Source organism: Aquincola sp. J276, assembly GCF_024700035.1.
Classification (GTDB): domain Bacteria; phylum Pseudomonadota; class Gammaproteobacteria; order Burkholderiales; family Burkholderiaceae_C; genus Aquincola; species Aquincola tertiaricarbonis.
Genome location: NZ_JAJONC010000002.1, coordinates 669862 through 782135, shown reverse-complemented (window position 1 = coordinate 782135; position 112274 = coordinate 669862). Strand labels below are relative to the sequence as shown.

Sequence of the window (112274 nt, the reverse complement as noted above, 5' to 3'; positions counted from 1 at the left end):
GCAGTGGCTGCGCTGGGTTGCTGGCCATGCCGGCTCCGCCCGTCAGCCGCGGCATCAGTACTTGCGCTTCGGAAATTCCTTGGCCGCCACCTCCATCGGGAAGATGCCTTCCTCGGTGACGATGCGCTTGGGCACCTGCTTGCCGGCCTTGATGTCCTTGATCACCGACATCAGCTGCGGCCCCAGCAGCGGGCTGCATTCCACCGACACGTTGAGCTTGCCGGCGATCATGGCCTCGAATGCGCCCTTCACGCCGTCGATGGAGATGATGATGATGTCCTTGGCCGGCTTCAGGCCCGCTTCCTCGATGGCCTGGATGGCGCCGATGGCCATGTCGTCGTTGTGCGCGTACAGCACGTTGATCTTCTTGCCCTCGGCCTTCAGGAAGGCTTCCATCACCTCCTTGCCCTTGGCGCGGGTGAAGTCGCCGGTCTGCGAGCGCACGATCTTGAACCTGGGATCGGCCGCGATGATTTCCTCGAAGCCCTTCTTGCGGTCGATGGCCGGGGCCGAGCCCACGGTGCCCTGCAGCTCCACGATGTTGACCGGGCCGGCCTGGCCCTTCATCTTGTCCACCAGCCAGCGGCCGGCCTTGCGGCCTTCCTCGGTGAAGTCGGAACCGATGAAGGTGACGTACAGCGAATCGTCCTTGGCATTGACCGCGCGGTCGGTCAGCACCACCGGGATCTTGGCGTTCTTGGCTTCGCGCAGTACCGTCTCCCAGCCCGACTCCACCACCGGCGAGAAGGCGATCACGTCCACCTTCTGCGCGATGAAGGAGCGGATGGCCTTGATCTGGTTCTCCTGCTTCTGCTGCGCGTCGGAGAACTTCAGGTTGATGCCCGCGTCCTTCGCGGCCTGCTTGATCGACTCGGTGTTGGCGGTGCGCCATTCGCTTTCGGCGCCCACCTGGCTGAAGCCCAGCACCAGCGGCTTGTCGGCGCTGAAGGCGCGGCCGGGCAGCAGCGCGGCCAGCGTGGCGGCGGCGGCAAGCGTGTTGAAGGATCTGCGGTTGGATGCCATGGGTCGTCTCCGTCGTTGTGCAGCCAGTGTGAGACGAAAAACAATATGCTTCCAATAGTTTTTTGCGCACAATCCATATCCATGGAAGCATTCGCACAAACCCCGATGAGCCGCCGATGAGCACCGCACCCTGGTTCATCCGCCTGCGCCTGAAGACGCGGCAGCTGCTGCTGCTGGTCACGCTGGCCGAGGAGGGCAACATCCACCGCGCCGCGCAGGTGCTGAACATGACGCAGCCCGCCGCCTCCAAGCTGCTGAAGGACCTGGAGGACGTGCTGGAGGTGTCGCTGTTCGACCGGCTGCCGCGCGGCATGCGGCCCACCTGGTATGGCGAGACGATGATCCGCCACGCCCGCGAAGCGCTGGCCAGCCTGCACCGCGCGCATGACGAGCTGTCGGCCTTGAAGGCCGGCCGCTTCGGCCAGGTGAGCGTGGGCGCGGTCACCTCGCCGGGGCTGGTGCTGCTGCCGCCGGCGGTGGCGCTGGTCAAGCGCGACCAGCCCAGCCTGCGGGTGGCCATCGACATCGAGACCAGCCCGGTGCTGCTGGAGCGGCTGGACCAGGGCCGGCTGGACGTGGTGGTGGCCCGCCTGTTCGCCGGCCACGACAACGCCAACCTGCGATACGAATCGCTCACCGGCGAGGCGGTGGTGGCCATCGGCCGGCCGGGCCATCCGCTGGTCCGGCAGCCCGGGCTGACCCTGCGCGACGTGGTGGACGCCGGCTGGATCGTGCCGCCGGCTGGCAGCATGCTGCGCCACCGCTTCGACCTCACCTTCCAGGAGGCCGGGCTGGCGCCGCCAGCCAACGTGGTGGAGACGGCGGCGCTGCTGTTCATCACCGGCATGCTCCAGCGCAGCGACATGATCTCGGTGCTGGCGGCCGACGTGGCGCGGTACTACGAGTCGCACGGGATCGTCTCGGTGCTGCCGCTGGAGCTGCCCTGCCACATGGACGACTTCGGCATCATCACCCGCACCGACCGCGAGGCTTCGCCCGCCGTCAAGGTGATGCTGCAGGCGCTGAAGACCGCCAGCCTGACGCTCTACGGCCGGCGGCTGGAGTCCGTCTAGCTACACCCAGCCGGCGTCCACGGTGAACTCCTGCGCGGTGCACATCGCCGCGTCGTCGGAGGCCAGGAACAGCACCATCGCCGCGATGTCCTGCGGCTGCAGCTTGCCGGGCAGGCACTGGTTGCGCTGCAGTTCCTGCTCGCCGGCCTCGTCCAGCCACAGCGCGATCTGCCGCTCGGTCATCACCCAGCCGGGCGACACGGTGTTGATGCGGATGCGGTCGGCGCCCAGCGTCTTGGCCAGCCCGCGCGTCAGGCCGTTCACCGACGACTTGGCGATGGCATAGCAGGGGTAGCCGCTGCCCTTGGCCTGCCAGCCGGTGGAGCCCAGGTTGACGACGGCACCGCCGCCGTGCCGGCGCATGCCCGGCACCACGGACTGGATGGCGAACAGCGCCGGCCGCTGGTTGATGGCGATGCGCTCGTCGTAGTAGGCCGGCGTCACCGATTCCAGCGTATGGCGGTCGTCGCTGGCCACGTTGTTCACCAGCACCGAGAAGTCGCCGAGCGCCTGCGCCGCCTCGGCGATGGCCTGCTGCAGCGCCGGGATGTCGCGCACGTCGCAGCGCTGCCACCACGGCGCCGCATGGCCCGCCTCGGCGATGCGGCCGGCCAGCTGCCGGCTGGCCGCCTCGTCGATGTCGACGAAGGCCACCCGGGCGCCCTGGGCGGCAAAGCCCTGCACGATGGCCGCGCCAATGCCGCTGCCGCCGCCGGTGACGAACACGTTGCGGCCTTGCAGGCTGGGGTAGCGGGTGGCGTCGGCTGGTGGCATGCAGGTCTCCGGTGGTATTGCAACTTGAGTATCGAAGAATCGCGAAAATACGGCTTCTGATAATCAATATGCCTTGCTAGCATCGGCCGCGTCAAGCAGCACAACAAGCAGGAGACATCCATGCCGTTCGACATTGCCGGTGACGCGGTGCGCTGCGTGTGGCCGGCCGCCGCAGCGCTGGGGGAGGGCACCACCTGGTCCGAGCAGCGGCAGGCCGTGTGGTGGGTGGACATCCTCGGCGGGCAACTGATGCTGTACAGCCCCGGCAGCGGCAGCCGGCGCAGCTGGGCCATCGGCGGCCATGTCTCGGCCGTGGCGGAATATGCCGAGGGCCCGTCGCTGCTGCTCACGCTGCGCCACGGCTTTGCCCGCTTCGATCCTGAACTGCCCGGTGCGCAGCCGCAGCTGCTGCATGCGCCGGCGGGCGAGCCCGCGGGCAACCGTTTCAACGATGGCAAGTGCGATGCGGCCGGCCGCTTCTGGGGCGGCACCATGGACTTCGATTGCGAGGCCGCCAGCGGCGCGCTGTACCGCTACGGCGCGGACGGGCACTGCAGCCGCGTGGATGCCGGCTACGTGGTGGTCAACGGCCCGACCTGGTCACAGGACCAGCGGCGCATGTACGTGGCCGATACGCCGCTCAACCGCATCCATGTGTTCGATGTCGACATGGCCAGCGGCCAGCCGTCCCGCAAGCGCCCCTGGCTGAGCCTGCCGGCGGGCGACGGTCTGCCCGACGGCATGACCACCGATGCACAGGGCCGGCTGTGGATCGCCCACTGGGGCGGCGGCTGCGTCAGCTGCCACGATGCCGACAGCGGCGCCGAGCTGGGCCGCATCCGCCTGCCGGCGCAGCACATCACCAACTGCAGCTTCGGTGGCCCGGGGCTGCAGACGCTGTTCATCAGCAGCGCCCGCACCGGGCTGGACGAGGCGCAGTTGCAGGTGCAGCCGCTGGCCGGTGCGCTGTTCGCGGTGGACCTGGCCGGCCTGGCCTCCGGCCTGCTGCCGCACCGCTTCGGAGGCCCGCATGACCACGCCTGAAGACACCCGTTTCAAGTCGGAGGCCCATGAGGTGCTGTGGCTGCGCGCCGGCGAGCAGCGCCTGGGCCTGCTGCCCACGCTGGGCGGCGCGGTGGCCGCCTGGCAATGCGGCACGCCGCAGGGCCTGATGAACCTGTGGCGGCCCTGGGATGGCGGCACCGACCTCTACCGCTGCGCGAGTTTTGCGATGGTGCCCTGGTCCAACCGGATCAGCGGCGGCAGCTTCGAAAGTGCGCCGGGCCGCTTCCATGCCATGCAGCCCAATCGCCAGGGCGAGCCGTATCCGATCCACGGCGATGGCTGGCTGCAGCCCTGGCAGGTGGCCGAGCATGGCCCGGCCCATGCCACCCTGGTGCTCACCTCCTTCGAGCACGGCGGCAACCCGCATCACTACGAGGCCACGCAGCGCTTCGCGCTGGACGCCGAAGGCCTGGACCAGGTGCTCACGGTGCGCCACCTGGGCACCGAGCCGCTGCCCTATGGCCTGGGCGTGCACCCGTGGTTCGAGCGCACGCCCCGCACCCGGCTGCAGGCGCCGGTGCAGGGTGTGTGGCTGAGCGGTGACGACCCGATTCCCACCGGCTACAGCACGCAGCTGCCCGATGACTGGAACCTGAGCGCGGGCATCGAAGCCCACGGCAGCTTCATCGACAACGCCTTCGGCGGCTGGGCCGGCACCGCCCGCATCGAATGGCCCGAGCGCGGCATCGCGCTGGCGTTGCACATGCCCGGCTTCGACCCGGGCGCAGCGGCCGACGCCCGCTGCTGCCTGGTGTACCGGCCGCCCCAGGGCGATGCCTTCTGCTTCGAGCCGATCACCCATCCCATCGATGCCTTTCACCTGCCCGGCCGACCCGGCCTGCGGCTGCTGCAGCCGGGCGACAGCCTGAGCCTGCGCATGCGGTGGTCGGTGCATGCGCTGTGAGGGCGTGGCAGCGATGCGGCGTCCGCCCGGGGCGGATCACACCTGCGTCATGCCGCCGTCGGCGAACAGCTCGACGCCGTTGACGAAGCTGCTGTCGTCGCAGGCGAGGAACACCGCCGCCTTGGCGATCTCGTCGGTGGTGCCGACGCGGCCGAGCGGGATCGTGCGGGCCTGCATCTCGATGAAGCCGGCCAGCTGCTCGCCCTGGAGTCCCAGCAGCTCGTAGGCCGGCGTCGGCACCACGCCAGGGCTGAGCACGTTGACGCGGATGCCCGCCTCCTTCAGGTCCAGCATCCAGCTGCGTGCCAGGTTGCGCACCGCCGCCTTGCTGGCGCTGTAGATGCTGAAGCCGGGCGTGCCCTTGATCGAGGTGGTCGAGGCATTCAGCACGATGGTGGCGCCCCTGGGCATCAGCGGCAGCGCCTTCTGCACCGTGAACACCAGGCCGCGCACATTGGTGTTGAAGATGCTGTCGAAGTGCTCCTCGGTGATCTGGCCCAGCGGCGCCACCTGGCCGCCGCCGGCATTGGCGAAGAGCACGTCGAGCCGGCCCTGGTCGCGCTGGATCGTGGCGTACAGCCGGTCGAGGTCGGCCAGGTTGGACACGTCGCTGCGCACGCCGGTCACGTTGCCGCCGATCTCTTCCACCGCGGCGTCCAGGTGTGCCTGGCGGCGGCCGGTGATGAACACATGCGCGCCCTCGGCGACGAAGCGCTTGGCGGTGGCCAGGCCAATGCCGCTGGTGCCGCCGGTGACGAGGGCGATCTTGCCGGTGAGTCTGGAAGTCATTGAGGGTCTGCCTTGCTGGTGTGTTCAGGAGCGATGCAGTGTGGAAGCGCGATACCCATCGGCCAAGCCGCTGGCCGGCACCGCTCTGTTTCCAATCTGCCAATAATCCGCCGATGGACCAGATCACCGCCATGCGGGTCTTCGCCCGCGTCGTCGAGGCCGGCAGCTTCACCCGCGCGGCCGACCAGCTGCAGATGCCCAAGCCCAGCGTGACCAAGCTGGTCCAGCGGCTGGAGGCGCGGCTCAAGGTCAAGCTGCTGCAACGCACGACCCGGCGGGTGACGGTCACGCCGGAAGGCGCGGCCTACTACCAGCGCACCGCGCGCGTGCTGGCCGAACTGGAGGAGATTGAATCCGACCTGACGCAGGAACGCACCAACCCCAGAGGTTGCGTGCGCGTGGACGTCGGCTCGGTGGTTGCCAACCTGATCCTGATGCCGCGGCTGCCGGCCTTCTACAAGCGTTATCCGCAGGTGCAGATCGCGCTGGGTGTCAGCGACCGGCCGGTGCATCTGGTGGGCGAAGCGGTGGACTGCGTGATCCGCGGCGGCGCGATGACCGACCAGTCCCTGGTGGCCCGCCGCATCGCGCAGATGGCGTTCACCACGGTCGCCTCGCCAGCCTACCTGGCGCAGCACGGCACCCCCGCCAGCCCGCAGGAGCTGCTGGATGGCCGTCATGCCATGGCCAACTACTTCTCGGCCGCGTCCGGCCGCATCGTGCCGGCGGTGTATGTGCGCGGCGACCAGCGGTTCGAGATCGCCGCCCAGGGCCCGATCTCGGTCAACGAGAGCACGGCGCACCTGAACGCCGCGCTGACCGGCCTGGGCCTGGTGCAGACCTTCGGCCCCATCGTGCAGCCGCACATCGACACCGGCGCCCTGGTGGAGGTGCTGGCCGACTGGGCGCCGCCGCCGATGCCGTTCCACGTGGCCTATCCGGCCAACCGCCACGTCAGCGCCAAGCTGCGGGTCTTCGTGGACTGGGTGGTCGAGGTGTTCAAGCCGTACAACGCGGGACGTGCTGCGGCCGCATCGATGGCCTTGCCCCGCTGCACGACCTAGGGGTTCAACCGCCCAGGCCCATGGACTAGGCTCGATGCGCTTCGAGGAGCGGTGCCATGAAGAGCCTGTCCCGCGTGGTCGCGATCGCCGCCGCCCTGCTGGGCACCTTCGCGCCCTGCCTGGCGCAGACGGTGGCGGACCCGGCGCTGGTCGTCACGCCGTATGCCACCGGCCTGCTGCAGCCGGTGGGCCTGGTGTTCATCGGGCCAGGCGATGCCCTGGTGATCGAGAAGGCGTCGGGCCGGGTGCGGCGCGTGGTCAACGGCGTGGTGCAGGCCGCGGCGGTGCTGGACCTGCCGGTCAATTCCAGTTCGGAGCGCGGGCTGCTGGGCATCGCGCTGCATCCGCAGTTCCCTGCCGTGCCGTCGGTGTACCTGCTGTGGACCGAAAGCGCCACCGGTGCCGACAGCGTGGACGTGTCGGCCACGCCGGCGCTGGGCACCCGGCTGGACCGCTGGACCTGGAACGGCAGCCAGCTGGTGTTCAACCAGAAGCTGCTGAGCCTGCGCGCGCGGCAGACCGACAACGTGCCGGTGCCCGGGCATGAAGGCACGCAGAACGCGGCCGAGCGGGGCAACCACAACGGCGGCCAGTTGCGCTTCGGGCCCGACGGCAAGCTGTATGTCTTCGTCGGCGACCTGGGCCGGCGCGGCTGGATGCAGAACCTGGGCAGCGGCCCGTTCGTGGCCGAGCCGCTGGTGGACGACACCCTGGGCGGGCCGGCGCCGGACGCGGCGCACCTGTCCGGCGTGGTGCTGCGGTTGAATGCCGATGGCAGCGTGCCGGCCGACAACCCGTTCTTCGCGCTGGGCAGCAGCCTGGGTGGCGACGTGGGCGCACAGCTCACGCGGGTGTATTCATACGGCCATCGCAACGGCTTCGGCATGGACTTCGACCGCGCCAGCGGCCTGCTGTGGCTGACCGAGAACGCGGACGATGCCTTCAGCGAACTCAATGCGGTGACCCCCGGCATGAATGGCGGCTGGATCCAGGTGGCCGGGCCCTTGTCGCGCCTGGCGGAGTTCAAGCGCATCGAGACGCTGTCGTTCGGCTCCTCGCTGCAGCAGACACGCTACCCGCCCACCCGCATCGCCTACACCGCCGCGCTGGCCCGCTCCCGCATGGTGATGTTGCCGGGCGCCACCTACAGCGACCCGCAGCTCAGCTGGCGCTACGAGGTGGCGCCCGCCGGCGCGGCCTTCGTCCACGGCAACGGCCTGGCCACCCCGTACACCGGCACGCTGTGGCTGGGCACCGCCACCGACAGCAACAGCCGCCTGTATTGCCTGCGCCTGACGGCCGACCGGCGGTCGGTGGATACCAGCGCCGATCCGCGGCTGGCCGACGGCGTGGTGGACAACCTGGCCAAGTACGACGCCACCGAGGCCGAGAGCCTGGTCATCGGCCAGGGCTTTGGCGCCACGCCGGACATCCGCGAAGGTCCTGACGGCGCGCTGTACGTCGTCTCGTTGAGCCGAGGCACGGTCTACCGCATCGCCCTGCGCTGAAGGAGTGTCGCCATGCAAGCACCCGCCGCTTTCCATCGCCTGCTGGGGTCGGCCGCGTTGTGCGGTGCGCTGGCCGCCACGGGGGCGCCGGCGCAGGCCGTGCTGGTCAATGGCGGTTTCGAGTCGGGCCTGGACGGCTGGACCGTCGCCGACCTGCCGGGCAGCGACGGCGGCTTCCGCAGCCAGTCCGGCAGCGGCAGCCCGCTGACCGCCAGCCCGGTGGCCGCGCCGCCGCAAGGCACCCGCGCCGCGATGAGCGATGCCGAAGGGCCGGGCGCCCATGTGCTGTACCAGGACTTCGTGGTGCCGGCCGGCGTGTCGACGGCGCTGCTGTCGTTCCAGCTGTACGTTCGCAACGAAGCGGGCGAGGCCTTCGTGCCCGAGACCCTGGCCTTCGCCACGCCCGCGCTCAACCAGCAGGTGCGGGTGGATCTGCTGCTGCCGTCGGCCGACGTCTTCGCCACCGACAGCCTGCAGCCGCTGTACCGCAGCACGCCCGGCACCGCCGGCCAGGCCGCGTACCAGCTGCTGTCGTTCGACGTCGCGGCCGTGCTGCAGGCCCACGAGGGCCAGACGCTGCGGCTGCGCTTCGCGGACACCAACAACGTGGCCCTGCAGAACGTCGGCGTGGACGCGGTGAACCTGGCCGTCAGCGTGGTGCCGGAGCCGGCCACGGCCGGGATGCTGGCGCTGGGCCTGGCAGGCTGCCTCGTGCCGGGCCTCTGGCGGCGCCGGCGGGCGGCGGCCGTGGCACAGGGCGGGTGAGCGCGCCGCGGCGGCAGCCTCAGTCCAGCCGCACGTTGGCCTTGCGCACGATGGCGGCGTACTTGTCCAGTTCGCTGCGCAGGAACGGGCCAGCCTGCTCCGGCGTGCCCAGGCGGATGACGTTGCCCTGCCGGTCCATCATCTCCTTGACCTCGGGGCTGGCAAAGGTGGCGGCCAGCGCGCCATGCAGGCGCTGCACCACCGGCGCGGGCAGGCCCTTGGGCCCCAGCATCGCGAACCAGGCATCCACCACATAGGCCGGCAGGCCCTGCTCGGCAAAGGTAGGGATCTCCTTGGCGGCCGGCACGCGCTCGGCGGTGGTCAGGCCGATGGCGCGCAAGGCGCCGCTGCGCAGATGCGGCTGGGCGGTGGGCAGGGCCACCACCGCGAAGTCGATCTGCCCGCCCACCAGGTCGGAGACCATGGGTCCCACGCCCTTGTACGGAATGTGGCGCGCCTTGGTGCCCGTCTCGTCCAGCAGCAGCTCGGCCGCCAGGTGCAGGATGGTGCCGTTGCCGCCCGAGCCATAGGTGAGGTCGGTCGGCCGGGCCTTGAGCAGTGCGAGGAAGCCCTGCGCATCCGTCACCTGCCAGCGCGGATGCACCACCAGCACCATCGGCGTGGTGCCGCACACGGCCACCGGCGTGAAGTCACCGGGCATCTGGAACGGCAGCGACTTGTAGACGCTGGGAAAGATGACCACGTTGTTCGACACCAGGCTCAGCGTGTGGCCGTCGGGTGTCGCGCGGGCCAGCTGCTGCAGGCCGACGATGCCGCCGGCCCCGGGCTGGTTGTCCACCACGATGGAGGCGCCCAGCGCCTTGCCCAGGGCGTTCTGCATCGCGCGGGCGATGGCATCCACGCCCGATCCCGCCGCATGGGGCAACACCAGCCGCACGGCGGCGGGCGTGTCGGCGGCCCGGGCCGTGCGCGCCAGGGGCAGGGTGGCCGCTGCCGCAAGGGCGACTGCGCTGCGCAGGCATTGGCGCCGTGTCGCATGGAGGGTCAGGTCGTGGGTCATCGTTGTCTCCGTCTTGTGGAAGGGTCCGGGGCCGCTGCGCTCAGCGCGCGCAGCCCGCGGTGCGCAGGGCCTCGACCTGCGCCGGGTCGTAGCCCACGCTGGCGAGCAGGCCGTCGGTGTGCTCGCCCAGCCGGGGTGGCTGCAGCCGCACGCCGGCACGCCGGCCGTCCAGCGTGAAGGGCAGCAGCGTGGTCTTGGCCGTTTGCCCGGCGCGGGCGCCGTCGGGCAGCACCACGTCGGCCAGGCCGCCGCTGGCCAGCAGGTGCGGATCGTCCAGCAGTTCCTCGGGCCGGCGGATGGGCGCAAACGGCAGGCCGGCGGCTTCCATCAGCGCAGCCAGCTCCGCCGCGCTGCGGTGGGCCAGGCGCTCGGCCAGGGTGCGCAGCAGCTGCGGCCGCAGGTTCACCCGCTGGTGGTTGGTGGCCAGCGCAGCGTCCTGCAGCAGGTCGTCCAGGCCCAGCGCGCGGCAGAACAGGCGCCACTGGGCGTCGCTCACCGCCGCCAGGAAGATCTGCTCGCCGCCGGCCACGGTGAACACGTCGTACACCGCCCACGGGTTGTCGCGGGCCGGCATGGGTTGCGGCGGCCGGCCGGTCACCGCGTACTGCAGCATGTGCTGGCCCATCAGGAACACGTTGTTCTCGAACAGTGCGCTCTGAACCTCCATGCCGCGGCCGGTGATGCCGCGCTGGATGAGCGCGCCCATCACCGCGATGGCGCCGAACAGGCCGCCCATGATGTCGTTGACGCTGGTGCCGGCCCGCACCGGGTCGCCCGGCCGCCCGGTCATGTAGGCCAGGCCGCCCATCATCTGCACCACCTCGTCCAGCGCGGTGCGCCGCTCGTAGGGGCCGGGCAGGAAGCCCTTGTGGCTGGCATAGATGAGCCGCGGGTTGGCGGCGGACAGGCTCGGGAAATCGAGTCCGTACTTGGCCATCGTGCCCGGCTTGAAGTTCTCGATCACCACGTCGGCGCTGGCGGCCAGGCGACGTGCCGCCTCGGCCCCGGCGGGGGTGTGCAGGTCCAGCCCGATGCTCTTCTTGTTGCGGTTGAACATGGGGAAGAAGCCGCTGCCGGCGCCCTGCAGCGTGCGCGTGCCTTCGCCGGCCACCGGCTCCACCTTGATGACCTCGGCGCCCAGGTCGGCCAGCACCATGCCGCAGGTCGGGCCCATCACCATGTGGGTGAACTCCACCACCCGCAGCCCCTGCAGCGGCAGGGCGGTGGTGTTCGCTTCTTCTTGAGGGATGTCGGTCATGTCAGGCTTCAATGGGTTGGGCCAGCAGGGTCCTGGGCAGGCCGGCGCGCCAGATGGCGCCATGCAGCGGCTCGCCGGCCAGCCACCCGGCCAGGCGGCCGCGCAGCGACATCAGCGCATCGAACTGCAGGCCGGTGGGCACGCCCATGCTGGCGAACAGCCAGGCCAGGTCCTCGGTGGCCACGTTGCCGCTGGCCCCGGGGGCATGCGGGCAGCCGCCGATGCCCCCCGCGCAGGCGTCGAAGCGGCGGATGCCGGCCTGCCATGCCGCCACCACGTTGGCTGCGCCCAGGCCCCGGGTGTCATGGAAGTGCGCGGTGGTGAGGCGCTCGCCGGCCAGGCGCAGGGCGGCGTCGAACAGGCTGCGCACCTGTTGCGGGCCGGCATAGCCCACGGTGTCGGCCAGGCTCACCTCGTCGGCACCGGCGTCCAGGCCCGCGGCCACCAGCCGCAGCACTTCCCGCGGCTCGACCACGCCCTGCAGGGTGCAGCCGAAGGCGGTGCTGATGCCCAGCTCGATGCGGCAGGGGCTGCCGGCGCTGTCCCGCGCGGCGCGGATGCGGCCCAGCTCGGCCACCACGTCGTCCGGTGTCTTGCGCAGGTTGGCCAGGCTGTGCGCGTGGCTGGCCGACAGCGGCAGCAGCATCACATGGGCACCGGCGGCCAGCGCCGCCTCGGCGCCGCGCAGGTTGGGCACCAGCGCCGTGACCTGCAGCCCCGGCAGTCGGCCGGCAGCCTGCACGATGGTGGCGGTGTCGGCCAGCTGCGGCATCAGCCGCGGCGGCACGAAGGAGCCCACTTCCAGCTGCCGCAGGCCGGCCTGGTACAGGCCCTGCAGCCACTGCAGCTTGGTGTCGGTGGGCACGGTGCGCGCGATGGACTGCAGCCCGTCGCGCAGGCTGGTGTCGCGCACGGCGACGGGGGTCAGGGGCGTGTCGGAAGGCATGGCTGCACTCTAGGCATCGCGGCGCGAGAGTCCAGCGACTTTTGGGAACGTCTTTCGTTCCCGTTGGCGATGCCAGAATGCCCCATGGGCCGCATCTTCGATCCCGTGTCGCTGCGACTGTTCATCGCCGTGTGCGAGGAACGGAACATCGCCCGCGCGGCGGCCCGCGAAGCGCTGGTGGCCTCGGCCGTGAGCAAGCGCATGGCGATGCTGGAGGCCGACGTGGGCACGCCGCTGCTGGTGCGCGGGCGCCGCGGCATCGAGCCGACGCCGGCCGGCGAGACGCTGCTGCGCCGCGCCCGCGAGATGCTCAGCCTGATGGCGCGGGCGCATGCCGAGCTGAGCGAGTTCCAGGGCGGCGTGGTGGGCAACGTGCGCATCGTGGCCAGCGTGTCGGCGCTGGCCTCCGGCCTGCCGGGCGACGTCGCCTGCTTCCTGGAAGCGCATCCGCGGCTGCGCGTGTCGCTGACCGAGCGGGTGGGCACGGAGGTGGTGCGCGAGGTGCGCGAGGGCACGGCCGACCTCGGCGTGGTGTGGGACGAGGTGAACACGGGGCAGCTGGTCGCGCAGCACTACCGCCACGACCGGCTGGGCGTGCTGATGCCGCACGACCATCCGCTGGCGCCGCAGGCCTCGGTCTCCCTGCTCGAGACGCTGGCCCATCCGGCCGTGAGCGTGGCGCCCGGCGGCCTGCTGGACGGCCTGCTGCGCCGCCATGCGGCGCTGGCCGGTGCCACCTGGATGCCGCGCCTGGAAGTGGCCAGCTTCGAAGCGGCCGAGCACATCGTTCATGCGGGCCTGGGCCTGGCCATCGTGCCCATCGGCGTGACCGGGGATGCCGCGGGCGCCCTGGTATGCCGGCCGCTGAGCGAAGACTGGGCGCATCGCCGGCTGGTCGTGGTCTCGCGCACCGATGACTGGCTGCCGGCGCCTGCGCGGGCACTGCGCGATCACCTGCTGCCCCGGACCTGAGGCGCGCAGCGCGGCCTGACCCCGGCTGCGGCCGCTCCGTGCGGCAATGGGTGCCGATCGGCGCCGGCATGTCAGGGCTTGCACGCCACCGGCCCGCGACATCGGCCTGTGAAGGTCCACGCGCGTCAAACTCTTTCGCAGTCACCGGGCCTTTCATACCAAAGCATCGTCATGTGAAGACGGTGATTTGCTCGCTGGCCTTGAACGCACCGGGGGCGGGGTCTGGCGGGCGCGTGGCCGGCGGGGCTCGGCGATGCGTGGACGGCAGCCTGGCGGAACAGGGCTTGCCCATCCGGATCCCCGCTGCACCGAGCATCAGGCCCAGGCGGCGGCTCAACCAGGAGCGAGCCATGCCAAGCACCATTGCCTATGAAGACGCGGTGGACCTTCTGGACAGCGATCACAAGCTGGTCCAGAAGCTCTTCATCCAGTACCAGACCTTCCATGAGTTCGGTGCCCCCGCCGAGGACCGACAGAAGCTCGCCGAGCGCATCTGCGCTGCACTGAGCGTGCATGCGCAGATCGAGGAGGAGATCTTCTATCCCGCGGTGCGCGAGGCCACCGGCGACGATTCGCTGCTCGACCACGCCGAGGAAGAGCACCAGGAGGCCAAGGACCTGATGGCCCGCATCCAGGGGCTCAGCCCGGACGACGACGGCTATGACGACTGCGTGACGCAGCTCGCGGACGCGGTCATGGCGCATGTGATGGAGGAGCGCGAGCGTGTGTTCCTCCAGGCGCGCTATTCGGCGCTCGACCTGCGCGGACTGGCCGTGACCCTGCATGAGCGCAAGCAGGAACTGAAGGCGGAAGCGGGCGGCATGCCTGAGCTGCCGGCAGAGAAGACCCCCACCCAGATCGAGGAGAACGTATGAAGGCCCTCGTCTACAACGGACCCTGCGACGTGTCGGTCAACGAAGTGCCGGACGCCAGGATCGAACGCGCGACCGATGTGTTGGTGAAGATCACCACCACCAACATCTGCGGCTCGGACCTCCACATGTACGAAGGACGCACCGACATGCCGCCGGGCCGCATCCTCGGCCACGAGAACCTGGGCGTGGTGATCGAGGTGGGTCCGGCGGTCGACCGGGTCAAGGTCGGCGACCGGGTGGCGCTGCCGTTCAACGTCGGCTGCGGCTTCTGCGAGAACTGCGAACGTGGCCTGAGCGCGTATTGCCTGACGACGAATCCCGGCATGGCCGGCGCCGCCTATGGCTTTGCCGACATGGGTCCGTATGCGGGCGGACAGGCCGAGATGCTGCGCGTGCCCTATGGCGACTACAACTGCCTGGTGCTGCCGCGCGATGCGCAGGAGAAGGAGAACGACTACGTCATGCTCGCGGACATCTTCCCCACGGGCTACCACGCCACCGAGCTGGCGGGCGTGCAGCCCGGTGAAAGCGTCGTGATCTACGGTGCCGGCCCGGTCGGGCTGATGGCGGCCCTGTCCGCCGTCACCAAGGGGGCGAGCCAGGTGATGATCGTCGACACCCAGCCGGACCGCCTCGCCCTGGCCGAGAAGGTGGGCGCCATACCGATCGACGACACCGAGGGCGATGGTGTGGAGCAGGTGATGGAGCTGACCGGCGGCAAGGGCGCCGACCGCGGCTGCGAATGCGTGGGCTACCAGTGCTGCAACCTGCACCGCGAAGAGGTGCCGGGCCTGACGATGAACAACCTGGTGGCCTCGGTGAAGTTCACCGGCCGCATCGGCTGCGTCGGGGTGTTCGTGCCGCAGGACCCCGGCTCCAACGACAGGCTCGGTCGCGTCGGCAAGATGCCGTTCGACTTCGGCATGTTCTGGTTCAAGGGCCAGAGCATCGGCACCGGACAGTGCAACGTGAAGGCCTACAACCGCTTCCTCAGCCGCTTGATCGAGAAGGACAAGGTCAAGCCTTCCTTCATCGTCTCGCACGAGCTGTCGCTGGAACAGGCGCCCGAAGGCTACGAGAACTTCGACAAGCGCAAGGACGGCTGGACCAAGGTGGTGCTCAAGCCCGGCAAGTGACGAGGCTGGCGCTTCGGCGGATGGACCGTCGAAGCGCCATGCCGGTCGGCGCCGGGCTCAGGAGGCCTGCTCGCCAGGCTTCGGACGCTCGCGACGCGCGAAGCGGTCCTGCGCCGCGGCGATCTCCTCGCGATGCCGCTCGGCCCAGAGCCATACGCCGCAGAAGGCGGCGCTCAGTTCGCCGCCGAGCTGGGTCAGCTCGTACTCCACGCGCGGCGGCACCTCGGCATACACGGTGCGCACCAGCAGCCCGTCCTCCTCCATGCCGCGCAGCACCTGGGTCAGCACCTTCTGGCTCACCGGCCCGACACGGCGCTGGATCTCGGTGAAGCGTTGGCGGCCATGCTCGGTCAACACCTCCAGCGTGATCAAGGTCCACTTGTCGGCCACGCGGCCGATGATCTCCCTGACCACCCGCTCGACGGCCGGGTCCAGCGGCGCGCCATGGTGCGGATGCACGAAGTGGCTGGTGGTCGGTGATGTCGTCATCGTGTTCTCGTCAGGCAGGGCAGGGACGGACCGCTGGCAGGGGCCGGCATGGTTACCGCGAGGAAACCAAGGACCTGCACGGTGCGTACTTCACAGGCCCGTCCGGTGACTCTACGCTGACCGCTCCCTGCAACGTCATGCCTTCGGAGCTTTCATCGATGAGTGACATCCACCGCCTGCCGGCCCTGGATCGGCGAACCTTCATGGTGGCCACGGCCAGCGCCACCGGCCCGGTGCTGGCGACCGGCTGCGCGGCAGGCGCGCAGGTGGCCGAGGGTTCCAGCCGCCTGCCCATCGAGGTGACGGTCAACGGCATGCCGCGGCAGCTGCAGGTCGAGGCCCGTGCCTCGCTGCTCGACGTGCTGCGGGATCGGCTGCAGCTGACCGGCACGAAGAAGGGCTGCGACCACGGGCAGTGCGGCGCCTGCACCGTGCATGTGGACGACCGCCGCGTGGCCTCGTGCCTGACGCTGGCGGTGAAGTGCCATGGCCGCCAGGTGCGCACCATCGAAGGACTGCCGCCGCGCGGCGGTGCGCTCCATGTGATGCAGCAGGCCTTCATCGACCACGACGCGCTGCAGTGCGGCTACTGCACGCCCGGGCAGATCATGGCCGCGGTGGCCTGCGTGCGCGAGGGCCATGCCGGTACCGACGCCGAGATCCGCGAGTACATGAGCGGCAACCTGTGCCGATGCGGTGCCTACGTCGCCATCCTGGAGGCGGTGCGCGACGGGGCGCAGCGGATGAAGGAAGCCGGCCATGCGTGAGTTCGGCTATGCCGCGCCGGCCGATGTGCCGGCGGTGCTGTCGCGCAAGGCGGCCACGCCCGCGGCCCGCTACTACGGCGGTGGCACCACGTTGTTCGACCTGATGAAGCTGGGCGTGGAAAGCCCGGTGTCGGTGATCGACGTCACCCGCTGCGACGCGCTGCAAACGCTGGAGGCCGGGCGCAGCGAGTGGCGCCTGGGCGCGGCAATGACGATGGCCGACGTGGCGGCGGATGCGGCCCTGCAACGCGAGTTTCCGGCGCTGGCCGAGTCGCTGTGGAAGGCGGCGTCGCCACAGATCCGCAACATGGCCACGCTGGGTGGCAACCTGCTGCAGCGCACGCGCTGCGCCTATTTCCGCGGCACGCCGGCCTACCCGTGCAACAAGCGCGAGCCGGGCAGCGGATGCTCGGCGCTGGAGGGCGTGAACCGCGGCCATGCGGTGCTGGGCGGCAGCGAGCATTGCGTGGCGACCTATCCCGGCGACCTGGCGGTGGCGCTGGTGGCCTTCGATGCCGTGCTCGAGCTGCGCAGCCCGCGCGGCCCGCGCACGCTGGCCGTCATCGACCTGCACCGCGAACCCGGCAGCACGCCGCACCTGGAGACGACGCTGGCAGACGACGAGCTCATCGTCGCCATCCGCGTGCCGCGGGCGCCGGCCACCCGCGCCTCTGTCTATCACAAGGTGCGCGACCGTGAGTCCTATGCCTTCGCGCTGGCGTCGGCCGCGGTCGGCCTGCAGATGGACGGCGGGCGTGTGGTCGACGTGCGCATCGGCCTGGGCGGGGTGGCAACCCGGCCCTGGCGGGCCCGGGCCGCAGAGCGGCAGTTGCTGGGCCAGCCGCTCACACGCGAGTCGGCACGGCAGGCGGCCGAATCGGCCTTCGCCGAGGCCCGCCCGCTGCACCACAACCGTTTCAAGGTGGCGCTGGGCATCGACGTGCTCACCGACGCCCTCATGCAATCGAAGGCGAGGCTCTGACATGGCCGGCATCACCACTTCCCCAAGGCGCGCCGGACCGGAGCGCGTCGATGCGCTGGACAAGGTCCGCGGCGCCACCCGGTATGCGGCGGACCAGATGCCGGCCGGCCTGCTGCATGCCGCGCTGGTGCCGGCGGCCATCGGCCGCGGCCGCATCGAGCGCATCGACACCGCGGCCGCCGAGCGCGTGCCCGGCGCGCGGCTGGTGCTGAGCCACGTCAACATCGGCCCGCTGCCCAGCGGCGGCTTCATCCTTGGCGGCGGCTTCGGCTTCCAGAGCCTGCAGCCGCTGGCCGGGCCCGACATCGCCTACCGCGGCCAGTACGTGGCGCTGGTCGTGGCCGACACACTGGAGGCGGCCCGCGAAGCCGCGCAGCGGGTGGAGGTGGCTTTCACCGCCATGCCGGCCGCGCCCGTGCCGCGATCGCCTGGCGCCGAGACGGCGGCGCAGCCGTCGCTCATTCCGCTGCCGCCCTTGGCGGACAAGCACGTGGGCGATGCCGACGCGGTCTTCGCGCAGGCCGCGGTGAAGGTGGACGTGACGGCGCGGCTGCCGGCGCAGCACCAGAACCCGATGGAGCTCGTCGCCACCGTGGCCGAGTGGCAGGGCGAGCAGCTCGTCGTCCACGAACCGACGCAGAACGCCGAGGCGGTCCGCCACGGGCTGGCGCGGCAGCTCGGCATGCCGGCCGCGCAGGTGCGTGTGGTGTCGCCGGCGGTCGGCGGGGGCTTCGGGCAGAAGAACTCGCTGCAGGCGCACACGGTGCTGGTGGCCATCGCGGCTCGGCGGCTGGGCCGGCCGGTGAAGCTGGTGGTGCCGCGTGCCCTCGTGTTCCACAACACCTCGTTCCGGCCGCACAGCGTGCAGCGCGTGCGCCTGGGGGCCAGCCGCGATGGCCGCGTGCTGGCCGCCATCCACGAGACGGACCAGCAGACCTCACGTCACGACGCTTTTCCTTCCACCGGCAGCGACACCACCGCGCGGCTGTACGACATCCGCCACTTCCGCAGCGCCGATCGCCTGGTCCGCACCGATGTGCAGACACCCGGCTTCATGCGCGGGCCGCACGAGCATCCGGCGGTGTTCGCCTTCGAGCTGGCGATGGACGAGCTGGCCCAGGCCACGGGGCTGGACCCGGTGGAGCTTCGCCTGCGCAACGACGGCACGACCGATCCGGTGACCGGCAAGCCGTACTCATCGCGCCATGTCGCCGCCTGCCTGCGTCGCGGCGCCGAGCTGATGCGCTGGGAACGCCGACGGCCGTCACCGCGCTCGATGTCACTGCCCGACGGCACGCTGGTGGGGCTGGGCGTGGCCACCGGTGCCTACAAGGCGGCGGCGGCGCCCGCCCGCGCGACGGTGCGGCTGGCGTCCTCGGGCCGCCTGTGGGTTGCGGTGGGCGGCCATGAGATGGGGCAGGGCCTGCGCACGGCCATCGCCGAATCGGTCTCGCGGATCACCGGCGCACCGCTGGCGGCGATCGAGGTGCAGCTCGGCGACACCGCATTCGCGCCCCAGCACCTCACCGCAGGCTCCTGGGGCACCGCCACCGCCTTGCCTGCGGTGGAGGAGGCCTGCCGCCGCCTGATGGACGAGCTGCAGGCACCGGCCGGGGCGGCACAGCCGGGCCACCTGCTCGACCGCCTGAAGGCCAGCGGCCGCGAGCAGCTGGAGGTGCGCAGCCAGACCCGCGCGCCGGGGCAGCCCGAGCGGGTCTTCGAGCGGCTGGACGGCGGGCTGCCGGCCGCGGGTGGGCCGGTGTATCCGGAGTTCGTGTCGTTCAGCCACGCGGCGCATTTCGTCGAGGTGCATGTGGAGCCCACCACGCGCCGGGTGCGCGTCGCGCGCTGCGCCAGCGTGATCGATTGCGGGCGCGTGGTGAGCCGGCGCACCGCTCGCAGCCAGGCCGAGGGCGGCGTGGTCTGGGGCATCGGCGCGGCGCTGCGGGAGGTCAGCGAGGTCGATCCACGGCACGGCGGCTTCCTCAATGCCGACCTGGCGGAGTACGTGATTCCGGTCGCCGCGGACATCGGCCGCATCGACGTCGACTTCATCGACGAGCCGGACCCCCGGCTCAACCCGCAAGGCGTCAAGGGCCTCGGCGAGATCGTGATGGTGGGCGTGGCAGCGGCGGTGGCGAACGCCGTGTTCCATGCGACCGGCCAGCGCCTGCACCACCTGCCGATCCGCCTGGAAGACCTCTACTGAGGCCGCGCGACAGCCCGACGATCAGGCGACGCTGCCGCGCACCACCAGGCTCGCACCCACCATGATCTTCACCGCGGGGGCGCGGTCGGTGGCCTTCACCAGATCGTCCAGCAGCTTGATGGCCAGGTAGCCGATCTGCCGCTTCGACACGTCGATGGTGGTCAGCGGCGGGTCCATCGCGGCGCTCATCGGCAGGTTGTCGAAGCCGATGATCGACAGGTCCTGCGGAATGCGGATGTTGAACTCGCGCAGGGCCTTGATGCAGCCGTAGGTGATGATGTCGTTGGTGCAGAACAGGCACTCAGGCACCGTCAGGCCGCCCTGCAGCTTGGCCAGCATGTCCTGGTAGGCGCCGTCGTAGGTGGAGTCCACCGTCACGATGTCGCGGCTGCGCACCGGCAGGCCCAGCGCCTTCATGCCGTCCATGAACGCCTCGCGCCGCAGACGGAAATTGGTGGTCTGCACGTTGCTGGCCACGAAGCCGATGTGCCGGAAGCCGCGGTCGGCGAAGTGCGACAGGATCTTGAACACCGCATCGCGGTTGTTCATGTTCACGAAGTTGTGTTCCAGCAGGTCGTAGTGGGTGTCGATGAACACCCGCGGCACCGGCGCCGCCTCGAACAGCCGCACGTCGTCTTCCGACAGCTCGGTGCCAAGCACCACCACGCCGCTGAGCGAGGTGCCCGACAGCGAGGCCACGATGTCCTCGATCGGCGTGCCCTCGTAGCTCACGATCTCTAGCTTGTAGCCACAGACGCCGGCTTGGTGCGACATGCCGTCGATGTAGTCGGAGATGAAGGTGTTGTGGTCGCGGTTGACCGTGTGGCCGTGCTTGGCGATCTTCAGGAAGCGCAGCGTGCCCGCGCGCACCGGGGCGCCCGGCTTGGGTGCGCGAGGCGCGTAGTGCAGGCTGGCGGCCGCCTGCATCACGCGGCTGCGCGTTTCCTCCGAAATGCCGCCCTTGCCGTTGAGCACGAGGGAGACGGTAGCCGCCGAAACCTGCGCGAGCTGGGCGATGTCCTTGACGGTGGATGACATGGGCGGGCGGGGCGTGCGTGCGGCAGCAATCAAACGTTCACTAAATTCTAGTTGAACGAGTGCGGTGTCCGCGGCTCGGCAAGCGCGGCGCGCGGGCAAGTGCCGACAGGGTTAGTCCCGATCATGCGTTCACTGAAACCACCTACGATATTCATTAAACGCAGTGGCTGATGTTAAGTGCGTTCACTAAACGCCGCGTAGGCCGACCTTTCGCATGAGACCCAAGCACGATCCCCAACTGCTGTTCCTCGTGGGCATCAACCTGCTGGTCCTGCTGGCCGGCTCGGTGCTGTCGCGGGGTGCGTTCATCGACCCGTACAACCTGCAGTCGATGGCCGCCCAGCTGCCCGAGCTGGGGCTGCTGGCCACCGGCGTGATGCTGGCGATGTGCGCCGGCAATGGTGGCATCGACCTGTCCGGCATCGCGCTGGCCAACCTGTCGGGCGTGGCCTCGGCGCTGCTGGTGGGCCGCTGGCTGGCGGCCGACGAGGCGCCCATGGCCTTCACGCTGGCCTTCGCCGCGATGGCCATCGCGGTGGGCCTGGCGGGCGGCCTGGTCAACGGCCTGCTGATCGCCAGGCTGGGGCTCACGCCCATCCTGTGCACGCTGGGCACGCAGCTGCTGTTCACCGGCCTGGCGGTGGTGCTGTCGGGCGGGCCTTCGGTGCGCGTGGGCAGCGCCGAGCCGCTGATGGAGCTGGGCAACGGCCTGCTGCTGGGCGTGCCATGGTCGTTCCTGGTGTTCTGCGCCATCCTGCTGGCGATCGGCGCGGCGCTGCGCTTCAGCCCCTTCGGCGTGCGCCTGTTCCTGATGGGCACCAACCCCAAGGCGGCGCGCTACGCGGGCTTCCCGCAGGCGCGGCTGCTGCTCACCACCTATGGCCTGTCGGGCCTGCTGGCCGGCATCGCGGGCGTGCTCATCGCCTCGCGCAACGTCAACGTGAAGTGGGACTACGGCCAGTCATACCTGCTGATCGCGATCCTGATCACCGTGATGGCCGGCGTGAGGCCCGAAGGCGGCCACGGCCGCGTGATCTGCCTGTTCCTGTCGACCACGGCGCTGCAGCTGCTGTCGAGCATGCTGAATTTTGCGGACCTGTCCAACTTCTTCCGCGACTGCGCCTGGGGCCTGCTGCTGCTGCTGTTCCTGGCGGTGGGCAAGGTCGACCTGCGGTCGCTGCTGCCGCGCGGCGCCCGCCCGATCACCGTTTCGATGCAGCCCCCTCCTGCGCCGAAGCGTCCGTCCTGAGGGTCAAGAACCGGAGACATCCCCATGCAATTCGTACCCCACAAGGCCTGCCTGGTCGGCGCGGTGCTGGCCGCCGCCGTCGGCACGCTCGCCGCGCAGGACAAGCCCACCATCGCCACGGTCGTGAAGATCAGCGGCATCCCGTGGTTCAACCGCATGGAGACCGGCGTGAAGGAGTTCGCCTCCAGCACGCCCACGGTCAACGCCAGCCAGAGCGGCCCGGCCACCGCCGATGCGGCCCAGCAGCTGAAGATCATCGACGACCTGGTGGCGCGCAGGGTGAACGCGCTGGCCGTGGTGCCGATGGACCCGGCGGTGATCGAGGGCGCGCTCAAGCGCGCGATGGACCGCGGCATCGTCGTCGTCACGCACGAGGCCGACAACCAGAAGAACACGCACGCCAACATCGAGGCCTTCGACAACGCGGCCTACGGCGCCGCGCTGAACGAGCGCCTGGCCACCTGCATGGGCAAGCAGGGCAAGTGGACCTCGTTCGTCGGCTCGCTGGGCAGCCGCACCCACCTGCAGTGGGTGGACGCGGGCGCCAAGAACGCGGCCAAGTACTCGGGCATGCAGCTGGTCGACGCCAAGAACGAATCGTTCGACGACGCCAACAAGACCTACGAGAAGGCCAAGGAGATCCTGCGCAAGCACCCGGACATCAAGGGCTTCCAGAGCTCGGCGGGCAATGACGTGATCGGCATCGGCCGCGCCATCGAGGAAGCGGGCCTGGCCGGCAAGGTGTGCCTGGTGGGCACCGGCCTGCCCAACCCCTCGGCCAAGCTGCTGGAGTCGGGCGCCATCACCGCCATCGGCTTCTGGGACCCGAAGGACGCGGGCCTGGCGATGAACAGGACCGCCAAGCTGCTGCTGGAGAAGAAGAAGCTCGACAACGGCATCGACCTGGGCGTCAAGGGCTACGAGAAGGTCACCGTCACCAAGGGCCCGGGCCAGGGCCTGCTGCTGGTGGGCAATGCGATGGTGATCGCCGACAAGGCCACCTACAAGAACTACATGTTCTGATGGCCATGGCTGCGTTCCTGGAGGTGCACGGCATCCACAAGCGCTTCGGCGGTGTGCATGCGCTGCGCGGCATCCACTTCGTGATCGAGCGGGGCGGCATCTACCACCTGCTCGGCGAGAACGGCTGCGGCAAGAGCACGCTGATCAAGATCATCTCCGGGGCGCAGCCGCCCGACGAAGGCGTCATCCGCCTGGAAGGGCAGGACCATGCCGCGCTGACGCCGATCAGCGCGCTGGCCGCCGGCATCGAGACGGTCTACCAGGACCTCTCGCTGATCCCCAACCTGACCGTGGCCGAGAACGTGGCGCTGTCGGAGCAGCTGGTGCGGGCGCAGGGCCGGCTCGCCCGGCGGCTGGACGACCGGCTGCTGCGCGACACCTCGCGCCGCGCGCTGAGCAGCGTGGGCCTGCCGTCGGACGACGGCTTCCTCGACACCGTGGTGAGCGAGCTGCCGCTGGCGGTGCGCCAGCTGGTGGCCATTGCGCGTGCCATCGCCACTCGGGCCAAGCTGGTGATCATGGACGAGCCCACCACCTCGCTCACGCGCCGCGAGGTGGACAACCTGATCCGCGTGGTGGGCGAGCTGCAGCGCGACCAGGTGGCGGTGCTGTTCGTCACCCACAAGCTCGACGAGTGCTACCGCATCGGCGGCCAGGCCATCGTGTTCCGCGATGGCCAGTGCGTGGCGCAGGGCCCGATCGCCGGCTACACCAAGGCAGAGCTGGGCGAGCTGATGACCGGCAAGCTGATCGACGGCACTCGCTACCGTGCGGCCGCGCCGCCGGCCGAAGTGGGGCCTGGCGGAGCGCCGCTGCTGCAGCTGCAGGGCTTCGGCTGCGGCCGGCACTTCCAGGGCGTGGACCTGGCGCTGGCGCGCGGCGAGATCGTCGGCATCACCGGCCTGATGGACTCCGGCCGCAACGAGCTGGCGCTGGCGCTGGCCGGCGTGCTGTCCGCCACCGACGGCAGCATGCGCATGGAAGGCCAGTCGGTGCAGGTGCGCCAGCCGGCCGACGCCATTGCCTGCGGCATCGGCTACGTGCCGGAAGACCGGCTGGCCGAAGGCCTGTTCCTCGACAAGCCGATCCTGTCCAACATGGCTGCGCTGGTGCTGGACAAGCTGCGCGGGCGCTTCGGCCTGCTGGACGCGGGCAAGTCGCGCGTGCTGGCGCAATCGCTGGTGCAGGAACTGCGCATCGCCACGCCCGATGTCGACCTGCCGGTGCAGTCGCTGTCGGGCGGCAACCAGCAGCGGGTGCTGATCGGCCGCTGGCTGACGATCGCGCCGCGGCTGCTGCTGTTGCACGGGCCCACCGTGGGCGTGGACGTGGGCTCCAAAGACACCATCTACAAGGTCATCCAGTCGCTGGCGGCCAAGGGCATGGGCCTGCTGATCATCAGCGACGACCTGCCCGAGCTGCTGCAGAACTGCGACCGCATCCTGGTGATGCGCAACGGCCGCATGGCCGCGGAGTTCGCGGCCGATGCGGTGCAGGAAGAAACCCTGGTCGACGCGATGCTGGCCTCCGAGTCGCGGTCCGAGGCCGGCGCCGCCGTGGAGATGCCCGCATGAACCTGCCCACCCTGGCTGCCGGGGACCACGCCGGCGCCGCCGCCCGCAGCGCGCCGGGCCGCCTCGATGGCCTGCAGCGGCTGCTGGCGCGCCGGCCCGAGCTGTTCACGCTGTTCCTGCTGGTGGTGCTGTGCAGCTTCGTCGCCATCGCCAACCCGGCCTTCCTGTCGGCGCAGACGATGATCGACATCGCACGGGCCAGCGTGGTGATCGGCCTGTTCGCGCTGGGCGTGTTCGTGATCCTGGCGGCTGGCGGCATCGACGTGTCGTTCACCGCGATCGCGGCGCTGTCGATGTACTCGGTCACGCTGCTGGTGGTCACGCATTTCCCGCAGGCGCCGCTGCTGCTGGTGTTCGCCGCGGCCACGCTGAGCGGCGGGCTGCTGGGGCTGGTCAACGGCCTGCTGGTGCACGGGCTCAAGGCGCCATCGCTGATCGTCACCATCGGCACGCAGTACCTGTTCCGAGGCGTGCTGCTGACCTTCATCGGCACGGTGTGGATCACGCAGCTGCCCGACCAGATGGACAGCTTCGGCAAGATCCCACTACTGGCCTTCGAGTCGCAGCGCGGCGCCCGCGTGATCCTGCCGGCCTACTTCCTGGTGCTGCCGGCGGCCGCGCTGCTCACCTGGTGGATCCTCAAGCGCACGCTGATGGGCCGTGCCATCTTCGCGGCCGGCGGCAGCCTGGCGGTGGCCGAGCGGCTGGGCTACAACGTGCGCGCCATCCACTTCTTCATCTTCGCGTACACCGGCGCGCTGGCCGGCGTGGCCGGGATGATCCATGTCTGCGCCAACCGGCTGGCCAATCCGTTCGACCTGGTGGGCATGGAGATCGACGTCATCGCCGCCGTGGTGCTGGGCGGGGCGCGCATCACCGGCGGCACCGGCACCGTGCTGGGCACGCTGCTGGGCGTGCTGCTGGTGGTGGTCATCAACAACGTGCTGATCATGGCCGGCGTGCCCAGCACCTGGCAACGCGTCGTCGTCGGCGCATTCATCCTGGTCGCCGGGGCCTTCTTCGTGGTGCGCAAGCGCCGCTGACGAGCCTTCCCGCCGACCCATCGAACGAACGAGGAGCAAACCCCCCATGAAGAAGTTCCTGAACCAGCCCGAGGCCTTCGTCGACGAGATGCTGGAAGGCCTGTACGCCGCCCATCCGCGGCAGCTGCAGTACGTGGCCGACGACAGGCGCTGCCTGGTCTCGGTGGCGCGCAAGCCCGGCAAGGTGGGCCTGGCCACCGGCGGCGGCTCGGGCCACCTGCCGCTGTTCCTGGGCTACGTCGGCCGCGGCATGCTGGACGGCTGCGCCGTGGGCGGCGTGTTCCAGTCGCCCAGCGCGCAGCAGATGTACGAGGTGACCAAGGCCATCGACCAGGGCGCGGGCGTTCTCTACATCTACGGCAACTACACCGGCGACATCCTCAACTTCGACATGGCCACCGAGATGGCCGAGATGGACAACATCCGCGTGCTGTCCGTGGTCGGCAACGACGACGTGGCCTCGTCGGTGCAGGGCGAGGAGCACAAGCGCCGCGGCGTGGCCGGCATTTTCTTCGTCTACAAGGCCGCCGGTGCCGCGGCCGACGAAGGCATGCCGCTGGACGAGGTCAGGCGCGTGGCCGAAAAGGCCCGGCTGGCCACTCGCACCATGGGCGTGGCGCTCAGCAGCTGCATCGTGCCCGAGGTGGGCCACGCCACCTTCTCGATCGGCGAGCAGGAGATGGAGATCGGCATGGGCATCCACGGGGAGCCCGGCATCCGCCGCGGCCCGCTGCTGCCGGCCGACGCGGTGGTCGACGAGATGCTCAAGCCCATCCTGGCCGAGCTGCAGCTGGGGCAGGGCAGCGAGGTGGCGGTGCTGGTCAACGGCCTCGGCGGCACGCCGCAGGAAGAGCTGTACGTGATGTACCGCCGCATCCACCAGGTGCTGGGCGAGCAGGGCGTGCAGGTGGCCCAGGTGCACGTGGGCGAGTTCGCCACGGCGATGGAGATGGCCGGCGCGTCGATCTCCGTCATCAAGCTGGACGACGAGTTGAAGCGCCTGGTGGCCGCGCCGGCCGACACGCCGTTCTTCCGGCTGCATCCGCAGTGAGGCCGACCGTGGACCCCATCGGCCAGGACGAGCTTGCGGGCCTGTTCGCCCGCCTGCGCGAGGTCTTCACCCAGCAGCGCGAGACCCTGATCGCGCTGGACGGCAAGGTGGGCGACAGCGACCTCGGCATCACGATGAACAAGGGCTTCATCGCCGCGCACGAGGCGGTGGCCGCGGCGGGCGCGGACGACGGCATCGGCAAGCGGCTGCAGATGGCCGGCATGGCGATCGCGAAGGCGGCACCCTCCACCATGGGCACGCTCACCGCCACCGGCTTCATGCGCGGCGGCAAGGCGCTGGCGGTTTCGCAGGCGGCGGCCATCGGCACGGCGGAACTGGCGGCCTTCTGGCGTGCCTACCACGACGGCGTGGTCGAGCGCGGCAAGGCAAAGCCCGGCGACAAGACGCTGGTGGACGTATTGGGCCCGCTGGCAGCCTCGCTCGAAGCCTCGGCCGCCGCAGGCTTGCCGCTGCTGCAGGCGCTGGACGAGGCCGCGCAGGTGGCGGCCCAGGCGCTGGAAGCCACCAAGACCATGACCGCGCAGCACGGCAAGGCCGCCGTCTTCCGGGAACAGTCGGTGGGGCTGCAGGACGCAGGCGCCACCGTCGGCTTCCTGATCATTCAAACCATGCGGGACCACGTCCTGCAAGCCGGCCGCTCGGCCGCAGGAACCCCATCATGAAGATCGCGATCATCGGCACCGGCGTGCTGGGCACCGGCGTGGGCCTCACGCTGCGGGGCAAGGGCCACGAGGTCCGCTGCTGGAACCGCACGCCGGCCAACGCCGAAGCCGTGCTGCAGGGCGGTGCCACGCTGCACGCCACGCCGGCCGAAGCCGCCGAAGGCTGCAGCCACGTCATCCTGCTGGTGTGGAACGAGGAGGCGCTGCGCACGGTGCTGGAAGGCGAGGGCGGTCTGCTTGCCGCTGCGCAGCCGGGCCAGGTGTTCATCGACATGAGCACCCAGCTGCCGGCCACCGCGCGCGACCTGGCGGGCCGCTTCGCCGAAGCCGGCGCGCTGTTCGTCGATGCGCCGGTGCACGGCAGCCGGGCCGAGGCGCATGCCGGCGGCCTGTGGATCATGGCCGGCGCCAGCGCCGAGGGCTGGGCCGCGGCCGAGCCGTTGCTGCAGGCGGTGGGCGCCTCGGCCCGCCACATGGGCGAGGTGGGTGCCGGCTGCGCCGCCAAGCTGTGCGGCAACCACCTGGTGTCCACCATCGTGGCGGCGCTGGCCGAATCGCTGGCGCTGGCGCGCAAGTCGGGCCTGGACGGCCACCAGCTGGTGGACGTGTGGAGCGAGAGCGACTTCCGCTCGCCCATCGTCGAAGGCGCGGGCCGCGCAATGTGGGACGGCGACTTCGACGTCTCGTTCCACCTGCGCACCATGGTCAAGGACACCGAGCTGATCCGCAACCACGCCGAGAGCCTGGGCGTGCCGGTGATGCTCAGCAACACGGTGCATGAGCTGAACAAGGTGGCGCAGAACCTCGGTTGGGGCGAGCTGAACGCCACCGCCATCTTCAAGCTGTGCGAGCTGATGGCCGGGATCGCCCCAGCACCGGGCGCGGCCGGCCGGGCCTAGTCTTCCGCGCATGCAAGACCACCTGCTCGGCATCGACGTCGGCACCTACAGCAGCAAGGCGGTGCTCACCGACCTGGCGGGCCGGGTGCTGTTCACCGCGGTGCAGCCGCATGGCCTGTCGATGCCGCAACCCGGCCATGTGGAGCAGGACGCCGATGCCGTCTGGTGGCACGACGTGGGCCTGCTCAGCCGGCGTCTGCTGGCCGACAGCGCGCTGGCGCCCGGGCGCATCGCGGCCATGGCGGTGAGTGCCATCGGCCCCTGCCTGCTGCCGCTGGATGCGGCCGGGCGGCCGCTGCGCCCCGGCATCCTCTACGGCGTGGACGTGCGAGCCACGCAGCAGATCGCCGAGCTGGAGCAGGCCATCGGCGCCGACACGATCCAGGCCTTCTCGCGCATGAGCCTGAGCAGCCAGGCCATCGGCCCGAAGATCCGCTGGCTGCGCCAGCAGGAGCCGGCGGTGTGGCAGGCCACGCGGCACCTGGTGTCGGCCACCTCGTACCTGGTGTGGCGGCTCACCGGCGCGCTGACGATGGACCGCCACAGCGCCAGCCACTTCATGCCGCTGTACAACCCCGCCACCGGCCAGTGGGACAGCACCCATGCCGCAGAGGTGGCGCCCATCGGCCTGCTGCCGCCGCTGGGCTGGGCCGAGGACCTGGCTGGCCGGCTGCAGCCCGAGGCGGCGACGCACACCGGCCTCGCCGTGGGCACGCCGGTGGCCTTCGGCACCATCGACGCCTTGAGCGAGGCGCTGAGCGTGGGCGTCACCCAGCCCGGCGACCTGATGCTGATGCACGGCAGCACCACCTTCTTCGTGCTGCAGCAGGCCACACCCACGCCCGACCCACGGGTGTGGACCGTGGCCGGCGCCACGCCCGGCAGCTGGAACCTGGCCGCCGGCATGAGCACCACCGGCAGCCTGACCCGCTGGTTCAAGGACGAACTGGCCCGCGACCTGCCGCCCGACGAGGGCTATGCCGAGCTGTTCGCCCGCGCGGCCGAGGTGCCGCCCGGTGCAGGCGGCCTGCTGGTGCTGCCCTACTTCAGCGGCGAGCGCACCCCGATCAACGATCCGCTGGCCAGCGGCGTGGTGGCCGGCCTGGGCCTGGGCCATCGCCGCGAGCAGTTGTTCCGTGCGGTGCTGGAGGGCATCGGCTTCGGCATCCGCCACAACCTGGAGGCCTTCGCCGACATCGGCGCGCAGGTGCGCCGCGTGGTGGCCGTGGGCGGCGGTGCACAGACCGACACCGGGCTGCAGATCGTGTCCGACATCACCGGCGTGAGCCAGGAGGTGCCCGGCGTGACGGTGGGCGCTGCGTATGGCGATGCCTTCCTTGCCGGTCGGGCGGCCGGCCTGCTGCAGCCCGACGACCTGCAGCGCTGGGTGCGCCCTGGCCGCCTGGTCCAGCCCGACGCGGACCGGCATGCGTTCTACAGCCGGCTCTATCCGCACTTCCGCACGCTGTACACCGCCACCCGCGAGGTGGTGCATGCGCTGAAGCGCCTGGGCTGAGGCGACGCCGAGGCCGTCTACCGGAGGGTACGCGGCCCGCGCGTGGCTTCAGACACCCAGGTACTCGGCCAGGCCGGCCGTGTCCGCCGCCAGCACGGTGGAGGCGCCGGCCCGCTCGATGCGGCCCTTCTGCATCACCACCGCCTGGTCGGTGTGCGCCAGCACCTTGCGGTAGTCGCGGTCCACGATCAGCGTGGCGATGCCGGTGGCGCGGATCTCGCCGATCACGCGCCAGATCTCGGCCACGATCAGCGGCGCCAGGCCTTCGGTGGCCTCGTCCAGGATGACCAACCGGGGGTTGGTCATCAGCGCGCGGCCGATGGACAGCATCTGCTGCTCGCCGCCCGACAGCTGCTGGCCGCCATGGCCCAACCGTTCGGCCAGCCGAGGGAAGGTGCTCAGCACCCGCTCCAAGGTCCAGGCGCGGCGGCCGTCCAGGCCCGGGCGCTCGGTCATCACCAGGTTCTCGCGCACCGTCAGGTTGGGGAAGATGCCGCGGCCCTCGGGCACATAGCCGATGCCCAGCCGCGCCATCTTCTCCGGCGCCCAGCCGGTGACGTCCTTGCCGTCCACCTGCACGCGGCCGGAGGCGGGCTTCACATAGCCCATCAGCGAGCGGATGAGCGTCGTCTTGCCCATGCCGTTGCGGCCGAGCAGGCCGACGGCCGTGGCGGTCGGGATCTCGACGTCGACGCCACGCAGGATGTGGCTGTCGCCGTAGTAGGTGTTGAGGGCTTCGATCTTGAGCATGTCAGTCCCGCCCGGCCGCTCGAAGGGACTGAACGCCCCCCTGGGGGCAGCGAACGAAGTGAGCTTGGGGGTCGTCATCAATGTTCCCCGAGGTAGGCGGTCTGCACGTCGGGGTGGCGGCGGATGTGCTCCGGCTTGCCGGTGGCGATCACGCAGCCGTTGACCATCACCGTGATGCGGTCGGCGATGCGGAACACCGCGTCCATGTCGTGCTCCACCAGCAGCACCGCATGCGTGGCCTTCAGCCGCTGCAGCAGCGCCAGCATGCGGTCGGTCTCCTCCGCGCCCATGCCGGCCAGTGGCTCGTCCAGCAGCAGCACCCGCGGCGCGGTGGCCAGGCACATCGCCACCTCCAGCTGGCGCTTGCCGCCGTGGCTCATGGTGCCGGCGATGCGGTCGGCCTCGTGCGCCAGGCCGGCGGCCTCCAGCGCCGCCTGCGCGGCGGCATTGCTGCGCACGCAGCCGGTGGCCGATTGCCACAGCGCCCACGGCCGCGCGAAGGCGGCCTGCGCGGCCAGCCGGCAGTTCTCGCGCACGGTGAACTCCGGGAAGATGGTGGTGCGCTGGTAGCTGCGGCCCACGCCGGCGCGGGCGCGGCGGTGCTGCGACCAGCCGGTGATGTCCTGCCCGTCGAAGCGGATGCGGCCGGCGCTGGCGCCGATCTCGCCCGACAGCATGTTGATCAGCGTGGACTTGCCTGCGCCGTTGGTGCCGATCACCGCATGCACCTCGCCCACGTGCAGGTCCAGGGCCACGTCGCTGACGGCCAGCAGGCCGCCGAAGCGCCGGCTCAGGCTTTCCACTTGCAGCATCGCGGCCATCATGCGGCTCCCTTGTGCGTGCCCTGGGGCGACAGCCGATCCATCAGCCCGATCAGCCCCTTGGGCAGCAGCGCGACGAAGCCGATGATGGCCAGGCCCAGCGTGAGCTGCCAGTGGTCGGCCAGCGGCCCCACCAGCCCGTGCGTGGACAGCACCTCGCGCAGCAGCGTGAAGGCCACCGCGCCGATCACCGCGCCGCGCAGGCTGCCCAGGCCGCCGAGGATGATCATCAGCAGCACGTCGCCCGAGGTGTGCCAGGACAGCATCTCGGGGTTGACCACGCCGTCGCGCGAGGCCACGAGGAAGCCCGCCAGCCCGGCGAGCGCACCGCCGATGACGAAGGCCGCCAGCTTGTACAGGTAGGTGTTGAAGCCGGCGGCCCGCATGCGCTGCTCGTTCACCCGGATGCCGGCCAGCGCGGCGCCGAAGCGCGAGCGGCGGATCAGCGCCAGCAGGCCGTAGGTGCCCGCCAGCGCGGCCAGCGCCACGAAGTACAGCGTGCGGCGGTCCTCCAGGTCGATGGCGCCGAGTGCCGGCCGCACGTACAGGTAGATGCCGTCGCTGCCGCCGCCGATGCCGGTGTCGTGGAACACGAAGTACGCCATCTGCGCGAAGGCCAGCGTGACCATGATGAAGTAGATGCCCCGGGTGCGCAGCCCCAGCGCGCCGACGAACAGCGCATAGGCCGCCGCGCCGCCCATCGCCAGCGGCAGCACGGTGGCGATGGAGCCGCCGGCTTCGCCCGAGGCCAGCACGGTGACGTAGGCGCCGATGCCGTAGAAGGCCGCATGGCCCAGGCTCACCAGCCCGGTCATGCCCACCACCAGCTGCAGGCTGAGCGCGAAGATCGACAGGATCATCACCTTCAGCAGCAGGTCGGTGAGGTAGGGCGTGAGCACCGGGGCCAGCGCGGCCAGCGCGCCCAGCACGCACAGCGCGGGCAGGGCCGGCTTCCAGCCCGCCGGCCGCGGCGGGGCGGCCGCCGGGCCGTGGAGGGGGCTTGCAGGCAGGGCCATGGCAGCGGATGGGGACGTTGCGCCGAGGTCGGTCTTCATGCCGTCAAGCCCTGCGGCCCATCAGGCCTTCGGGCCGCCAGATCAGCACGATGGCCATCAGCAGGTACACGCCGATGCCGCTGAGCTCGGCGAAGAACACCTTGCCGAAGGTGTCGACGAAGCCCACCAGCAGCGAGGCCACCAGCGCGCCGGTGATGGAGCCGATGCCGCCGATCACCACCACCACGAAGCAGATGATGAGCACGCTGCCGCCCATGCCCGGGTACACGCTGGACATCGGCGCGGCGATCATGCCGGCCAGCGCCGCCAGCGCCACGCCGGCGGCGAACACGATGCGGTACAGCCGCCGGATGTCGATGCCCAGGCCGCGCACCATGTCGCGGTTGCTGGCGCCGGCGCGGATCATCATGCCCAGCCGCGTGCGGTTGACCACCCAGTACAGGCCGAGCGCCAGCACGATGCAGGCCGCCGAGGCGAACAGCCGGTAGGTGGGATAGCTCATCACCTCGCCCAGCGCGAAGCTGCCGGCCAGCCATTCGGGCGGCTTGACGCCATGCACGTCGTTGCCCACCAGGATGCTGCGCAGTTCCTCGAACACCAGGATCAGGCCGTAGGTCATCAGCACCTGCTGCAGGTGCTCGCGCTGGTACAGGTAGCTGTAGAAGGCCCACTCGAGGAAGTAGCCGAACACCGCCGCCAGCACGATGCCGGCGGCCAGCATCAGCAGGAACTGGTCGCCGAACAGCGGGCTGAGCGCAAACGCCATGTAGGCGCCCAGCATGTAGAAGCTGCCATGCGCCAGGTTGATGACGCCCATGATCCCGAAGATCAGCGTCAGCCCCGACGCCAGCAGGAACAGCAGCAGCCCGTACTGCACCGCGTTCAGGCACTGAACCAGAAAGGTAGGCACATCCATCGACAGTCTCCAGGTGCAGCCCTTCGCGGCTGCGTGCCTTCATCAAGCGGCCACCACGGATCCGGCTCCGCCGGTCCGTTGGTGGCGCCCCTTGAGGGGGAGCGCCGGAAGGCGCTCCGGGGGTGGTCACATCCTGCAGCCGCGGGCGGGGTCAGACAGCGACTTGCTGGCGATGCCGACCACCTTGTTCTCCTTGCCGTCCACCTTGCGCAGGTAGATGTCCTGCACCGGGTTGTGCGACTTGGACAGGGTGAACGGCCCGCGCGGGCTGTCGATCCTGGCCTTCTGCAGCGCGGCGGCGAACTCGGCCTTCCTGCTCACGTCGCCCTTGACCGCGGCCAGGCCGGTGGCCAGCATCTGCGCCGCGTCGTAGCCCTGCACCGCGTACACGTCGGGCTGCATCTTGAAGGTCTTGGCGTAGGCCAGGCGGAACTGGTTGTCGCGCGGCGTGTTCAGGCCGTCCGCATAGTGCAGCGTGGTCAGCAGGCCCTGCGCGGCATCGCCCTGCGCCTCCAGCGTGCCATCGGTCAGGAAGCCGGAGCCGTACAGCGGGATGGTCTTGTTCAGGCCCGCGGCGGCATAGTCCTTGACGAACTTCACCGCGCCGCCGCCCGCGAAGAAGGCGAACACCGCATCGGGCTTGGCCGCGGCGATCTCAGTGAGCAGCGCCTGGAACTCCACGTTGGGGAAGGGCAGCGTCAGCTGCTTGCTGACCTTGCCGCCTTCCTTCTCGAAGCCTTCCTTGAAGGCATTGGTCATCTCCTCGCCGGCTGCGTACTTCCAGGTGATGGTCATCGCGGTCTTCTTCTTCTCCTGCTTCGCTGCCACCGTGCCCATGCCGTAGCTGGACTGCCAGTTGGAGAAGCTGCTGCGGAAGATGTTGACCGCGCACATCGGGCCGGTGACGGCATCGGAGCCGGCGTTGGGCACGATCAGCAGCGTGCCGCTTTCCTTGGCCGCGCGGGCCATGCCCATGGCCACGCCGCTGTGCACCGTGCCCACCAGCACGTCGACGTTGTCGCGCTTGATCAGCTTGTTGACGTTGTCGGTCGCCTTCGACGGATCGGACTCGTCGTCCACCTTGAAGAACTCGATCTCGCGGCCGGCCAGCTTGCCGCCCTGCTCGTCCACATACAGGCGGAAGCCGTTCTCGATGGCGACGCCCAGCGCGGTGAAGGTGCCGCTGTACGGCAGCATCAGGCCCACCTTCAGCTTGGGCTGGGCCTGCGCCATCGCCACGGACGATGCCATCAGCAGCGAGGCGGCCAGCGCCGGAATGGCGAATGCGGTCGATCGGATCATCGGGGTCCCCTTGTGTCGTGTGGGCGGTGGTGGTCTTGCAGGAAGCCGCGTGCCGCCGCGATGACGGCCGCGGGCTGGTCACGGTGCGGCGAATGGCCGCAGTCGGGCAACGCCAGCAGCTGCGTGGCGGGCAGCAGCCGCCGGATGCTGCGCACCTGTTCCAGCGTGCCGTACTCGTCGTCGATGCCCTGGATGGCGAGTACCGGCGCGGTGATCTGCGCCACCTCGTGTTCGATGTTCCAGCCGCGGAAGGTCGGGTCCAGCCAGATGCGGTTCCAGCCCCAGAAGGCCGAGTCGGCATCGTCGTGGTAGCGGCCCAGCCGCTGCGGCAGGTCGGTGGTCAGCCAGGCCTGGCGTGCGCCTTCGATGCTGGTGATGGACAGGTCTTCCACGAACAGGTGCGGCGCCAGCACGATGGCGCCGGCTGTGCGGTGGCGGGCCGCATGCAGCAGCGCGATGGAGCCGCCGTCGCTGTGGCCGAAGAGCCAGGGCGGGCTGCCGGCCGTGTCGATGCGCAGCGCATCGAACAGCGCCGGCAGCAGCTCGTGCGCCTGGCGGTGCATGAAGTCGGGTGCCCAGCGCTCGTCGGCCGCACGGGGGGTGCTGCGGCCATAGCCGGGGCGGGAGAAGACCAGCCCGCGCACGCCCAGCGCATCGCACAGCCGCTGCGGGAAGTCCTTCCACATGGCCACCGAGCCCAGGCCTTCGTGCAGGAAGACCATCAGCGGCGCGGCGGCATCGTCCACGCGCAGCCACTGGTGCTCGATGCGCACCGTGCGGCCCTGCCAGGCCAGCTCGGCGAAGCGCGTGCCGGTCATGGGGCACCCTCCCGCTGCGCGGGATCCCGCCGAGCGGGAGGAGCGCCGCCTCCGGGCGGCCGGGCGGCGGCGCTCACGCCTGCTTCTCCCGCTCGCGCAGGCGGAAGCGCTGGATCTTGCCGGTGGCGGTCTTGGGCAGCTCGTCGACGAACTCGATGAAGCGCGGGTACTTGTAGGGCGCCAGCCGGTCCTTGACGAAGGCCTTGAGCTCGGCCTCGTCCACCTGCTGCCCGGGCTTGAGCACCACGAAGGCCTTGGTCTTGGTCAGCCCTTCCGCGTCTTCCTTGCCGATGACCGCGCTCTCCAGCACCGCGGGGTGCTGCATCAGCGTGGCCTCCACCTCGAAGGGCGAGACGTAGATGCCGCTGACCTTGAGCATGTCGTCGCTGCGGCCGGCATAGGTGTAGTAGCCGTCGGCATCGCGGCTGTACTTGTCGCCGCTCTTGGTCCAGCCGCCCTGGAAGGTCTCGCGGCTCTTGTCGCGGTTGCCCCAGTACATCAGCGCGGCGCTGGGCCCGCGGATGTAGAGGTCGCCCACCTCGCCGTCGGCCACCGGGCGGCCGTCGTCGCCGCGCAGCTCGATCTCGTAGCCTGCCACCGGCCGGCCGGTGGTGCCATAGCGCACGTCGCCCGGCCGGTTGCTGATGAAGATGTGCAGCATCTCGGTGGAGCCGATGCCGTCGATGATCTCGCTGCCGTAGTGCGCCTTGAAGCGCTGGCCGATCTCGGCGGGCAGCGCCTCGCCGGCCGACGAGCACATGCGCAGCGCCACCGCGTCGCGCGGCGGCAGCCCGGGCGAGGCCAGCATGCCGGCAAAGCCGGTGGGTGCGCCGAAGAACACGGTGGGCCGGGTGCCGGCCAGCGCCGGCGTGGCGCCGGTCCAGCGCTGGAAGGTGGCCGCGGGCGTGGGCCGCTCGGCCATCAACACCACGCTGGCGCCCACGCTCAGCGGGAACGTGAGCGCATTGCCCAGCCCATAGGCGAAGTACAGCTTGGCCGCCGAGAAGCACACGTCGTCCTCGGTCAGGCCCAGCACCGGCTTGCCGTACAGCTCGGCCGTCCAGTAGGGGTTGCCGTGGGTGTGCACCGTGCCCTTGGGCTTGCCGGTGGAGCCTGATGAATACAGCCAGAAGCCGGGCTCGTCGGGCCCGGTGGGCGCGGGCCGCGCGGCCGGCGCGTGGCGGGCGATCAGCGCCGCCAGGTCGTGCGCGCGGGCGCCGTGCAGCTCGGCCGGCAGGGCTTCGTCGGGGTGCGACACGATGATGTGCCGCAGTTCATGCTCACCCAGGTCGAGCGCGGCCTGCAGCGCCGGCAGCAACGCGCCCGACACCAGCGCCGCCTGCGCGCGGCTGTTGGCCAGCATGTAGGCATAGTCCTCGGCGGTGAGCAGCGTGTTCACCGCCACCGGCACCACGCCCGCATGCATGGCGCCGAGGAAGCCCACCGGCCAGTGGCTGGTGTCGTGCATCAGCAGCAGCACGCGTTCCTCGCGGCGCAGGCCCAGCGCCTGCAGGGCGGCCGACACCCGTCGCACCTGGTCGGCCAGCTCGCCATAGCTCAGCACGCCGAGGTCGTCGATGTATGCCGGCTTGCCGGCGCGGCCGGCATTGAGCTCGAGCAGGTGCTGCGCGAAGTTGAACCGGGCAGGCAAAGTCATGGCGATGTCTCCTCGCACGGGGATGTCTTCTCGGATGCCCATGTCAGGCCGGTGCGTCAGGCCGTGGCCTCGAGCGGGTGGCCCGCGACGTGCCCCGCCGCCTCGGCCATGCGTTGGTGAAATGCGGCTTGCGACATGCGGCTGGCTCCTGACCCGGCGACTCTGCTTGATGCGCTACAGGCAATGAAGTATCTTGCCTGCGACAGGAAGATAGCCAGGGGTCAATGCAGCGTCAAGCAATATAGTGCACTCGCAGTGATAACCCCTAGGGCCCGACCGAGGCAACGGACAACATGAACGACAGCGCTGAACTACGACCCGCCAGCCCGGTGCTCGACGCACCGGACGCCGCGGAGGAGGCCAAGAACCCGTTGCTGCTGGCCCTGGGCGAGCGGGTGCGCACCTTGCGTGCACGCCGCGGGCTGACGCGCAAGCAGGCCGCGTTGGCGGCGGACGTGTCGGAGCGGCACTTCGCCAACCTGGAATACGGCATCGGCAACGCCTCCATCCTGGTGCTGCAGCAGGTGGCTGGCGCACTGCAGTGCTCGCTGGCCGAGCTGCTGGGCGACGTGACCACCAGCTGCCCCGAATGGCTGCTGATCCGCGAGCTGCTGGAGCACCGCAACGAGGCCGAGCTGCGCCGCGCCCGCATCGCCCTCACCGAGCTGCTGGGCCAGCCCGGTGGCGACCGCGCACGCGGCGGCCGCATCGCGCTGGTGGGCCTGCGCGGCGCCGGCAAGAGCACGCTGGGCCAGATGCTGGCCGACGACCTGGACCTGCCGTTCGTGGAGCTGAGCCGCGAGATCGAGAAGGTGGCCGGCTGCAGCATCCGCGAGATCCACGACCTGTACGGCACCGCCGCCTACCGCCGCTATGAGCGCCGCGCGCTGGAGGAGACGGTGCAGATCTATGCCGACGTCGTGATCGCCACGCCCGGCGGCCTGGTGTCCGACCCGGCCACCTTCAACCTGCTGCTGGCGCACTGCACCACCATCTGGCTGCAGGCCTCGCCGGAAGAGCACATGGCCCGTGTGGCCGCGCAAGGCGACATGCGGCCGATGGCCGCCAGCAAGGAAGCGATGGAAGACTTGCGCCGCATCCTGGCTGGCCGCGCCGCCTTCTATTCCAAGTCCGACCTGACGCTGGACACCAGCGGCAGCACGCTGGACCAGAGCTTCGCGGCGCTGCGTGCGATGGCGCGCGAGGTGCTGGCGCTGGAAAGCTAGCTAGAGCAATATATTGCAAGGTTGTTGGCCTTGACGCATGGGATTGCACGCACTATGCTGCATTCCATTGCGTTCGACGGAAGCACATTGCTTCCACCGCCAGGAGACCTGCATGAGCGATCCCATTGCCCAGAGCCCGCGCGTCGACTACCGCACCGAGCCGGGCCGTTATCGGCACTGGTCGATCAGCACCGATGGCGCCATCGCCCGGCTGTCGCTGGACATTGCGGAGGACGCCGGCATCCGCCCCGGCTACAAGCTCAAGCTCAACAGCTACGACCTGGGCGTCGACATCGAGCTGCATGACGCGCTGAACCGCCTGCGCTTCGAGCACCCCGAGGTGAAGACGGTGATCGTCACCAGCGCCAAGGACCGCATCTTCTGCTCGGGCGCCAACATCTTCATGCTGGGCGTGAGCAGCCATGCCTGGAAGGTGAACTTCTGCAAGTTCACCAACGAGACCCGCAACGGCATCGAGGATTCGTCGAGGCATGAGGGCCTGAAGTTCGTGGCCGCGGTCAACGGCGCGTGCGCCGGCGGCGGTTATGAACTCGCGCTCGCCTGCGACGACATCGTGCTGGTGGACGACCGTTCCAGCGCCGTGAGCCTGCCCGAGGTGCCGCTGCTGGGCGTGCTGCCCGGCACCGGCGGCCTGACCCGCGTGACCGACAAGCGCAAGGTGCGCCACGACCTGGCCGACATCTTCTGCACCAGCGTGGAAGGCGTGCGCGGCCAGCGCGCGGTGGAGTGGCGCCTGGTGGACGCGGTGGCCAAGCCGGCGCAGTTCGCGGCCACGGTGCAGGAACGGGCATCGAAGCTGGCCGCCGCCAGCCAGCGCCCGGGCGCGGGCACGCAAGGCATTGCGCTGCCGCGGCTGGAGCGCGAAGACGGCGCCGACAGCCTGCGCTACGAACACGTCACGGTGGAGATCGACCGCGCCCGCCGCACCGCCACCTTCACGGTGAAGGCGCCCAGCGGCGCGCAGCCGACGGACCCGGGCGGCATCCAGGCCGCGGGCGCCGCCTGGTGGCCGCTGGCCATGGGCCGGCAACTCGACGACGCCATCCTGTGCATGCGCACCAACGAGCTGGACATCGGCACCTGGCTGCTGAAGACCGAGGGCGATGCCGCCGCGGTGCTGGCCGCCGGGCAGCTGCTGGTACGGCATGCCGACCACTGGCTGGTGCGCCAGACGCTGGGCCTGCTGCGCCGCACCTTCGCGCGGCTGGACGTGTCCTCGCGCAGCCTGTTCGCGCTGGTCGAGCCCGGCTCCTGCTTCGCCGGCCTGCTGGCCGAGCTGGCCTTCGCGGCCGACCGCAGCTACATGCTGGCGCTGCCCGACGAGCCCGGGCGCGCGCCGCAACTCACGCTGGACGAGACGAATTTCGGCCTGCTGCCGATGGTGACCGAGCAGAGCCGGCTGCAGCGCCGCTTCTACGAGGAAGCCGGCCCGCTGGAAGCCGCCCGCGCCGCCGCCGGCCGGCCGCTGGATGCCGACGCCGCATTGAAGCTGGGCCTGGTGACCGCCGCGCCCGACGACATCGACTGGGACGACGAGATCCGCATCGCCATCGAGGAGCGCGCCGCCATGTCGCCCGATGCACTCACCGGCCTGGAGGCCAACCTGCGCTTCTCCAGCAAGGAAAACATGGTCACCCGCGTGTTCGGCCGGCTCACCGCCTGGCAGAACTGGATCTTCAACCGCCCCAATGCCGTCGGCGACAAGGGTGCGCTGAAGGTGTACGGCAAGGGCGAAAAAGCGGCCTTCGACCTGAACCGCGTTTGAGCACAACCAGGAACCGGACATGAGCACCATAGACTACGCACAGAAGATCCCGAACAACGTCAACCTGGGCGAGGACCGCACGCTGCAGCGCGCGCTCGAAGGCTGGCAGCCCAACTTCATCAACTGGTGGGACGACGTGGGCCCCACCGGCTCCACCGACTACGACGTGTACCTGCGCACCGCGGTCAGCGTCGATCCGCAGGGTTGGGCGCAGTTCGGCCACGTGAAGATGCGCGACTACCGCTGGGGCATCTTCCTCAACCCGGGCGATGCCAACCGCGAGGTGCATTTCGGCGACCACAAGGGCGAGAAGGTCTGGCAGGACGTGCCCGGCGAGCACCGCGCCAACCTGCGCCGCATCATCGTGACGCAGGGCGACACCGAGCCCGCGTCGGTCGAGCAGCAGCGCCACCTGGGCCTGACCGCGCCCAGCATGTACGACCTGCGCAACCTCTTCCAGATCAACGTGGAAGAAGGCCGCCACCTGTGGGCCATGGTGTACCTGCTGCACAAGCACTTCGGCCGCGATGGCCGCGAGGAAGCCGAGGCCTTGCTGCAGCGCCAGTCGGGCGACGAGAACAACCCGCGCATCCTGGGGGCCTTCAACGAGCAGACGCCGGACTGGCTCAGCTTCTTCATGTTCACCTACTTCACCGACCGCGACGGCAAGTTCCAGCTGGCTGCGCTGTCGGAGAGTGCGTTCGATCCGCTGGCACGCACCACCAAGTTCATGCTGACGGAAGAGGCGCACCACATGTTCGTGGGCGAGAGCGGCGTGTCGCGCGTGATCGCCCGCACCTGCCAGGTGATGAACGAGCTGAAGACCGACGACGTGCAGAAGGTGCGTGCGGCCGGCGCCATCGACCTGCCCACCATCCAGCGCTACCTCAACTTCCACTACTCGGTGACCATCGACCTGTTCGGTGCCGACCAGTCGAGCAATGCCGCCACCTTCTACAGCTCGGGCCTGAAGGGCCGCTACGAGGAAGGCAAGCGCGACGACGACCATGTGCTCAAGGGCCGCACCTACAAGGTGCTGGAAGTGCAGGACGGCCAGCTGGTGGACAAGGAAGTGCCGATGCTCAACGCCTTGAACGAGGTGCTGCGCGACGACTTCATCAAGGACTCGGTGGCCGGCGTGAACCGCTGGAACAAGGTCATCGAGAAGGCCGGCATCCCCACCCGCCTGGTGGTGCCGCACAAGGCGTTCAACCGCCAGATCGGCGCGCTGGCCGGCATCAGGATGTCGCCCGACGGCCGCGTGGTGGGCGAGACCGAATGGCAGGCCAAGAAGAACGAATGGCTGCCCACGCCGGAAGACCGCGCCTTCGTCGCCAGCCTGATGGGCCGCGTGGTGGAGCCCGGCCAGTTCGCCAACTGGATCACCCCGCCGGTGATGGGCATCAACCGCCAGCCCGTGGACTTCGAATACGTCCGCTTCGGATAACCCGCCCCTGGAGCAGGGCCAGCATGAATGCCATGACCGACGTCGCCATCATCCGGCAGCACCTGATCGACCCGGAGATCTGCATCCGGTGCAACACCTGCGAGGCGACCTGCCCGATCGGGGCGATCACGCACGATGACCGCAACTACGTGGTCAAGGCCGATGTGTGCAACGGCTGCATGGCCTGCATCTCGCCGTGCCCCACGGGCTCCATCGACAACTGGCGCACCATGCCCTTGTCGATGGCCTATCCGGTGGAGGAGCAGTTGCTGTGGGACGAGCTGCCGCCCGAGCTCACGCCCGAGCAGCTGGCCGAAGCCGGCGTGCCGGCGGATGCCGAACCCGCGGCGGCCGGCCTGCCCGCGGTGCCGGTGCTGGCCGAGGCCGCCGCGGCAACTGGCGGCGCGCTGGTGGAAGCGCCTTTCGACACGGCAGCCTACGGCGCCACCACGCCGCCGTGGTCGGCGGCGCATGCCTATACCAACCTGTATCCGCCGAAGAAGCCGACCACCGCCACCGTGGTGGGCAACATCAACTGCACCGAAAGCGGCTTTGCGAGCGAGACCCACCACGTGGTGCTGGACTTCGGCGGCATGCCGTTTCCGGTGCTGGAGGGCCAGAGCATCGGCATCGTGCCGCCGGGCGTGGATGCGAACGGCAAGCCGCACGTGGCGCGCCAATACAGCATCGCCAGCCCGCGCAACGGCGAGCGGCCGGGCTACAACAACGTGGCCTTGACGGTCAAACGCGTGACCGAGGACCACCAGGGCCGCCCGGTGCGCGGCGTGGCCTCCAACTACGTGTGCGACCTGAAGGTGGGGGACAAGGTGCAGGTGGTGGGCCCGTTCGGCCACAGCTTCCTGATGCCCAACCATCCGCGTTCGCACATCGTGATGATCTGCACCGGCACCGGCAGCGCGCCGATGCGGGCCATGACCGAATGGCGGCGCCGGCTGCGCAAGAGCGGCAAGTTCGAAGGTGGCAAGCTGATGCTGTTCTTCGGCGCGCGCACGCCGCAGGAGCTGCCGTACTTCGGTCCGCTGCAGACGCTGCCCAAGGACTTCATCGACATCAACCTGGCCTTCTCGCGCCAGCCCGGGCAGCCCAGGCGCTATGTGCAGGACCTGATCCGGGAGCGCGCCGCCGACCTGGCCGGGCTGCTGAAGGACAACAACACCCACCTCTACGTGTGCGGCCTCAAGAGCATGGAGGAGGGCGTGGTGCTGGCGCTGCGCGACGTGGCGCAGCAGGCCGGCCTGGCCTGGGACGCGCTGGGCCCGGTGCTCAAGGCCGAGGGCCGGCTGCACCTGGAGACGTATTGAGCACCGCCAGCTGCCGGCGCGGCCGGTGATCGCTGCGGGCCCTGGCGGCGTCAGGCCGCCAGCGCGCGCATCTCGGCATACAGGTCGGCCTTGCCCTCGAAGCCGATGCCGGGCAGCTCGGGCAGCGTCACGTGGCTGTTGTCCACCTTCACGCCATCGGGAAAGCCGCCGTAGGGCTGGAACAGGTCGGGGTACGACTCGTTGCCGCCCAGCCCCAGGCCGGCCGCGATGGCCAGCGACATCTGGTGGCCGCCGTGCGGAATGCAGCGCGCCGGCGACCAGCCGTGCTGCTTGAGCATGTCCAGCGTGCGCAGGTACTCCACCAGGCCGTAGCTGAGCGCGCAGTCGAACTGCAGCCAGTCGCGGTCGGGCCGCATGCCGCCGTAGCGGATCAGGTTGCGCGCGTCCTGCATCGAGAACAGGTTCTCGCCGGTGGCCATCGGCTTGTCGTAGTGCTGCGCCAGCTCGGCCTGCAGCGCATAGTCGAGCGGGTCGCCCGCCTCCTCGTACCAGAACAGGTCGTACTGCGACAGCGCCTTGGCGTATTCGATGGCGGTCGGCAGGTCGAAGCGGCCGTTGGCGTCCACCGCCAGCTGCTGGCCCGGGCCCAGCATGCCCAGCACCGCCTCGATGCGCCGGCAGTCCTCGGCCAGCGAGGCACCGCCAATCTTCTTCTTCACCACCGCATAGCCCCGGTCGAGGTAGCCCTGCATCTCGCGCTTCAGGCCGTCGATGCCCTGGCCCGGCCAGTAGTAGCCGCCGGCGGCATACACGAACACCTTGCGGTTGGCCTGGCCGTTGCCGTAGCGCTCGGCCAGCAGCTGGTACAGCGGCTTGCCTTCGATCTTGGCCAGTGCGTCCCACAGCGCCATGTCGATGGTGCCCACCGCCACCGATCGCTCGCCGTGGCCGCCGGGCTTCTCGTTGGTCATCATCGTGGCCCAGGCCTTGTGCGGGTCGAGCACGCCGCGCTCATCGAGCAGGCTGGCCGGATCGGCTTCCAGCAGCCGCGGGCGGAAGCGCTCGCGGATCAATGCGCCCTGGCCGTAGCGGCCGTTGGAGTTGAAGCCGTAGCCGATCACCGGCTTGCCGTCGCGCACCACGTCGGTGACCACGGCCACCAGGCTGAGCGTCATCTTCGAGAAGTCGATGTACGCATTGCGGATGTTGGACTTGATCGGCTGGGTGGATTCCCGGATGTCGATGATCTTCATGGATGTCTTGGTCGGTAGTGGGGGGTGGAAGGAGTCAGCGCGGCAGCGAGGCCACCTGCCGCGGGTCGATCAGTCGGCCCAGGCCGGCTCGTCGATGCGGCGGCCGGGCGTGAACGGGCAGGCGATGGCCGCGATGAGCCCGCGGTGGTTGGCGATGGTGGGCATGGGTGTCTCCTTGTTGGACAATCTGTTCGATCAGCGGACGGTGGAATGATGGTGTTTGCGGCCCGCCGTGCCCAATGCCGGTTCGTTCTGCTCTGATGCCGCCAAAGCACCGCAGTGAACCTGTCCTGGCTCGAAGACTTCCTGGCCCTGGCGGCCACCGGCAACTTCTCCCGCGCCGCCGAAGAACGGCACATGACGCAGCCGGCCTTCAGCCGCCGCATCCGCGCACTGGAAGAGTGGCTGGGCGTGGTGCTGTTCGACCGCAGCACCCAGCCCGCCACGCTGACCGAGACCGGGCAGTGGTTCCGCACCGTCGCGCAGGACATGCTGGCCCGCATCGACCGCATCCCCGACGAGGCCCGCGCGATGGCCGCCGCCACCTCGGCCACGCTGCGCTTCGCCTCCACCCATGCGCTGTCGTTCACCTTCCTGCCGGGGTGGCTGCGTGGACTGGAGGCGCACACCACGGTGGGGCCGATCCAGCTGGTGTCGGATGTCCTGCAGCAGTGCGAAGCCCTGATGCAGCAGGGCCGTGTGCAGTTCCTGCTGTGCCATGGCCATGCCGAGGTGCCGGGCCGGCTGGACCCGGCCACGCACCTGTCGGCCAAGGTGGGCAGCGACTGGCTGCTGCCGGTGTCCGCCCCCGACGCTGACGGTCGGCCGCGGCATGCGCTGCAGGCCGGCGCTGCGGCGCGCGTGCCGGTGCTGGCCTACAGCAGCGAGTCCGGCATCGGCAGGCTGGTGCGCGCATTGCGCGGGCCGGCACTGGACCAGGCGGGCGGCGAGCCGGTGGTCACCGCCCACCTCGCCTCGGTGCTGCGCACGATGACGCTGGACGGCCGCGGCCTGGCGTGGCTTCCGCACAGTCTCGTGCGCGACGACCTGGACGGTGGCCGCCTGGTGGTCGCCGGCGACGAAGCCTGGCGGATCGAGGTGGACGTGCGGCTGTTCCGGCGCCGGGCCGCCGCGCCGCCGGTCGCCGAACGGTTCTGGGCCGCCGTGCTGCAGGCCATCGAGGCACGCAGCGTCGGATGACGCCGCCGATGCGCGGAGAGCGGCCAGCGGCACCACCCCGGCATCGGCGCCCACTGCCATGCGAAGTCGAAGGGCTTTCCCCATGGTCCGGAGCGCGTGCTGGATGATGTGGCCGTGGCACCCTGAGGGAGTACAGCGCATGAACGTTCCGCAGCCTGCGCACCTTCCGGGTGCACCTCCGGAGGGGTCGCGCGGCCCCTTGCCAACCCGGCGTGCGGATGCCGCCGAGATGGTGGTGCGGCTGCATGACGCGATGCTGCCGGTGCTGGCGGCCTATCCCATCGACGGCTTCCTGCACGACTACCTGGCGGCCTTCGCCGAAGACGATCCCGCACGCATGCGCTGCCGGACCTTGTTGCTGCGCCTGCTTGCGCAATGGTCCGAGCTGCTGTGGCGGGACATGGGCCAGCTGCCCGCCAGCGATGACGAGGTGGTGCGCTCGCTGCGTGAACGCATGGCCACCGCGCGGCAGGCGCTGCTGTGCCTGCACGACGCGATCGAGGACCTCGAGGCCCTGCCGTGAACGGCCTGGGCGGCGTCAGCGCCGCGCTGGCGCGGACCGCAGCGCGTCGGCCTGCGTGCGCAGTTCCTCGGCCACGTTGTCGATCCTGATCTGGGTCAGCCCGAGCAGGGGGTCGCCCTGCAGCGCAGCTTCGGTGGGCGTCTTGCTGCGGTAGCGCTCGACAGCCTGCAGCGCCAGCGCATGCAGCTGGCGGTTGCGGTCCTCGGACGCGGCCAGGGCCTGGGTGGCGCGCTCCAGCAGGGCCGTGACGGCGGCGTTGCTGCGCTGCTGTTCGGCCAGGCGCTGCTGCAGGGCGGTGGCCTGCGCGGCGGCGTCGGCCGTGGCCTGGGCATGGCGCTGCGCATCGGCCGCGGCTTGCGCTTCCTGCGCGCTGCGCAGCGCCGCCAGCTGCTGCTGCAGCCGGCCGTGCTGCGCCAGCAGCGCCTGCCGTGCCTGCTCCGCGGCTGCAGCCTGCGCGGCCGCGGCTTCCCTGTCGCGCAGCAGTTGCGCACGTTCGGCCTGCAGCGCGGCCAGTTCGCGGCGGGTGTCGTTGAGGGCGGCCTGCGCGCGGCGCAGGGCCTCGCGTTCGCGGCTGTCCTGCGCGGCGGCAGGCAGCAGGCAAGCCAGCGCCATGGCCGCGCACAGCATGCGCAGCGGCCAGCGGGAGGGGTCAGAAGCGCGCATTGAGATCGACCTGCAGGGTATCGAGCTTGTACGGCGCATTGCCCAGCGTCAGGCTGCCGTCGTCCAGGTTGCGGGTGCTGGTCCAGCGCAGGCCGACGCTGGCGTTGCGGTCGAAGGCATAGTGGCCGCCCAGGGTCCAGCCCTTGTAGTTGGTGCCGCCGCCGTTCCAGGTGGTGTCGGTGAATGCATCGAGCCAGGCGTCTCGCTCGAACTTGCGCATGGCCACGAAGGCCTGCCAGTCGCCGCGGTTGGCCAGGCGTTCGTGGCCGGCCAGCAGGCGCAGCTGCAGGCCGGTGCTCTTGTCGGCCAGCTGCAGCTCGGGCAGGCCTGCGCGGCGGCGGATGTCGGCCAGGTCGAAGGCGCTGTTCTTCACCCAGTCCAGCGTCAGGCCCACCTGCACCGGGTCCCAGCGCTTGAAGGTCAGGCCGGTGGTGAGGTTCACCGGACGGAACTTCGACGCCAGCCCCCACACCGGCGCCGCGGTGCTGGTGGGGTCGTTCAGGTTGATCAGCGTGTTGCCCTTCTGCCGGGCCGATGCCGGGTACTGGCTGGACTGGTAGGCCACGGTGCCGGCCCGCGGTCCGGCCGGTGGCGGCTCGGTGGCCTGCACGCCGGCCACGTGGTGGAAGTCGTACACCGCCAGGCCCACGCGCCAGTGCAGGTGGCTGCCCAGCGCGGCCTCGGCGCCAAGCTGCAGGCCATACAGCCACTTGTCGTGGCTGTCCACCGCCAGCTCTTCCAGGGGGAACGCACCGGCCGTGGCGAAGGCGAACACGCCGCTGCCCAGGTTGGTCTCGCCCTGCACCGCCACGCCGTCGAAGTTGAGGTCGTCGGGCCACAGCAGGTCGGTGCCGTAGAACGGGTTGGGCATGCGCCCGCCGATGAAGCGCAGGTCGTGGCGCGGCTCCCAGCGCAGCCAGGCGCGGTCCAGCACCACGCTGTACTTGTTGAAATGGCTGCCCAGCGTCTGCGAGGTGGAGGTGGGGCCGCTGAGGTTGCCGGTGCTGATGCGGATGGCGGTGCGGGTGTCCTCCGACAGCTTGGCATTCACGCCGAAGCGGGCACGCAGCGTCAGCCGGTTGCGGTCCTCGGTGGTGTTGGTGAGGTCGGGCGCCCAGGCCGGGCCGGTGGTCTGCGCGCGGTAGAACTCGGCCGGCAGGTTGTCGCCGGCGAAACGGTCGGTCTGCCAGCGCAGCCGCACGTCGCCTTCGAAGCCGATGGCCTTCACCCAGTCGGGCACCTGGCGCGCATCGGCCCAGCCTTCGGTGCGGGCCTGCTGCAGCACGTCGAGCTTGATCTCCTCGCGGATCTGGTTGCGCAGCGTCTCGGGCACGTAGGGGATGCGCACCACGCTGCGTGCTGCAGCGGCGTCGGCTCCGCCGGCCAGCGGCGCGCCCCAGCCCGGCGCGGCGGCTGCACCGGCCGCGGCGCTGCCCCGGGCCTGGCGCATCAGTGCGTCGGCACGTTCGCGGCTGAGCAGGCCCTGGCCGACCAGCGCCTCGATCAGCGCCTGCGTGGTGGCCCGCAGCTGCTCCAGCTCGGCGCGGTCGTCGGTCTGGGCGACGCCGGGTGTGGCCAGGCCGGCGGCCAGCAGGGCGGCGCCCAGGGCGCCCAGGGCGCGCTGCGCGCGGCGCGGGCGGCGGCGGAGAAGGGCGGAGGTCGGTGTCATGGTGGTCGGCATCGAGACGGGGAATGACGGAAAGGCGTGGGGTGTTCAGGCCGGGCGCAGGCTCACGCGGAAGCGCATCGGCTGCGGGATGTCGGGCGGCGGCGGCAGCTTCACCTCGCGGGTGGCGTCGGCCAGCGCGGTGCGCAGCTCGTCGTCGGCCTGGCGGTTGCCGCTGGGGTTCAGCTCGAAGCGGCGGATGGCGCCGCTGGGCTCGATCCAGAGCTGGAACTCCGCGGTGGCCTGGGTGGTGTCGCCCTTCAGGTGGCGCTCGATCGCGTCGCGCAGCAGCTGCCGCGCGGCTTGTGCGTAGAAGCGTTCCTCGGCCCGGCTGGACGCGGTGCCGGTGCCGCCGGGGCTGCCGCTGCCGATGCCGCTGACGGGCGCCGCGGGCACGCCTTCGGTATTCACGTTGCCGCCGGCCAGCGCGCTTGGCGCGTCGCCGGTGGGACCTTCCTCGCGCACCTGCTGCGGTTGCGGCGGCGTGGGGTCGGGCTGCGGCACCGGCTGGTTCTGCGGCCGTTGCTCCTTGGGCTCGGGCTGCTTCTCCTCCTTGGGCGGTGGCGGCGGAGGTGGCGGGGTGTCGGGCAGCAGCGCGATGCGTGCCACCTGCCGCTGCGGCGCGGCAGGCGTGCTGGCCAGCTGGCTGACCCACCACAAGCCCGCGCCCACCAGCAGCACGATGGCGAGCAGGCCTACCCAGGCGCGGGACGGCGCATCCTTCCGCTCGGCATCCCCGTTCATGTGCCGAACCTCGCGGTGATGAAGGCCATGTTCACGCCCAGGCGGTTGCACAGGTCGACGACGGCGATGACGCCGCCGTACTGCGCGCCGGCCTCGCCCTTGATGGCGACCGACATCTGCGCATCGCGGGCCTTGGCGGCCTGCAGCCGCGGCTCCAGCTCGGCCAGCGTCACCGGTGCGCCGTTGGCCATCAGGGCGCCGCCCTGCATCACCTGCAGCACGATCAGCTCATGCTGCTCCTTGGCAGGCTGGTTGCTCGGCTTGGGCACGCTGATGGTCAGGCCCTGCACCGAGGCGGTGGTCATCAGGATGAACACCACCAGCAGCACGTAGGCCAGGTCCAGCATCGGCGTGACGTTGATGGTGTCGTAGGGCTTGGCGTCGGTGTTGACTTGCATGTCGGCCTCCGGGCCTTCACTTCGCGCGGGTGGTCACGAGGCCGATCTCGGCGATGTCCAGCCGCTTGGCGATGTCCAGCACCTGCACGATCACCGCGTACTGCGCGGCGGTGTCGCCCTTGAGCACCACCGGCAGCGCCGGGTTGGCGGCCTTGTAGTCGGCCAGGCGGTTGCGCAGCTCGTCCAGCGTCACCGGATAGGCGTCGAGGTACAGCGAGCCGTCGGCGGTGACGGTGATGGCGCGGGTCTGCGGCTTGGCCAGGTTGTTCTGCGCCGAGGTGGCCGGCGAGTCCACCTTCACGCCCTGCACCGAGGCGGTGGTGAGGATGATGAAGGTGACCAGCAGCACATACGCCAGGTCCAGCATCGGCGTGATGTTGATGTCGTCGTACGGCTGGTTGTCGGCGCGGACGTCCATCAGCGCGCCCCGTACAGCTCGGCCACGCGGGTGATGAACTCGTCGACGAAGATCTGCATGTCCGACGAGATGTTCTTGATGCGCGCCGCGAGGTAGTTGTAGCCAAACAGCGCCGGGATCGCGACGGCCAGGCCGGCCACCGTGGCCAGCAGCGCCGCGGCGATGCCGGGTGCGATGGCGTTGACGTTCACGTCACCGGCTGCGGCAATGGCGGCGAAGGTGATCATCACGCCCACCACCGTGCCCAGCAGGCCCAGGAAGGGGCCGCCGGAGATGGCGATGGTCAGCAGCACCATCTGCGCATTCAGCCGGTGGCTTTCGCGCACGAGGTCGGCATCCACCGCGGCCTTGACCGCGTCGATGGAGGCGCCCGACAGTGGCGGCGCGCCCTCGGCGCCGACGTTGCGCTTGGCCAGCTCCCGCACGCCGGCCTGGTAAAGCCGGAACAGCGGCGAAGCCGCGAAGGCACCGCCCTGTTCCAGCGTCAGCAGGTCGTGCGTGGCGCCGCGGAAACGGGTGAGAAAGCCCTGGTTGGCGCGCTCGTCGCGGCCCACCATCACCGACTTGGCCACCATCACCCAGGCGGCCACCGCGAACATCACCGCCAGGATGCCGATGACGACCCAGGCGTCGATGGTGAGGTTGGATACCAGGATGCCTATGTAGCCGTGGCTTGGTGCGTCGGCTGCCTCGCCGGTGTCCTTGGCCGAGGCGATCAGCCGGGCCTCGGCGCTCTGCGAGGAAGCCGCCAACTGCAGCCATGCCGCGCTGCGGGCCACCGAGGCCACCTGCACCTCATCGACCACGCCGCGCAGGCCATCGCCCACGCGCAGCTCGCCGCCGATGGCCGGCGTGGCCACGTCGGCCCGGGCCACCGATTGCCCGTTGACATACAGCTGCGCCTGGCCGTTGCCCACGGCCAGCGCCACATGGGTCCAGGCGGTGGGCGCCACCTCGCCGCCGGCCAGCCTGGCGTCGCCGACCCGGGCGGCCAGCCTGCCGGCATCCAGCGTGACGGCCAGCGGACCCCAGGACAGCAGCGTGCCGCGCGCCACTTCATCGGAGCGCAGCCACACCGACAGCGTGGCCGCGCCGCCGGCCGCGATGCGCATCGCCTCCGGCATCGGCCACGCCAGCGGGCTGCCGGCCAGCCGGGCGCCACCGCCCAGCAGCGCATTGGCTTCCGGCGTCACCGGGTCGGCAGCCTTGAGCCGGCCGTCATGGCTGGTGCCGGTGTTGTCGGCATCGGCAAAGTGCACCGCCGCCAGCGTGGCCGCGTCGAAGCCGGTGCCGTTGTCGGCACTGGCCGGCGCCGCGGTGTTGCCGGCATAGGCGTACACCACGTTCTTGTCGCTGCCCGGCATCACCTGCGGCACCTGCACCCAGACCACCGCCAGTTCATTGACCGGGTCCCAGCGCTCGATGCGGAAGCCCAGCGGCGTCTTGTCGTCGCCGGCCACGAAGCGCAGGTCGCTGCCGTCTTCCTTGGCCGCGAGGAAGTCGAAGTTGCCGCTGTGCAGGCGCACGGCCAGCGGCAGCGCGCTCACCGCTTCCTGGGTGGTGACGCCTTCGGCGCTGGTGTTCAGCGTGATGCGGGTGCGCTGGGTCCAGTCCTTGTTCCACCAGGCCGATGCGGTGGCCGGCAGGGTGGCGGCCAGCAGGCCGAATGCAAGGCTGAGCAAGGAGGTGCGGAGGGGGCGTCGGAGTGGCATGGGGAAGGCTCAGTTGCGGCTTGGTTGCGGCTCAGTTCGGGTCTTCGCCGAAGCCGAGGAAGTCGAGGAAGACGATGCGGCGCGGGCCCTGCGATCGCTGGCCCGCGCTGTCGAGGCTGTTGGCCGCGGCGTTGCTGGTGGCATTGGCCGCCTGGTTGAGCCCGGCCAGGCTGGCGGTGGTGCCGCCGGTGACCACCGGGGCGGGCGCGCCGATGGACTGGCCTCCCACGTTCAGGTTGTCGGTGCCCACGAAGCGCACCGCGCCGAAAAAGGCATTGCCGCGCGAGACGATGCCGGCGTCGCCCGCGTTGATCTCGCCGCGTGGGGCATACAGGTCCAGCGTGTTGCTGGCGTCCAGCACCGCGATGCCGCTGCCGGTGAAGGAGCCGGAGGTGTCCACCACCAGGTTGCCGTTGCTGTCCAGCCGCAGCACCGGCGCCGGCGCGCCGGTGACGGTCTTGGCACCGCGGCCGGCGTCGATGTTGCCGTCGGACGACCACAGCAGCACGTTGCCCGACTTCAGCGTGAACACCCGCGACTGGTTCACCTCGAAGTTGCCCGCCGTGGCCGCAAGGATGCTGCCGCCGTCCACGGTGACGATGCCCAGCTGGGACGCCGGCTTCGGCGTGCCGCTGGAAGGCACCAGCTCGCCCGCGTTCACCGCGCCGCCCGGCGCCAGCAGCGTGATGTCGGCCTGCTGCAGCGTGCGGATCTGGCTGGACGGCAGGCGGATGTCGCCGGCCGCCCGGGCGCCGGGGAACAGGGTTTCCAGCGCCAGGTAGCCGGCCGCATAGGCCGCGTCGCGCGGTGCGTCGGCCAGCGCCGCGGCCTGGCGGCCGGCGCTGCGCAGCTCGGCCGCCAGCACCTGGCGCAGCCACGGCAGCTGGCGCTCCATCGGCAGCGCTGCGAATGCGGTGAGGGCCTCGGCCAACGGTGCCGGCGCCGTGCTGCCCTGCAGCCGGGCCATGTACTGCTGCAGGCCGGCCGCGTAGGGGTTGTCGGCGCGGGCCGCCTGGCTAGCCACGAAGGCCGTGCGGTCGGCCGCGGGCCGCGCCTCGAAGGCCAGCACCAGCAGCGCACGTGCCGCCTGTTCGCGCAGCGGCTGCGCAGCCTCGGCAAAAGCGGCCCGGGCCACGTTGGCCGGCAGGTCGCGCCAGGCCGGCACGGTGTTGATGAAACGCGCCAGCGCGGCTTCCTGCCCGTCGCCCAGCAGCGCCTGCACCTGGGCCAGCCGCTGATCGGCGGGCAGCTGGTTGAAGGCGGCGGCGTCGCCACTGCCGGCCAGCCACGCATACAGCGCACCCGCGTCCCGCACCAGGCCGGAGACGCCCAGCGCGGCAAAGCCGCTGGACAGCGCCTGCTGCGTGTCGCCCGGCTGCCAGCCGGCCACGATGGTCAGGTCGGCGCCGCGCTGGGGCAGCAGGGTGCTGCTGCGCTGGTTGCCGCTGGCCACGATGCCGTTGCTGTTGCCCAGGTCCACATGCCGGCCGGCCACCGCCACCAGGTCGCCGGGGCCGGCGATCTCGATGCCGTTGCGGCCCACCAGCGGGCTGCCGACGATGTCGCGGCCGGCCTGGACCAGGCTCAGCTCGCTGGCGGGCAGCCACATGGCCTGGCCGTCGGCGCCGATGCCGCCGTAGCGCTGGTCCTGGTGCTGCACCAGCAGCTGGCTGCCGGTGCCGGGCAGGCGCACATCGTCGCCGGCCACGATGCGCACCGGCCGTGCCGAGCTGAGCGTGCCGCCGATCACCACATCGCCTTGCGCAGCCACCAGGTGCACCGGCTCGCGGCTGCTGCGGTCCAGGCCGCTGCCGCCCGCCCCGCCACCCCCGTCTGCCAGCGCATTCAGCCGCAGCGCCTCGGCGGCGGTGACGGGCTCCACGAACACCGGGCGTGCATCGCTGCGCGTGGCGTTGACGTTCACCGGCTGGCTGCCCAGCGTCAGGTCCTGCCCTGCCAGCAGCTGCAGCGCGCCGTCCGTGCCGGGCTGCTGCAGCAGCGGGCCGCGCAGGTCGATGCTGCCCGACGGCGCGGCCATGCGCAGCCAGGCCGGCACCACCGTGCCCAGCAGGCGTGCGTCCTCGTTCAGCGCGCCGGACTGCGCCGGCTGCAGTTCACCGTCGTAGCGCACCGAGCCGGCCGCGCTCACCACGTCCAGCCGCGCGTCGCGCGACAGGTCGGTCACCACCAGCGTGCTGCCGTTGGCCGATGACGGATAGGTCAGGTGCTCGGAACGCACGCTGGCCAGCCGCAGGTCGCCGCGTGCCGCCACCGTGACCTGGGTGTTGCCGTGGATCAGCTGCGGCGCCAGCGCGGCGGCATCGTTGCCGGCCACGATGCCGCGGCCGGCCGCCAGGCCCAGCCGTGCACCGCTGGCAAACAGCACGCCGCCGGCCAGGTCGCGGCCGGCTTCCAGCTGCACCGAGCCGCCGCCGAACTGCGCGCCGGCCGAGCCGCCCGCGGCCAGCCAGCCGCTGCTGGCGGCGGCGGCGTTCACGTCCAGCAGGTCGCGGCCACTGCGCAGGCTCACGTCACCGCCGCCGAAGGTGGCCACGCCGCCGTCGAACAGGTCGTAGCGCGACCACCAGACACCATCGCCATCGATGCGGCCACGCCACCACCAGCGGTTGACGGTGGCTTCGCTGCCGGTCAGCGCCTGGCCCTTGACGTCGCGGCCGGCCTCGATCTGCACTGCGCCGCCGCCCTGCAGGAAGGGATCGACATAACCCCGCTCGTCCGCGGCCGGCACCAGGCCGCTGAAGCTGTCCAGCAAAGGCGCACCGGCACCGCCATCGGACGGCACGCCGGTGGTGTAGACGGCGCTGCGGGCGTCCTGGAACACCACGTCGCCCGCGGCGGCGGCCTCGATGCGGCCGGTGGTGTTGCGCACCAGCACGCCATCGGTGTTGCTGCTGCTGCCGATGACCAGGTCGCCGCCCGCCAGCAGACGGATGCTGCCGGCCGAGCCGGGCTGCGGCAGCCAGTCACGCTCGGCGCTGTATTCGTCCAGCCCTGCGTAGCCGCTGTGGATGGACTGCGCCAGCACCAGGTTGCCGGCCGAGCGCAGGGTGAGGGCGGCACCACCGACACGCACCGCGCCGCTGGCCTGCGCGCCGGGCGGCGGCGCCAGCGCCAGCGGCGCCGACAGCGTCAGCGTGGTGGCCGAGCGCACCTCCACGCCGGCGCGCACGGTGAGCTGCGCGCCGGCGGGCAGCCGTTCGCCCAGCAGGCGGGAAGCGATGGCCGCTGCGCGTGCTTCGGTTGCAAAGGCCGCGTTGTCGGCGCGCAGGGTTTCCACGCCGATGAAGGGCGATGGCTCGGCCGGTGCCGGCGCAGGGCCGGGCCCTGGCGACGGAGATGGCGAAGGCCCCGGCGACGGCGACGGCGACGGGCCGGGCGTGGGCGACGGCGCCGGCGGCTCGGGCAGCGGTGCCGGCGGTGCAGGCGGCGGCGGCGGCAGCGGCGCAGGCATCGGCTCCAGCGGCGGCGTGGGCGGTATCTGGTCGCCGGTGGTCGGGCCGTTGCCGGTGGACGCGGCCAGCGCACGCGGGGCAGCAGACAGGGCACGCACGGTGCCGAACCGCGCTCCCAGCGAGGCCAGGGTCGGCATCGGCGGGCTCGGTGGCACCTGGTCGCCGGTGGTGGGGCCATTGCCTGGCGAGGGGCCGGACGGGGGGCGGCGGCGAGCCCGGGGGTGGCGGTGCCGGTGGCGGGGGCGGCGGTGGTGCGGGCGGCGGCGGGGGCGGCGGGGGCGGCGGGGGCGGCGGAGGTTCCGGCTCGGGCTGCGGATCGGTGCCCGGATCCGTCCCCGGATCGGGCTCGGCCGGCGGTTCCTGGCCCGGGGTGTAGCCGGCCACGACCTCGGTGCCGGTGTAGACCTTGACCGCTTCCACGTCGATGCGCTCGACGCCCTGCAAGCCGCTGGCGATGGTGTCGACCTTCACGTCCTGCACGCCGGTGGCGGCATCCACGGTGCGCGCGGCCCGCAGCGCCAGCACGCCGGGCGCGGCCTGGCTGCCGCCCGGACGCAGGTCGACGGTGGCGCCCTCGGCCAGCCGCAGCCAGCCGTCGGCGCTGTTGAGGGCGATTCGGCTTTCCCCCACCGCGCTGCGGCTGCTGAGCAGCGCGCCGCTGCGCAGCAGCACATCCTGTCCGGCCGACAGTTCGATGCTGGCGGCGCCGTCGCGGCCGAAGGCCACCAGCCGGCCGTCGATGGCCAGCGTTCCGGCGTCGGCGTCCAGCCGCAGCTGGCGGGCGCCGAGCTGGCTGCCGGCGCTCAGCGTCAGGTCGCCCTCGCGCTGGCGCACGGCGATGCGCTCGCCAAAGTTGCCTTCGGTGCCCGCCGCGCGGGCCAGGGCTGCCAGGTCGAGGTCGCGCGCGGCGTCCACCACCAGGGTGCCGCCACGGGCAGCGGCGCCGCTGGCGCGGGCCTGCAGCAGGCCGTCGGCCTGCACGCCGCCGCGGACGGCCTGCAGCTCGATGCGCCCGGCATGGCCCTGGCCGGCGGCGCTGGCGTCCAGCAGCGTGCCTTCGGCCAGGCGGATGCTGCCTTCGCTGCTGGCCAGCTGGATCTGCCCCGCGGCCAGGTCGACGGTGCTGCCGTCCAGCGTCATGCGCAGGCCGGTGGCGCGCACGGCCGCGCCGGCTTCCAGCACCACGTCGTCGGTGGCGCTCAGGCTGACGCTGCCCACCGGCGCCGCGATCTGGCCGGTGTGCACCAGGCTGCGGCCGGTGAAGGCCAGCCGACCGCCGGCCTGCGCCTCGGGCAGGGCCGGGGCACCGGCGCCGGTGGGTGCCAGGGCCTCGATGCGCAGCGCGCCGCCGGCCCGGATGTCGGCTTCGCCACCCAGCGCCGTCTGCACGCGCTGGGCGCGCAGCGCCAGGTCGCCCGCCACGTCGAACGCCCCGAGGCCGTCGGCCTGGATCACACCGCCACTGGCGAGCGTGGTGCTGGCCGCACCGCTGACCGCCATGCGGCCATCGCCCAACGACAGCAGGCGGCCTGCTTCGGCGCTCAACTGGTGGCGGCCGGCCACGGGCTGGACCGAGGCAGCCGGCGCCTGGCCGGCCGGGGCCGCGGCCACCGTGCTGTTCTGCAGGTGCAGCTCGTTGGCCTGCAGGCGGGCCATGCCGGGCGGCGTGGCGGCTTCGCCGTCCATGAGGGCCAGCACCGGCGTGTCCAGCGTCAGGCGGCCCAGGCGGCTGCTGCCCAGCGTGCTGCCGGCGGCCAGGTCGATGGATGAATAACTGCGCAGCGACAGCGCCTCGGTGCCCGACAAGGCCGCCGCCAGGCTGGTGGTGAGCTGCAGCACCGATGGGCCCACGTCATCGCTGTCGCGGTCGGAGACCTCGATGCGGCCGGCGCCGATGGTCACCTCGGCGGCCTGTGGCTTCAGCCCGCTGGCCACCCGGGTGCTGCCGGTGGCGTCCAGCAGCAGGCTGCCGCCGGCAGCGCTCAGGCCGACGCCGGGCCCGATGTCCAGCACGCCGGCCTTGCCTTGCGTACCGCTGCGCTGCACCTCGGCGCCGGTGGCGGCGCTGGCGCGCACCAGGGCGCCGTCGCCGCTGACGGTGTAGCTGCGGGCCTGTGCGTCGGCCGCAGCCACGGCGGTGATGCCGGTGCCGCCGCCCAGGGCCACACGCCCGGTGGCGGCCAGCAGCACATCGCCTGCGCGCAGCAGTTCGGCGTTGCCGGCTTGCGCGGTGAACACCACCTCTTGCGCGGTGACATTCAGCTGGCCGGCGAGCTCGCCCGGCCGCGCGCCCAGCACCAGCGTCTGCGCGCCCAGCGCATTGAGCTGCTGGACAGACAGCGACAGGGTGCCCCTGTCCGCGACCGGCGCACCCACCGCGATGCGGTCGGCGGCGATGAAGGCCTGGCCGCCCAGCGGCGTGAAAGCGGCCTCGGGCACACGCGCGGCCAGGGCGGCGGCCGCCGCCTCGGCGCTCTGCCGCTGGGCACCGAAGCGGGCTTCACCGGCCAGCGAGGCCTGCGGCGCCGCCAGCACCAGCGTGCCGCCGTCGGCCGGCAGGGCCGGGCGGGCCGCATCGGCGGCCTGTGCCGCTTCGGCGTAGAAGCGGGTGGCGGTGGTCTCGCGCACTTCCGAGGCGCGGCGCGCCTCGGCCGAAGGTGTGATGCGCCAGGTGCTGGACAGCGTGTCGCGCAGCAGCGTGCCGGCGGTGCCGGTGAGGGCACCCACCAGGCTGCTGCCGTCGGGCCGGCTGACCAGGCTGCCGAACTGCAGCGGCGTGCCGCCCGCCTCGGGCTTGACCAGGAAGGCGCCCGGCAGCAGCGCATAACGCGCCGGCAGCAGGGTGTAGCTGCCTGCGGGCAGCGGGCCGCCCGGGCCGACGATGAGCTGCCGGCCCAGCGCCGGCTGCGCGGCGTTGGGCGCCGCAGCCGCCAGCGCGGCGTCATACGGCGCTGCGCCCTGCACGGTCGGCACGATGGCATAGGCACCGTCGGCGCCGGTGAACACATCGGTGGAGCCGCCCGGGCCAGGCACGAACTGGTAGGCCAGCGCATCGCCGCCGCCGGACAGGTCGAGCAGGGAACCGGGCTGCACGTCCACCAGGCCGGCGGCCGATTCCAGCGTGATCTGCTTGGCCGGCGCGCTGCCTACGGTGTGGCCGTCGCCATCGGGCAGCAGCAGGCCGGCGGCGGACACCGAGGTGACGCTGCCGGGCGTGAGCAGGATGGCGCCGCCCGACTGCAGCGTGACCTGGCCCAGCGGCGCGCGGATCACGCCGCCGTGCACGATCTCGCCGGCCTGGATGGTCAGATGGCCGCGTGCGGACAGGGGCGCGGCCGCGCCGGCCTCGCCGGGATCGATCTCCACCCGCCGGTTGCCGGCGTCGATGGTGAAGCGGCTGTCGGTGGCGGGGTAGATCTGGTCGGCATGCAGGCGCAGGTCGGCGCCGGTGTTCAGCGCGCCCACCTTGGCCGTGCCGGCCGGCAGGCCCACCAGCCGCATGTCGCCGTAGCTGAACAGGCCCAGCAGGCCGGCGCCCTGCGTGGCCACCGTGCCTTCGATCGACAGCAGGTTGCCGGCCAGCGCCGACACACGCCCGTCGCCACCGGTGGCGGTGGGCGCCGGCCGGGTGCTGGTACTGGCGCTCACCGGCTGCTGGGTGTTGGCCAGCGTCACTGTGGCGGCGCCCAGTTGCACACCCTGCACCGCGCCGGCGCCGTCGAAGCGAAGCGCCGGGCTGTCCAACCGCAGGCTGCGCTCGGGCCGCAGCGCCACGCCGTCCTGCAGGCGCAAGGCATCCCGCGCCGTCAGCGCCACCTCGGAGACACCGGCCGCGTCGATCCATTCGGCCGACGCGCTGGCGTTGCCGGGCAGCAGGCGCGGCGCGGCCAGGTCGGCCGGCCGCAGCGTGGCGGTGGCCTGGCCAGTGGCGCGGGTGATGCGCAGCTCTCGTTCGGCCGGCAGTTCGGTCACCAGGCGGTTGTCGGCCACGCTGGCCAGGGTGACGGCGAGCGCGCCGCCGGCCGCACGCGTGATGCCGCCGTCGCCGTTGCTGAGCTGCCCGCCGCGGGCCGACAGCGTGCCTTCGAGCAGCAGGTCGCGGTTGGCGCGCACGCTCACGCTGCCGCCGGCGCTGGCCACCTGCTGGCGCTGCACCACGGTGGAACCGTCGTTGGTGGCGCGGGTGATGTCCAGCGTGCCCACGGCGCCATCGGCGCGCAGCTGGGCGCCCTGCTGCAGCACCAGGCTGGTGGGCGCGGTGCTGGCGGCGCTCGATGCGTCCAGCGCAATGCGACCGCCGGCCAGCACCGTGCCCTCCAGGCGGCCGGTGGTGTTGGGCGACAGCACCGTGGTGCCGCTCACGTCGATCAAGCTGCCGGCGCCCAGCCACAGGTACTGCGGGTTGTCGTAGTCCAGCGCTTCTTGCGCGCCGCTCTTGGTCAGCCGCAGCGTGGCGCTGCCGCCGGCGGTACGGATGCGGCCGTCGAAGGTCAGGCGGCTCTGGGCCGACAGCGTGGCGCTGGCACCGGCGGCCAGGTCGAGCGCGGCGCCTTCGGCCACGCTGAGCCGGCCGGCTGCTTCACCGGCGGCACGCCCGCTGGAGGCCAGCGAGACATTCACCGGTGCCGGCGCAGTGGCCAGCGGGCCGGGCGAGGTGGCGAAGGCATCCAGCGCGCTGCCGGTGGCCGCGTCGCGCAGCGTGCCGGCGGCGGCCCAGGCGTCCAGCCTCGGCGCGATGACGGTGCCGGCGGTCAGCTGCAGGAAGTCGCGGCCGTCGACGCTGTAGCTGGCAAAGCCGCCGGTGGAGAAGAAGCCGCTGTCCAGCGTGAGCGCTGCGGCCGGCGCACCGGCGGCCGCGCTGCCGATGCGCACTGAATCGGTGGTGATGGACAGGCTGCCCGGCCGGCCCAGCGCATGGCCGCTCAGGCTGCCGCCGAGCAGCAATGTCGGGCCGGTGGCGGCCACATCGGGCCGGCCGCTGGCCAGCGTGATGCTGCCGCCGTTGCCGGCCACGGTGCCGCTGGCGGTGGCCACGGCGCCGCCGTCGGCGTCGATGTGGCTGCCGGCTTGCAGCAGCACGCCGCGGCGCGCGCTCAGGCTCACGCTGCCGGCGTTCAGCGCGGCACGGTCCAGCGCGCCGTCGGTGCGCTCGTTGTAGACGCGGCCGGACACGTCGATGGTCCTGCCGGCCGCCAGCGTCACGTCACCGCCGGCCAGGGACTGCGCCCGCACGCTGCCGCCGCGGGCGGCCACGCTGCCGCCGATCAGCACGCCGCCGTCGCGCGAGGCGGCCTGCAGGCTGCCGCGGTCGGGCAGGGCCAGGTCGCCTTCGATGCGCACCTCGGCATTGCTGGCCAGGCTCAGGTGGCCAAAGCCGGCTTCCATCACCGCGGTGGCCGCCACGCGCGAGCCATCGGCCAGCGTGGCCGCCAGCGGGTTGGCCCAGAAGGCGGCGCCGAGTGCATCGGCACCCGCCGTCAGCCGCAGCGGGCCGGACACCACCGCGCCGGCATAACTGGCGTCGCCGAAGGCCTGCTGGTTCTGCAGCGTGCCGATGGCCAGCGTGCCCAGAGCGGCCTGCGCGTCCAGGCCCTGGCGCTGGCGGTCGCCGCTGACCGTGTGCGCGGCCAGCTGGCCGTCCAGCACCACCGTGGGCGCCACCACGCGCACCGCACCGGCGGACTGGCCGTCCACATAGCCCAGCGCCTTTTCCGCCGGCAGCGTGCTGCCGTAGTCGATGCGCACGCCCCAGCGGTCGTAGCGCGGTTCCTGCACGCCCTTGTCGTTGATGGCGCGTTCGTACACCACGTCCTTCGGCGCGGTGTTCAGCGTGTGCAGGCTGCCGTCCTCGGCCACCAGGCGGGTGGGCGTGACCATCGCCTCGGCATGGGTCACCCGGCCGCCGGAGACGTCGATCGCGGCGCGCTCGTGCATCACCACCGCGCCTTCGGCCCGCAGGTCCACGCTGCCGCCTGCGGCCAGCCGTTCCTCGGCCGTGCGCTGCAAGGCCTGGCGGTAGCCGTCCAGCTCGCCGAGGATGGGGGAATCGACGGCGGCAGCCTTGTCGCGGATGTCCAGCGTGACCCGGTTGCGCGCCAGCACGCCTTCCTTCTGCAGCGGCGCGTCCTTCAGGTCGTTGCCGCCCAGCAGCTCGGTGGTGACGAAATGGCGCGCGGCGCTCACCACCGTGCCGTTGGTGCCCGCCACGTCGATGCGCGCGCCCTCGGCGATGGCGATGCGCGCGGTGGGATCGGTTGGCGTGAAGGGCCGGCTGGCCAGGCGGTCGGCGCGGTAGTCGGGAGCACCGGCACGCAGCGTGACGCTGGCACCCGGCGCCTGCACCAGCGCGCCGGCGGCCAGCGTGATGTCGTGGCCGGCCATCGCGATGCGCGAGGGCACGAAGGTGGCATTGCCGTCGGAGGTGGGCACCGCGCCGGTGGCCGGCACGTCGGGCGTGACCTCGATGCGGCTGCCCGCCTCCAGCACCAGCGAGCCCGCGCGCTGCGCGCGCTTGTACAGCTCGGAGCCGGCCTCGTACAGGTTCTCGGTGCCGGCCGGGCCGGCCTGCGTGCCGCCCTGCGCCAGCAGCAGCACCGAGCCGTTCTGCGACACGCTGGTGGTGGCGCTGATGCGGCCGGCCTGGTTCACCGCCATGCCCACCAGCGTGGCGTTGCCGCGCGGGGTGCTGATGCTGCCGGTGGCGGCGTTGGCGACGCTGCCATCGCGGCCGAAGGCGGCACCCACCTCCACCAGCAAGCCCTGCACCGCCGGCACGTTGGGGTTCACCTCGCTGGCGTAGATGGCCTCGCTGGTGGGCAGCTTGAGGTACACCTCGCCGCCGCCGGCCAGCACCGTCTGGCCACCGGGCGTGCTGATGCTGCCAGCGTTGTCCACCCGCTTGGCGAACAGGAACACGCGGCCGCCCTCGGCGGTACGGATCTCGGCGCCGTTGTCCACCCGCACGAAGTTGCGGCTGTCGACGAAGTCGGTCGCGGTGCCCTCGTAGCGAAAGGCCGCGCCGCGTTCCAGCGTGCGGCTGGTGAGGCCGTCGAGGAAGTCGGCATCGGCCACATTCAGCGTGCTGGTGACGAGCGAGTTGACGTCCACCCGCGCGCCGTTGCCGAACAGCACGCCGTTGGGATTGATCAGCCACACCTGGCCGTTGGACTTCAGCGAGCCATAGATGGCGCTGGGCGCATTGCCGCCGATGCGGTTGAGTGCCGCGGCGTTGCCGTCGGGCATCCTGAACTCGACACCGTTGCCGCGGTCGATGTTGAAGCTCGACCAGTTGTAGATCGCGCGGTTGCCGCCCTGCGTGATCAGCAGGTTGTTGGCCGACGGCCGCGACAGCTGCGGCGCCAGCGAGCCGGTGTAGCGGCTCACCCATTGCGCGGCTGGCGAGGGCAGCCCTTGTTGCGCCTGCACCGACTGCAGCGGCCACACGGCCACCAGCGCGACGGCCAGCGGGCTCAGCGCCAGCGGGTGGGACAGGCGGCGGCGGATCGGTTGGCGGGCCATGGACTGCAAAGACCGGAACGTGGTGTGAAGGGACATCAGAACTGCGCCAGCAGCCGCACATGCAGCCGCGCGCTGCCGTCGGTGGTGGCGGCGGTGCGCTTGCGCGGCCAGGCCAGGTCCACCTCGGCCAGCGCGCCGGGCGCGAGCTTCAGCCTCAGGCCCAGGCCGCGGCCCAGCAGCGGCACCCGCGCCGGCTGGCCGGGGAACGGGTTGATGGTGGTGGCGCGCGCCGCGTCGAGGAAGGCCAGCAGCGCCAGCTCCTGCCGCGCCGCGCCGGCCGGCGTGTCGGTGCCCAGCAGGTTGGCGCTGCGCCACTCCAGCGATCCCAGCAGCGCATGGTCGCCAGCGGCCTCGGCCTCCAGGTAGCCGCGCACCGTCTCGGCGCCGCCCAGCGTGTACTGCTCGCCCGACACCAGCGGCTGGCTGGCCAGCTGCCAGCCCAGGCGGGCGCTGAGGCTGCCGCCGCCCAGCGGCAGCGTGTGGCGGGCATCGCCGCGCCAGTAGGCGAATCCGCCGTCGGCGCCGTTGCGGCTGCACTGGAACTGGTCGATGGCGCCGAGGTTGCTGTCGTCGGTGCACGAGATGCTGCGCATCAGCAGCGCCTTCACGCCGAACACGAAGCTGGTGTTGAGCGTGCTCTGGCCCAGCTCGCCCACCCACTGGCCGGTGTAGCCCAGCTGCAGCGGCACGTAGCGCAGCGGGTTGGTCACCGCATTGAGGTCGGCGATGTCGGTGCGCTGGTCCAGCCGCTTGAAGTCGGCGCCGGCCACCAGGCTGTGGCTGCTGCCGGGCAGGTAGAAGCTGCGCAGCCAGCGCACGCCCACCGTCACGCCCTTGCCCACCACCGACACAGCGCCCAGCGGCTCCAGCAGGCTGTCGGACACCACCACGTAGCCCACCAGCGTGTCGCCGCCGTCCAGCGGCGCGCTGTAGTTGGCCACCAGCACCTTCGATTCATCCAGCGCCTGCGGCGCGACGATGGCGGTCAGCGCAATGGCATGGTCGCGCTGGAACAGGTTGTCGTAGCGCAGCGTGGCCGAAAGCCGCGTGCTGCTGGTGTCGGGTGCGTGCCGGTTGGTCAGCTCCACGCTGCCTGACAGCGGCAGCTGGTCGGTCACCTTCAGCTCGGCTTCCACCGTGCCGGGCTCGCGCCCGGGGCGCAGCACCGGCTGCAGCTGCCGCTCCGGCCGCTGCAGCGTGGCCACCTGCTGCTGCACCGCATTGAAGTTGGGCACCTTGCCCTCGGCCAGCTCGGCCACCCGTTCACGGATGACGCCCTGGCTGTAGTAGCGCGAGCCGGTCACGCGCAGCCGGTCCACGCGGCCTTCGGTGACGTTGAGCCGCACCACGCCGGCGTCCACCCGCTGCTCGGGCACGTCGACGAACACGGTCAGGTAGCCGGCCTGCTGGTAGGCCCGCTCCAGCGCCTCGCGGGCCTTCTCCACGTCGGCCAGCTCCCGTGCTTCACCCATGAAGGGCATCACCGCCTGCTCGATGGCGGTGACCGGCAGCACGCTGTTGCCCTCGACCTCGAACTCCAGGATGGCGAAGCGGGGGGCCTGCTGGGCCCGGGCCGGCGCGGCCGTGAGGGCGGCGGCCAGGGCGATCAACAGGTGCAGGAAGGCGGTTGCGGCAGTCACCGGTGGAGTGTCCCGAGCACCGGTTTAGTGGGCATGACCCGGTGCCGGCCGGCATGGGCCGAACGGCTCACGACGGCCTGCGCCGGCGCGCCGCGGCGCCGATCACCGCGGCGACGCCCAGGCCCATCAAGGCCACGGTGGCAGGCTCGGGCACCGGCGATGCCACGCCGGCCAGCGGCAGCGGACGGCCTGTGGCATAGGCCCGGCCATCGCTGCCCAGCAACGCCGCGCCGGCCAAGGCCGTGGTGCGGAAGCCGCCGTTCAGTTCGGTGCGGCCGATGCTGGCTGCAAAGGCCCGCTGCGCCGCGCTGGGGCCGGTGGAAAACAGCGAATAGCTGAGCACGAAGCTGCCGTCGGCCGCCTCGTCCAGGCCCCAGTAGCCGTCGTTGGTGAGGTTGTCGAATTCGTCGACGATCGCGATGTCGGTGGCTTCTTCCGAGATGATGTTCTGCACGTAGTAGAACCAGGACGAGCGCCCGACGGGATTGGTCAGGTTGATGTTGCGGGTGCTTCTGAGCAGCCAGTACTGGTCGGCCGAATCCGCATATCCGACCTGGCCTTTGACGGAATAGCTGCTGCCGTTGAAGGCGATGTTGTCGGAAGCGAGCCCCGCGCCCAGGTTGCCGTGCGTGTTGTTGGTGTTCAGCGTGTCCTGGTTCATCTGCAGATAGAAGTCCTGCGCGACGATGGCCACGTCCGACGAGAAGTCGAGGTTGTTGTAGTGGACGAGCGAGTCGTAGGCCGCGCCGAGCTGCCCCGCCACGGTGGTCGCGCGCAGCGTGGTCACCATGCGGAAGTCGCCTGCCTCGCCAAAGCCTTCGCTGTCGATGGCGCTGATGAACCACAGCAGGTTGCGCTTGTCGGTGCCCGGCGCCCGGAACAAGCCGAATGCCGGATCGGCGGCCGCATCGATCTTCCAGAACTCCTGCATGCCGGCGTCGGTCTGGGCTGTCTCGAGGAAGGCGTCCATCGAGATGCCGAGGTCGCGCGAATACGAGGCTTCCGCCACCGGGTCCCAGACGGTCAGCACCAGTTCGGCCGGCGCGCTCTCGTAGTACGCAGGCAGTCCGATGGCGGCGCTGGCGCCATTGGCCATGCCCGCCATGGCGGCGGCGGCCAGCCAATGGCGGCAGGTGGCGGACAGGGGATTGGATCGCAGCAGGGGGCGCAGCATGAACAGGCTCCAGGAAGGCAAAAGGCCGGGGCCCTGCTGCTGCAGGGCCCCGGCGCACAGGGGCGAAATGTCTTACTTGATGATGCGCAGCGGCGAGGCGCTGTTGTTGGCCTGGCGGGCCACGCGCGAGCCGAACAGCGCAGCGTCACCGGTGGCATCCACGTAGGCGCCGGTGTAGGTGCTCGGGGGCGACATCACGCCTTGCTGCGTGTTGGAGTCCACCGCGGCCAGCGACGAAGGCTTGCCCAGGTTGCTGCGCAGCGCGGTCAGGAACAGCGACTTCTCGGAGCCGGCCGGAACCACCGTCTTGTTCCACTGCATCGTGGCTTCGAACACAAAGCCGTAGTCGCCGGCCTTGGCCAGCGCACGCACGGGTGCGACGCCGTCCAGCTTGACGAAGCGGTAGCCGCGGTCGCCGCCGTCGCGCAGCGGGTTCACTTCACGGCCGAGCACGCCCAGGCCGTAGGCGATGCCGTCGCCGTCGGCGGCTTCTTCCACGCTGTTGACGGTGTCGGCGGCGGACACACGGCCCAGGCCGTCTTCCACGTTGCCGGCGCCGGAGCCTTCCTGCACCACGTAGCCCGGGCCGGTGACACGGTGCACCACGCTCGGGTTGCCCGTGCTGCCGGCCACGCCCAGCGGTGCCAGGGCACCGGTTTCGCTGCTGCCGTTGTTCAGGAAGAACACGTTGGAGGCGGCCTGCGTGCCCGAGCCTTCAACGCGGCGCACGATGTTGATGGTCTTGGTCACCACGTTCGGGTCGACGCTGGTCGGGATCACGATGTTCCAGCCACGCTTGGTGGTGGCATTGCCGGCACCGCCGCCGAGCGAGCCCGACAGCGCGGCACGCACGAACTCCACCGGCAGCGACGGGATGGTCGCGAGGGTGGCGGCGTTCCAGGTGTTCTGGTCGGCCGGCACGTCCAGCAGCGGGGCGCCGACGGGGATGATGCCCTGCGCCTGCTGCAGCGCGCGGTAGGCCTTCTTGTTCACGGCGACGCCGAAGATGCCCTGCACCAGCGGGGCGACATCCAGGTTGCCGAGCTGGTTGGCATTCAGGGCGGCGGCGCCGCTGGGCAGGTTGGCGGGCTTTTGCAGCAGCGCGGGCTCGAGGTCGGAGATGCCGGCATCGGACACGCGGTTCTCGGTGGTGCCGCACAGGTACGGCGAAGCGACCGAGCCGTCACCGGCGGTGCAGGTGGCGGCATTCACGACCATGTGCGCGATCGGGGTGGCGGCGGCCACCGGGTTCACGCCCTGGCCCGAACCGCCCTGGTCCCGCTTGTACAGGATGACCGGCGTACCGGCGCCCCAGCTGCCGACGGCCTGGTTCAGCGTGCCGGCGTAGGCGCGGTGGTTGTTGCCGGAAGCATCGTTCTGGTAGCGATGCAGGTTGTCCAGGATTTCACTGGCGTAGGCAGCGAAGGACAGGCGCAGGGCGGAAGCGCCGGAGACGCTGACTTCCTTCAGCGAGCCGTTGCCGCGGGCGGCGTCGATTTGTGCAGGGGTCAGGGCGTGGGCGGAACCGAAGGCGGCCAGGGCGGTGGCCGCGGCGATGGCATGCAGTTTGTTCATGGAATCTCTCCTCGAGGCATGGACAGGGCAGGGCTGCGCCGAGCGGTGCCCTGGAGGGCTCCGCCGGCAACAACCGGGGGAAAGGGGAAAAGCAGAAATGGCGCGGCGGCGGGCCGCGCCGGTCGATCAGCCGCGGCGGCGGCGGGCCATTGCGGCCACGCCAGCCAGGCCGGCCAGCATCAGGGCGTAGGTGCCGGGTTCCGGCACCGCAGCCACGGCGTAGGTCAGCGTGGCGCCGTCGAAGTTGGCCATGCCGTTCAGCTTGCGGATGTCGGCGTTGTCGTTGATCTCGTAGCTGCTGTTGGTCAGGAAGAAGATGCTGGCGCTGGAGCCGACGGCATTGCCAGCGTACAGGCCGTTCTGGCCGAAGATGTTCTCTTCCTTGAACTGGGCTTCGCTGCCGCGGGGGTTGAAGCTGTTGCCGTTGACTTCGTCCAGCGGGCCGTGGTCGCCGGTCTGGCTCACGCCGATAGCGTATTCGGCCATGCGCGGGGTCTGGGTGTTGATGGCGATGTTGTCGATCTTGGGCGTGACGTTGGCGGTCTGGGTGATCAGCAGGCGGAACTCGCCGATGTCGCCGAAGCCTTCGCCGTCGGCGGCCACCAGCGCCCATCGGGTGCCTTCAAAGCCCAGGAAGTCGTTCAGGTCGGTGTCGGCGGCGCGGTACTTCGACCACTCGGCGCCCAGCACCGAGCGCGAGAAGCTGAAACCAGCCGGATTGGCCGACCCGGCCAGCATCTCGTTCAGCGTGACGCCGGTGTCCAACGCGTAGCTGCCGTAGGCATCGTCGAACACCACCAGGAACATTTCGGCGTTGTCGAACGGGTTGATGCCGGCGAAGGCGGGAGCGGCGAAGGGCAGCGTGGCGGCCAGGCCGATGGCGGCGGCGATCTTGTTCAGTTTCATAAATCCTCCTTGATGGAACATGGGTAACGGGTACCTGATCGCAGGCAGCGAGCCCTGCGACGGCCAGCGGCTGTCGCACGGAGCGCCACCTAAAGATCCGTTCCACTGGCACGCGCAGCTCCGGGTGGGAGCACACGCTGCGGCGGAGGCATCGGGCGGACGGTGTTGCCTGACGGGCATGGAGCGATCGCCACTATGGCGAAGGCCCGTGAATCATCGAAGCGGGCTTGCCGGGCGTCGATAGCCCGTCCGGATCATTCGAGCGGCGGCGGCCCGGTGTTCAGCAATACCTGGCGCGTCATGGCCAGCGCCACTGCCTGCGCGCGGTTGGTGGCGCCCAGCTTGCGCAGGATCTTCTGGATGTGGTTCTTCACCGTCAGCGGGCTGATGCCCAGCAGCTCGCCGATCTGCTGGTTGCTCTTGCCTTCGCGCACCCAGCCGAGGATCTGGCGCTCGCGCTCGGTGACTGGCGAGGCGGCGCCCGCCAGGCGCGGTGCCAGCGGCGGCGGCAGGTTGTTCAGCTCCAGCTCGGTGGCCTGCACGCGCAGGTAGGTGGCGTGCAGGTGGGGCAGCAGCAGTTCCAGATGCAGCAGGTGCTCGCGGCTCAGGGCACGTTCGGGCTCGGCGAAGACGAAGAAGCTTTCCAGCTCCGCCGGCCGCTGGGGGCGGGACACCCCATGCACCAGGATCGCGGGCCCGAGCACCGCTTCGGCCGTGTCGCTGGCCACCAGCACGGCGCGACCGCGGGCGGCCAGCCAGTGGCCCAGCAGGCCGGTCATCAAGGGCGAGCGTGCATCGGCCAGCGAGGCCAGCAGGTCGGCCGGCAGCATCGTGCTCTGGAACACCTCGAAGACCAGCTCGCGCCGGCTGCGCTGGTAGGCACCGCACACCGCCACGCTGTGCGGCAGCAGGCTGTGCAGCTGGCTCTGCAGCCAGACGAAGAACTGGTGCCGACGCCGCACCTGCGGCGCGGACTCGATGGCCCGCACCAGGCATTCCGCGCTCCTCGGTGACAGCAAGACCGAGTCATCCATGTAATGCATTGGGGACGCAGGTGTCGAAACGTTGCAGTTTGGTTGGGCAACATGACCGCCATCCGCTGCGGATGCGTCGAACGGACTACCGGCACGCCGCGTTTCGGGGGGATGGCCGCGGGCATGGTCCGAACGGCCCATGGCCGGGCCGCCGTCTTCACAGACGCCTCAAACGCGCTGCCTACAGTGGCCGCATGCATCTGTCCTCCCTCACCCTGGCCGCCTGCGTGGCCACCTTCGCAGCGGCGTGGCCCGCCATGTCCGCGAGCGCAGCCCCTGCGGCACGTGAGCAGCGGCTCGACGTGATGCCCTCGGACAACCGCTTCGGGGTCCAGTGGTGGCTGCAGGCCGTGGCCGCGGGCAACACCGGCGCCGCCGGCTTCACCGCGGCCTGGAGCCGCTCCACCGGCGCGCCGGCGTCCGGCAGCGGGCCGGTGGTGGCGGTGCTGGACTCCGGCATCACCAACCACCCCGAGCTGGACGCACGCCGCCTGCCGGGCTATGACTTCGTCAGCGACGCCAACTACGCGGCCGACGGCAATGGCCGGGACAACGATCCCACCGATCCCGGCGACGCCATCAGTGGGGCCGAGCGCGCGGCCCAGCCCGCCGTGTTCGGCGGCTGTCCGGACGCACCGTTCTCCAGCTGGCACGGCACGGTGATCGCGGGGCAGGTGGCCGCGGTGAGCAACAACGGCGAAGGCGTGGCCGCCGCCAACTGGAATGGCCGCTTCCTGCCGGTGCGGGTGGCCGGCAAGTGCGGCGCCGCAGTGGCCGACATCGTGGCCGGCCTGCGCTGGGCGGCCGGGCTGCCGGTGGCCGGCGTGCCGCTGAATCCGACGCCGGCCCGGCTGATCGTGCTGGGTTATGGCGCGCCCGAGTCCTGCGACGCCGCCAGCCCCGTGCCCGAGGTGGCCGCAGTGGCGCGGCAGTACATCGACGCCCTGGCCGAGGTGCGCGCTGCCGGCGCGCTGGTGATCGCCGCCGCCGGCAACCTGCGTGGCGCGGTGGCGCGCCCGGCGAGCTGCGCCGGCGCGTTCGCCGTCACCGCCCTCAACCGCGAGGGCTACAAGGCCAACTACGCCAGCTTCGGGCCGCAGGTGGCGCTGGCCACGCCGGGCGGCGACATGGCCGCCGGCAACACCTGCGACGCCGAGCTGGCCGATGCCGGCATCGTCTCCACCGGCAACCTGGGTGAGACCGGCGTCGGCGAAGCCGGCTACGTGGCGGCCTCGGGCAGCAGCTTCGCGGGCCCGGCAGTGGCCGGTGCCGCCGCGCTGATGCTGGCGGTGAACCCGGCCTTGACGGTGGCGCAGCTGGCGGAGGGCCTGACACGCAGCGCCCGGCCGCATGTGCAGGTGCCCGTGCTGGGCGAATGCAGCCTGGGCCAGAGGCCGGGCCGCTGCAGCTGCACCACGCGCACCTGTGGCGCCGGCCTGCTGGACGCCGACCAGGCGCTGGCCTATGCCGCCGCGCCCGCCAGCTATGCCGCCCCCGCCGCGGCGCCGGTGATGCTCGCCGACAGCCGCATCCAGGCCTGTGCCCTGAAGCTGGGGCCGCTGCCGCCGTCACCCGGCGCGAGCGAGCCCGTGCCGCCGCCCGCCCCGGCGCCAGACGGCGGCGGCGGTGGCGGAGGTGGGGGTGCCCTGCATCCGCATGCGCTGATCGGACTGTTGCTGTCGTGCGGGCTGCTCGCTCTGTCACGCGACCGTCACATGCGGCGGTGAAGCTTCAGGTAACCATCACTTGCACAGCCCACGCCATGCCCAAGGACTTCTCCACGATGGAGGACAGCAACCGCTCGAACAACCCGAGCCTGCATGACCTCTCCGATCCCGCCCGCCGCACCGTGCTGCGCGGCGGCCTCGGGCTGGCCGCGAGCGGCCTGCTGGCGCCGCTGGCCGCTGTCACCGGCTGCGCCACGCCGATGGGCGGCGGCCCGCTGCTCGGCTTCAAGAGCGTGCCCGTGTCGAGCGCCGACACGGTGGTGGTCCCCGAGGGCTACAGCGTGCAGGTCATCGCGCCCTGGGGCGATCCGGTCGGCCTGTCCGGCGAGGCGCCGCCCTTCAAGCCCGATGGCAGCAACACCGCCGCCGAGCAGGCGGTGCAGATGGGCATGCACCATGACGGCATCCACTTCTTCCCGCAGGACGGCTCGCGCTCCGGCCTGCTGGTGATGAACCACGAGTACACCGACGACGGCCTGCTGCATGCCGACGGCATGGCCACCTGGACCGCCGACAAGGTGCGCAAGGCGCAGGCCGCGCACGGCGTGTCGGTGATCGAGGTGGCGCAGGCGGATGGCCGCTGGCAGGTGGTGCGGCCCTCGCCCTGGGCACGCCGCATCACCGCCAGCACGCCGATGCGGGTGGCCGGCCCCGCCGCGGGCCATGCGCTGCTGCGCACCCAGGCCGACCCGCGCGGCGAGCAGGTGCTGGGCACGCTGAACAACTGCGCCAGCGGCATCACGCCCTGGGGCACCTACCTCACCTGCGAAGAGAACTTCATCAACTACTTCAAGGGCCCGGACACGCCGGACGCGCACCAGCGCCGCTGGGGCCTGCGCAAGGGCGACCCGGCCGGCTACCGCTGGCACGAGCACGACGCCCGCTTCGACGCCACCCGCCACCCGAACGAGATCAACCGTTTCGGCTGGGTGGTGGAGATCAATCCGTTCGACGCCAGCAGCATGCCGGTCAAGCGCACGGCGCTGGGCCGCGCCGCCCACGAAGGCGCCACCGTGGCCATGACGCGCGACGGCCGCGCGGTGGTGTACATGGGCGAGGACGCGCGCTTCGAATACATCTACAAGTTCGTCAGCCGCGACCGCATGCAGCCGGGCGGCGCGGCGGCCAATGCCGGCCTGCTGGACCATGGCACGCTGCATGTGGCGCGCTTCGATGCCGACGGCAACGGCCGCTGGCTGCCGCTGGTGCATGGCCAGGGCCCGCTGACGGCGGCCAACGGCTTTGCCGACCAGGGCGAGGTGCTGGTCAAGGCACGCCAGGCCAGCGACCTGCTGGGCGGCACCAAGATGGACCGGCCGGAATGGATCGCGGTCGATGCGCAGGGCTGGGTCTACTGCACGCTGACCAACAACAGCAACCGCGGCGGGGAAGGCCAGCCCGGCACCGATGCGGCCAACCCGCGCGCCAACAACACCATGGGCCACATCGTGCGCTGGAAGGAGCAGGGCGACTTCGACGGCGCCAGCTTCGCCTGGAACCACTTCGTGCTGGCTGGCGATCCGGCCAACGGCCGCGCCGATGCCAAGGGCAACGTGAAGGGCGACGCGCTGGGCTGCCCCGACGGCCTGTGGGTCGATGGCCGCGGCGTGCTGTGGGTGCAGACGGACATGTCCACCTCGGCCATGGGCAAGGGCGACCTCGCCGGCCTGGGCAACAACGCGATGCTGGCGGCCGACCCGCGCACCGGCGAGATCCGCCGCTTCCTGGTGGGGCCGGTGGGCTGCGAGATCACCGGCGCCACCGCCACACCCGACGGCCGCACGATGTTCATCAACATCCAGCATCCGGGTGAGAGCCCGAGCGAGCGCAGCGACCCGGCGCAGCCGCGCCGCTTCTCCAGCTGGCCCGACCAGCGGCCCGACGGCCGTCCCCGCTCGGCCACCCTGGTGATCCGCCGCAACGACGGCGGCCTCATCGGCACCTGAGGGGCCGGCCGGCCCAGTGCCGCAGCAGGGCCAGCAGCCCGCCTGCGGCGCCACTCCAGGTGCCGGCGTTCACATCGCCATGCCGGCGCGGCCACGGTACCGGCCTGGCGCCAGGCGGAGCGGCGGTGGGCACGCCCGGCGCGGCCGCGTCGGCAGCCCGTGCGCAGAGGTCGCCTGGTGGCTCGGTGAGCAGCCAGGCGGCCGGCAGCGTGGCGCTGAAGTCGTTCTCGGTGCTGTTCATCATCCCGGACTCCCCGACATCGCACCGACCTTAAGCCGCGCAGATCACAGTCGCATGACAGGTCGCCCCGGGCCGCCTGCACCCGCTGGATGACAGCGTGGTGACAGCCAGCGATGACCCCGGGCGCATCGGGGTCCGCTTACAGCGGCGGCCGATCCGGTCGATATCCGCTTGTCTCCCATTGCGGTGAAGTCCCCATGAATTTCCTGAACAAGTTGTCGATCAAGGCGCGCCTGACCGGTGCGGCGGTGCTGGCCTCGCTGGCGCTGGTGGCCGTCAGCGGTGCGGCGGTGCTCTCGCTGCAGCGCCTGGACCGGCAGTTCGATACCTTCGCCACCGACAGCGTGGCCACCCATGCCGCGCTCACGGCCTTCCGTACCGAGTTCGGCAACCTGCGGCGCTTCGAGAAGGATGCGATCCTGCAGATCGACGATGCCGCTGCGGCCCAGCGCTACCAGCGGCAGTGGACCCAGGCCTTCGAGGCCGCGGTGGGCCAGCTCGAGACCCTGCGCCACCGGCTCCCCGCCGATCAGGTGGACGGCCTGCTGCCGCTGCTGCAGGGCTACCGCCAGCAGGCAGGCGAGGTGATCCAGCGCTCCATCAACGGCCAGATCGTCACCGCCAACGAAGCCAACGAGCTGCTGGCGCCGGCCAAGAAGCAGATGCATGCGGCCGAGCCGATGCTCGAGGCCATCGCCCGCACGCTGGAAGGCCAGGCGGCGCAGCAGAGCGCCGACGCCACCGCCGCGGTGCGCCGCTGGCGCACGGTGATCGTCACCGTGGCCGGCTTGGCGCTGGCGCTGTACCTGCCGCTGACGGCCTTCACCGTGCTGTCGGTCACCCGGCCGCTGGACCGCGCCATCGGCGTGGCCGGCCGCGTGGCGGCGGGTGACCTGGCCACGCCGGTGCGTGGCGAGGGCCGCGACGAGCTGGGCCAGCTGATGGCTGCGCTGGGCAGCATGCAGCACCACCTGCGCGAGCTGGTGGGCGAGGTGCGCAGCAGCGTGGCCTCGATCGACGCTGCCAGCACCGAGATCGCGCAGGGCAGCCAGGACCTGAGCAGCCGCACCGAGCACACCGCCAGCAGCCTGCAGGAGACCGCGGCCAGCATGGGCACCCTGACGGAGGCCGTGGCCGCCGCCGAGCATTCGGCCGAGTCGGCCGCGTCGATGGCGCAGTCGGCCAAGCTGGCGGCCGACTCGGGCTGCGACGTGGTGATGCAGGCGGTGCAGAGCATGGACCGCATCAGCGCCAGCGCCCACCGCATCGCCGACATCACCGGCGTGATCGACGGCCTGGCCTTCCAGACCAACCTGCTGGCGCTGAATGCCGCGGTGGAAGCCGCCCGTGCCGGCGAGGAAGGCCGCGGCTTCGCGGTGGTGGCTGCCGAGGTGCGCCGGCTGGCCGGCCAGTCGGCCGAGGCCTCGCGCGAGATCAAGCAGCTGATCGGTGCCTCCACCGCGCAGGTGGGCCAGGGCGCCGAGCTGGTGCAGGCGGCCGGCGGCGCGATGCGCGAGCTGCAGGACGGCATCCGCGAGGTGGCCGCCACGGTGGACGACATCCGCAGCCGCGCGGTGGCCCAGGGGGCAGGGCTGCGCGAGATCAATGCCGCCGTCACCGACGTGGACTCGATGACGCAGCAGAACGCCGCGATGGTGGAGCAGACCGCGGCGGCCGCCGAATCGCTGCGCGAGCAGGCGGCGCGCTTGTCCGGGCTGCTCACGCGCTTCAAGCTGGCGGCCTGAATCCATGCCGCTGGCCCTGGCGCCGCCCCGCGGGACAATGGCGGCGATGTCGTCGTCCGTCCCTGCCGCCACCACCGCACTGTTCGATGAACTGGACCGTGTCATCCGCGAGTCCAGCCTGGAGGTGCACTTCCAGCCCATCGTCGACGTCGGCGCCCCGGGCATCGTCGGCTTCGAGGCGCTGACCCGCGCGCCGGCCAATTCGGCCCTGCATTCGCCGCTGGTGCTGTTCGACACCGCGGCCAGCGCGGGCCGGCTGGTGGAGCTGGAGCGCATCGTGATGCGCCGCATCGTCAACCGCTTCGTCGAGCTGCAGCTGCCGGGCAAGCTGTTCATCAACGTCACGGCGGACACGCTGCTGGCATCGGAATCGCGCATCGCGATCATCGCCGCGGTGCTGCAGCCGCTGCAGCTGGACGCCAGCCGCATCGTGGTGGAGCTGACCGAGACGCGGCCGGTGTTCGACCCGGTGGCCCTGGGCACGGCGGTGGCGGCGCTGCGCTCGCTCGGCCTGCTGATGGCGCTCGACGACCTCGGCGAAGGCTTCTCCGGCCTCAAGCGCTGGGTGGACCTGAAGCCCGACTTCGTCAAGATCGACCGCCACTTCATCGACGGCATCGCCAGCGACCCGCTGAAGCAGCAGTTCGTGCGCTCCATCCTCGAGATGGCGTCGCCCACCGGCACCGCCGTCATCGCCGAAGGGCTGGAGCAGGAGGGCGACCTGCGGGTGCTGCGCGGCATGGGCCTGCACCTGTGCCAGGGCTACCTGCTGGCACGGCCTTCGGCCATGCCGCGCAGCAGCCTGCGCATGGATGTGCAGGCACTGCTGGACAGCCACGACGACGGCGCCGGCGGCCGCGTGGTGGATGCCGACGTGGCCGCCGTCACCGCGGGGCAGCTGGCGCACGACGGCCCGGTGGCCACGCCCGCGCTCAGCTGCGCCGAGGTGATCGAGATGTTCCGCCGCGACCCGCGGCTGTATTCGGTGCCGGTGGTGGACGAGGCGGGCCGGCCGCTGGGGCTGCTGCGCTCGCTGCTGGTGCTGCACCGCGGCGCCGAGCGCTTCTTCCTGGAGATCCATGGCCGCGCCAGCTGCCGGCTGCTGATGGACGCCAACCCGCTGGTGTTCGACGTCAGCGCCAGCCTGCGCACCATGAGCGAGACCATCTCCAACATCGACGACCGCTTCATGGTGGATGGCTTCGTCATCACCCGCGAGGGCTGCTACGTCGGCGTGGGCCGCACGTCGGAGCTGCTGCGGGCGCTGTCGGATCTGCAGGTGGTGACTGCACAGAACGCCAACCCGCTGACCCGGCTGCCGGGCAACCTGGCCATCGACCGCCAGCTGGCGCGGCTGCTGGACGAGGGCGCGCGCTTCCTGCTGGTGTACTGGGACATCAGCCGCTTCAAGGCCTTCAACGACCTGTACGGCTATGCGGCGGGCGACGAGGTGATCCGCATGACCGCCGGGCTGCTGCTGGCCGATGCCGAGCAGCGCGGCGACTTCGTCGGCCACATCGACGGCGACGACTTCGTCTGCGTGATGGCCTCGCTGCAGGCCGGGCCCCGGCTGGAACGCCTGTGCGAAGCCTTCGATGGCGGAATGCGCGCGCTGCTGGAACCGGCCCACGTGGCCGCCGGCGGCTACGAGACACCCGACCGGCGCGGCCGGCCGGTGTTCCATGCCATCCCGCTGCTGGTGGGCGGCGCGCTGCCGGTGCAGCCCGGCCGCTTCGCCAGCGTGCGCCAGCTGTCAGCCGCTCTGGCCGAGCTGCGCCAGCAGGCCAAGGGCCTGGCACGCAGCGGCTGTTTCATCGAGCGCCGGCAGGGCCAGCCGCTGGCGTGAGGGCCGGGCCGCGGGTGCGTCGCCCGCCTCAGGCGGTGGCGGTGTGCACCGGCACCGCCTGCAGCACATGCACGCCGCAGCCGCCATGCTTGGCCAGCCGCTTGGCAGCCGCGGCGGCATTGGCCACGCCGTCGGAGCGCCGGTAGTCGCCCGGCTTGATCGGCACCACGCCGATGCACAGCGTGGTGCAGGGATGGAAGCGCATCACGCCATGGCGGTCTTCCGCCTGCAGGCCGCCGGCCGCCAGGGCCTGCGCATCGAACAGGTCGCGCACGCGCAGGTTGAACTCGGCCACGATGGCCTCGCAGCGGGCGCGCCAGTCGGTGCTCTGGAAGACGACGATGAAGTCGTCGCCGCCCACATGGCCGACGAAGTCGCGCTGCGGGTCGGCATGGGCCACGATCACCGCCGCCACCAGCCGGATCATCTCGTCGCCGCGCCAGTAGCCGTACTGGTCGTTGAAGGGCTTGAAGTGGTTGAGGTCGGCATAGCCGGCCGCGAATTCGCAGCCGCTGTCGATCAGGCGGTCGATGTGATCGCTGATCGGGATGTTGCCGGGCAGGAAGGTGAGCGGGTTGGCATGCCGCGCGGCCTCGATGCGGGCCTCGGTCACCGCCCGCACCAGCTGCTCGCCGGTGCCCAGGCCGCGGTAGCGGCCGTTCTCGGTGACGATGAAGCCTTCGGTCAGGTAGCGCTGGTCGCTGGAGGTGAGCACCGAGGTCAGCTCATGGATGCCGGTGTGGATGTCCACCTGCAGGGCATCGGGGTTGCCGTGCAGCCGTGCCGGCCGGCGGGCATACAGCTCGCGGAAGAAGGGCTGCGCATAGGCATGGATGAACTGCTGCCGGTTCAGCAGCGCCAGCGGGCGCTCGTCCTCCACCACCGCGATGGCATGCAGCGCGGGGTCGGCCTGGAAACGCGCGAACACCTCGTCATGCGTGATGGCGGCACTGGCCGGCGGCAGCGGCAGGCACAGCTTGGCCGCGGTCAGGCCGCCGTGGTTGGCGGCGCGCCGCTGCTGCGGCAGCACGGCCACCTCATGGCTGCCCAGCACGGCCAGGGCCGCCGGCAGCGGCGCCTGCACCAGCCGGGCCTGCGGCCGGCCCAGGCCGTAGCCCTGGCCATAGCCGATGCCGAGGTCGCGCACCACCCGCAGGTCCTCGTCCGATTCGATGCCCTCGGCCACCAGCGACGAGCCGAAGGTCTCGGCGATGTGGATCAGCGCCCGCATGGTCTGCAGCTTGTCGCCATGGCTGGCGACGTCGCGGGTGAAGTACTTGTCGATCTTCACCATCTCGGGCTTCAGCTCCGACCACAGCCGCAGGCTGGAGCGGCCATCGCCGAAGTCGTCCAGTGCGAAGGCCACGCCCTGGCGGCGCAGCGCCAGCACCGCGGGCTGCAGGCGTTCCACCTCGCGCACGTGCTCGTGCTCGGTGATCTCGATCACCAGCGCGCTGGGCGGCACGCCGCGGCTGCGCACCACTTCCACCAGGCTGGCGGCATCCTGCTGCTGCAGCACCTCCACCAGCGCGGTGGCGCTGAGGTTGATGAACAGCTTGCCGCTGGGCCGCTGGCGGCTCCAGGCCACCAGCGCGGCACGCAGGCAGGTCAGCTCCAGCTCGATGCTCAGGCCTTCCTGGCGCGCCGCGGTGAACAGCGCATCGGCATTGGGCCAGGGGCCGGTGGTGGGGCGGGCCAGCGCTTCATGGCCCAGGATGCTGCCGTCCTTCATCGCCACGATGGGCTGGAAGTGCATGGTCAGCGCGCGCGCCTCGATCAGCGCGGCAATGTCGAAGGTCATCGGCTGAAGAACTGGTCGTCGCTGTGGATGAGTCTGAGGCGCGGGCCGTCCAGCACCGACTCCACCGCGGCGAAGGGCTGTTCATGTTCGAGCAGCACCTTGGGAAACCGCAGTCCGGTGCGCTCGCCCAGATCGGCCAGGCCGATGCGCGCCCACACCCAGGGCGCCAGGTCCAGGCCCTCGGTCAGCGGCCCCAGCAGGTGCTTCTGCGTCAGCAGGAAGGCATAGGCGCGCAGTGCGCCGCTGGCTTCGTCCACATAGGCCACCACCTTCCAGAATTCGTCGGGCAGCAGGCACTGCTCGCCGTTCTGCTCGAAGCGGCGATCCTGCGCACCGAACACCGGGCCGGCCATCAGCGTGAGCTTGAGCGCGCGCGGGTTCTCCGAATCGAACAGCGTGTTCTCCAGCCGGCCCCACAGGCCGCCCTCGGGGTCGTCGGCCGTGTTGCCGCTCTGGTTGAAGGCCTCGTGCTGCGGCACGATGTTGGTGTAGAAGAAGCTGTCCCGGTTGGCCTGGCGGGCCTCCTCCATCGGGCCCCAGCACAGGTCGGCGCGGCGCGCGATGTGGCCGCGGTCCAGCGGGTTCATGCGGTAGATGGCATCGGTGAGCTGGTGGGCCGGCAGGTCGCCGCGGCGGTCCACCTGGAAGCCGGTGCGCTTCAGGCGCTTGAAGCTGGCGCCGTCGATGTTCCAGGCCACGCACAGCGCGTACTTGCGCTGCCGGCTCAGCCACACCGAGAAGTGGCAGTAGCGCAGCTCGGCATCGCCTTCTAGCACCGCCAGGTCGCGCCGGCGTGCGGCGGTGAAGGTGGGCGGCACGATGGCGCGGCCCAGGAAGTCGCGGTCATAGCCGGCGCGCAGCGCATCGTCGCCGCCCTGGGCCACCGGCGGCAGCGCCAGCTCGCCGGCCGGCTCCACGTCCAGCGCGGTCATCACCGACTGGGCATAGCAGGCCAGCGCGAACTCACCTTCGCTGCGCTCCGCGTCGCCGGCGAAATGCAGGCCCAGCATCACCGGCGCGGGCTTGCCGCGGCGGTCCACGGCCATCCAGGCGGCGCCCGAATCGCCGCCGCGCGAGATCTCGCCATCCGGCGGCAGGGCCTGCGGGTCCAGGCCCACCTCGAAGCCGCCCACGATGGCCACCACGCCGCCGCCGTAGTCCAGCCGGGTGTTCACCTCGATGCGGGTGACGCGACCGCGGGTGACGCCGGTGGTGCGGCCGCTCTTGACCACCGCGTCGCCCAGCTCCGGGTCGCCGATGGCGGTGACCGACACGCCCAGTTCCCAGGCCTGGCTGGACACGCCGCGGCCGCTGATGCGGGCCACCGCGCAATCACCCGCCGGGCCCAGGTGGCTGCGCAGCAGCACGCCGATGCCGTTGGCCTCCACGCGGTTGTCGTCATGCCGTCCGGGCTGCACCACCGTCACGCCCAGCGCGGCCTGCGGGCCGTGCAGCACATGCCAGTTCGACAGCAGCAGCAGCTCGCCGCTGCGCCGGTCGCGCACGAAGGCGCCGATGGTGCCGGCGCTGGTGTGCAGGTTGCCCACGCTGAGGCCAGGCGACACCACCTCGGCGCGCACCTTGCGCGGGTCCTTGGCCGGCAGGGCCACCGGCAGGTAGGCCGGCTTGAAGCTGCGCGGCACCACCTCGGTGGGCACGTCCACATCGCCGATGCGGATGACCGGCGGCACGTCCACCGGCCGCGCCGCGGCCAGCGCGCCTTCGGGCACCGCAGCCGAGTCCACGGTGAACTGCACGGTCCAGGGGCCCCTTCGTCCGGCGGCGGTGGTGGGCCGGGTGAGGCCGACGCTGGTCAGGCGCGGGTCGGCCAGCCACTGCGCGGCGCGGCTGCGCACATGGGCGCGCAACACGCGTTCGAATTCGGCGGGATCGGCGGGGTCGGCAGCTTTCTTGCGAACGCGGCGGGTAGGGGCCATCGGGGCAACTTCAGGACAGCAGGGGTTCAGTCGGGCGAGGGCGCCAGCCAGCATTCACCGGGCTGCAGCGGACTGGGAAGGGGCAGGGCCCGGCCCTGGTGCCGGTGCTCGTGCAGCACCCGCGCGATCTGGTCGGCTGCCAGGCGCAGGGCTTGCGGGGCATCGCTGGCGAAGGCCTGCACTTCCGGCAGGTCGCGGCAGAAGGACAGGAAGCCGACGAAGGGCACCGACGTCACCGTCACGGCGTAGTTCATGGCTGTCATCGGGCGTGTGGGCTGGTGGGGGCGCTGCGAACCGAACGGTAGCCCGCCCGCATGGCAAGCGCATGACAGCCTGCGGCCGCGACGGCCCAGGCTGGCCTGTCATACCCGCGTCAAACGCCTGCGTCATCGTGCGGCAACGGGCGGATCCCACGCCCATCCAGGAGGATCGACTTGAACATCCAGCGCCGCCTTGCGGCCGCCTGCGCCTTGTCGCTGGCGGCCTGCCTGCCCCTTGCGTCCCCCCAGGCGCATGCCGTCGAGCTGCAGGCCGATGGCCAGTGGGCCGAGTTCTACATCGACGAGATGACCGCGCAGGGCGGCGGCCTCGGCTGGATCGACACCGACACCGGCCTGGCCCAGACCTTCGAGTTCAGCGTGCCCACCGGCTTCACCGGCACCTTGACGGTGGTGGACGGCGGCTTCGCCGGCGACGTGTTCAGCCTCACGCTCGGCGGCCTGCCGCTGGGCAGCACCAGCGCCGTGGCCAGTGCGGCCGGCACGGCCATCGGCGTCGACTTCGACGCCGCGCTGGCCGATGGTGGCTACAGCCGCGGCGTCTTCACGCTGCAGGCGGGTTCGTACACGCTGGGCGGCCAGCTGCTGCAGTCGGCCACCTTCGAGGGCGTGCCGCTGAACGCGACCGTCGGCGGCCTGCGCCTGCAGGTGAGCCCGGTGCCCGAGCCCGGCAGCCTGCTGATGCTGCTGGCCGGCCTGCCGCTGGTGGGCTTCGGCCTGCGCCGCCGCCTGCAAGGGGGTGCGCAATGAACACGCTGCGCATCCTCGCCGCCACGGCGATGGCCGGCACCGTGCTGTCGGCCTGCGCCGTCACCACCGCGCCCGCGCCGGTGAGCATCAAGATCGTGGGCTTCAACGACTACCACGGCAACCTGGAATCGCCCGGTACCTTCGGCGCCAACACCTCCGTGCCTTCTGCCCAGCGACCGCCGGTGGGCGGCGCCGACTACCTGGCCGCCTACGTGGCGCGCATGCGCGCCAGCAATCCCAACACCGTGGTGGTGGGCGCGGGTGACTTCATCGGCGCCACGCCGTTGATCTCGTCGCTGTTCTTCGACGAGCCGGCGGTGGAGACGCTGAACAAGATCGGCGTGGAGTTCTCGGCGGTGGGCAACCACGAGTTCGACAAGGGCAAGGACGAGCTGCGCCGGCTGCAGAACGGCGGCTGCAAGATCACCGCCGGCGCGCCGGACGCCAACAGCTGCCGCGGCTTCGGCTCGGCCGCGCCGGGCAGCTTCGACGGCGCGAAGTTCCGCTGGCTGTCGGCCAACGTGGTGGAGACGGCCACCGGCAAGACGCTGCTGCCGGCCTACGGCATCAAGAGCTTCGGCAAGGTGAAGGTGGCCTTCATCGGCATGACGCTCAAGGGCACGCCCAGCATCGTCACGCCCACCGGCGTGGCGGGCCTAAGCTTCCGCGACGAGGCGCAGACGGTCAACGAGCTGGTGCCGCGGCTGCGTGCCCAGGGCATCGAGTCCATCGTGGTGCTGGTGCACCAGGGCGGCTTCCAGGGCGCCGGCAACAGCGACATCAACGGCTGCGTGGGCGACCTGGCCGGCAGCGAGATCGCCAACATCGTCAGCAAGCTGGACAACGCGGTGGACCTGGTGATCAGCGGCCACACCCATGCGGCCTACAACTGCTCGCGCAACACGCTGGACAACGGCAGCGTGGCCCGCAGCACCGGCCTGCCCAACAAGGCCGGCCGCAAGGTCCCGGTGACCAGCGCCAGCGCCTTCGGCCGCGTGCTGACGGAGGTGGACCTGAAGATCGATGCCACCACCCGCGACGTGCTGGAGGTGAGCCCGGTCAACCGCCTGATCGACCGCACCGATGCCGACATCACCGCGGCCATCAACGCCAATCCCGAGGTGAAGAACGTGGTGGCGGCGTACAAGAACGCGGTGTCGCCGCTGGCCAGCCAGGTGGTGGGGCGCATCACCGCGCCGCTGAGCAATTCGGCCGATGCCGCCGGCGAGATGCAGGCCGGCGACCTCATCGCCGATGCGCAGCTGCAGGCCACGCAGCCCGCGGCGCTGGGTGGCGCGGTCATGGCCTTCATGAACGGCGGCGGCGTGCGCAACCCCGGCTTCGTCAATGCCGCGGGCACCTACCCGTACGACCTGACCTATGGCGACGCCTTCACCGTGCAGCCCTTCGGCAACAGCCTGGTGACGATGACGCTGACCGCGCTGCAGCTGAAGAACCTGCTGGAGCAGCAGTTCGCCGGCTGCAACGGCCAGACGGTGACCCGCATCCTGCAGGTGTCCAACGGCCTGCAGTACCGCTGGAGCGCCAGCGGCCCCACCTGTGCCAAGGTGACCGACGTGGCCTTCACGCCCATCGACCTGCAGTCGGTGCCCCCGGTGGCCACCGGCCCCACCGAACAGATCGTCGTCGGCGGGGTGGTGCAGAACCCCACTCGCACCTACCGCGTCACGGTCAACAACTTCATGGCCACCGGCGGCGACGGCTTCAGCGTGCTGACCGACGGCGCCGCGGTGCAGGGCGGTGCGCAGGACATCGACGCGCTGGTCGCCTACCTGGCCGGCTACAAGCAGCCGGCCGCCGCCTACGACCCCACGGTCCCGGCGCTGCGCAAGCCGCGCATCGTTCGCCTGCCTTGAGCGGCTTGCCGCGCGCTTGCCACGCACGGGCCGGTGCGGCGCTGCTGGGCCTGGCGGCAGCCGCGGCGCTGGCGCAGCCCGCGCCACCGGCTTCGGCCATCCCACCGCTGGAGCTGCCGCGCTTCGCCCAGCCGGTGCTGGGCCCGCGCGGCCCGCTGTCGCCCGAGCAGGAGGCCGGCCGGCAGCAGCTGCTCGCCCGGGCACGACAGGCCTTGCAGGCCGGTGAGCCGGCCGCGGCGCAGGCACCGCTGGACCAGGCCGCCGCGATGCGCCACTCGGCCGACACCGAGCTGCTGATGGTGCAGCAGATGATGCAGCGCGGCGCCTACCGGCAGGCCCTGGCCTTCGCGGCCCATGCCGCTGGCGCCCATGCCGACGTGCCGCAGGCACGGGCGCTGTATGCCTGGCTGGCGGCGCTGGGCGGCCAGCCCGCCTTTGCCGATGCCCAGCTCAGCCTCGGCCTGCAGCGCCTGCCCGACGATGCGTTGCTGCTGGGCGCCCGCCAGGCGCTGGCCGGCCTGCAGCCCGGCGCGCTGCAGCCGGTGGTGCCGCCGGGCGACATCGGGCCGGTCGCCACCGGCGCGGTGGTGCCGCCTGGTGCCCGCGCGGTGGCCAGCGGCCTGCTGCTGCCGGGCGGCAGCCATGCGCTGCTGATGCTGCCGGCCGAAGGAACGCCGCCGGCCGCCCGGCTCTGGGTGCGGGACGGTCTGGGCCGCACGCGCGCCGCCAGGCTGCAGCAACGGCCGGGGCCCGCCAACGGCCTGGCGCTGGCGGTGCTGGAGGCGCCGCTGGAAGGCGCCGCGCCCTTAGCCGCCGCGGCGCAGCCGGGCTTTGCCGGCAGCCCGGCGGTGGTGGTGGGCCACCTGCGACTGCCGCAGCCGGCTGCCCAGGCCGGCCACGCCACGCCGCCTGCCTGGCCGGCGCTGCACATGGGCTTCCTCGGCCGGCCGATGGGCGATGCCGCGCAGGCGCTGGGTGTGGGCGTGCCGGCGGAGTTGCCGGGGGCGCTGGTGCTGGACCTGGGCGGCCGGTTGCTGGGCTTGGCGCTGCCGGGCGGCGCTGCGGCGCCCGAGCGGCTGCTGCCGCTGCCCGTGCTGCGCAGCCTGCTGGGCGAGCAGGCGCAGGCACTGCTGCCTGCCGCTGCCGCGGGCCCGCGCCGCACGCCCGACGAGTTGTACGAGCTGGCGCTGCCGTCGGTGCTGCAGGTGCTGGCGATGCCGCTGGATGCAGCGGCATCGCCGAACTGAGCGTGCTCAGCCCGCGGTGCCGTCGTCCGTCGCCGCGTCCGCCTTCGGCCGGCCGGTCTTCAGGCTGGGCGCGCGGTCCAGCGCCAGCAGGAAGTTCTTGTCCGACATGCTGTGCAGCGCGGCGATGCCGGCGCGCAGCAGCTCGCTCTTCTTCACATGCCGCTGCAGCTGGGTGCCGCGTTGCTTCAGCACGGCCAGCAGTTCGTACTCGTCCTTGGGCATGGTGAAGCTGTCGCGCACCAGCTTGGCCTTGGGCTTGGGCGCCTCCTGCGCCGGCTTGGCGGCGGACCTGGCGTCCGCCTTCTTGCCGTGCTGCTTGCCTGCCTTGCCCGGCTTGGCGGCCTCGGCGGGCGGCGCCTGCAGCTTGATGGCCGGCTTGGCCGCCGAGCGGGCCACCACCACGCCGTTGGCCTGCGCCGGCGCTTCGACCTTCGCAGCCAGGGTGGCGGTGTCCGTCGACGTGGCGGGCAGGGCGGCCACCTGGGTGGCGACGGTGGCTTTGCGCTGGCGGGTCACTTTGGTCATGGTGCTTTCTACAACTGTGTATACGGTATAAACAGTTTATACTGAAAGCCTGGGCCTTCACCCAGCCTCCCGTGCGGAAAGGATCGTCATGCAGTTCAACTCCAACGCATTGCGCTTCTGCCCGGCATCGGTAGGCGCGTTGATGGATACCGGCTTCCTGCGCAGCGTGCTGCACGACGTGGAAGACCCCACCCATCCCGACGGCGCGCTGGCGCAGCCGGGGCCGGATGCCGCTGCGCCCCGTCCGCTGCGGTCGCGCTGGCGCGGCCTGCTGCACGCCATCAGCGGCCACCGCCCCGCGGCGGCCGCCGATCGCTAGCCCGCAGGCAGGGCTTTGGCGTGCAGCACGCCACCGGCCCGCACGAAGTGGCCGGCGCCCAGGTGGTGGATCGTCTGCAGCTCGAGGTTGTCGTCGCTGAACCGCCAACGGCCGTTCGAGAAGACACGTTCATCGGCGGCGGCCGCCACCACCTCCGCGAAGCAGGTGTCGTAGGCCGCTTCGGTGTGCGGCTCGGGGATCAGCCGGCATTCCAGCCAAGCCGCGCAGCCCGTCTCGATCAGCGGCATGCCGAGCTTCGGACCCGGCCGCGCGACGATGCCCAGGCGCTCGAATTTGTCGCCATCGCGGCCGCTCGTGCTGCCGACGGCATAGGTCACATCCACCAGCGCGGTGCCGGGCAGGCACAGCGCGAATGCGCCGCTCGCCGCGACGAGTTCGCGGGTGAAGGTCTGCTTGTCGATCACGACCGCGATGCGCGGCGGCGTGAACTCCACCGGCATCGACCAGGCCGCCGCCATCACGTTGCGCTGGGCGCCGTGGGCGCTGGTCACCAGCACCGTGGGCCCGTGGTTGACCAGCCGGCTGGCATGTTCGAGGGCGACCGGTCGGAAGTGTGGATTCATGGCAGTTCTTGCTCCAGGCTGTGGCAGGTCAGGCACCTGCGTGCGGGCCGTGCCTGCGGTGAGGCGGTCGGGCTTCCGGCCCGACGACCTTGCGCCGTTCGGGGCGACGGCCGGAGTATGAGCCGCGGCTGAAGCTGCCGCGCGCCGTGGCCGCCGCGGCCTGCTGGCTGCGGGCCATGTCGCCATGCCGTCCTCTCCGATCGTGCACCGGCCTACTTCCAAAGCGCAAGGCGCCGTCCTTGCTCCGGTGGCAACCCGCTGACGCTCCGCAGGCGGATGCGGCAAGTGCCGGTGGCGGCGATGCTGGCGGCGCCGACCTGGCATGTGCCCGGTCGGCCCGGCAGACCCGCCGACCACCGGAGAGGAACATGGACGTCTCTTATTCGAGGACCGATACGGCACTGCTGCTGATCGACCCGTACAACGACTTCCTGAGCGAGGGCGGCAAGCTGCACGGCCTTGCGAAGCAGGTGTTCGACGCGACCGGCACGCTGGACAACCTCCGCCGCGTCGTCGCAGCCGCCCGTGCCGCCGGCATCCGGGTGTTCTTCACGCCGCACCACCGGGCGCGGCCGTCGGACTTCAGCCTGTGGAAGAACGCCTCGCCCTACCTCCTGGGCGGCGACCGGATGCAGGTGTTCGCCGAAGGCAGCTGGGGTGGCGAGTGGCATCCCGACTTCGTGCCGCAGGAGGGCGACGTGGTGGCCAAGGAGCACTGGCATTCCAGCGGCTTCGCGCACACCGACCTGGACCTGCTGCTGCGCCGGCACGGCATCGAGAAGGTCATCCTCGTCGGGCTGCTGGCCAACACCTGCGTCGAATCCACCGGCAAGTTCGCGGCGGAACTCGGGTACCACGTCACCCTGGTGGTCGATGCGACGGCCGCGTTCACCCGGGAGGCGATGGACGCCGCCCACAAGATCAACGGCCCCACCTATGCGCACGCGATCGTCGCCACCGCGAACCTGGTGCAGGCCCTGGCCGCCCCGGCGGTGCTCGAGCCATGACGCGCAGCACCGGCCATCCGATCCAGCACCGCCCCACCACCACCCGCCAGGAGTCTTCTGACATGAGCATCGCATCCAGCGCCATCCACGCCCCGAACCAGTTTGTCGAGATCGACGGCCGACGTCTGGCCTACCGCGACATTGGCAGCGCGACCGGCACGCCGATCGTCCTGTGCACCCGCTTCCGCGGCAACATGGACGTCTGGGACCCGCTGTTCCTGGACACCCTGGGCGCGCAGGGTCTGCGGGTCATCACCTTCGACTACAGCGGTCTCGGGCTGTCGACCGGTGTGCCCGACTACGATCCGGCGGCACTGGCCAAGGACGCGAGCGACCTGATGAAGGCGCTGAAGCTGGGCAGGTCGGTGATCGCCGGCTGGTCGCTGGGCGGCATCGCGGCGCAGGTCTTCCTGGCGCTGTTTCCGGAGCAGGTCTCGCACGTGGTGGTGATCGGTTCGGTGCCACCTGGCCCGAACGTCAAGCCCGCCGAGCAGCTCTTCTTCGACACTGCCAACATCCCCGACTACACGCTCGAGGACCAGACCATCCTGTTCTTCGAGCCGAAGTCGGCGGCCAGCCGCGAGGCGGCGCGGCGGTCGGTCGATCGCATTGCGTCGCGCACCGCGGGCCGCAGCATGCCCGTCCCGCACGGCTGGGCCAGGGAGTACCTGGGCACCTCGCCGAAGAGCCCGCTGTTCCCTTCGGACGCGGTTCTGCAGGTGATGAAGACCACCACGGTCCCCATCCTGCACGTGGGCGGCGACCACGACATCATCTTCCCCGTCGAGAACTGGTACGCCCTGAACCAGGTGCTGCCCACGGTCCGGTTGCTGACATTCCCGTCCTCCGGCCACGGCCCGCAGCACCAGCATCCGGTGGCGGCGGGCGAAGGCATCGCGTCGTTCATCCGGTCCGCGAAATGATCCCGGCGCTCAGGGCGGCGAGGGCTCGATCCCCGGCGGCGGCGTCGCGCTCGTCGTGTCGGCAGGCCCCGGCCAGAAGCCCACGCCGGGCAGCCGCAGGCGCCGGTCATCCACGTCGATGCCGACGTTCAGGCCGAGCAGGCTGAGCTCCAGGCCCTCGGTGCGGGCCACCGTCGCGCCCAGCAGCCCGAACACCGACACCTGCCAGCCGGTGCCGCTGGGTGCCGGGGCCAGCAGCGTCGTGGGCCCGATGTAGTCCTTGCCGATCGCCGTGGCGGGCAGGTCGAGACCCAGCTCCGGCGCCTGGCGGGCCACCCAGGCGACGAAGGTGTTGCTGTTCGGCCCGGGCCAGATCCGGTAGCTGCGCGACCAGGGATAGCCGCGCACCGCTTCCTCGATGCGATCGATGAGCGCGTCCACGCCGGGTCCGCGACGCTGCGCAAGCAGCATGGGCTCGGCGCCGTACCAGCGTCGGTCTGGCGCATCGGTGCTCGATTCGACGACACCATCGCCGCCTCGCCAGCTGCGCCAGCCGACCATCTGGTAGGTCGTCCATTCGGTTGCCCCGCTGCGCTTGACGGCGATCCACGGGTGGATGGCGAAGGCGCCGCGCCAGCGCACCGTGCGCGCTCCGTAGACCTGCACCACGGCCTCCTGCACCGTGGCCGCATCGGGGGCCAGCCCGACGCGGTCCTGGCTGCCTTCGTACCAGGGGCGCTCGAGATCCACGTCGCCGAAGGCCAGCACCCCCAGCGGCCCCATGAGCAGCAGCAGCACCGAGCCGACCAATGCGCGCAGCAGGCGATGCCACCAGGCGCGCCGCGGCGGCCTCGGCCTGTCGGGCTGGATGTCGGTCTGGTTCGCCACGCTGCTTCCTTTGGGTCGTCGAAGGTGCACGCACGGCCGCAGGCGCGGGTGCGCTTCGCGATGTGGCCGGTGGGCGCGTGCATCGCCGCGCCCGGTTGCCTGTCAGGCCGGTGCGGCCGCTTCCGCGCTGCCTTCGGCCGCGCCAGGGCGGCGCTGCGTGCGCAGCCGCGCGATTATGAAGTTGGCGGCCTGCATCACCTGCTGGCGGGCCAGCGTCTCGGCGGTGTCGCCATCGGCTTCGGCGATGGCGGCGAGCATCGCCGCGTGCTGGTCCCGCCCCTATCCCACCGTGACCGATGCCCGGGTGCAGTCGCCCGAGCCCGCCAACTGGCTGCAGTACCGCGGCTACGACGCCGGCTGGGGCTACAGCCCGCTGGAGCGCATCGACCGCCGCAACGTCGGCAAGCCGCAGCTGGCGTGGTCGTACACCACGGGCCAGACCGAAGGCCACCAGGCGCCGCCCATCGTCAACGGCGGCTACATGTACGTGGCCACGCGAGGCGGGCAGGTGATCGCGCTGGATGCCAAGTCGGGCAACTGCTGGCCTTCCTCACCTTCCCGATGGCGGTGAAGCTGGTGGCCTGGTGCGACGGACGGCGCAGCCTGCGGGCTGGGCAACCCGTTTGCCAAGCTGCTGCGCACACAGGAGCTTGGATGAAACCTCAAATCGGCTTGGCGCTGTCCGGCGGCAATGCGCTGGGCGCCTATGCGGCCGGCGCGTATGCCGCGCTGCACCGCGCCGGCATGGAGCCGCAGGTGATCAGCGGCGCGTCCATCGGTGCCGTCACGGCCACCCTCATTGCCGGCAATCCGCCCGAGCGTCGGGTGGCGCGGCTCGAGGAGTTCTGGCGGCAGGCGGCTGCGCCGAGCATCTACGGGGGCGGCGTGCCCAACGGCTGGATGCGCGATCTCTACAACAAGCTGCAGGCGACGCAGGCGTTGATGGTCGGGCGACCCGGCCTGTTCAGGCCGCGGCCAAGCGGCTTCCTGTCGTTGCTGCCCGGCACGCCGCCCGACGTCGGGCTGTTCGACCCGCTGCCGCTGGTGGGCACGCTGGAGCGCCTGGTGGACTTCGACTACCTGAACCAGCAAGGGCCTGCGGTGGTGCTCACCTGCGTCGATCTGCTCGATGGCTCGCCGGTCTATTTCGACAGCCGCAAGCAGGTGATCGAGCCGCGCCACGTGCTGGCCAGTACCGCCTTCATCCCCGGCTTTCCGCCGGCGCGGATCGATGGACGGCTGCTCGGCGACCCTGGCATGCAGGCCAACCTGCCGCTCGATCCGTTGCTGGAGGCACCCTCGGGCGACCTGACCTGTTTCGCCGTGGACCTGTTCGACTCCGTGGGTCAGGCACCCACCTCGATGGACACCGCGCTGGAACGGGCGCAGGACATCCTGTTCAGCGCCCAGTCCCTGCGGACCATCGCGGCGGTCCGCAAGGCGCGTCGCCTGCAGCGCAGCCTGGCGGAGGTGAAGTCACGGCTGGCCGCGCAAGCCATCGACCTGAACAGCCTGGCGCCGTGGCTGGACGATGTGCAGGTGCACGAGCTGGAGCTGGTGCTCATCGCCTACCGGGCGCCGGTGCACGAACTCGGCGCCAAGGCGATGGAGTTCTCCGCGCGGTCGATCGGCGAACGGTGGCAGGCGGGCGAAGCCGACATGGACCGCGCGCTGGCCCTCCACCAGGCGGGGCAGGCCACCACCGACGACCCCGGCTTCCGCTTCTACGATGGGCGTCGCCGGGACCCACGCACCGAGACGACGGGCGCCAACGACGCATCGGCGTCCTGAGGCGCCCGGCATGGGCCGTCCGCGCACGCTGCGCATCGTCCGACGGCCGGCCCGGTGACGGGAACCCGGCGTGCTGCGCGACAACCCGCAAGGCGCCCAGTCTCATGCGCCCTGATGCCCCCATGACACCAGACGGGCGCTATCTGGTGGTGCGCGGCCGCCTCTGGCGCGCCGCCAATCCCGCGCTGCCAGCCACGGTGCGGCAGGAACTGGTGCAGCAACTGATGTCGGCGCGGCGGGCGCTGAGGGGCACCCGACCGGCGCAGGAGCGGGCGGACGCGCGCCGGCGGGTCGATGCCGTCAAAACCGCGCTGGGCGAGCGCGGGCCGGTCTGGTGGACCGATGGCGCACCGGACTACAACCGCAAGCTGGCCCGCAACACGCCTTACGCGGACTGGTACGAACGGTTGGAGCGCTCACAGGCAGCCGCTGCCGGTGGCGAGCGCATGCAACCACGCTGATCGGGCACCGTCGGTCTCGCCAGCCACGGGTGCCGATGCCGGCCCGTGCCCGTTCAGCCTTGCCACACCCCGTAGCCCGCCTCCCGCAAGGCGATGCCGAGTTCGACCTCCATCTCGCAGGCGGCTGCATACGGCATCGGGTTGTACACCTCGTACAGATGCGGCAGCAGGCGCAAGCCGTAGCGCAACACGTAGCGGTTGGCCTGGATGCCCGCCTTGTGGCGGTCGAAGCGCAGGTCGGGATCGAGGCCGGTCATGCCGACATAGACCAGCGGCTTGCCCAGCCGGTAGTCCGGGTTGCAGCGCCGGAAACGCGCTTCGTTCCAGACCTGGTCGGCCAGCTCGACGACGTAGACGTGATGATGGTGGGTCGTGCGCATGAGCCTGTCGGACGCCATCTTCCTGCACCCACCGCCGGTCATCGGAGTGGTGCTATTGCCCGGCTCGCGGGGCCGGATGTGCCGGCCCGATCGGCCACCAAGAAAAAAGCCCCGGGCGCTGCGGCCAGGGGCTTCGTTTCTTCCGCCGGGCATCCGTGGGACGCTGCGGGACATCGGGTTGGTGGAGACGAGGAGGATCGAAAACATCGCGGCAGTCCGCGCTAACACTGGATGCAGCGGTGCTGGCGATATGGAGTTACTGCACCAGTTACTGCGCTTTTTCGCCCATGCGCCGGACTGCTGGAGTACCCCGGTACTGGCAACCCAGGACCTCTGTCAGCATGTCCATCGGCCTCGTGCGCATCGAGAGAGCACCCGCGAGCGTAAGGCTGGCGCGGTGGACAAGGACTGGGATCCGCCCGCGGGAGGCAGGTTTTAGGGGACGGGTCTGGTTCCACTTCGGCTCGACCCGGCCACAGCCGGGCCTTCCTGACGCGCTTGCAATTCAGAGGTCCGCGGCACTCGGGCGCGCCGCGGCACCCCGTTCTATCAAGGTGCAGGCCGCAGGATCTTCTACTACCGCCAACCCGCCGAACTGCCCCGTCGCCTTCGCTGCGTTGGTGGCCAAGCGGAAGTGAATGCCGCCGGGCACGCGCGCGTCCGACACCTCACGCACAGAGTCATGGGTGCGCTGCCAACGGCGTGCTACGCCCTTGGCGGTGGAGCCATTGAAGTCGTCGGTGACGAGCTTGCCTTGCCAGCCGAGTCTCTCGGTGGTGCCGGGCAGGCCGAGGGAGTTATGGACGTGCTGACCGCCGCGGCTGTCGGCGAAGTCAAAGAGCTGAACTACCGGCGTGGCGTCATTCCCCGGAGTGGCTCAGTGAGCACGACGCAAGGGTAGCGATGTTAGGGCGTACTAAAACGCCTTGATTTTTTTGGTGGAGCGCGGGTCCTCGTAGCCAGGGGCGAGGTGCGCGTTGCTGGCTCCGTAGAGTGCAAGCGGGTCGGGTAGCCACAGGGCGAACTCCGGGCCCTCCAGGTGGTGGTCCGGCGAACAGTCGACGTTCCAGCGGCGCAGAATGTAGCCAGCGTTTGCGGCGCGTACCTTGACCTGCAGCTTGCCGTCGGGCATGTCGTAGTCCATTCGCACGACCTCGGGACGCGTGTGCTTGGGGTGGGGTACGAGTACCAGTTCGATGATTCGGCTCCACTGCACGTCGTGCTCGACCGTCTCCTCCTTGGCCACCGGGCTGTCGTCCAGCACTTCCGGACTGTCCATGCGTGTGAACACGAAATCGCGGAACTCGCGATGTCGCCGGTCAAAGGCGCGAACGTGCCATCGAGTCCCGATATCCACCAGCGCTAGGGGCACCAGCTCGCGTTCCGTCTTGCCGCTGTCAATTGACGTGTAGCCCAGGCGAACCGCCTTGCCACGGTTTATTGCACGCGTTATCGGCGCAAGGACCGACATCTTCGGCAGGCTCAGTTCGGCGGGGAACTCACATCGCAGCATCGGTTGGAGCTGGACTCCGATTCCTTCGCCAAAACCCTGGGAGAGGGCGGTAAGCACGCGCTGAGGTTGGTGCTCGAACAGCGGCACGAAGTCAGGCGTAGGCCGGTAGGCCTTCGTGGCCTGGTCCAGTTCAAGGTTCTCGGCGGCGAGTTCGCGGTAGAGCGCGATGTCCCGGGTGGCGCCCGCCGGCCCCGTTCCAAAGCGGTCGACGACGTCGGCGCGTCGGAGCTCTCCGAGGAAGTAGAGCTTGAAGTCGATGTGGGACAGCCGTTCAAGCTGATTCTTAGTGAGGGCGGCGAGTAACCGCCCGCGTGTCTCTCTTTGTTCGGGCATCTCAGCATCATAACCGAACTCGCTACATTAGCGACTCGGTTCGATGGCGTGACATCACCAGTATGATTAGCTATACTGCTCAACACTAAAACGGAGGCCGCATGGCTAAGAACAACCCGCCCGGCGACGGGCACCGAAGTGGTGCGGTGCGAGACCGCAGTCAAACCCTAACCCCCTCGGGGCACTTCGTCAAACGCGACACCGACACCGGGCGCTTCATGGACGTCAAGACCTCGGACAAAACGCCCTTCAAGGGCGTGCGGCGCGAGAAAAAGTAGGCCGGCCATGTTTGAACGACTCGTCAACTTCTTTCTCACCGAGCCGCGCCGCCTCGTCTCGCTTGGCGCGTTGCTGGCTCGCACCGGCGGTGCACTGATCATCGCTGGTTTCGTCGGTCAGCTCGCAACGACCGCCGCATCGGCCGTGAAGGGGCTGGCAGGCGGTCCGCGGCCCGATGTCCTCCTTGCGGATGTTCTTCCCGGCTATCTGAGTGTCTGGATGCCGGAGAGCATTCCCGGCTTCGCTTTCGCGCTGCTGCTGGTGGTCAGCGGGGTATGGGCCGCTCGAACTGGTCGCACCTACGAACACTACGTGGGGCATTGACTTCAACTCAACCGACGGCTGCGGGCAGACCCCATGCATCGAGACGACCACCTTCATCGCGCGGTCCGCACGGTGACCGCTGCCGCGTCAGCGCGCTTCACATATCTGGCGGAAGCCATCGCGCGCGCCTTTGAGCCGACCGCTACCCAGCTCCAAGACCTGGAGCGCGCGTACAACGCAACCGGCGAGTACCTCGTCGACTGCCCCGAACTTGGCAGGTTGGTGACGCAGGTCCATGCCCAGGGCTCGCGCCCAATGGGAACCATCGTCCGACCAATGGATGCGAAGCGGGAGGGCTTCGACATTGACTTGGTGGTGAGGCTGTCCAAGGCGGCTCTTAGTCGGTACGGCGGGCCAGGAGGCGCAGCGCTGCTCCTTGAGCACTTGTATGTGGCGTTGAAGCGCTACGCCGACCGTCACGGGCTGGGAATCGAGCGGTGGGAGCGTTGTGTCACCCTCATCTACGCTGGGGGCATGCGCGCGGACTTCGCGCCGGTCATCGACGACCCGTCGCTCACGCTGCCGCACGGCGAACATCACGGGCGCATCCCGGACCGCGACCGCAAGAACTTCCTCTCGACCAACCCCAAAGGGTACTGCCTCGGCTTCGACGATGCCGCTAAGGTTGCACCGCGCTTTCGGCTCTCCGAAGCGCTGGTGGCAAGTTTCGCGGAGGTGCGGAAGGCAGATGTCGAGCCCCTGCCCGAGGCGGACGAGGTCTTTGCACGCCTCTTGAGCAGGTTCGTTCAGCTTGGGAAGGTCCACCGAAACATGGCATTTGCCGAGTTGCCTGGAGGCACTGACCTGGCACCTGCATCGGTGTTCCTTACCAGCCTGTTCGCGAAGGCCTACGCCATCCTGGCGCCTCAACCTCACGATGGGCCGCTCGACCTGTTCTTCGACATCGTTGAACTTCTTCCGACGCTGTTTCAGCGTGAAGTCGTTGAGTTCGGTCGCGAGCGCTGGACGTTGATGAACCTCTTCGCCCATACCGACAACCTCGCGGCTTCGATGAACACGGCTGCGCGGCAAGCGGCATTCCTTCAGTGGCACGCAAAGCTCGTGAGCGACCTGGAGGGGCTTCTTGCCGCGGTGGAGGGCAATCAGGGGCTGGACGCAGTGACCAAGGCGGTGGAGCAGGCGTTTGGGCCTCGCGCCGCCCAGGTGGTGGTTCAGCGAAACGCCCTACGGCGGGACGGAAATCGCGCGTTGCGGCGCGCAGGTTTTGTGGTGGCCGGCACGGTGCCGGTGGTCACGCCGGCGCGCGCTCATACCTACTTTGGCGGTCCGACAAAGTGATGCCGCCGCTCCGCCTTCCAAACCTTGCTCAGCGTCACTCTACTTTGAAGGCATTGGAGTGGCCGGATTCGACCTTGGAGTTCGTTCAAGGGCGTGCACTTCGCTTTGGCTTCAAGGTCGCCCCCACTCAGTGGTCCCGTGTCTACCGATGCTCCCTGAAGCTCTACCCGGCGAAGCCCCCCAGAGCTCTTTGTGATGGAGCCAGACCCCAAGGCGCTCGCCACGGGTCGAGTTCTTCCGCACACCTACCCGCACGACGGAGCGGGCACAAAACTGTGCCTTTGGTTGCCAAGGGCTCGTGAGTGGACTGCGCAGATGCGCCTTGACGAGACCTACCTGCCATGGGCCGCTGAGTGGCTCGACTACTTCGAAGAGTGGCTGGTGTCGAGCGAATGGGCCGGCGGCGGTGAGCATCCCGAGTTAACGCGCAGACGATGGGCACGGCCACGGGTCGGTCAGACGGCTCAATAGGCCTTAAACAATCACCACTCGCGGGGAGGGAAGGATGAGCATTCAACACCGAATTGACGTTGAGCAAAACAAGCCTGAACGGCTGGAGCTCTTGCGCGCGCAGCGGCTCTTTTACGCCCGCGCCAAGCTGTACCAAGCCCTGTTCGCCATCATGGCGCTGCTGCTGCCCGCAGTCGGCGTGCTCTTCGGTGCCAGCGTGCCAGCCATTCGGCCGTTCCTGGGGGTTGGGTCGATTCTTGTTCTTTTGCTTGAAGTGGGAGTCATCTCGCGCCGACAGCGCGAGGACTGCAAGCGTGGTGCCAAGGTGCAGGAACAGTTCGACACCGAAGTGCTGCAGTTGAAGTGGAATCGCCTTGTGGGGGGCAGCCGCGTCGACGCCGAGGAGGTGCGCGACATCACGACCGGTCCGCTGCCTGAAACCGAAAAGGCGCGCTTGGAGAACTGGTATGAGCCTGTGTTCTCAAAGCTGCCATTGCCCCTGGGACGGCTTCTTTGTCAGCGCACGAACGTCGCTTACGACATGCGCGTGCGCAAGGCCTACTCGGCCATCTTGCTGGCCGCCGCGGTTCTCCTAGTCGTGGTGCTGACTTGCGTCGGCCTGCACCAGGGCCTGACCGTCAACGAACTCATCCTGACGATGTACCTGCCTGCGTTGCCGCTTGCAGCGTTTGTGCTTCGAGAGCATCGAAAGCAGGGCGACACCATCGAGAGCCTGACTACCTTGAAGGCCGAAGTCGAGAAGGCATGGGACAAGGCGCTGGGCGGAGCTTCCTATGCTGAGCTAACTACCACTGCGCGTGCGTTGCAGGACGCCATCTATCGCCATCGGGCAAGCAATCCGCTCGTGTTCGACTGGCTCTACAACTGGCTGCGTAAGCGGAACGAAGACGTCACTCGACACGCCGCCGACAAGTTCGTCGTCGAGGCACAGAAGAAGCTGAACCTGCCGAGGGAAGCCTGATGAAATTGCACGAGCACTTCAAGGCGTTCCTTGATGACCATGTAAATCTCAACAGCACGCGACTCTCGCTCCTCGAGGGCAGCATCACGGCCGTAGAAAATGCCGTTCGTGCGTTAGGCTGGGGCCCGAAAATTGTTTCGTTTGCGCCCCAGGGTTCGTGGGCCCACGAGACCATCATTAAGCCGCAGTCGGGACACCCCTTTGACGCTGACCTGCTCGTGTTCGTGGAACTCAAAGACGGGTGGTCTGCGAAGGACTATGTCAACGAGCTGGCGAACAAGCTAAGCAAGCTCCCCGCGTACGACGGCAAGGTCCGCCGCTTCTCGCACTGCGCCACGATTGAGTACGCTGGCGAGCGAAAAGTTGACGTCGCCCCGTGCGTCGTCGACCGACTCTATGTTGGCCAGTATGAGGTATGCAACCGCCTCACTGACCAGTTCGAAGCGTCTGCCCCTTTGGCCTACACCGAGTGGGTCAAAGGCAAGAATGGCGTCGCCGGCGGAAACGACCTGAAGAAGGTCACGAGGCTGCTGAAGTACATGAGGGACATCAAGGGCAACTTTACCTGCCCTTCGTTCTTGCTCACGACGCTCATGGGTTTGCAGGTCTACGAAAGCGACCGCGACAGTGCGCAGTTCGCCGACCTCACCACGACGCTTAAGACGCTGGTCGGTCGGTTGGACGATTGGCTCCAGTCACGGCCGGACCTGCCGACGGTTCCAAATCCAAAGCTGCCGCAGGAGGACCAGGCGAGCGGCTGGAACCAAACTCAGTACGGCAACTTCCGGGACAAGGTGAATCTGTATCGTGGGTGGATTGATGATGCCTTCGCTGAAGAGGACCGCGACGAAAGCATTGGGAAGTGGCAGCGCGTTTTTGGGGAGAGCTTCGGTGCCAGCGAAGCCAAGCGAGCTGCGGAGGCCGTTAGCGAGCCGGAGACGAGCGGCGCCCTAGTCGTCGGCGGGAACTTCCGCGACCTAGTCGAGAAAGTGAAAGCACTAGGTGCGGAGGCGGTGCCCGCAAAACTGCGCAAGCTGCCTCATGTGCACCGCCCAGTTTGGCGTCGAGCGATCGATCAGTACACGGTAAGGGTGACGGCGGAGCTTCGCACCGCAAAGTACGGAAACGCAGTTCGCCCCGTTCGGTCCGCCGAGCCTCTTCAGGCCGACTGTTGGGTTCGGTTCTCAGCGACGAACACCATGGGCGTCCCCTTCGCCAATGAGCACAAGGTCCAATGGCGGGTGACGAACACCGACAAGGTGGCGGCGCGAGCGGACGCGTTGCGTGGCGACTTCTACCCGTCGGATGACCACTTCAGCCGGTCCGAGCAACTGTCCTACCGCGGAGTGCACTTCGTGGAAGCGTTCTTGATTCGCAAGCGAGATAACAGGCTGGTAGGGCAGTCTGATCCGTTCTACATCGTCATTGAGTAGCTCGAGTGCGAGCCCGACCAAACCGGCGCTGGCGCGCTGGGACGCTCCCCGTGCTCGTAGCGATCCTTCTAGTCCTTGGCTGTACTCATCCGCTACCAACACGGTCACCAGGCACCAAGTGCGAGACGACATCGCGCATCACGACCGGAACACCTTCACGTGCGAGCCGAAAGATGAAGGTCCCTTCATCGTTCGAGTGGCTAGCATCGACGCTCCGGAGACTGGCCAGGCAATGGCGCGTGGCTCGCGCTGCGCTTCGCGAGCTTGCGGCGCCAGGCAGTTTCGTCGACTGCTACAAGGTCGACCGATATGAGCGGCGGGTCTGCCGGCTGAAAACGGAGGACGGGCAGGATGCCGCCGACCTCATGCTTTCAGAAAGCCTCGGTTGGTGCCCAGAAGACTTCGCCAGTGAAGATGCGCCCCTTACTATGAAAGTTGCAGGCGCCTAGTAGATTCAGCTCAGGCAACAAAGTGCGGCCTCTAGTCGGAACAGGAAGTGATTCCGTCGAAGGCATGCCGACAACGCAAGCAGGCTGGCTGATATGTTACTGAAGACGGAATCCAGGTCAAGGTGAACATCATGATTCCAGAGAGCCTCGCGAAACTACTCAAGGACCTAGCGAAGCAGTACCCCGCCAAGAAGCAGCCAATGCGAATCGCCTATCCTGAGCTTCCGGCGCATGGGGCGCTGACCGTTCAACAGAAGTGGGTGTCCCTGCAATGGTCAATCGACTCCGCGGAGGCCCATGGGAGGCATGCGTTGCGGGGACTTGCTGTGTCGCTGTCTCAAGTCATTCGAGCGCAGGCACTGGAAAGTCTGCTGATGGACGCTCGCGAGTTCCACAAGCCAGCGTGGGACGCTGTCGATTTGCTGTGGGACGAGTCTTTGCCGCTAAATGCTGCAGGCGATACCCGTGTCTCCCTGTTGAAGAAGTCGCCACGAACTCTGTCGGTCGAGCTCAATGACGCAATCGTCTTCCCGGCGCCTTGGGAGCGATGGCGACTGTTCAAGGCGCTTCAGCACCTTGGCGCGAAGCGGCAGTGGGGCCCCTGGCGGCAGGATCACAATCACTTCGGTATTGCCTGGAAGCCATGGCCCATTGTCTGGGTGACCAACGGCAACCACAGCACCATGGCAGCACTAGTCCGAGGCGGCGGTAAGTTCAAGTGTCATGCGGCATACGACTTCACCCCTGTTATTCAAGCGGTGGGAACCGATGGCGTGAACTGGCTTCGACTAGACACCGGAGCGGTTCTTGAGCCCGTCCGGTCTCTGCCCATGGCCGCAATCTTCGAGATTGGCCGACGGTTGAGGTAGCCATTCACGTGCGCCCCGGTCAGTTGCTGGCGGCTTGGCAACCGCATAATTACCATCGCCCAGGCCAGTCCTTCCACGCTCGACGCCATTAAGTCGCCACGCCGCAGCCAAGGTGCTTAAGCGACCTGGCAGCGCTGCCGTGTGCACCTCATGCAGCTCCCTGGCGCATGCCATCAAGACGCAGCGGCGCATGGTCAGCGCGGCCATCGGTACGGTATTCGTGCAGGCCTCGGCCGAGCCGGTGCGGGTGCAGTGTGGCCGACCAGCCTCGTGGCAAATGCCCTAAGCTCGGCACACTGATGGACGAGGCCGAATGACGTGCTGGCCTTTATGTTGGACGGCTCCTGTCGCATTCAGATCAACAAGTCCAGCCGGCTGCGCCGGTGTAATGACGACCGCGGCCCTTGCCCATGCCCGGGGATCGCGGGCTCTGGTTGCCTTCCCGCTGCGCGGGAACGCCGCCCGCTTGTCGTCCTGTCCGGCTGCGCCGGCAGCACGCCACCCCGGTCACCCGCCATGCCCGAAGCCGGGCCGCGGAAGTGGTGTGATCGCCCCGGCTCGTCCGTCGCGCCAGTCGCTGCGTTGCACTCCGCTTGGTGGCACGCCGGCCGCGGCGCCGCCGGGGCTCAAGGTGTTGGGCGGGTCGCTCCCGCATGCAGCCGCTGCGCCAGGCAAGCTGTCACATCGGCTGCAGGCGCTCGGACCCTCGATGCAATGCAGCCTACGCGCCGATCGGCCCACCGGGTCCCCCCACAAGTCCCCCCGATCCTCTGCGAGGGGGGACTTGTGGGGGGATCTACATACGGTGGGCCGGGTGACCGGCGCACCGCTTCGGCTGCTGTGAAGCCTTCGCCCATCCCCCACCCCTTCCCGCCGGGAAGGGGCTGTGCCCACCCCCGCCCGCCCGTGGGCGGGAGCGAGGAAGGTCCGAATGAAGGGATCAGCTATGCAAGCCACCCACCCCGGGTGACGAGCGATGCCTTCACACGAAGGAGCCCACCATGTCCCCCGTCCAGATCATCCAGCGCCACGCCCACCTCGCCGGCCCGGTGCAACTCGACCACATCCCCACCTCCGACGGCCCGCGAGCCCGGGCCACCCTGACCGCACTCAGCCAGCGCCGGCGTGGCAAGGACCAGAAGGATCCTCCCGTGGCCATCCGCTGGACCTTGTGGGGCCCACTGGCCGAACACGCCGCCAAGTACCTCGGCCGCGGCAGCCACGTCAACGTGGTGGGCCACCTGCACAACCACCGCTACGTCGCCACCGACGGCCACACCGTGCACACCTTTGTCTTCACCGCCGAGGAGATCGACTTCCTTGACAGCAAGGCCGAAGCCGAGGCCCGGCGCGAACGGCAGGCGTTTGTCGCCGAGATGGACCAGGCCCACGCCCACGCCCGCTGAAGGAGACCACCATGCAAACAATCCACGCCACCCCGTCCCTGACCACCCGCTTCGCCTACGGCACCCGCGTGCTGCGCCAGGACAGCGGCCTGGCCGAAGACGAGATGCGCCAGGTTGCGCCGTCCATCTTCGCCCCCGGCAAACACACCAGCCGGTCCGAGCGCTACAGCTACATCCCGACCATCGACGTCCTGCGAGGCCTGCAAAAGGAAAACTTCCGCCCGGTGATGGTCGCCCAGGGCGCCAGCCGCGTGGAAGGCAAGGCCGACTACACCAAGCACCTGATCCGCCTGCGCCATGGCGAGCCCAACCAGCAGGAGGAAGCCCAGGAAATTATCCTCATCAACAGCCATGACGGTGTCAGCGCGTACCAGATGCTCGCAGGGCTGTTCAGATACGCATGTGCCAACGGCCTGGTGGTCGGCGATGTCGTGGAGGACTTGCGCATCCCGCACAAGGGCCCGGTGCAGGACCGGGTCATCGACGGGGCCTTCCGGGTGCTCGACCAGTTCAAGGCGGTCGAGGAGCACACCGACGCCATGAAGGCGCTGCCGCTGCAGCCGGCGGAGGAAAGGGCGTTTGCCACCGCCGCGCTGGCGCTGCGCTTTGGAGAGAACACGGTGGCCGACTTCGGGGGCCACACCGCCGCGCCGGTCACCGCGGAACAGCTCATTGAAGCCCGACGGCCCGAGGACCTGGGTCACAGCCTCTGGCACACCTTCCAGCGTGTGCAGGAGAACGTCATCCGCGGTGGCCAGGCGGGGAGGGGTCCCAAGGGTCGGCGGATGCACACGCGGCCGGTCAACAGCATCGACCGCAACGTCAGCCTAAACAGGGCGCTGTGGCTGCTGGCCGAGGAGATGCGCAAGCTGAAGAAATGAAGTCAACGCCAGGGCGCCGCGCAGAGCACCTCGGTCAAGGCCGCCGACAGAGCGGCCGTGGCTGCATGCGTCAGCCACAAGCGCCATGGCGTCTGCGCTTGACGCAGCAACTGGCGCAGCGTCGCTGCGACACGTTGCGTCTCGTTGGCGAGTTCCTGCGCGACGACGGTCCGCGCCACTTCCACCATGGCCTCCCGTTGCACCTGGATCCCCAGCTGTTGCAGCGAGTACGTCTCCCTGACGACGTGGGCCACGGCCTTCACTTGTGCTTGGGTGCTGATGGCCGTGACTTCTGCGTGGATCGCTGCGATCGTGTTTCCGGAGCCTTGAATAGACTGCTGCAGCGCAGTGCTGACGCATTTCATTTGCTGCGACTGGGCATCGACGCGGTCCAGCAGGGCGGCCACATCGCCGAGCAGTTCGGCGAGCAGCGCTTCACGGGCGGTGCCAGAGTGCGCCAAGGTGTCAACCCACAGAGTCCTGCACCACCGGTGACATGGGCTTCACCAGTTCTAGCGCCGCGAAGCAACGATCGAGCTCTGGCACCACACCCACGGCCAACCGCCGGGTCGCCAGGCGCTGGGCGGCCGCCAGCCGCTGCGTCGCATCTTGAGTCGAAGCGATCAACGCCTTGTAGTCGGTTGCATCACTGGCCAACGCGCGCAGGTCCTGGCCCTTCGCACGTTCATAGACTTCGTTGAAGCCCAGCCAGGCGTCCTCGGCCAGCCTGGCCACGCCGCTGCTCCGCACAAACGTCCACACCGGCTTGAACACCTGGGGAAGGGCGTCACCCTCATCAACCAGGTTGAAGACCAACGACAACTTCTCTGGCGGCACTCCCAGGCGCGACAGGTCGACCAGTGTGGCGATGGTGTCTTGCTGCTGCTTCCAGGCCGGCACCGTCGGCAGCAGGAACCGGTCGAAGTCGTCGTGGCTGCCGCTGTACCTTCGCATCAGCGCCAGCAGCTCTTCCACGTTGCTCGCGCCGATGTCCACAACGGCACTGTCGACGGTCTGCAGGTACTCCTGCAGCGCGCCGAATTGGTTGGCACGCAGAGTGTCGGTGGTCGTGTCGTCCGCGTTCAGGCTCTCGATGGACACGACGGCAGCGCCGGGCAGGCGAGGGGCGAGCAAGTGCCGAGCAATGGTGGTCTTGCCGACGTTGCCCGAAAAGTTGATGACAGCAATCTTCACGATGACTCCTCTCGGACTAGACGTGCACGCAGCAAAGGATTGCCGATGTGCTCCTGCATGAAAGCGGAGGCAAAGTCCCTCGCGCTGACCTTGCCTGGTACGAGACCGGAGATGGCAGACACCGCGGCGGGCGAAGCACTCGGCGCTGAAGATGCTCCCACCGTTTGAGACGAGCGTGCCGTGCGGCAGGCCTCACGCTGAACGGTGGTCACATGGACTCGTACACCAGCATCGGCCAAGGTCGCCTGGATCGTCCGAAACGTGTACCCTGCGGCGTGCAGGCGGCGGATCTCGTCGCCGTAGGCCGCAATCTTGCGGTCCCTACGCCCGGGCGGAAGTTTGGGTACCAGCTGCATGTGACCTCCAACTGCAGAGGCAGTCTAGGGTATGGGCGTGCGAATCGAGACGATGATTTTTGGCCCGAATTCATCGTCTGATGAGCCGATGCAAAAAGCGGCGGCTGCAATGCATGTGGATGCAGGAAGATGCAGGAAAAGGCGGATCGCCGGCTGCTTCGCTGCTGCTAAAGCACATCCAAAGCCGACAGAAGCGCGATAGCAGCGGTGCCGCTGCGCAATCGATGCGTTGCGTCGTCGAACGATGATTTTTGGACAGAAATCAGCGCTTTGAACGCCATCGAACTCGAGCAAACTAAGGACATCGGTTAGTGCAGGATAGGCGCGGTGGCGCCGTTTGTCGGACAAGCGGGCGCTTGTCCTCAAGGAGGCTCGGATGGACACCTCACCTCGCGACCGCATCACGGTCGATTTGCAGGGCTTGAAGGGTGCGCTGATGGCGCGCGCCGAGGCCGACGGCGTCATGCCATCGCAGTTCGTACGACAGGCGCTTGCCGCTTCGCTGGGGACGCAGGGCACTGTAGACGCCCAGGCAATACAGCCCGCCGCACGGATCAGGTCACATCGCCTGTGCTTGCGCATGCGCCCTGACGAAGTCAAGGCGGTGCGGTCGTCGGCTGCGCTTGCCGGCCAACGCCCCGGTCGCTGGTTGGCACGAGTGGCCGCTGGCGGCGCTGTCGGTGCGACTGCGCAGCAGCTCGACGCTCAGCGCACGGCATTGGTAGCCGTGACGGCTGAACTGGCGGCGTTACGCAGAGTCCTGCAGCGACTGAGCTTGCAGGACCGCATTGATCCGACGTCTCCGGAAGCAGAGGTCCTCAGGCAGGGTCTCGGCGACTTGCGAGCGCTCCTCGTTTCTGCAGCATCGCTGGCGATGAACAGCCCGCCGGTGGCCCAGGCGCCGATGCACCGGACACCCGGCCGCAGCGTCGCTCGGAGCGCGCCATGACGTCATACACCGATGCTGCCTTGGTGCACTGGGGCGAGCGGCTGTTCTATCCGGGCAATCGACGGGTGCCCAACGCAGCGCCCCGCCTGCGCGGCTCGCCTGCTGAACGGGCCGCTGCCCTGCGCGAGCGCATCGCCGCGCTGGTGCAGCGCCGTGCCCCTCAGGTGATGGTCAAGGTCACCGGCGGCGGCCGAGGTATGCGCGCCATCACGGCGCATTTCCACTACATCAGCAAACACGGCCGGCTGCCGATCGAGGATGAACGCGGTGACGTGGTGCAGGGTCGGGAAGAGCTCGACTTGCTGTTGGACGAGTGGCGCTGGGGTGGTAGCCCGATCGAGGAAAACACTGAGCGGCGCGAGGCCTACAACATCATGCTGTCCATGCCGCGTGGCACCGACCCGTCTGTCGTGCAGCGCGCGGCACGCGAATTCGCACAGGCAGAGCTGGCAGATCACAAGTACGTCATGGTGCTGCACGACCACCAAGCGAATCCTCACGTGCACCTCAGCGTGCGGGCAGAGTCAAACCATGGACACCGACTGAACCCTCGCAAGGCCGATCTGCAGCGTTGGCGAGAGACATTTGCGGAAAGGTTGCGCGGTTGGGGCGTCGAGGCGGAAGCCACACGGGCTGCAACGCGCGGCGTGCAAGGCCGCGATGAGGCGTTATGGCGGCGACAGGCCCGGGACCAGCAACGGCTGCGGCGGGAGGTAATTCGACGCCCGATCGCCATTGCTCCTTCCTACATCTCAGCTCGTCAAGCTTGGGCGCGTATCGGGCAAGTGCTTGTCCGGTCAAAAAGTCCGCCAGATCGCAACCTCGCACGTGATCTTGCCAACTTTATGCGGGGGAGTCCTCGCTTCGCCGTTCCTCAACTCTCGCCGCAGCGTTCCATTGAGAAGGGCCTGCGGGATCGCAAATCAGAGCACCGCCGTTGATACGTCATTTTGCTCGGGCTATGAGACAAGCGATGCATCTGGAGCTGTTCGAGACTTATCTGTAAGTGATGATAGTACGCGTTATCATCACATAGCACGGCGGCGCCTAGGGGAAGAGGGCGCCTTTTTGACCAACAGCGGCCTGGGCCGCCCACCTCGGAACGTTTTAGGCGGAGGGAACGCCGCCCAACTTTCGTGACCCCGGCGATCGCGGTGGTGTCGGCCGGTCAGGGCGGCCAGGCATGGCGTGGCGATCGTCGATTCGCCCGAGCGGTCTGACCGATCCGATCGGCGGTGGCGTAGTGGCTGCTCGAGCCGCCATAAGCTGTCCTGGTGAAGATCGTCGAGTTCGACCACGCGGACGCTCGTGCGCAAGTGCAGCTGCGCCGCAAAGATGGTGACGTCGTCTGGGTCGAAATGTATGCGTTGCATGGTGGTTCCTCAGTTGACGATGCCGCGGGTTCTGAGGTCGGCGATCTAACGTCGGCCGACGACGAAGAGCTGCGTGGTCTCGCACTCGGGCGGCGCGGTCTTGTGCGGGTCTCGCCGAAGACAGACACGAATCGTACGGCTTCCAACGGACGTCAGACCTGCCTGGCGTCGCAGGCCAGTCGGAGAGTACGACTTGGCGATATGCGCTGGGTGGAGATCAATCTTTGCAACAGCGATGTCGGACGGGCAAGCCTCCTGCGGCAGGTCCTGCATTTCCAGTGCCGCCGAAATAACGCGGGGCAGCAGTTGCGCCTTGGGTTCAGCCAATCCGAACGGGTGGGCTTTGTCCGCTTTGATCGGAGGTGGCAGGATGTCGTAGGTCAGCAATTCACCCTTCCCAATGAGAAATCGGTTTGCCATTTCATCCCTCCTTTTTGCGGCCTCGGCCCTTGATCGGTGACGGCCCCGCGTACTTGCGGATGGTGTCGCGCGAGACCCCGGTCAGGGCCATGATCTTGTTATGCGACATCCCGTTGGCGCGGGCTAGCTGCAGGGCCAGCTCGAGCTTCGCCGGCTTGTCCAGTCGATCGATGTGCTGCGCAGCGAGTGAGACAGCCAAATCTGCCGGAGCTACGCCATTGAGCACAGCGTCACGCCGCATCGAGGCGATGGCACGCTCAACGTCAGAAAGCGAGTGGCCGTGCATCGAATTGGCCATGAGGTGCAGGAAGGGCTCATACGCCGGCGCATCGGGGCCCAAAAAGCGCCGCACCGCAACCTCGATGGTGCTGGGATCGGACTGCTCGAACGTCAGGATTACGTCGAACCGCCGCCACAGCGCCGGATCGACCAATTCGCAAGCAACAGGCCCGTGTCCGGCCAGGCGTCGACCTCTTGCAGGATCGCCGTTACGAGCCGCTTGAGTTCACCGACGTCCGATTGGTCGCTTCGCCGCTTGGCGATGGCGTCGATCTCATCCAGCAACAGGACCGCCTCGTTTGCGCGTGCATGGTCGAACACTGCCCGGAGGTTGTTGCCGGTTTTGCCAAGCAGGCTGCTCATCACCGTCGTCAAGTCAAGTATCCACAGCGGCTTGCCAATCTGCGCTGCAATCCAGCGGGCCGACAGCGACTTGCCCACGCCCGGCGGGCCCACGAGGATCGCGGAACGCGTCGGCCGGATGCCGCGCGCACTCAGCTTATCGCGCTCCCGTCGCTCGCGCACGATGCTTTGGATCTGCTTGAGCAGACCTTTGGTCAACAGCGGCGCCTCTAGGCCCGCCAAGTGATCGAACACCCGAATCAACGAAAGTCGGGAGTCCGCATCCATTGGCAGCGGTGACACCTCAGGCGGAGTCGAGCCGCGGCGCAGGATGGAAGGGGCGGAGCTGCGGGTCTGAGTCGATTTCAGCGCCTGGTTGATCCGTTCAGCAAAGTCCGGCCGCCGCCCGCGATACTTCCGAACGAACTTGGCCAAAAGCAGCCGCACGTCCTCCCAGGAGCCCGCGGCGGCAAGAAGGACTAAATTGGCGAAATCCGCCTCAAGATCCTTGAGTTCGTCTGTTTTATCCTCGACTGACATGGAGAAACGGCGTCAAGTTCATTAATTGAATTGACTAAGTTTCACATTTAATTGACATATCTGCAAGAGTGGTTGCAGTTGGGCCGCAGTTCCGGAGCCGTCCTCGGTCCGCCTGACGTTTTTTCTTGAAGCGTTGCATGCTCGCTCTCCTGTAACCGTCGAATTACGCAGTGGCCAAGATGATACCTTCGGCCAGCAACTGCTTCTCGCGAGCCAGCGTTCTGAGCTTTGCCTCTACAGGAGTGAAGGGTCCGGGCGGCAGGTCGATGATCGGTCGATCAGAAAATTGCCGCCGGCGACGCATCATTGCCGGATGGTTTCGCGGACGCGTTACAAAAATGGGCGGCACAAGGATCGGTCTGTGCTGTCTCGCGTGTAGCGCAGGATCGCTATGGGAACGTCAGTCATGTGGAATGGGGCGTCACGACACCGTCGTTGTGCGACTGGGTCGTCGGCGCGGCCGTTGCAGCTGCACACGATGTCGCAGACGCTCTGAGCTACGGGGCTACGGTCTTTACGCTATTTCCAACGGGATCCGGGTTTGCGTGCAGGCCCCCTTTTGTCCTTGGACCTCAGCGAAGGCTGTGCTCAGCGCTTATCCATCTCGGAGATTAGCTGCTTCATCTCGGCAATCTCGCGCACTTGTGCCTCGACGATGTCGTCGGCCAGCTTGCGCACACGCGGGTCCGCGATGCTGGCCCGCTTGCTCGTCATGATGGCAATAGAGTGGTGCGGGATCATCGCCTTCATGTAGGACACTTGGTCAACAGTGGCCTGGCTGCGTACCAGCCAGAGCGAAACTGCGAAGACCAAAACGCTGCAAACGGCAATGCAGAGGTTGGCGACTTTGTTCTTCAGCATGTGCGTCATAAACGTGAGCATGATGGCCGCCATGGTCGCGCCCATCACGAGCGCCATCCAGGCGCGCGTCTGGCTGAAGAACACATGGTCGAATTCGAAGGTGTTGAGGTACATCAGACCGAACATCACCACGGTGGACACAGCAATCATTGCGGCAAAGCGACTATAGGGATTCATTTTTTTCCTTGGATGTGAGGAGGTTGCCCTGCATCGCAAACCGCGGCTCGGTCGCGGTTTGCGAGCATTCCTGCCTCTCTAGTTAGTGACCGCCACTGTGGTCGCCCCGCGGCAGGCCGTTGTTGCCCCTCAGAGGCTCGAGGTTGCGGAACGGCTGATAGTCGACGACGCCAAAGTGCTTCTTGAGTTCCGCTCGCATCATTTGGATGTCTGCAATTTGGCTATGCCACATGCTCCGACACTCCATACGAAGTTCGTCGTGCCCGAGGTCTGTCCCGGTCATGCATCCATTGACCGGCTCCATCAGGGTGTAGTGGTGTCGGGCAAACACCTCGTAGAAGGCATGGTTGAAGTCGGCTCCCGGCTGCGCTCGCTCGAGGAGGGCAATCTGCACCATGTTCTCAGGGCGGACGCGAGGCTGGTACTGAACTCCGTACCAGTCGCGCAGGAAGCCCTGCATCTTCATGATTTCTTCGCGCTGCATCCGGTTGTTTCGCCGGGCCATGGACTTCAAGTCGTCCAATGACGCCTTCGCCGGCGTGGCCGCATAGCCAGGTGTCGGTGAAGTGCCTTCGCTGGCATTGATGTCAACGTTGCGTTGAATGTCTGTTCCAGCCGCGAGTTCGGTGATGCGCAGTGCTGCGAAGTGGTGGTCAATGGCCATTTGCATGAATTCGACCTCGAACCGAGCGGTTTGACCGCGGCCGGGGCCGTCGGCATGAGCGTGGTTTGTTGATAGGAGCGCAACACAGGCCGCGACAGCAGCCAACTTGACGATGGTCATTCTGGTCTCCAAAGGGGTGGCTCCGCCGGCCCAGGCCGGCGGACGGGGGTGCACTGCGAGGAACGGAGTGCCTATTGAGGACTTAGGTTAAGCCCCAGCCATGCGGCGGCACTCGTCGGCGCACTTCAGGCACGCCTTAGAGCAGGCTTGGCAGTGGTCATGCTGGTGCTTGGCGCATTCCTCACCGCACGCCTGGCAGACCTGTGCGCAAAGCTGGCACAGCTGCTTGGCGAACTCGCTGCCGCGGGCCATGTAGCCAGCTGCCAGGCGGCAGATTGCAGCGCAGTCCATGTCGAGAGCGATGCATTTCGCCATCATTTTCACGTCCTGCTCCTGCAGGCACGCGGCCGCACAGTGGTCGCAGGCGTCGGCACAGGCGTTGCAGGCATCAACGCAGGCCTGGTTCTCTTGGTGAGCCATCTCGAAACTCCTTCGTTCAAACAATCAAGGTTGCGGGCGAACGATTCGTCCGCGCACGGTCGAGCTCGCCGCGTCAAGCGGCGTGAACGGAGCTTCAGGTTCGAGGTTTGTGCTCAGGAGGTGGCCCCACATAGGAGGCGGGATGGGTGTCGGCGGGCAATTCAAGCCGCGCGGCTGTGCGGTTGTCGAACAAGCAAAAGTCCGCAGTGCACATCGTCGGCACCGATGCCAAATTGCAAGGACCGGCGTGGGCAAGATGGGCTGCCTCGTGCGCCGCAGGAGGCGTTGCTCCCGGCTGTGCTCCTGCGTGTCCGGATTGGTGGGCCGAGGCATGGTGCCCCATTTGCATCGCGCAAGCGATTTGGCAGGCCACAGTAGCGCTGACCACAGGTAAATATGTAACCAGCACCAAGCCCAGCAGGAAGCGCCGGAGCGTCGAGTTGCCAAGCCACCTGAACATGGGCTGCCCCAGGACCTACTTGTTCTTCGCCAACCACTGGTCCAGCTGGCCGATTTCCTTCTGCTGGTCCTTGATGATTTTCTGAGCCATCGCTTTCAGTTCGGGCGATTTCCCGTGTTGAACCTCCACCTTGGCCATCTCGACCGCTTGCTGGTGGTGCATGCGCATCATTTCGGCAAAGTCCCTGTCGGTGTCCCCAGTCGGCTTCATGCCTTGCATTTTCTGCATGCCGCTCATCATCGACTCATGCATTTGACTGGACACACGGCCGGCGCCTGAAGAGGGAGCGCTGCTGGAGCCTTGGGAGAAAACAGCAGGAGGGCCCATGACTGCGCAACAGGTGAGTGCTGAAACGAAGAGCTTGTGCATGTCGAACCTCCGGAGTGTTTCGTCGTTGCAGGCAATCGGCGTTCCTTCATATGGCAGTTGGCGGCGAAGACGAACCTGCTCGCGGCAAGCCAAGCACTCAACGGCAACCGCCGCAGCAAGAGCCGGCCGGCTTGCTAGACGCTGTCGAGGCAGCTTGGACCGGGACGGGCGTGTAGCCCGCGTCCTTGATGGCCTCGGCGAGTTCATCTGCGTCGGACGACAAAGGCTCCACCTGAACACGGTGCGTCGCTAAGTCGATTTGAACCTTGGCGTCCTTGTCGGTGGCTTTCAGCGCTTTCGTGATGGTGCTCACACAGTGGCCGCAGGTCATGTCGTTGACTTGAAAGGCAATCATCGCTTTCTCCAGGTACAGGTTGTCGATGGACGTACTTTCAAGGTTTCCACTGTTGGAATGTCAAAGAGGTCCGACGGAAGGCCACACTGGCAATGTGCACAATCACCCGCGCGCGTTGACTTTGTCATTGTTGGAACCTTGACGATGCTCAACATCGAACCAAATACGAGGCAACCATGAGCACCCCAGCACTGTCCAACCCCAACGGAATCAAGCTTCAGATCACCGGGATGACGTGCGCTTCATGCGTCCTGCGCGTGGAGAAAACGCTCAAAGCGGTCCCTGGTGTCAAGGAGGCGAGCGTCAACTTGGCGACGGAGGAGGCCGCTGTCAGCGCCGATGCTTCCGTCACCGCCGAATCGCTTGCAGCAGCGGTCCGCAAGGCTGGCTATGACGTGGCCACCACGGAGACGGCGCTGCAGGTGGAAGGCATGACGTGCGCCTCATGCGTGGGGCGCGTGGAGAAGGCGCTCCGCAAGGTACCCGGCGTCTCCAGCGTCAGCGTCAACCTGGCGACCGAGAAGGCAACCATCCAGGCACTGCCGACGGTGCCGGTATCCGCTTTGGTGGCCGCCGTAGAGAAGGCCGGCTACAAGGCAACCGAAGCCCACGATGAGAAGCCGAAAGTCGCTTCCGGGCTTCCATCATGGTGGCCCGTTGCGGTCAGCAGTGCGCTGACCCTTCCGCTCGTCCTACCGATGGTGCTTCAGCTCTTTGGCACCGAATGGATGCTCAACGGCTGGGTGCAGCTGGCCTTGGCTACGCCGGTTCAGTTCTGGCTGGGCTGGCGGTTCTACCGTGCCGGTTGGAAAGCGGTCATGGCCAAGACCGGCAACATGGACCTACTGGTGGCTCTCGGCACCTCGGCTGCCTTCGGACTTTCCGTCTACCTCCTGTTCAAGCACGCAGAGCACGGCATGCCGCACCTGTACTTCGAGGCATCGGCGGCCGTCATCACTTTGGTCCTTTTGGGCAAGTGGCTTGAGAACCGGGCCAAGCGGCAGACCGCGGACGCGATTCGTGCGCTGAATGCCCTGCGACCTACGACGGCCCGAGTCCTCCGCGGGCGCGTTGAAGCCGACGTCCCTGTGGAACAGGTCTTGGTGGGTGACCTCGTGGTCATCCGGCCGGGTGACCGGGTCGCTGTCGATGGGGAAATCGTGGAAGGTCGCAGCCACAACGACGAAGCGCTCATCACCGGGGAGAGCCTGCCGGTGGCCAAGGCCATCGGCGACAAGGTGACCGGAGGCGCCATCAACGCGGAAGGCGCTCTGACCGTTCGCACGACCGCCGTCGGCGCGGAGACGACGCTGGCTCGCATCATCCGGATGGTCGAATCGGCTCAGGCGGCGAAGGCACCCATCCAACGGGTCGTCGACCGGGTCAGCGCCGTGTTTGTCCCGGTCGTCCTCGGTATCGCCCTGGTTACCTTCCTGGGCTGGTTCGCGTTCACCGGCAACTGGGAACAAGCACTCATCAACGCGGTCGCGGTGCTGGTCATCGCCTGCCCCTGTGCCCTGGGGTTGGCGACACCCACTGCCATCATGGCTGGCACGGGCGTGGCCGCTCGACACGGCATCCTCATCAAGGACGCCGAAGCCCTGGAAGTCGCGCATGCGGTCACGGTGGTCGCTTTCGACAAGACAGGGACCCTGACTGTGGCGCGTCAATCTGGATGAGAGCAGCGCGACAATCAGGATGAGAACCGTGTCGCGGTCGTTGGATGATGCACGAGTTTGTTTGTCGCGCAATGCTTTCAGGGTGTTGGCGGTGTCGCGCTGGGCTTCGGTACGCCGACGTTTTTGGGCGTTGCAAAGCTGGCAGGACGGCCCGCCCCGACTTGCTTGCGCTCGATGGCGGTGCGACGACGGTAGCTCTCGACGTTCATCTCGAAGATGGTCGAGTGATGGACCAAGCGGTCGACGGCGGCCAGCGTCATGGCGGGGTCCTGGAACACCTTGCCCCATTCCCCGAACGGCTGGTTGGCGGTGATGATCATCGAGCGCCGCTCATAGCGGGTGCTGATCAGCTCGAAGAGTGCGGACGTCTCGGCTTGGTCTTTGGTGACGTAGGCCAGGTCGTCGAGGATCAAGACGTCGAAGTTATCGAGCCTGGTCAGGGCTGCCTCGAGTGCGAGTTCGCGGCGAGCCACCTGCAGGCGTTGCACCAGATCCGAGGTCCTTGCGAACAACACTCGCCAGCCCTTCTCTACGAGGGCCAGGCCGATCGCCGACGACAGATGGGACTTCCCGCCGCCGGGCGGTCCGAGCAGCAGGACGTTGGCGCCATTGCGTAGCCACTCATCGCCCG

Annotated in this window: 101 protein-coding genes and 1 pseudogene (2 of these 102 only partly in view); 51 read left to right on the top strand and 51 right to left on the bottom strand. The window is 69.6% G+C overall.

Translation table 11 applies throughout. The features are described from left to right. Both LRS14_RS21510 and LRS14_RS21505 read right to left on the bottom strand, forming a co-directional pair. Positions 1–28 carry the beginning of a sugar ABC transporter ATP-binding protein gene (locus LRS14_RS21510; RefSeq protein ID WP_257801033.1) on the bottom strand. The gene continues 1499 nt to the left of window position 1, outside the view, so 28 of the gene's 1527 nt are visible here — the first part of the coding sequence; the start codon lies at positions 26–28; its stop codon lies off the left edge, out of view. A 26-nt stretch (positions 29–54) separates the two neighbouring features. After that, on the bottom strand, positions 55–1023 hold the full coding sequence (locus LRS14_RS21505) for an ABC transporter substrate-binding protein (protein WP_046115164.1): 969 nt from the start codon (positions 1021–1023) through the stop codon (positions 55–57). 116 nt (positions 1024–1139) lie between these two features. Between LRS14_RS21505 and LRS14_RS21500 the strand changes: the two genes are divergently transcribed. After that, positions 1140–2096: a LysR family transcriptional regulator gene (locus LRS14_RS21500; RefSeq protein WP_257801032.1), complete on the top strand. Its 957-nt coding sequence runs from the start codon at positions 1140–1142 to the stop codon at positions 2094–2096. Here LRS14_RS21500 and LRS14_RS21495 read toward each other — a convergent pair whose 3' ends face one another. Beyond that, positions 2097–2870 carry an SDR family NAD(P)-dependent oxidoreductase gene (locus tag LRS14_RS21495; protein WP_257801031.1) on the bottom strand — a complete coding sequence of 258 codons (774 nt, stop codon included), beginning with the start codon at positions 2868–2870 and terminating at the stop codon, positions 2097–2099. Positions 2871–2990: 120 nt separating this feature from the next. On the opposite strand from LRS14_RS21495, the gene LRS14_RS21490 reads away from it, so the two are divergent. Then, entirely contained in the window at positions 2991–3914 is a 924-nt protein-coding gene (locus tag LRS14_RS21490; RefSeq protein ID WP_257801030.1) for an SMP-30/gluconolactonase/LRE family protein, read from the top strand. Beyond that, positions 3901–4839, top strand: a complete 939-nt coding sequence (locus LRS14_RS21485; RefSeq protein ID WP_257801029.1) for an aldose 1-epimerase — start codon at positions 3901–3903, stop codon at positions 4837–4839. The genes LRS14_RS21490 and LRS14_RS21485 overlap by 14 nt, the downstream gene beginning before the upstream one ends. A gap of 36 nt (positions 4840–4875) precedes the next feature. On the opposite strand, the gene LRS14_RS21480 is transcribed toward LRS14_RS21485, so the two are convergent. After that, positions 4876–5628: an SDR family oxidoreductase gene (locus LRS14_RS21480; RefSeq protein ID WP_257801028.1), complete on the bottom strand. Its 753-nt coding sequence runs from the start codon at positions 5626–5628 to the stop codon at positions 4876–4878. 113 nt (positions 5629–5741) lie between these two features. On the opposite strand from LRS14_RS21480, the gene LRS14_RS21475 reads away from it, so the two are divergent. From LRS14_RS21475 to LRS14_RS21465, 3 genes are read left to right on the top strand one after another with little or no spacing between them, the layout of a single operon-like run. Continuing rightward, complete coding sequence (locus LRS14_RS21475; protein ID WP_257801027.1) at positions 5742–6692, top strand: LysR family transcriptional regulator; 951 nt, start codon at positions 5742–5744, stop codon at positions 6690–6692. Between the two features lie 56 nt (positions 6693–6748). Then, positions 6749–8200 carry a sorbosone dehydrogenase family protein gene (locus tag LRS14_RS21470; protein WP_257801026.1) on the top strand — a complete coding sequence of 484 codons (1452 nt, stop codon included), beginning with the start codon at positions 6749–6751 and terminating at the stop codon, positions 8198–8200. A gap of 12 nt (positions 8201–8212) precedes the next feature. Next, positions 8213–8965, top strand: a complete 753-nt coding sequence (locus LRS14_RS21465; RefSeq protein ID WP_257801025.1) for a PEP-CTERM sorting domain-containing protein — start codon at positions 8213–8215, stop codon at positions 8963–8965. A 19-nt stretch (positions 8966–8984) separates the two neighbouring features. Here LRS14_RS21465 and LRS14_RS21460 read toward each other — a convergent pair whose 3' ends face one another. The 3 genes from LRS14_RS21460 to LRS14_RS21450 are packed head-to-tail and all read right to left on the bottom strand — an operon-like array spanning position 8985 to position 12190. Beyond that, the gene (locus LRS14_RS21460) at positions 8985–9986 is read right to left on the bottom strand and encodes a tripartite tricarboxylate transporter substrate binding protein (RefSeq protein WP_257801024.1); all 1002 of its coding nucleotides are present in this window, start codon (positions 9984–9986) and stop codon (positions 8985–8987) included. A 40-nt stretch (positions 9987–10026) separates the two neighbouring features. After that, positions 10027–11244 (bottom strand): CaiB/BaiF CoA-transferase family protein, encoded by a 1218-nt coding sequence (locus tag LRS14_RS21455; protein WP_257801023.1) that lies wholly within the window; start codon positions 11242–11244, stop codon positions 10027–10029. Position 11245: 1 nt separating this feature from the next. Then, entirely contained in the window at positions 11246–12190 is a 945-nt protein-coding gene (locus LRS14_RS21450; protein ID WP_257801022.1) for a hydroxymethylglutaryl-CoA lyase, read from the bottom strand. 84 nt (positions 12191–12274) lie between these two features. Between LRS14_RS21450 and LRS14_RS21445 the strand changes: the two genes are divergently transcribed. The 3 genes from LRS14_RS21445 to LRS14_RS21435 all read left to right on the top strand — a co-directional run bounded on the left by LRS14_RS21445 (position 12275) and on the right by LRS14_RS21435 (position 15173). Then, a complete protein-coding gene (locus tag LRS14_RS21445; protein WP_257801021.1) occupies positions 12275–13162 on the top strand; it encodes a LysR family transcriptional regulator in 888 nt (295 codons plus the stop codon). Positions 13163–13512: 350 nt separating this feature from the next. Further along, positions 13513–14037, top strand: a complete 525-nt coding sequence (locus LRS14_RS21440; protein WP_046115151.1) for a hemerythrin domain-containing protein — start codon at positions 13513–13515, stop codon at positions 14035–14037. After that, complete coding sequence (locus LRS14_RS21435; protein ID WP_046115150.1) at positions 14034–15173, top strand: glutathione-independent formaldehyde dehydrogenase; 1140 nt, start codon at positions 14034–14036, stop codon at positions 15171–15173. Before LRS14_RS21440 ends, LRS14_RS21435 begins: the two co-directional genes overlap by 4 nt. 57 nt (positions 15174–15230) lie before the next feature. Here LRS14_RS21435 and LRS14_RS21430 read toward each other — a convergent pair whose 3' ends face one another. Then, positions 15231–15662 (bottom strand): helix-turn-helix domain-containing protein, encoded by a 432-nt coding sequence (locus tag LRS14_RS21430; protein WP_046115149.1) that lies wholly within the window; start codon positions 15660–15662, stop codon positions 15231–15233. Between the two features lie 158 nt (positions 15663–15820). On the opposite strand from LRS14_RS21430, the gene LRS14_RS21425 reads away from it, so the two are divergent. The 3 genes from LRS14_RS21425 to LRS14_RS21415 are packed head-to-tail and all read left to right on the top strand — an operon-like array spanning position 15821 to position 19620. Further along, complete coding sequence (locus tag LRS14_RS21425; RefSeq protein WP_257801020.1) at positions 15821–16429, top strand: (2Fe-2S)-binding protein; 609 nt, start codon at positions 15821–15823, stop codon at positions 16427–16429. Beyond that, positions 16422–17411, top strand: coding sequence for a xanthine dehydrogenase family protein subunit M (locus LRS14_RS21420; RefSeq protein ID WP_257801019.1), 990 nt, complete (start codon positions 16422–16424; stop codon positions 17409–17411). Before LRS14_RS21425 ends, LRS14_RS21420 begins: the two co-directional genes overlap by 8 nt. A 1-nt stretch (position 17412) precedes the next feature. Continuing rightward, positions 17413–19620: a xanthine dehydrogenase family protein molybdopterin-binding subunit gene (locus tag LRS14_RS21415; RefSeq protein WP_257801018.1), complete on the top strand. Its 2208-nt coding sequence runs from the start codon at positions 17413–17415 to the stop codon at positions 19618–19620. Between the two features lie 21 nt (positions 19621–19641). Here the strand turns inward: LRS14_RS21415 and LRS14_RS21410 are convergent, their stop codons facing one another. Then, positions 19642–20658: a LacI family DNA-binding transcriptional regulator gene (locus LRS14_RS21410; RefSeq protein WP_257801017.1), complete on the bottom strand. Its 1017-nt coding sequence runs from the start codon at positions 20656–20658 to the stop codon at positions 19642–19644. A 214-nt stretch (positions 20659–20872) separates the two neighbouring features. On the opposite strand from LRS14_RS21410, the gene LRS14_RS21405 reads away from it, so the two are divergent. Genes LRS14_RS21405 through LRS14_RS21370 form a run of 8 tightly spaced genes read left to right on the top strand, consistent with a single transcriptional unit; the run spans position 20873 to position 29696 of the window. Then, positions 20873–21907, top strand: a complete 1035-nt coding sequence (locus LRS14_RS21405; protein ID WP_257801016.1) for an ABC transporter permease — start codon at positions 20873–20875, stop codon at positions 21905–21907. A gap of 24 nt (positions 21908–21931) precedes the next feature. Continuing rightward, complete coding sequence (locus tag LRS14_RS21400; protein WP_257801015.1) at positions 21932–22930, top strand: substrate-binding domain-containing protein; 999 nt, start codon at positions 21932–21934, stop codon at positions 22928–22930. Positions 22931–22935: 5 nt separating this feature from the next. Beyond that, positions 22936–24504 (top strand): sugar ABC transporter ATP-binding protein, encoded by a 1569-nt coding sequence (locus LRS14_RS21395; RefSeq protein ID WP_257801013.1) that lies wholly within the window; start codon positions 22936–22938, stop codon positions 24502–24504. Continuing rightward, on the top strand, positions 24501–25547 hold the full coding sequence (locus tag LRS14_RS21390) for an ABC transporter permease (RefSeq protein ID WP_257801012.1): 1047 nt from the start codon (positions 24501–24503) through the stop codon (positions 25545–25547). Before LRS14_RS21395 ends, LRS14_RS21390 begins: the two co-directional genes overlap by 4 nt. A gap of 46 nt (positions 25548–25593) precedes the next feature. After that, positions 25594–26598, top strand: a complete 1005-nt coding sequence (locus tag LRS14_RS21385) for a dihydroxyacetone kinase subunit DhaK (protein WP_257801011.1) — start codon at positions 25594–25596, stop codon at positions 26596–26598. Between the two features lie 8 nt (positions 26599–26606). Further along, complete coding sequence (locus LRS14_RS21380) at positions 26607–27281, top strand: dihydroxyacetone kinase family protein (RefSeq protein ID WP_257801010.1); 675 nt, start codon at positions 26607–26609, stop codon at positions 27279–27281. Beyond that, positions 27278–28180: an NAD(P)-dependent oxidoreductase gene (locus LRS14_RS21375; RefSeq protein WP_257801009.1), complete on the top strand. Its 903-nt coding sequence runs from the start codon at positions 27278–27280 to the stop codon at positions 28178–28180. The genes LRS14_RS21380 and LRS14_RS21375 overlap by 4 nt, the downstream gene beginning before the upstream one ends. 10 nt (positions 28181–28190) lie before the next feature. Next, on the top strand, positions 28191–29696 hold the full coding sequence (locus LRS14_RS21370; RefSeq protein WP_257801008.1) for an FGGY-family carbohydrate kinase: 1506 nt from the start codon (positions 28191–28193) through the stop codon (positions 29694–29696). A gap of 48 nt (positions 29697–29744) precedes the next feature. On the opposite strand, the gene LRS14_RS21365 is transcribed toward LRS14_RS21370, so the two are convergent. From LRS14_RS21365 to LRS14_RS21335, 7 genes are all read right to left on the bottom strand, one after another. Continuing rightward, positions 29745–30446 carry an ABC transporter ATP-binding protein gene (locus LRS14_RS21365; RefSeq protein WP_257801007.1) on the bottom strand — a complete coding sequence of 234 codons (702 nt, stop codon included), beginning with the start codon at positions 30444–30446 and terminating at the stop codon, positions 29745–29747. A gap of 77 nt (positions 30447–30523) precedes the next feature. Continuing rightward, the gene (locus LRS14_RS21360) at positions 30524–31267 is read right to left on the bottom strand and encodes an ABC transporter ATP-binding protein (protein WP_257801006.1); all 744 of its coding nucleotides are present in this window, start codon (positions 31265–31267) and stop codon (positions 30524–30526) included. Continuing rightward, on the bottom strand, positions 31267–32283 hold the full coding sequence (locus LRS14_RS21355) for a branched-chain amino acid ABC transporter permease (RefSeq protein WP_257801005.1): 1017 nt from the start codon (positions 32281–32283) through the stop codon (positions 31267–31269). The genes LRS14_RS21360 and LRS14_RS21355 overlap by 1 nt, the downstream gene beginning before the upstream one ends. Positions 32284–32326: 43 nt before the next feature. Beyond that, positions 32327–33199 (bottom strand): branched-chain amino acid ABC transporter permease, encoded by an 873-nt coding sequence (locus LRS14_RS21350; protein WP_046115142.1) that lies wholly within the window; start codon positions 33197–33199, stop codon positions 32327–32329. A gap of 126 nt (positions 33200–33325) precedes the next feature. Continuing rightward, positions 33326–34450, bottom strand: a complete 1125-nt coding sequence (locus LRS14_RS21345) for an ABC transporter substrate-binding protein (protein ID WP_257802196.1) — start codon at positions 34448–34450, stop codon at positions 33326–33328. Positions 34451–34497: 47 nt separating this feature from the next. After that, positions 34498–35319 (bottom strand): alpha/beta fold hydrolase, encoded by an 822-nt coding sequence (locus LRS14_RS21340; RefSeq protein WP_257801004.1) that lies wholly within the window; start codon positions 35317–35319, stop codon positions 34498–34500. Between the two features lie 73 nt (positions 35320–35392). Next, entirely contained in the window at positions 35393–36976 is a 1584-nt protein-coding gene (locus LRS14_RS21335; protein WP_257801003.1) for a benzoate-CoA ligase family protein, read from the bottom strand. A 293-nt stretch (positions 36977–37269) separates the two neighbouring features. Between LRS14_RS21335 and LRS14_RS21330 the strand changes: the two genes are divergently transcribed. The 4 genes from LRS14_RS21330 to boxA all read left to right on the top strand — a co-directional run bounded on the left by LRS14_RS21330 (position 37270) and on the right by boxA (position 42757). Beyond that, positions 37270–38202 carry a helix-turn-helix transcriptional regulator gene (locus LRS14_RS21330; protein WP_257801002.1) on the top strand — a complete coding sequence of 311 codons (933 nt, stop codon included), beginning with the start codon at positions 37270–37272 and terminating at the stop codon, positions 38200–38202. A 112-nt stretch (positions 38203–38314) separates the two neighbouring features. Then, the gene (gene boxC / locus LRS14_RS21325; RefSeq protein ID WP_257801001.1) at positions 38315–39988 is read left to right on the top strand and encodes a 2,3-epoxybenzoyl-CoA dihydrolase; all 1674 of its coding nucleotides are present in this window, start codon (positions 38315–38317) and stop codon (positions 39986–39988) included. 19 nt (positions 39989–40007) lie between these two features. After that, the gene (gene boxB / locus LRS14_RS21320) at positions 40008–41435 is read left to right on the top strand and encodes a benzoyl-CoA 2,3-epoxidase subunit BoxB (protein ID WP_257801000.1); all 1428 of its coding nucleotides are present in this window, start codon (positions 40008–40010) and stop codon (positions 41433–41435) included. 23 nt (positions 41436–41458) lie between these two features. Next, a complete protein-coding gene (gene boxA, locus LRS14_RS21315) occupies positions 41459–42757 on the top strand; it encodes a benzoyl-CoA 2,3-epoxidase subunit BoxA (protein WP_404977603.1) in 1299 nt (432 codons plus the stop codon). A 50-nt stretch (positions 42758–42807) separates the two neighbouring features. Here the strand turns inward: boxA and LRS14_RS21310 are convergent, their stop codons facing one another. After that, a complete protein-coding gene (locus LRS14_RS21310) occupies positions 42808–43971 on the bottom strand; it encodes a mandelate racemase/muconate lactonizing enzyme family protein (RefSeq protein WP_257800998.1) in 1164 nt (387 codons plus the stop codon). Between the two features lie 279 nt (positions 43972–44250). Between LRS14_RS21310 and LRS14_RS21305 the strand changes: the two genes are divergently transcribed. Next, positions 44251–45171: a LysR family transcriptional regulator gene (locus LRS14_RS21305; protein WP_257800997.1), complete on the top strand. Its 921-nt coding sequence runs from the start codon at positions 44251–44253 to the stop codon at positions 45169–45171. 199 nt (positions 45172–45370) lie between these two features. After that, on the top strand, positions 45371–45694 hold the full coding sequence (locus tag LRS14_RS21300; RefSeq protein ID WP_257800996.1) for a hypothetical protein: 324 nt from the start codon (positions 45371–45373) through the stop codon (positions 45692–45694). Positions 45695–45709: 15 nt separating this feature from the next. Here the strand turns inward: LRS14_RS21300 and LRS14_RS21295 are convergent, their stop codons facing one another. The 13 genes from LRS14_RS21295 to LRS14_RS21235 all read right to left on the bottom strand — a co-directional run bounded on the left by LRS14_RS21295 (position 45710) and on the right by LRS14_RS21235 (position 68615). Next, positions 45710–46357 (bottom strand): hypothetical protein, encoded by a 648-nt coding sequence (locus LRS14_RS21295; RefSeq protein ID WP_257800995.1) that lies wholly within the window; start codon positions 46355–46357, stop codon positions 45710–45712. Further along, entirely contained in the window at positions 46344–48026 is a 1683-nt protein-coding gene (locus LRS14_RS21290; protein ID WP_257800994.1) for a putative porin, read from the bottom strand. Before LRS14_RS21290 ends, LRS14_RS21295 begins: the two co-directional genes overlap by 14 nt. 45 nt (positions 48027–48071) lie before the next feature. Continuing rightward, a complete protein-coding gene (locus tag LRS14_RS21285) occupies positions 48072–48767 on the bottom strand; it encodes a TonB C-terminal domain-containing protein (RefSeq protein ID WP_257800993.1) in 696 nt (231 codons plus the stop codon). Then, positions 48764–49165, bottom strand: a complete 402-nt coding sequence (locus LRS14_RS21280) for a biopolymer transporter ExbD (RefSeq protein WP_257800992.1) — start codon at positions 49163–49165, stop codon at positions 48764–48766. Before LRS14_RS21280 ends, LRS14_RS21285 begins: the two co-directional genes overlap by 4 nt. A 16-nt stretch (positions 49166–49181) precedes the next feature. Further along, the gene (locus LRS14_RS21275) at positions 49182–49583 is read right to left on the bottom strand and encodes a biopolymer transporter ExbD (protein ID WP_257800991.1); all 402 of its coding nucleotides are present in this window, start codon (positions 49581–49583) and stop codon (positions 49182–49184) included. Next, entirely contained in the window at positions 49583–51265 is a 1683-nt protein-coding gene (locus LRS14_RS21270) for a DUF2341 domain-containing protein (protein ID WP_257800990.1), read from the bottom strand. Before LRS14_RS21270 ends, LRS14_RS21275 begins: the two co-directional genes overlap by 1 nt. A 61-nt stretch (positions 51266–51326) precedes the next feature. Then, positions 51327–52190 carry a filamentous haemagglutinin family protein gene (locus tag LRS14_RS21265; RefSeq protein WP_257802195.1) on the bottom strand — a complete coding sequence of 288 codons (864 nt, stop codon included), beginning with the start codon at positions 52188–52190 and terminating at the stop codon, positions 51327–51329. 2089 nt (positions 52191–54279) lie between these two features. Beyond that, positions 54280–62286, bottom strand: coding sequence for a filamentous hemagglutinin N-terminal domain-containing protein (locus tag LRS14_RS21260; RefSeq protein ID WP_257800989.1), 8007 nt, complete (start codon positions 62284–62286; stop codon positions 54280–54282). 35 nt (positions 62287–62321) lie between these two features. After that, a complete protein-coding gene (locus LRS14_RS21255) occupies positions 62322–63926 on the bottom strand; it encodes a POTRA domain-containing protein (protein ID WP_257800988.1) in 1605 nt (534 codons plus the stop codon). Positions 63927–63993: 67 nt separating this feature from the next. Next, positions 63994–65100, bottom strand: coding sequence for a PEP-CTERM sorting domain-containing protein (locus LRS14_RS21250; protein WP_257800987.1), 1107 nt, complete (start codon positions 65098–65100; stop codon positions 63994–63996). A gap of 72 nt (positions 65101–65172) precedes the next feature. Further along, positions 65173–66675 (bottom strand): hypothetical protein, encoded by a 1503-nt coding sequence (locus LRS14_RS21245; RefSeq protein ID WP_257800986.1) that lies wholly within the window; start codon positions 66673–66675, stop codon positions 65173–65175. Positions 66676–66801: 126 nt separating this feature from the next. Beyond that, the gene (locus LRS14_RS21240; protein ID WP_257800985.1) at positions 66802–67581 is read right to left on the bottom strand and encodes a PEP-CTERM sorting domain-containing protein; all 780 of its coding nucleotides are present in this window, start codon (positions 67579–67581) and stop codon (positions 66802–66804) included. 254 nt (positions 67582–67835) lie between these two features. Beyond that, positions 67836–68615: a LuxR C-terminal-related transcriptional regulator gene (locus tag LRS14_RS21235; protein WP_257800984.1), complete on the bottom strand. Its 780-nt coding sequence runs from the start codon at positions 68613–68615 to the stop codon at positions 67836–67838. 194 nt (positions 68616–68809) lie between these two features. Here LRS14_RS21235 and LRS14_RS21230 point away from each other — a divergent pair, with 194 nt between their 5' ends. Together LRS14_RS21230 and LRS14_RS21225 are read left to right on the top strand one after the other, a co-directional pair. After that, positions 68810–70342 (top strand): S8 family serine peptidase, encoded by a 1533-nt coding sequence (locus LRS14_RS21230; protein ID WP_257800983.1) that lies wholly within the window; start codon positions 68810–68812, stop codon positions 70340–70342. Positions 70343–70377: 35 nt separating this feature from the next. Next, positions 70378–72288 carry a PhoX family phosphatase gene (locus LRS14_RS21225; RefSeq protein ID WP_257800982.1) on the top strand — a complete coding sequence of 637 codons (1911 nt, stop codon included), beginning with the start codon at positions 70378–70380 and terminating at the stop codon, positions 72286–72288. Here LRS14_RS21225 and LRS14_RS21220 read toward each other — a convergent pair. Continuing rightward, entirely contained in the window at positions 72275–72529 is a 255-nt protein-coding gene (locus LRS14_RS21220; protein WP_257800981.1) for a hypothetical protein, read from the bottom strand. The genes LRS14_RS21225 and LRS14_RS21220 overlap by 14 nt on opposite strands. Before the next feature lie 197 nt (positions 72530–72726). Here LRS14_RS21220 and LRS14_RS21215 point away from each other — a divergent pair, with 197 nt between their 5' ends. Further along, complete coding sequence (locus tag LRS14_RS21215) at positions 72727–74274, top strand: methyl-accepting chemotaxis protein (RefSeq protein ID WP_257800980.1); 1548 nt, start codon at positions 72727–72729, stop codon at positions 74272–74274. Positions 74275–74320: 46 nt separating this feature from the next. Next, complete coding sequence (locus LRS14_RS21210) at positions 74321–76120, top strand: bifunctional diguanylate cyclase/phosphodiesterase (protein ID WP_257800979.1); 1800 nt, start codon at positions 74321–74323, stop codon at positions 76118–76120. Positions 76121–76148: 28 nt separating this feature from the next. On the opposite strand, the gene LRS14_RS21205 is transcribed toward LRS14_RS21210, so the two are convergent. Genes LRS14_RS21205 through LRS14_RS21195 form a run of 3 tightly spaced genes read right to left on the bottom strand, consistent with a single transcriptional unit; the run spans position 76149 to position 80112 of the window. Further along, entirely contained in the window at positions 76149–77921 is a 1773-nt protein-coding gene (locus tag LRS14_RS21205; protein WP_257800978.1) for a phosphodiesterase, read from the bottom strand. Next, positions 77918–79858, bottom strand: a complete 1941-nt coding sequence (locus LRS14_RS21200) for a DNA/RNA non-specific endonuclease (protein WP_257800977.1) — start codon at positions 79856–79858, stop codon at positions 77918–77920. Before LRS14_RS21200 ends, LRS14_RS21205 begins: the two co-directional genes overlap by 4 nt. Positions 79859–79884: 26 nt before the next feature. Beyond that, positions 79885–80112, bottom strand: coding sequence for a type II toxin-antitoxin system HicB family antitoxin (locus LRS14_RS21195; RefSeq protein ID WP_257800976.1), 228 nt, complete (start codon positions 80110–80112; stop codon positions 79885–79887). 180 nt (positions 80113–80292) lie between these two features. Between LRS14_RS21195 and LRS14_RS21190 the strand changes: the two genes are divergently transcribed. The 3 genes from LRS14_RS21190 to LRS14_RS21180 are packed head-to-tail and all read left to right on the top strand — an operon-like array spanning position 80293 to position 84010. Continuing rightward, positions 80293–80886: a PEP-CTERM sorting domain-containing protein gene (locus LRS14_RS21190; protein WP_257800975.1), complete on the top strand. Its 594-nt coding sequence runs from the start codon at positions 80293–80295 to the stop codon at positions 80884–80886. Continuing rightward, a complete protein-coding gene (locus LRS14_RS21185) occupies positions 80883–82763 on the top strand; it encodes a bifunctional UDP-sugar hydrolase/5'-nucleotidase (protein ID WP_257800974.1) in 1881 nt (626 codons plus the stop codon). The genes LRS14_RS21190 and LRS14_RS21185 overlap by 4 nt, the downstream gene beginning before the upstream one ends. Next, positions 82760–84010 (top strand): hypothetical protein, encoded by a 1251-nt coding sequence (locus LRS14_RS21180; RefSeq protein ID WP_257800973.1) that lies wholly within the window; start codon positions 82760–82762, stop codon positions 84008–84010. The genes LRS14_RS21185 and LRS14_RS21180 overlap by 4 nt, the downstream gene beginning before the upstream one ends. Before the next feature lie 6 nt (positions 84011–84016). Here LRS14_RS21180 and LRS14_RS21175 read toward each other — a convergent pair whose 3' ends face one another. Next, the gene (locus LRS14_RS21175) at positions 84017–84535 is read right to left on the bottom strand and encodes a hypothetical protein (RefSeq protein ID WP_046115130.1); all 519 of its coding nucleotides are present in this window, start codon (positions 84533–84535) and stop codon (positions 84017–84019) included. Between the two features lie 88 nt (positions 84536–84623). Here LRS14_RS21175 and LRS14_RS21170 point away from each other — a divergent pair, with 88 nt between their 5' ends. Next, positions 84624–84854: a hypothetical protein gene (locus LRS14_RS21170; RefSeq protein WP_157039703.1), complete on the top strand. Its 231-nt coding sequence runs from the start codon at positions 84624–84626 to the stop codon at positions 84852–84854. Here the strand turns inward: LRS14_RS21170 and LRS14_RS21165 are convergent. Beyond that, entirely contained in the window at positions 84851–85438 is a 588-nt protein-coding gene (locus tag LRS14_RS21165) for a flavin reductase family protein (protein ID WP_257800972.1), read from the bottom strand. The two genes, LRS14_RS21170 and LRS14_RS21165, sit on opposite strands and share 4 nt — an antisense overlap. Before the next feature lie 368 nt (positions 85439–85806). Here LRS14_RS21165 and LRS14_RS21160 point away from each other — a divergent pair, with 368 nt between their 5' ends. Both LRS14_RS21160 and LRS14_RS21155 read left to right on the top strand, forming a co-directional pair. After that, entirely contained in the window at positions 85807–86445 is a 639-nt protein-coding gene (locus tag LRS14_RS21160) for an isochorismatase family cysteine hydrolase (protein WP_257800971.1), read from the top strand. After that, a complete protein-coding gene (locus tag LRS14_RS21155) occupies positions 86442–87368 on the top strand; it encodes an alpha/beta fold hydrolase (protein ID WP_257800970.1) in 927 nt (308 codons plus the stop codon). Before LRS14_RS21160 ends, LRS14_RS21155 begins: the two co-directional genes overlap by 4 nt. Before the next feature lie 9 nt (positions 87369–87377). On the opposite strand, the gene LRS14_RS21150 is transcribed toward LRS14_RS21155, so the two are convergent. Then, the gene (locus tag LRS14_RS21150; protein WP_198157017.1) at positions 87378–88235 is read right to left on the bottom strand and encodes a DUF3750 domain-containing protein; all 858 of its coding nucleotides are present in this window, start codon (positions 88233–88235) and stop codon (positions 87378–87380) included. A gap of 102 nt (positions 88236–88337) precedes the next feature. Then, positions 88338–88493: a hypothetical protein gene (locus LRS14_RS21145; protein ID WP_257800969.1), complete on the bottom strand. Its 156-nt coding sequence runs from the start codon at positions 88491–88493 to the stop codon at positions 88338–88340. Positions 88494–88524: 31 nt separating this feature from the next. Between LRS14_RS21145 and LRS14_RS21140 the strand changes: the two genes are divergently transcribed. From LRS14_RS21140 to LRS14_RS21130, 3 genes are all read left to right on the top strand, one after another. Beyond that, a complete protein-coding gene (locus LRS14_RS21140; protein WP_257800968.1) occupies positions 88525–88806 on the top strand; it encodes a PQQ-binding-like beta-propeller repeat protein in 282 nt (93 codons plus the stop codon). Between the two features lie 83 nt (positions 88807–88889). Further along, entirely contained in the window at positions 88890–90026 is a 1137-nt protein-coding gene (locus LRS14_RS21135) for a patatin-like phospholipase family protein (protein ID WP_257800967.1), read from the top strand. Positions 90027–90130: 104 nt separating this feature from the next. After that, a complete protein-coding gene (locus LRS14_RS21130; protein ID WP_046115126.1) occupies positions 90131–90487 on the top strand; it encodes a hypothetical protein in 357 nt (118 codons plus the stop codon). Between the two features lie 53 nt (positions 90488–90540). Here the strand turns inward: LRS14_RS21130 and LRS14_RS21125 are convergent, their stop codons facing one another. Continuing rightward, complete coding sequence (locus tag LRS14_RS21125) at positions 90541–90885, bottom strand: hypothetical protein (RefSeq protein WP_046115125.1); 345 nt, start codon at positions 90883–90885, stop codon at positions 90541–90543. 898 nt (positions 90886–91783) lie between these two features. Then, a complete protein-coding gene (locus LRS14_RS21120) occupies positions 91784–92713 on the bottom strand; it encodes a WYL domain-containing protein (RefSeq protein WP_257800966.1) in 930 nt (309 codons plus the stop codon). A 101-nt stretch (positions 92714–92814) separates the two neighbouring features. Here LRS14_RS21120 and LRS14_RS21115 point away from each other — a divergent pair, with 101 nt between their 5' ends. The 8 genes from LRS14_RS21115 to LRS14_RS21080 all read left to right on the top strand — a co-directional run bounded on the left by LRS14_RS21115 (position 92815) and on the right by LRS14_RS21080 (position 101085). After that, on the top strand, positions 92815–92991 hold the full coding sequence (locus tag LRS14_RS21115; protein ID WP_257800964.1) for a hypothetical protein: 177 nt from the start codon (positions 92815–92817) through the stop codon (positions 92989–92991). Positions 92992–92998: 7 nt separating this feature from the next. After that, a complete protein-coding gene (locus LRS14_RS21110; RefSeq protein ID WP_257800963.1) occupies positions 92999–93316 on the top strand; it encodes a hypothetical protein in 318 nt (105 codons plus the stop codon). Positions 93317–93349: 33 nt separating this feature from the next. Continuing rightward, on the top strand, positions 93350–94615 hold the full coding sequence (locus tag LRS14_RS21105) for a nucleotidyltransferase (RefSeq protein ID WP_257800962.1): 1266 nt from the start codon (positions 93350–93352) through the stop codon (positions 94613–94615). Between the two features lie 505 nt (positions 94616–95120). After that, on the top strand, positions 95121–96047 hold the full coding sequence (locus LRS14_RS21100; protein WP_257800961.1) for an S-4TM family putative pore-forming effector: 927 nt from the start codon (positions 95121–95123) through the stop codon (positions 96045–96047). After that, positions 96047–97480, top strand: coding sequence for an SMODS domain-containing nucleotidyltransferase (locus tag LRS14_RS21095; protein ID WP_257800960.1), 1434 nt, complete (start codon positions 96047–96049; stop codon positions 97478–97480). Before LRS14_RS21100 ends, LRS14_RS21095 begins: the two co-directional genes overlap by 1 nt. Positions 97481–98060: 580 nt before the next feature. Continuing rightward, positions 98061–98798: a DUF6710 family protein gene (locus tag LRS14_RS21090; protein ID WP_310740903.1), complete on the top strand. Its 738-nt coding sequence runs from the start codon at positions 98061–98063 to the stop codon at positions 98796–98798. Between the two features lie 1001 nt (positions 98799–99799). Beyond that, on the top strand, positions 99800–100204 hold the full coding sequence (locus tag LRS14_RS21085; RefSeq protein WP_257800958.1) for a single-stranded DNA-binding protein: 405 nt from the start codon (positions 99800–99802) through the stop codon (positions 100202–100204). 11 nt (positions 100205–100215) lie between these two features. Next, positions 100216–101085 carry a DUF932 domain-containing protein gene (locus LRS14_RS21080; protein WP_257800957.1) on the top strand — a complete coding sequence of 290 codons (870 nt, stop codon included), beginning with the start codon at positions 100216–100218 and terminating at the stop codon, positions 101083–101085. Positions 101086–101087: 2 nt separating this feature from the next. Here LRS14_RS21080 and LRS14_RS21075 read toward each other — a convergent pair whose 3' ends face one another. The 3 genes from LRS14_RS21075 to LRS14_RS21065 form a co-directional block, all read right to left on the bottom strand. Next, entirely contained in the window at positions 101088–101546 is a 459-nt protein-coding gene (locus tag LRS14_RS21075; protein ID WP_257800956.1) for a hypothetical protein, read from the bottom strand. 4 nt (positions 101547–101550) lie between these two features. Next, on the bottom strand, positions 101551–102279 hold the full coding sequence (gene stbB, locus LRS14_RS21070; RefSeq protein WP_257800955.1) for a StbB family protein: 729 nt from the start codon (positions 102277–102279) through the stop codon (positions 101551–101553). Between the two features lie 380 nt (positions 102280–102659). Further along, the gene (locus tag LRS14_RS21065) at positions 102660–102983 is read right to left on the bottom strand and encodes a hypothetical protein (RefSeq protein WP_257800954.1); all 324 of its coding nucleotides are present in this window, start codon (positions 102981–102983) and stop codon (positions 102660–102662) included. 28 nt (positions 102984–103011) lie between these two features. On the opposite strand from LRS14_RS21065, the gene LRS14_RS21060 reads away from it, so the two are divergent. From LRS14_RS21060 to LRS14_RS21050, 3 genes are all read left to right on the top strand, one after another. After that, complete coding sequence (locus LRS14_RS21060) at positions 103012–103584, top strand: hypothetical protein (protein WP_257800953.1); 573 nt, start codon at positions 103012–103014, stop codon at positions 103582–103584. Continuing rightward, entirely contained in the window at positions 103581–104525 is a 945-nt protein-coding gene (locus tag LRS14_RS21055; protein ID WP_257800952.1) for a relaxase/mobilization nuclease domain-containing protein, read from the top strand. Before LRS14_RS21060 ends, LRS14_RS21055 begins: the two co-directional genes overlap by 4 nt. 333 nt (positions 104526–104858) lie before the next feature. Further along, a complete protein-coding gene (locus LRS14_RS21050) occupies positions 104859–105410 on the top strand; it encodes a hypothetical protein (protein ID WP_257800951.1) in 552 nt (183 codons plus the stop codon). Here the strand turns inward: LRS14_RS21050 and LRS14_RS21045 are convergent. From LRS14_RS21045 to LRS14_RS21015, 7 genes are all read right to left on the bottom strand, one after another. Then, the gene (locus tag LRS14_RS21045; protein ID WP_257800950.1) at positions 105379–105810 is read right to left on the bottom strand and encodes a hypothetical protein; all 432 of its coding nucleotides are present in this window, start codon (positions 105808–105810) and stop codon (positions 105379–105381) included. The two genes, LRS14_RS21050 and LRS14_RS21045, sit on opposite strands and share 32 nt — an antisense overlap. After that, entirely contained in the window at positions 105774–106538 is a 765-nt protein-coding gene (locus LRS14_RS21040; RefSeq protein ID WP_257800949.1) for an ATP-binding protein, read from the bottom strand. The genes LRS14_RS21045 and LRS14_RS21040 overlap by 37 nt, the downstream gene beginning before the upstream one ends. A 588-nt stretch (positions 106539–107126) precedes the next feature. Then, positions 107127–107576: a DUF305 domain-containing protein gene (locus LRS14_RS21035; protein WP_257800948.1), complete on the bottom strand. Its 450-nt coding sequence runs from the start codon at positions 107574–107576 to the stop codon at positions 107127–107129. Positions 107577–107658: 82 nt separating this feature from the next. Beyond that, positions 107659–108360, bottom strand: a complete 702-nt coding sequence (locus tag LRS14_RS21030; protein WP_257800947.1) for a DUF305 domain-containing protein — start codon at positions 108358–108360, stop codon at positions 107659–107661. Between the two features lie 87 nt (positions 108361–108447). Next, complete coding sequence (locus tag LRS14_RS21025) at positions 108448–108780, bottom strand: four-helix bundle copper-binding protein (protein ID WP_257800945.1); 333 nt, start codon at positions 108778–108780, stop codon at positions 108448–108450. Positions 108781–109255: 475 nt separating this feature from the next. Then, a complete protein-coding gene (locus LRS14_RS21020) occupies positions 109256–109609 on the bottom strand; it encodes a DUF305 domain-containing protein (RefSeq protein ID WP_257800944.1) in 354 nt (117 codons plus the stop codon). 97 nt (positions 109610–109706) lie between these two features. Next, the gene (locus tag LRS14_RS21015) at positions 109707–109964 is read right to left on the bottom strand and encodes a heavy-metal-associated domain-containing protein (protein WP_257800943.1); all 258 of its coding nucleotides are present in this window, start codon (positions 109962–109964) and stop codon (positions 109707–109709) included. A 176-nt stretch (positions 109965–110140) separates the two neighbouring features. On the opposite strand from LRS14_RS21015, the pseudogene LRS14_RS21010 reads away from it, so the two are divergent. Next, positions 110141–111622: pseudogene (locus LRS14_RS21010) on the top strand (heavy metal translocating P-type ATPase); the annotation flags it as partial. 98 nt (positions 111623–111720) lie between these two features. Here LRS14_RS21010 and istB read toward each other — a convergent pair. After that, a protein-coding gene (gene istB / locus LRS14_RS21005) for an IS21-like element helper ATPase IstB (RefSeq protein ID WP_257798292.1) crosses the window boundary here: on the bottom strand, positions 111721–112274 show its 3' portion. 286 nt of this gene lie beyond the right edge of the window; 554 of the gene's 840 nt are visible here — the last part of the coding sequence; its start codon lies beyond the right edge, outside the window — the gene reads right to left on this strand; its stop codon occupies positions 111721–111723.

Coding starts and splice junctions, on each gene's coding strand:
- LRS14_RS21505 (WP_046115164.1), bottom strand. CDS start 1,023: ATGGCATCCAACCGCAGATCCTTCAACACGCTTGCCGCCGCCGCCACG.
- LRS14_RS21500 (WP_257801032.1), top strand. CDS start 1,140: ATGAGCACCGCACCCTGGTTCATCCGCCTGCGCCTGAAGACGCGGCAG.
- LRS14_RS21495 (WP_257801031.1), bottom strand. CDS start 2,870: ATGCCACCAGCCGACGCCACCCGCTACCCCAGCCTGCAAGGCCGCAAC.
- LRS14_RS21490 (WP_257801030.1), top strand. CDS start 2,991: ATGCCGTTCGACATTGCCGGTGACGCGGTGCGCTGCGTGTGGCCGGCC.
- LRS14_RS21485 (WP_257801029.1), top strand. CDS start 3,901: ATGACCACGCCTGAAGACACCCGTTTCAAGTCGGAGGCCCATGAGGTG.
- LRS14_RS21480 (WP_257801028.1), bottom strand. CDS start 5,628: ATGACTTCCAGACTCACCGGCAAGATCGCCCTCGTCACCGGCGGCACC.
- LRS14_RS21475 (WP_257801027.1), top strand. CDS start 5,742: ATGGACCAGATCACCGCCATGCGGGTCTTCGCCCGCGTCGTCGAGGCC.
- LRS14_RS21470 (WP_257801026.1), top strand. CDS start 6,749: ATGAAGAGCCTGTCCCGCGTGGTCGCGATCGCCGCCGCCCTGCTGGGC.
- LRS14_RS21465 (WP_257801025.1), top strand. CDS start 8,213: ATGCAAGCACCCGCCGCTTTCCATCGCCTGCTGGGGTCGGCCGCGTTG.
- LRS14_RS21460 (WP_257801024.1), bottom strand. CDS start 9,986: ATGACCCACGACCTGACCCTCCATGCGACACGGCGCCAATGCCTGCGC.
- LRS14_RS21455 (WP_257801023.1), bottom strand. CDS start 11,244: ATGACCGACATCCCTCAAGAAGAAGCGAACACCACCGCCCTGCCGCTG.
- LRS14_RS21450 (WP_257801022.1), bottom strand. CDS start 12,190: ATGCCTTCCGACACGCCCCTGACCCCCGTCGCCGTGCGCGACACCAGC.
- LRS14_RS21445 (WP_257801021.1), top strand. CDS start 12,275: ATGGGCCGCATCTTCGATCCCGTGTCGCTGCGACTGTTCATCGCCGTG.
- LRS14_RS21440 (WP_046115151.1), top strand. CDS start 13,513: ATGCCAAGCACCATTGCCTATGAAGACGCGGTGGACCTTCTGGACAGC.
- LRS14_RS21435 (WP_046115150.1), top strand. CDS start 14,034: ATGAAGGCCCTCGTCTACAACGGACCCTGCGACGTGTCGGTCAACGAA.
- LRS14_RS21430 (WP_046115149.1), bottom strand. CDS start 15,662: ATGACGACATCACCGACCACCAGCCACTTCGTGCATCCGCACCATGGC.
- LRS14_RS21425 (WP_257801020.1), top strand. CDS start 15,821: ATGAGTGACATCCACCGCCTGCCGGCCCTGGATCGGCGAACCTTCATG.
- LRS14_RS21420 (WP_257801019.1), top strand. CDS start 16,422: ATGCGTGAGTTCGGCTATGCCGCGCCGGCCGATGTGCCGGCGGTGCTG.
- LRS14_RS21415 (WP_257801018.1), top strand. CDS start 17,413: ATGGCCGGCATCACCACTTCCCCAAGGCGCGCCGGACCGGAGCGCGTC.
- LRS14_RS21410 (WP_257801017.1), bottom strand. CDS start 20,658: ATGTCATCCACCGTCAAGGACATCGCCCAGCTCGCGCAGGTTTCGGCG.
- LRS14_RS21405 (WP_257801016.1), top strand. CDS start 20,873: ATGAGACCCAAGCACGATCCCCAACTGCTGTTCCTCGTGGGCATCAAC.
- LRS14_RS21400 (WP_257801015.1), top strand. CDS start 21,932: ATGCAATTCGTACCCCACAAGGCCTGCCTGGTCGGCGCGGTGCTGGCC.
- LRS14_RS21395 (WP_257801013.1), top strand. CDS start 22,936: ATGGCTGCGTTCCTGGAGGTGCACGGCATCCACAAGCGCTTCGGCGGT.
- LRS14_RS21390 (WP_257801012.1), top strand. CDS start 24,501: ATGAACCTGCCCACCCTGGCTGCCGGGGACCACGCCGGCGCCGCCGCC.
- LRS14_RS21385 (WP_257801011.1), top strand. CDS start 25,594: ATGAAGAAGTTCCTGAACCAGCCCGAGGCCTTCGTCGACGAGATGCTG.
- LRS14_RS21375 (WP_257801009.1), top strand. CDS start 27,278: ATGAAGATCGCGATCATCGGCACCGGCGTGCTGGGCACCGGCGTGGGC.
- LRS14_RS21370 (WP_257801008.1), top strand. CDS start 28,191: ATGCAAGACCACCTGCTCGGCATCGACGTCGGCACCTACAGCAGCAAG.
- LRS14_RS21365 (WP_257801007.1), bottom strand. CDS start 30,446: ATGCTCAAGATCGAAGCCCTCAACACCTACTACGGCGACAGCCACATC.
- LRS14_RS21360 (WP_257801006.1), bottom strand. CDS start 31,267: ATGGCCGCGATGCTGCAAGTGGAAAGCCTGAGCCGGCGCTTCGGCGGC.
- LRS14_RS21355 (WP_257801005.1), bottom strand. CDS start 32,283: ATGGCCCTGCCTGCAAGCCCCCTCCACGGCCCGGCGGCCGCCCCGCCG.
- LRS14_RS21350 (WP_046115142.1), bottom strand. CDS start 33,199: ATGGATGTGCCTACCTTTCTGGTTCAGTGCCTGAACGCGGTGCAGTAC.
- LRS14_RS21345 (WP_257802196.1), bottom strand. CDS start 34,450: ATGGCATCGTCCGTGGCGATGGCGCAGGCCCAGCCCAAGCTGAAGGTG.
- LRS14_RS21340 (WP_257801004.1), bottom strand. CDS start 35,319: ATGACCGGCACGCGCTTCGCCGAGCTGGCCTGGCAGGGCCGCACGGTG.
- LRS14_RS21335 (WP_257801003.1), bottom strand. CDS start 36,976: ATGACTTTGCCTGCCCGGTTCAACTTCGCGCAGCACCTGCTCGAGCTC.
- LRS14_RS21330 (WP_257801002.1), top strand. CDS start 37,270: ATGAACGACAGCGCTGAACTACGACCCGCCAGCCCGGTGCTCGACGCA.
- boxC (WP_257801001.1), top strand. CDS start 38,315: ATGAGCGATCCCATTGCCCAGAGCCCGCGCGTCGACTACCGCACCGAG.
- boxB (WP_257801000.1), top strand. CDS start 40,008: ATGAGCACCATAGACTACGCACAGAAGATCCCGAACAACGTCAACCTG.
- boxA (WP_404977603.1), top strand. CDS start 41,459: ATGAATGCCATGACCGACGTCGCCATCATCCGGCAGCACCTGATCGAC.
- LRS14_RS21310 (WP_257800998.1), bottom strand. CDS start 43,971: ATGAAGATCATCGACATCCGGGAATCCACCCAGCCGATCAAGTCCAAC.
- LRS14_RS21295 (WP_257800995.1), bottom strand. CDS start 46,357: ATGCGCGCTTCTGACCCCTCCCGCTGGCCGCTGCGCATGCTGTGCGCG.
- LRS14_RS21290 (WP_257800994.1), bottom strand. CDS start 48,026: ATGACACCGACCTCCGCCCTTCTCCGCCGCCGCCCGCGCCGCGCGCAG.
- LRS14_RS21285 (WP_257800993.1), bottom strand. CDS start 48,767: ATGAACGGGGATGCCGAGCGGAAGGATGCGCCGTCCCGCGCCTGGGTA.
- LRS14_RS21280 (WP_257800992.1), bottom strand. CDS start 49,165: ATGCAAGTCAACACCGACGCCAAGCCCTACGACACCATCAACGTCACG.
- LRS14_RS21275 (WP_257800991.1), bottom strand. CDS start 49,583: ATGGACGTCCGCGCCGACAACCAGCCGTACGACGACATCAACATCACG.
- LRS14_RS21265 (WP_257802195.1), bottom strand. CDS start 52,190: ATGGAGCGCCAGCTGCCGTGGCTGCGCCAGGTGCTGGCGGCCGAGCTG.
- LRS14_RS21260 (WP_257800989.1), bottom strand. CDS start 62,286: ATGGCCCGCCAACCGATCCGCCGCCGCCTGTCCCACCCGCTGGCGCTG.
- LRS14_RS21250 (WP_257800987.1), bottom strand. CDS start 65,100: ATGCTGCGCCCCCTGCTGCGATCCAATCCCCTGTCCGCCACCTGCCGC.
- LRS14_RS21245 (WP_257800986.1), bottom strand. CDS start 66,675: ATGAACAAACTGCATGCCATCGCCGCGGCCACCGCCCTGGCCGCCTTC.
- LRS14_RS21240 (WP_257800985.1), bottom strand. CDS start 67,581: ATGAAACTGAACAAGATCGCCGCCGCCATCGGCCTGGCCGCCACGCTG.
- LRS14_RS21235 (WP_257800984.1), bottom strand. CDS start 68,615: ATGGATGACTCGGTCTTGCTGTCACCGAGGAGCGCGGAATGCCTGGTG.
- LRS14_RS21230 (WP_257800983.1), top strand. CDS start 68,810: ATGCATCTGTCCTCCCTCACCCTGGCCGCCTGCGTGGCCACCTTCGCA.
- LRS14_RS21225 (WP_257800982.1), top strand. CDS start 70,378: ATGCCCAAGGACTTCTCCACGATGGAGGACAGCAACCGCTCGAACAAC.
- LRS14_RS21220 (WP_257800981.1), bottom strand. CDS start 72,529: ATGAACAGCACCGAGAACGACTTCAGCGCCACGCTGCCGGCCGCCTGG.
- LRS14_RS21215 (WP_257800980.1), top strand. CDS start 72,727: ATGAATTTCCTGAACAAGTTGTCGATCAAGGCGCGCCTGACCGGTGCG.
- LRS14_RS21210 (WP_257800979.1), top strand. CDS start 74,321: ATGTCGTCGTCCGTCCCTGCCGCCACCACCGCACTGTTCGATGAACTG.
- LRS14_RS21205 (WP_257800978.1), bottom strand. CDS start 77,921: ATGACCTTCGACATTGCCGCGCTGATCGAGGCGCGCGCGCTGACCATG.
- LRS14_RS21200 (WP_257800977.1), bottom strand. CDS start 79,858: ATGGCCCCTACCCGCCGCGTTCGCAAGAAAGCTGCCGACCCCGCCGAT.
- LRS14_RS21195 (WP_257800976.1), bottom strand. CDS start 80,112: ATGAACTACGCCGTGACGGTGACGTCGGTGCCCTTCGTCGGCTTCCTG.
- LRS14_RS21185 (WP_257800974.1), top strand. CDS start 80,883: ATGAACACGCTGCGCATCCTCGCCGCCACGGCGATGGCCGGCACCGTG.
- LRS14_RS21175 (WP_046115130.1), bottom strand. CDS start 84,535: ATGACCAAAGTGACCCGCCAGCGCAAAGCCACCGTCGCCACCCAGGTG.
- LRS14_RS21170 (WP_157039703.1), top strand. CDS start 84,624: ATGCAGTTCAACTCCAACGCATTGCGCTTCTGCCCGGCATCGGTAGGC.
- LRS14_RS21165 (WP_257800972.1), bottom strand. CDS start 85,438: ATGAATCCACACTTCCGACCGGTCGCCCTCGAACATGCCAGCCGGCTG.
- LRS14_RS21160 (WP_257800971.1), top strand. CDS start 85,807: ATGGACGTCTCTTATTCGAGGACCGATACGGCACTGCTGCTGATCGAC.
- LRS14_RS21155 (WP_257800970.1), top strand. CDS start 86,442: ATGACGCGCAGCACCGGCCATCCGATCCAGCACCGCCCCACCACCACC.
- LRS14_RS21145 (WP_257800969.1), bottom strand. CDS start 88,493: ATGCTCGCCGCCATCGCCGAAGCCGATGGCGACACCGCCGAGACGCTG.
- LRS14_RS21135 (WP_257800967.1), top strand. CDS start 88,890: ATGAAACCTCAAATCGGCTTGGCGCTGTCCGGCGGCAATGCGCTGGGC.
- LRS14_RS21130 (WP_046115126.1), top strand. CDS start 90,131: ATGCGCCCTGATGCCCCCATGACACCAGACGGGCGCTATCTGGTGGTG.
- LRS14_RS21125 (WP_046115125.1), bottom strand. CDS start 90,885: ATGGCGTCCGACAGGCTCATGCGCACGACCCACCATCATCACGTCTAC.
- LRS14_RS21120 (WP_257800966.1), bottom strand. CDS start 92,713: ATGCCCGAACAAAGAGAGACACGCGGGCGGTTACTCGCCGCCCTCACT.
- LRS14_RS21115 (WP_257800964.1), top strand. CDS start 92,815: ATGGCTAAGAACAACCCGCCCGGCGACGGGCACCGAAGTGGTGCGGTG.
- LRS14_RS21110 (WP_257800963.1), top strand. CDS start 92,999: ATGTTTGAACGACTCGTCAACTTCTTTCTCACCGAGCCGCGCCGCCTC.
- LRS14_RS21105 (WP_257800962.1), top strand. CDS start 93,350: ATGCATCGAGACGACCACCTTCATCGCGCGGTCCGCACGGTGACCGCT.
- LRS14_RS21100 (WP_257800961.1), top strand. CDS start 95,121: ATGAGCATTCAACACCGAATTGACGTTGAGCAAAACAAGCCTGAACGG.
- LRS14_RS21095 (WP_257800960.1), top strand. CDS start 96,047: ATGAAATTGCACGAGCACTTCAAGGCGTTCCTTGATGACCATGTAAAT.
- LRS14_RS21090 (WP_310740903.1), top strand. CDS start 98,061: ATGATTCCAGAGAGCCTCGCGAAACTACTCAAGGACCTAGCGAAGCAG.
- LRS14_RS21085 (WP_257800958.1), top strand. CDS start 99,800: ATGTCCCCCGTCCAGATCATCCAGCGCCACGCCCACCTCGCCGGCCCG.
- LRS14_RS21080 (WP_257800957.1), top strand. CDS start 100,216: ATGCAAACAATCCACGCCACCCCGTCCCTGACCACCCGCTTCGCCTAC.
- LRS14_RS21060 (WP_257800953.1), top strand. CDS start 103,012: ATGGACACCTCACCTCGCGACCGCATCACGGTCGATTTGCAGGGCTTG.
- LRS14_RS21055 (WP_257800952.1), top strand. CDS start 103,581: ATGACGTCATACACCGATGCTGCCTTGGTGCACTGGGGCGAGCGGCTG.
- LRS14_RS21040 (WP_257800949.1), bottom strand. CDS start 106,538: ATGTCAGTCGAGGATAAAACAGACGAACTCAAGGATCTTGAGGCGGAT.
- LRS14_RS21035 (WP_257800948.1), bottom strand. CDS start 107,576: ATGAATCCCTATAGTCGCTTTGCCGCAATGATTGCTGTGTCCACCGTG.
- LRS14_RS21030 (WP_257800947.1), bottom strand. CDS start 108,360: ATGACCATCGTCAAGTTGGCTGCTGTCGCGGCCTGTGTTGCGCTCCTA.
- LRS14_RS21025 (WP_257800945.1), bottom strand. CDS start 108,780: ATGGCTCACCAAGAGAACCAGGCCTGCGTTGATGCCTGCAACGCCTGT.
- LRS14_RS21020 (WP_257800944.1), bottom strand. CDS start 109,609: ATGCACAAGCTCTTCGTTTCAGCACTCACCTGTTGCGCAGTCATGGGC.
- LRS14_RS21015 (WP_257800943.1), bottom strand. CDS start 109,964: ATGATTGCCTTTCAAGTCAACGACATGACCTGCGGCCACTGTGTGAGC.